The sequence below is a fragment of the Burkholderia sp. BCC0398 genome, assembly GCF_902833245.1.
Lineage (GTDB): Bacteria > Pseudomonadota > Gammaproteobacteria > Burkholderiales > Burkholderiaceae > Burkholderia > Burkholderia sola.
This window is the reverse complement of the sequence record NZ_CADFEM010000003.1, coordinates 113,454-225,143: the sequence shown is the minus strand read 5'-3', so window position 1 is coordinate 225,143 and position 111,690 is coordinate 113,454. Positions and strand designations below refer to the sequence as shown.

The window sequence follows — 111,690 nt, the reverse complement described above, 5'->3', positions numbered from 1 at the left end:
TCCACGACGAACTCGATCGTCACGTCGCCCGTGATGTTGTTTTCCTGCGCTTCCTTCGGGTACTGCATCGACGCGCGAATCGAGTCCGAATTCGGGCAGACGACCCCGACTTCGTGACTGACCGGCTTGGCCGGCGCGGGCGGTGCGATGACCGGCGCCTGCACGGCCGGCGCGGACGGCGCCGGGGCCGACTGGTGCGTGATCGTTGCCTGCTGCGGGGGCGCCTGCACCGGCACTTCGGGCGGCGGCACGAACGGCGGCGGCGGCGGCGCGAACTTCGGCGGCGGAAGCTTGACGACCGGCATCGGCGGGGGCGGCGGCGGCTTCACCGGCTCGATGATGCGGGTTTCGATCGGATGCTGGATCACCTGCACGACCTTGGTCGCGAGGCCGTTGAGCAATGCGTAGATCAGCACTGCATGCAACAGGAGGACGACTGCGATGCCGCCGAAACGGCGCACCGGATTCTGCTGCTTCTTGCCGAATTCCCGCGGACGGCCCAGCGTGGCCAGTCCGCTGTTCGAAGCAACCAGATGCTCTTCGACTTTCATGCCCACTATCCTTCCCCCAAGCGAATCGCCCAGTTTCGCGATGATGGCCGGCGCCGGAACCGGATCGGTTCCGTCTCCGCCTCAACCCGAAATTTCATTCTTAATTCAATTGGTAATCCGAATTGAAAGCATCGAATCCGGATCCTGATTTGTGCAATTTCAAGGAATCGTTTCAACCGCAACGGGATAGCCGCCCTATCCGGCGTCTACCCCGAACCAGCGCATTCAGGCAATTGTCAGCTGCGTCGACATAGTCACACTTTTCGCATGACGACTGGATCGTCGTTACACGCCGATGTCAGCCAAGCCGTTCGTCTTGGGTGCAGAAGATAGCAAGGAAAAAATTTGGGCGTCAAACTTTATTTGATAGCCGAATACAAAGTTTGGAGGCATTGCTCGAATAACGAGTTAGTAAACTTCATGAATCATTTTTCATTTATTTAGTAATTGATTTGTATGGTATCGCACTCATTTAGTGACTTGAGCATAAATAATCACCAGTTTAGTGCGGCGCACCGAATTGGCCCGCTCGGTGCGCGTGTTGCCGGATGTGTTTCGTGGGCGCGCCCGGCGACGGCAGCCGATGAACCACTGCCGCGCATGCATACCGTGCGAGGCCACAGCTCACGCATGCCGGGAACGGGCTTGCATCCGCGCGAACAGGCTCTAGCCGATTCCACGGCGGCTCGGCGATGCTCGGATGGCGCTCGCATCGACCATATATCAAGGATTCCAAATCAAAATCAATAGATCTCTCTGCTCGTCCGGTTTCCATTAAATGATTCGCACAACCAATCTAATTTTCGACTCAGGACTCCGCCGTATCAGCATGAATTCATTCCCCGCCCTCAGCGCGCACCGGCATCTCCCCCTCACCGAACCGGTGGAAAATGCCCGCGCGCATCCTTCCTCGACGAACGCCCGGCATCGCTCAGGACAGCATCATCCCCTGCATCCGGTGCGAGAAATGCGCGCGCTCGGCCGTCTCCATCAGCATCAGGAATTCGTCCTGCGTCATGTGAATCAGCGCCTCATGATCGCCGGCCTCGAAATAGACTTCCGGCTGCTGCGCGAGGTGCTCCTCGAGGAACGTTTTCATCCCGTACGCCATGCACACCGGCGGCAGCGCGCCCATGTCGCAATCCTTGAACAGCTCGCGCAATTCGACCTCGCGAGCGAGCACGAGATGGCGTCCCGTCTTCACCCAGAGATCCGACAGACGCACGGCGTGCGTCGTCGGCAGCACGGCGGCGACGTAACCCTCGGCGTCCTCGAGGAGCACGGTTTTCGCGAGGCGATCGCCGGGAATATGCGCGGCGGCGGCCGTCTCCATGCTCGTATGGCTATAGGGGTGGTACACGACTTCGTACCGCGATGACTTCTGGCGCAGGCAATCCTGCAGGGTGGCTGAGACCGGCATGGCGCACCTCGTCTGGGCGAATCGGGTCAATCGGGCGAACGGCGTTCGCTCTTGATTCGTTCAGCATAGGTCGCATTTCGGCCCAATGGAAACGCTCGTGTGCGACGCCAGTCCACCCGGCCCGGCAGCCGCCGCCCTCGGCTTCCGTCCGGGCCGCCCGCCCTCGCCGGCATGTGAAATCGGGCCCCGGAATACGTTTCGCAGCCCCTCACTTCCGCAGACAGATTTTGGGCAGTGCGCACGTAGATGCGGTCGCGCCCGGCAATTAGCCGATGTACAGACACTAGACCGTTAGTTGCATTCGAGGAAGAACACCAGGATACCTGCGGGCACGCATTGTTCCGAAGCGTGCACCCCAAGGCACGCCAGCCAACCCCGTCGCCAACGGCTTTCCCGGTGCCCTATACTGAGCCGGCCGCCCACCCTCCCGCGGCGGAAACCGACTCCTGGAGCGATCATGCATTACCAGTTGATCTACGAACTCGTCGACGATTACCTGTCGCGGCGCGACGCGTTCCGTGCGGAGCATCTCGCGCTCGCGCAGGCCGCGACCGAGCGCGGCGAACTCGTGCTCGCCGGCGCGCTGGCGGAGCCGGCCGATCAGGCCGTGCTCGTGTTCGAAGGCGATTCGCCGGAAGCGGCCGAATCGTTCGCGCGCGCCGATCCGTACGTGCAGAACGGCCTCGTGAAGTCGTGGCGCGTGCGGCCGTGGCGCGTCGTGGTCGGCAAGCACGCGCCGCGTCCCGCGTGAAATCGGGCCTGCGCAAGCCCGTTATTAGCGTGAACAGGCCCTACAGCCACCCTGCCCGCTTGAAGCGCCACCACAGCGCGAGATCGGCGATGGCCATCACCGCGATGCAGCCGTAGAACCCGTATTTCAGGTGCAGCTCGGGCATGTTCGCGAAGTTCATCCCGTAGATGCCGGCGATCATCGTCGGTATCGCGAACAGCGCGGCGAACGAGCCGAGCCGCTTGGTCACCTCGTTCTCCGCGAGCGAAATCATCCCGAGGTTGACCTGGATCGCGGTGACGACCATCTCGCGGCGCCCTTCGATCGTCTTCACGATCCGCTGCAGATGGTCGTACACATCGCGGAAATAGGCCGCCATCCCGCTGCAGACCTGCGGCACGCGCCCGCCGGTGAGCTTCGCGAGCGGCTCCATCAGCGGCGCCGTGTGCTGGTACAGCAGCACGAGCCGGCGCTTCAGCGAATAGAGATCCTCGATGATCGCGCGCGACGACGCAGGCGTCGCCTTCGCGAAGATGCGATCCTCGAGTTCCTCGAGTTCGGCTCCGAGCGTTTCGAGGATCGGGAAATACCGGTCGACGACCTGGTCCATCAACGCGTAGAACACAAACGCCGACCCCTCCCGCAGCAGATGCGGCTCCCGCTCGCAGCGCTTGCGCACGTCGCGGAAATCGTGCTCGGTATGGTTGCGGATCGACAGCACGTAATTCGGACCGACGAACACGTTCAGTTCGCCGACCTTGAATTCGCCGTCATCCTCGAGTTCGACGGTATGCAGCACCGCGAACAGCGAATCGCCGTATTCCTCGATCTTTGGCCGCTGATGTCCCTTGCGGGCGTCCTCGAGCGCCAGCTCGTGCAACCCGAATTCCTCGCCCATCAGGTCGATTTCCTCGGGCGTCGGATCCTTCAGCGCGACCCATACGAAGCATTCGGGCTTCGACACGTAATCGCTGATGGCGTCGATGTCGATGTCGGCCAGCTTGCGGCCGTCCTGGTAAGCAGCGCAGTTGATCAGCATGTTGTCCACGATGTTGCGGTTTGCGCATCAGTTTACCGGTTTGCTGCACGGACGGCCCGGCTTGCGCGGTACGCCGATATTGGTCATGATCGTGCTGCGTGCGCCGCAGCACGCGCGTCGGGGCACGTCGACAGGCCCGCCGGGCCTGCGTTGCGCAATGCACAACGACCGTGCGACCCCACCGTCAAGGAGACAGACCTATGTGGTATTTCTCGTGGATACTCGGCATCGGCGTGGCGCTCGGCTTCGGCATCATCAACGCGATGTGGCTGGAAGCGGAAGTGTTCTCGCGCGGCGACAAGCGCAGCGACACGTCGCGCCAGGAGGCGGGGAGCCGGTATTCGTGACGCATCTCGTGTTCTTCTGCGGTCACGCCGGCACCGGCAAGACCACGCTCGCGAAGCGGCTCATCGGGCCGCTGATGCGCGCGACCGGCGAGGCGTTCTGCCTGCTCGACAAGGACACGCTGTACGGCCGCTACAGCGCGGCCGCGATGGGCGCGCTCACGGACGATCCGAACGACCGCGACAGCCCGCTCTACCTGAAACATCTTCGCGATCCCGAATACCAGGGCCTGCTCGACACGGCCCGTGAAAATCTCGCGCTCGGCATCGGCGCGCTGGTCGTCGGCCCGCTGTCGCGCGAAGTGCGCGACCGGCGCATCCTCGATCGCGCATGGCTCGGCATCGCGCCCGACGTCACGCTGACGGTCGTCTGGGTCCACACGTCGGAAGACGTCGCGCACCAGCGGATCGTCGCGCGCGCCAATCCGAACGATGCGTACAAGCTCGCGCATTGGGACGAATACCGGCAGCGCCGCTTCGTGCCGACCGGCCGCGAATGCGACGGCATCGTGATGTTCGACAACACCGCGCCGTCCGACGCAGACATCGACGCGCTGCTGCACCGCATCGTGCCGCCGCCGCAACCGGCGACGATCGTCCCGCCGCTGCCGGCCTGAGCGCGCCGCCCGGCGCCGTTCCCGCTTCTCCCAAAAAACAACGCCGGAAGCGCTGCTGCGCTCCCGGCGTCGTACGGCCCTCGTGCCGGAGATGGGCTGGCGAATCGTCTGATAACGACGGTCAGGCGACCGCGTGCACGCGCTCCATCGTGCCGCCTTCGTACAGTTTGCCGAAGCGGTTCGACAGGAACGCCTTCAACGACACCTTTTCCTGCGGGATGAAACCGCTCTGCGGCAGCTTCTTTTCGCGGAACAGATCGAGCACCGCGCACATCGCGCCGGCCGTCGTGATCTGGATCGCGCTCATGTGCATCCCGCACACGTCCTTCGCGAAGATCTTGCGCGTGAACACGTCCTGCACCAGCTGGCCGTCCTTCACGCCCGTCACCGTGACGAACACGAGCACGACGTCCTGCTTCGTCGACGGCACCGCGCGGCGCATGATCGACTTCAGCGTGTCGCGATCGGTCGACAGGCGCAGGTCTTCCAGCAGGAACTGCACGAGTTCGCGGTGGCCCGGGTAGCGCACCGACTTGTAGTCGAGCGTCTCGACCTTGCCCGACAGCGTCTCGCACAGCGTGCCGAGGCCGCCCGACGTGTTGAACGCTTCGTATTCGGTGCCGTCGAGCGAGAAGTGCTCGAGGCCTTCGAGCGGCTGCACCCACTGCTTGCGGCCGTCGCGGATCGCTTCGCACGGCTGGCAGTATTCGTTGATCAGGCCGTCGACGCTCCACGTCAGGTTGTACTTCAGCGCGTTGGTCGGATATTCGGGCAGCGCGCCGACGCGCATCTTCACGTCGCGCACTTCGCTGAAGCCGTTCACGAGCTCGTGCGCGGCGATGCCGATGAAGCCTGGCGCGAGGCCGCATTGCGGCATGAACGCGCGGTCGGAGCCGTCGGCCAGTTCGCGGATCGCATGGGTGGCGCGCACGTCTTCGGTCAGGTCGAAGTAATGAACGCCCGCGGCCTTCGCAGCGGCGGCCACGTTGACAGCGAGGTAGTAAGGCAGCGCGTTGACGAGCGCATCGAAGCCCTTCACCGCTTCGCGAATCGCATTCGCGTCGGCCGAGTCGACCCGTTGCGTCGCGATGCCTTCGCGCGACAGCTTCGCGAGCGCATCCGCGTCGCGGTCGAACGCGACGACTTCGTAGTCGCCCGTTTCGCGCAGCATGTGAGCAATGGTGTGGCCGATCAGACCTGCGCCGACGATGGCGATTTTCATGCGCTTATCTCCTGATGATGGGTTGGTGTTGTGGACGGCGTTGAGCCATGGACACAGTGTAGGGACGCTCAAAATCAGTTCCAAGACGAAGAATGATGCGAAACGACCTGTAGTTTCGACGTTATGACGATACATTTCGTCTAAACGACCAATTCATCTAAAAATCGCGTAGAGGCACTGCCGCAAACCGGCCGTTGGCGGTTGCGCATTGCGAGGACGAAAACGAGGACACACCGCGTGACATCGGACGCACGCACTGACCGTGCGTCAAGATGCAACACGCCGGTCAAAGCGGAATACGAAAGGAGATTCGGGAGAGATGCGCGAAGGGACGACCGCGGTCATCCGTGTCGATCATGAAGTACGACGAAGGCCAATACGAATGCGAGCGGAGACGTACCCGTCGTCAAGCCGAGCACCTGTGATGCACCGCTCCCTGCGCGGTGCATGCACGCGCGCCGTCATGCACGCGCCGCGTGCAGCAACAAGTCAGCCGCCGATCGTCCCGCGATCGATCTTGCGCGACAGGATGATCGACGTCGTCGTGCGCTCGACGCCTTCGAGCGTGCCGATCTGGTCGAGCAGATCGTTGAGCCGTTCGGGCGAATCGGCGCGCAGCCAGGCGACGTAGTCATACTCGCCGCTCACCGCGCACAGCAGCTGGACTTCCGGCATCCGGTCTAGCTTGCGCAATACGTCCTTGCCGAACTTCGGCGTGAGGATGATGCCGACGTACGCATAGATGCTCGCATCGAGCACGTCCTGCCCGAGCCGCACGCTGTACCCGGCGATCACGTTGGTGCGTTCGAGCCGCGCGATGCGCGCGACGACCGTCGTGCGCGCCACGTCGAGCTGGCGCGCGAGATCCGCGACGCTCGCGCGCGCATCGGCTTGCAGCAGCGCGACGAGCTGCCGGTCGAGATCGTCGAGTTGGTCGAGGCGGGGTGGACGCATGACGCTGGGCCGGCACGCACGTGCCGGCGGAGTGGAAAGTGACGCGATGATAGCGCCGAACGCCGGCGCGCCCAACCGGCATGGCCCGGATACGAACCGTCGATTTCGATTCGTATCGGATGTAAGCAAGTGTCGCATTCACTGCCGCCCCGCAGGCAACGTGCTACTAATAACGACGACGCGAGAGGCGCGCCGGCGGCGATGGCCGCCGCGCCCGCTCGCAAGACACCACCCCGGAGAGCCAACCATGAAGAAAATCTCGCTCACCCTCGCTACGCTCGTCGTTGCAGCCAGCGCATTCGCGCAAACCCCGGCGCAGCCGCAAGCACCGGCCCAGGCGCCGGCCACGACGGCCGCGGCATCGGCCCCGAGCGCCGAGCAGCGCGCGGCACGCCACGAAGCGCGCACCGAGCAGCGCATCAAGTACCTGCACGACCAGTTGAAGATCACGTCGGCGCAGGAGCCGCAATGGAAGACGTTCGCCGATACGATGCGCGACAACGGCGCCACGATGGGCCGCCTCTACAGCGAACGGATGGCCAAGCACGACGTGTCCGCGCTCGACGACATCAAGCAGTATGCGGAGCTGTCGCAGGCGAATGCCGACGGCGCGAAGAAGCTCGCCGACGCGTTCGCGCCGCTCTATGAGAGCTTCCCGGCCGAGCAGAAGGCGCTGGCCGACACGACCTTCCGCAGCTGGCTGCACCACGGCGGCGAGCACCACGGCAAGGGCAGGACGAAGGGCAAGGAAGGCAAGGCGGCCGCCGCGCCGGCCGCGAGCGCGCCGGCGCAGCCCTGACGCGCCCCGCCGGCGCCGTGCCGGCCCGCCCGGGCCGAACGGCGCCGCGCCGCGATCGGCGACGGCGCGTCACACGGCGCGCCGAATTCGGGATAAGCTCCCGGCTTTTCCCGCTTTCCCGCCCTTCCCCGCCATGCTCGAACTCAAGCAACTCGATCTGCGTACCGATCCGCAGGCCCGTCGTGTCGTCAAGGACGAAACCGTCGCCGTGTCCTTCGCGGACGCCGACGGCGAACTGATGAGCCTCGAAGGCCCGAACCGTTATGTGACGGGCGACGCGCTGATCACCGGCTCGACCGGCGACCGCTGGGCCGTGTCGCGCGCGCGCTTCGACGCCAAATACCTGCCCGCCGACCCGGCGCTCGCGCACGGCGCAGCGGGCGCCTACCGCAACCGGCCGGCCGTCGTGCTCGCGCGCCGGATGGACGAACCGTTTACGATCGCCCGCTCGGAAAACGGCGACACGCTGCGCGGCGTGGCCGGCGACTGGGTGATGCAATACGCGCCCGGCGACTACGGCGTCGTGCAGGCGCAGCGCTTCGCGCAGGTCTACCGCGACGCGTAACGCGTCACGCGCCGGCACGCGGCCGGCGCCACCGCTCACGCAAAGTCTTCGTCGAGCTCGAGTTCCGCGTCGCGCTCGACGGCCTCGCCGGCCGCGTGCCGTTCTTCGAGCGACCCGAGCATCGCTTCCGTATACGCATGCAGCACCGCATGGCTGCGCGCGCGCTGCATCGGCTTGAGCGCCAGATAGCGCGCGAGCGCGGCCGGCACGATCCGGATGTCGAGCGTCATCCGCTTCGGCGTCGCGCCGAACCGCATCGCCAGCCAGTGCACGGACAGGAAGCGCCCGCGCGCGTCGCTGCTTTCGGCGAAGCGCGTCTGCTCCGGAAACAGATCGCAGATCACGCGCGCGAGCGCGTCGAATTCCGCGCTCTGGCATTCGATCAGGTAGTCGTCCATTCCGTCTCTCCCGTCAGGCCGCCGCACGCGACGGCCGGCACGTCTTCACCAGCACGACCACCAGCACCGCGGTCAGCACGAAATACGCGGCCTCGACCCACGCGGCCGGCAGCACGCGCACCTGGTACAGCAGCGTCGGCGTCGCCGCGAGCGCATGCAGCACGATCGCGAGCGGCAGCACGGCGATTCGGCCGGCCCGCACGCCGCGCCACACCAGCACCGACAGCGCCAGTTGCACCGCGAATGCCGCGCAGCGTTCGAGCAGCAACAGCAGGATCGACTGGGTCGACAGCGTCGCGAGCATCATGTGCAGCCGCACCACGGTGTCCACCGGCAGGTCGGCCAGCTGCGTCTCGAGCTGGCCGCGGCTCGCGAGCCACGCGAGATACGACCACTGGCCCCACACGAGCACGCCGACGAACCACGCTTCGGCGCCGCCGTGACCGATCCCGTAGCCGATCCCGCGACCGTCGCCGGCCGATGCGCCGTAGCGGCGCTCCAGAAAACGCATCCCGAGATAGCGGCCGACTTCCTCGAATACGGCGGTCGCGAGCGCGCCGTATGCGACGAATGCGAGCGGCTGCGTCAGCCAGCCGTCCTCGGGCGTGTGGCTCAGCACGAGACCGTGGAACGCGCGCTCGAGAATCATCGCGAACAACGTGAAGACGGCGACGCCGACGATCGTGTCGCGGCGGTTGAGCGCAAGCGGCTTGCGCAGGATGCGGTAAAGGACGAGCGGCAGCAGCGCGATGATCAGCGTGGCGGCGATCAGCGCCGCCAGCGTGACGGGAGCGACAGTCATGTATTTCCTTGGTTCGGGGCAGCGCACCTGACGCGCCGCGTGCCCCGAATGATACTCAGCTTGCGGTCGACGCGCGCGCGATCAGCTCGCCGGGCAGCATCGCGACGCGCACGTCGCCCGCCGCGCCGTCGATCCGCTCGTGCACGAATTCGACGGCCTTGTAGCCGATTTCGTAGGTCGGCTGACGGATCGTCGTGATGCCGATCAGCTCGGCCCATTCCGGATCGTCGATCGACAGCAGCGCCGCCTGCTGCTGCCACGCGGCGCCGAAACGCGCGCGCAGATGGCGCGCGATCGCCAGCGCGACCGGTGCATTCGCGGCGAACAGTGCGGCGCGCACGCCGCGCCGGGCCGCATCGTCGAGGCGGGCATCGACGTCGGCGAGCGCCGCCGCGGCCGCGTCGGGTTCGTTCAGGTCGAGCACGATCGTCGGCGGCACCGGCAACCCGCGCGCCGCCAGCGCCGCGCGGAACGCGGTCTCGCGCACGCGCCGCGAGCTGACCCGCTCGAACGGCTGCACGACGAAATGGATCGCGTCGAAGCCGTGTTCGACCAGGTGCGCGAGCGCCGTCTCGATCGCGTCGGTATTGTCGAGGCCGATCAGGTCGGCCTCGAAGCCCTCGACCGTGCGGTCGACGAGCACGGCCGGAATGCCTGCGCCGCGCAGCGGGCGCAGCACGTCTTCGTCGGCGCCGAGCGCGTTGACGATCAGCCCTTCGACGCGGTAAGTCGTGAGCAGTTGCAGGAAGCGGCGCTCCATCTCGACTTCGTTCGCCGCGTGACAGATGAGCGGCATGTAGCCGAGCGCATGGCACGCGGCCTCGACGCCCTGCAGCACTTCGACGGTATAAGGATTGGTCAGGTCGGCGGCGAGCATGCCGAGCAGCCGGTTACGGCCGCGCTTGAGCCCGCGCGCCATCTGGTTCGGCCGGTAGTTGAGCCGCGCGATGGCCGCCTCGATCCGCTGGCGCAGATCGACGGACAGCACATGCGTCTCGCCGTTCAGATAGCGCGAAACGCTGGTCTTGCCCGTGCCGGCCTCGCGCGCGACGTCGCTGATCGTCGCCGGACGCGTCGTGGAAGGTTGCGAATCGGTCACTGTCGTGCCTCGCGACGTACGATCCGCGCCGCTTCGTGAGCAGACGGACCATTGTTGTTGGAAACGTAAGCCAACCGGCGGCCTCCCCTGTCGTGGCGCGTGGGCGCCTGCGCTGGCCCGGTGCGCTGTCGAGCCGCGCCCGCCAGCAGCGTGCTATGGCAGTCGGCCGCACCGGACCTGGCGCGGATGCCCGTCGCGCGACACCGCCGGCCGCGTGGCCGGCCGTCGATACGACGAGCGCGGGCGATCATAACGCAGCCGGCCCTCTCGCACCAAGATCATCGACTCTAATGGCGCCGGGCGGTTATCGCAGGCGGCTCAGGCATGCGCCAGCGCATCCGGATTGACGAGATTCGTGCGCAGCGTGCCGGCCAGCGCGCCGACCAGGTTCTCCGCGGCGCAACGCGCCATCGCATCGCGCGTCTCGTGCGTCGCCGAGCCGATATGCGGCAGCGCGACGACGTTCTTCATCTGCAGCAGCGGCGAATCCGCCGGCAGCGGCTCCTTCTCGAATACGTCGAGCCCCGCGCCGCGGATCGTCCCCGCGCGCAGCGCGTCGACCAGCGCGGCTTCGTCGACGACCGGCCCGCGCGACGCGTTGATCAGGATCGCGCCGCGCTTCATCTTCGCGAATTCGGGCGCGCCGATCAGGTGGCGCGTGTCGGGCGACAGCGGCACCTGCAGGCACACGAAATCCGACTGCGCGAGCAATTCGTCGAGCGTCACGCGCCGCGCGCCGTACTGCGTCTCGGCCTCCGCATGCGCGGACCGGTTCGCGTACAGCACCTGCATCCGGAAGCCGAGCGCCGCGCGGCGCGCGACCGCGCCGCCGATCCGCCCGAGCCCGACGATGCCGAGCGTCTTGCCCTGCACGTCGGTGCCGTACAGGTCCGGGCCGATGCTGCGATGCCAGTGGCCGGCCTTCACCCACTCGGCCAGCTCGACCACGCGGCGAGCGGAGGCCAGGATCAGCGAAAACACCGTATCGGCCGTCGACTCGGTCAGCACGTCCGGCGTATGCGCGAGCACGATGCCGCGCCGCGTGAGATCGGCGACGTCGAAGTTGTCGTAGCCGACCGAGATCGTCGACCACGCCTTCAGCCGCGGCGCGCGATCGAGCATCTGCGGCGTGACCTTCAGGCTCGCGCCGATCGCGCCGTCTGCGTCGCCCAGCGCGGCGGCGAGTGCGTCGGCGCCGTCGGCCTGCACGACGTCCGCATGCTCGCGCAGGTACGCGAGAACGTCATCGGGCAGCGGCTTGTACGCGACGATACGGGGCTTCATCGTTTCATTTTCCTTGCAGCGGCGCGGCGAGCGGATGCGCATCGCGCGCCTGGGGTTTGACGGACAGCGTGAGGATCACCGCGGCGACGAGCGCGGCGCTCATGAATGCGTACGACGCGACGGGCGACCCGGTCGCGCCGTTCAGGTAGCCGACGAAATACGAGCCGACGAACGAGCCGAGCGCGCCCATGCTGTTGATCAGCGCCATCGCGCCGCCGGCGACGTTCCTCGGCAGCAGTTCCGGCACGATCGCGAAGAACGGGCCGTACGGCGCATACATCGCGGCGCCCGCGACGACCAGCAGCGCATACGAGATCCAGAAATGCGACGAGCCGAGCGCGTACGACGCGGCGAACGCGGCCGCGCCGACCAGCAGGAACGGCCACACGAAACCACGACGCGAACCGACCTTGTCGGACGCCCACGACGCGGCGAGCATCGCGATCGTCGCCGCGAGGTACGGCAGCGCGGACAGCCAGCCGGTCGCGACCATCCCGAGGTCGGAGCCGTTCTTCACGATCGACGGCAGCCACAGCACGAAGCCGTACACGCCGATGCTCCAGCAGAAATACTGCGCGCACAGCTTGATCACGGCCGGCGAGCGGAACGCCTCGCCATAGTTGCGCACCGGCTTGATCGCCGCCTGCTCGGCCGCGAGCGCGGCGTCGAGATCGCGCTTTTCCTGGGCGCTGAGCCACGGCGAATCGGCCGGCTTGTCCTGCACGAGCACCCACCAGCACACGGCCCAGATGATGGCCGGCACGCCTTCGGCGATGAACATGTGGCGCCAGCCGAATTCATGCACGAGATAACCGGACACGATCGACATCCACAGCACGGTGACCGGGTTGCCGAGGATCAGGAACGTGTTCGCGCGCGAGCGCTCGTTCTTCGTGAACCAGTTGCTGATGTAGATCAGCATCGCCGGCATCACGGCCGCCTCGACGATGCCGAGCACGAAGCGGATCGCCATCAGCGACGGAATGTTGCTGACCACGCCGGTCAGCGCCGCGCAGCCGCCCCACAGCACGAGGCTGACGAACACGAGCTTCTTCACGCTGCGGCGTTCCGCGTAGATCGCGCCGGGGATCTGGAAGAAGAAATAGCCGAGGAAGAACAGCGCGCCGATCAGCGACGACAGGCCCTTGCTGATGCCGAGATCCTGGTTGATGCCGGCTGCGGCCGCGAACCCGTAGTTCGCGCGATCGAGGTAGGCGAGGCTGTACGTGATGAAGACGATCGGCATGATCGTCCACCAGCGTCGAGCTGCGAGATTGGCTGCCATCAGAGTGTCTCCTGAGTAGACCGGCATCGGCGCATCGTTGCGTCGTCCGGTCTCATGCAAAACCGTGCATGAAGCACGAAATGGATCCGCGGATTGTGCCGTGTCCGGCCTCTCATTGCGCGGTGACGGTTTCCTCTAAGCGATCGGCGCGATTGCTGACCTTTTCGAGCCGGTCGAGCGCATCGCGCGTCGGCAATCCTTCCGAATCGCCGATCACCTGGATCGCGAGCGCACCGATCCGGTTGCCGCGCGCGACCGCCTGCTCGACGCTGCGCCCTTCGAGCAGCGCGCTGACCACGCCGACCGCGAAGCCGTCGCCGGCGCCGACCGTATCGACGACCTTCTCGACGCGCTCGCCGGCGACCGTGCCTTCGCGGCCGTCGGCCGTGCGGAAATACGCGCCTTGTTCGCCGAGCTTGATCACGACGCCGCGCGCGCCCTGCGCGAGATAGAAGCCCGCGATGTCGGCCGGCGTGTCGTGCCCGGTGAGCTGCCGCCCTTCGGCGAGGCCCGGCAGCACCCAGTCGGCGAGCGTCGCGAGCGCATTCAGCGTCTTCGCCATCACGTCGGCGGACGGCCACAGCGTCGGGCGCAGGTTCGGGTCGAACGAGATCGTCTTGCCGGCCGCCCGCATTTCGCGCGCGAGCCGGAACGCGAGTTCGCACGACGTCGCCGAGATCGCCGGCGCGACGCCGGTCAGGTGCAGGTGGCGCGCGCCGAGCACGTAGTCGGCCACGTAGTCGTCGCACGACAGGTGGCTCGCCGCCGAACCCTTGCGGAAATATTCGACGGTCGGGTCGCTGCCGTCGTCGTTGCGCGACTTCAGCTGGAAACCGGTCGGGTAGCGCGGGTCGACGGTCACGCACGACGCGTCGATGCCCTCGCGCGCCAGCGTGTCGAGCACGTAGCGGCCGAACGAATCGCTACCGACCCGGCTCATCCAGCCGACCCGGAAGCCGAGCCGCGACAGCCCGATCGCGACATTGAGATCGGCGCCGGCGATCCGCTTCGCGAATTGCCCGGCGTGCGCGAGGTGGCCGGGCTCCGTCGCGACGAACATCGCCATCGCTTCGCCATAGGTCACGACATCGAGTGCTGCTTTCATGACTGAACTCCTCAGGATCCTTCCGCGGTCACGCGGTTGCAAGCCACGCGACGCGCCGGCACGCATCGCCGGCCAGGTCGGCCGCGTCGAACGGAAACTCGATGCCGCGCGGCGCATGCTGCGGCAGCGCCGCGAGCACGCCGGTCACGAGCGGATCGTTCGGCGCCGGCGCGACGGCGAACCGGCGCGCGCCCTCGCCTTCGGTGGCCTTGCAATGAATGTATTCCACATGCGGCGCGAGCACCTGTGCGCAGTCGAGCGGCGCTTCGCCGCGCCACTGCCAGTTGCCGATGTCGAACGTCATGCCGAGCGCATCGCGCATGCCGGCATCGGCGAGCGCATCGAACAGCCCACGGAACTGCGCGAACGCGCCGCCGACCTCGAGCTGGCCGTTCTCGACCACCACGCGGGCCTGCGCGCCGCGCGACAGCGCGACGATTTCGGCCGCGTGCGCGTCGCCGGCGAAGCCCCCGAGCTGGAATTTCACGAAGCGTGCGCCGAGCGCATCGGCTTGCGCGAGCCCGTCGCGCAATGCGTCGGCATCGAGCGCGCCCGTTTCCGTATACAGCGAGTCCGGCGTCGAATAGACCGACCACAGCCCGTGGCCGGAGATCTGCGCGCCGAGCGCGGCCAGCGCGCCGGGCGCCGTGTCGTCGTCCGACGCGAACAGTTCGCGCCGTACCTCGAAACCGGTCGCGCCGGATGCCGCCACGGTCGCGATGAATGCACTGTGGCCCTCCTGGCGCACCCGGTCCATCCCGAATGCGCTCGCCACGATCACGATGTCTGCCATGTTGCCCTTTTTCACCGGAATGGAACCGGTTCCATTTGCTTGAGACGGATGGTGCGCTTCGCCTCGGACGCACGCCATAGAGGAAATCCCTAACGCTCCGTTATCGCATGAATGCGCGCCGCGCCCGCGTGCAACGCATGTTCCCGGCGCGACTTCGGTCGACTACGCGAGGCGCTGCGCGAGACTCATTTCGAGGAATTGCGCGGCGAGCCGCGACGGCGCGCCGCCATGCGGGACGAGAATGGAGAAATGCCGCGTGAGCGGTGCGGGCGCCAGCGAGCGCAGCACGAGCGCCGCATCGTCGTGACGCAGCGACATCGCGGACACGAACCCGACGCCCATCCCCGCGCGCACGGCCTCCTTCACGGCCTCGACCCCGGCGATCTCGAACGCGACGCGCATCGGCGCGCCGCCATGTGCGAACGCGCGCTCGACGAGCTGCCGTACGGCGGAGCCCGCCTCGCGCAGCACGAGCGGATGCGCGGCGAGCGCGTCGAGCGTCACGCCCGCGTCGTAGCCGGGCGCCGCGAGCGGATGGCCGGCCGGCACGATCGCGACGATCTCGTCCTCGTGCCACGCGTGCACGGCCGTACCGGGCGGCAGCGCCTCGCCGGGCGGCCCTTCGATCAGCGCGAGGTCGAGCGACGGCAGCGCCGCGACCACGTCGGCCGTATTGCCGCTCATCGTCTGGATCGCCACGCGCGGCGCGCGCGGCTGGAACGCCGCGATCAGGTACGGCAGCAGGTAGCTCGCGGGCGTCGTGCTCGCGCCGATGCGCAGCGTGCCGGCTTCCAGCCCGCGCACCGCGTCGCGAAACGCACGCGCCTGCGCGAACGTGTCGCGCTGCGCGTTCGCGTACTGCGCGAGCTGTTCGCCGACCGGCGTCAGGCGGATGCCGCGGCCGTCGCGCTGGTACAGCGGCTCGCCGAACTCGTCCTGCAGCAGCCGCAACTGGCCCGATACGGCCGGCTGCGACAGATGCAGCGCCACGGCGGCGCGGCTGATGTTCAGATGCTCGGCGACGGCGGCGAACGTTATCAGTTGATCCGGGGTCATGGGAACGAATTATCGGCTTTCCGGATAGTTTACGTCACAAATCACAATTTTTCATATCGATATAACGAAATTAGGATTACACCATCGCCACACGCTCCATCACGGTACTTCCATGTCCACTGCTCCGACTCCCTCTCTCAGCCACGCCGCGCCGTCGATGCGCGGCCAGTTGAACGGCGTGCTGTTCGTCGCGCTGTTCGCCGCCGCCGTCACGAGCCTGTCCGAGCTTCCCGCGATCGCGGGGCTCGGCCTGTCACCGCTGATCGTCGGCATCGTCGCCGGCGCGTTGTACGGCAACGCGCTGCGCGACGGCATGCCGGCCAGCTGGGCGGCCGGCGTCAATTTCTCCGCCCGCAAGCTGTTGCGCATCGCGGTCGCGTTCTTCGGCTTGCGCGTGAGCCTGCAGGAAATCGCGCAGGTCGGGCTGCCGGGCCTCGCGGTATCGGTGCTGGTCGTCGTCAGCACGCTCGCGATCGGCACCTGGGTCGGCATGAAGCTGATGAAGCTCGACCGCGACGCCGCGCTGCTGACCGCCGCCGGCAGCGCGATCTGCGGCGCGGCCGCCGTGCTCGCGTTCGAATCGACGCTGCAGTCGAAACCGCACCAGAGCGCGATGGCCGTGGGCAGCGTCGTGCTGTTCGGCACGCTGTCGATGTTCCTGTATCCGCTCGCCTATCACGCCGGGCTGCTGAACCTCGATCCGGCCGGCCTCGGTCTGTTCTTCGGCGGCACGATCCACGAAGTCGCGCAGGTGGTCGGCGCGGCGAGCGACATCAGCCCGCAGGTCGTGCACGTCGCGACGATCGTGAAGATGACGCGCGTGATGCTGCTGGTGCCGGTGCTGCTGGCGCTCGGCTGGTGGCTCGCCCGTTCGGCGCGCTCGGCGCACGACGCGGCCGGCGGCACGCACGGCAAGCGCAAGGTGGCGGTGCCGTGGTTCGCGCTCGGCTTCCTCGGCTTCGTGATCGTCAATTCGCTGAACGTGCTGCCCGCGGACGTTACGCATACGCTGAACGTGCTCGACACCTTCGCGCTGACGATGGCCATGACCGCACTCGGCATCGAGACGCGCGTCGCGCAGATCCGCGCGGCCGGCCCGCGCGCGCTGATGACCGGCCTGATCCTGTACGTGTGGCTGATCGCCGGCGGCTACGCGATCACCTGGGCCGTGCAGCACTGGCTTGGCTGAGCCGCACGTCCGCGACGGCTCGCGCGCCGCGCCCTACGGGAAGCCCGACGGGGAAGTCCCGCGGGCGCGGCGCAGTGCTATGCTTCGCGTCGTTTTCCATCGCCCCCTTTCAGCCGTGCTCTCGTTCCTGCTGAAGCTGCGCACTCGCGCGCGAACGCTGCTCCGCCTGTCGGACGCCCATACGATGCTGATCTGGTCGGCCATCGTCGGCGTCGGCGGCGCCTTTGCCACGATGGCGTTCCGCGAAGGCATCGACCTGATGCAGCGCCTGATCTCGGGGCACAGCGGCAGCTTCGTGCAGATGGCGAAGAGCCTGCCGTGGTACGTGCGATTCTGGATGCCGGCCGCGGGCGGCTTCCTCGCCGGCTGCGTGCTGCTGCTCGCGACGCGCGGCGACAAGGCGGCCGCCAAGACCGACTACATGGAATCGGTCGCGCTCGGCAACGGCGTCGTGCCGGTGCGGCAGAGCCTGTGGCGCAGCGTGTCGTCGCTGCTGACGATCGGCAGCGGCGGCTCGATCGGCCGCGAAGGCCCGATGGTGCAGCTCGCGGCGCTCGCCGCGTCGCTCGTCGGCCGCTTCGCGCACTTCGACCCGCCGCGCCTGCGTCTGCTGGTCGCGTGCGGGGCCGCGGCCGGCATTACGTCCGCGTACAACGCGCCGATCGCCGGCGCGTTCTTCGTGTCGGAGATCGTGCTCGGCACGATCGCGATGGAGAGCTTCGGGCCGATGGTCGTCGCGTCGGTCGTCGCGAACATCGTGATGCGCGAATTCGCCGGCTACCGGCCGCCGTACGAGATGCCGGTGTTTCCGGCCGTGACGGGCGCCGAGGTGCTGCCGTTCGTCGTGCTCGGCGCGCTGTGCGGCGTGCTCGCGCCGCAGTTCCTGCATCTGCTCGACGCGTCGAAGACGCAGTTCAAGCGACTGCCGGTGCCGCTGCCCGTGCGGCTCGCGCTCGGCGGCCTCGTGGTCGGCGTGATCTCGGTGTGGATTCCTGACGTGTGGGGCAACGGCTACAGCGTCGTGAACCACATCCTCCATTCGCCGTGGACCTGGCAGGCGCTCGTCGCGGTCCTCGTGTTCAAGGTGATCGCGACCGCCGCGACGGCCGGCTCGGGCGCGATCGGCGGCGTGTTCACGCCGACGCTGTTCGTCGGCGCGGTGTTCGGCTCGCTGTTCGGGCTCGCGATGGACGCGCTGTGGCCGGGCCATACGTCCGCGTATTTCGCGTACGCGATCGTCGGGATGGGCGCGTTCATGGCGGGCGCCACGCAGGCGCCGCTGATGGCGATCCTGATGATCTTCGAGATGACGCTGAGTTATCAGGTCGTGCTGCCGCTGCTGGTGTCGTGCGTGTTCGCGTATTTCGTCGCGCGCGCGACGGGCACGACGTCGATGTACGAGATCACGCAGCACCACTACCAGGACGCGCAGGAGCGGCAGCGGCTGCGCACCACGCAGATGCGCGAGCTGATCCAGCCCGCGCAGACCGTCGTGCCGCTCACCGCCAGCGTCGCCGACATGACGCGCGTGTTTCTCGAATATCCGGTGAAATATCTGTACGTGACCGACGACGCCGGGCGCTTTCGCGGCGCGGTCGCGCTGAAGGACATCACGTCCGATTTGCTCGACAAGCGCGACACGACCGACAAGACAGCCGCGCACTACGCGCATACGCCGTTTCCGCTGCTCACGCCCGACATGCCGCTCGCGACCGCGCTCGAGCGCTTCATGGCGTTCCAGGGCGAGCGGCTGCCGGTGATCGAGAGCGAAGCCGAGCCGACGCTCGCGGGCGTCGTCTACAAGACGTCGCTGCTCGACGCGTACCGGCGGATGACCGGCGAGCGCTGACGCGCACCGCCCGCGCCGCCTGCCGTGTTCAGTCCGGCGCGCGCCCCAGCACGACCCGCGCGAAGAACCCCGCGAGCACCGATTCGGCCACGTCGACCGATACGTGCTGCGGATCGGCCGTGTAGTACGACTGCACGCCGTCGCACAGGCACATCAGCCCGAACGCGAGCGTGTCGGCCGGCAGCAGCAGCGGCGTGCCCGAACGCTCGGCGAAGCGCTCGATGAATTCGGCCATCTGCACGCGCTTGCCGTGCAGGAACTGGTTGAAGCGCACGCGGAACTTCGCGTCGCGCGCCGCCTGCAGCTTCGCCTCGCCCCACAGCAGCGAGTATTCGTCGTCGCGAAACAGCGTCCGGTAATACGCGAGCGCCATCGATTCCATCTGCTCGCGCGTGCCGCCCCCTTCGAAAATCGCCTCGAAGTCGGCCCGCACCTCCTCGTGATTGCGCTCCAGCAGTTCCAGCAGCAGGTCGGACTTGCTGCGGAAATTCGAGTAGAACGCGCCGCGCGTATAGCCGGCCGCCGCTGCGATGTCCTCGACGCTCGCGGCCACATAGCCTTTCTTCAGAAAAATGCGATGCGCGGCTTTCAGCAGACGCTCGCGCGTCTGGTCCCTGCTCTGCTCGCGAGTTAAGCGCTGTGGTTTCATGCCGCGCAGTCTAGCATCTCTTCCCTTTCGGATTCATCTTTGCATTCAGATACAGGTGTGTATTAGAATCCGCCACAGTTTCCGAAGATGTCGTTCGTCTGTCCGTGTGCGCCGCTGCCGGCGCCACTTGGGGCAAGCGCCCGCCGCGCTTGCCGGCCTCGTTCCGCTCCACCTCACCTGGGGGTTTCGTGAATCGCTCCGGTTCCCGCGCCGCGCTGCTGATCGGCGCCGCGCTCGTCCTTGCCGCCTGTCATCCGAAAGAATCCGCGCCGCCCGCCCCGCGCCCCGTCGTCGCGCTGCCCGCGCGGGCCGACACCGTCGCGGCCGCACGCACGCTGCCCGGCGACATCCAGCCGCGCTATGCGACCCCGCTGTCGTTCCGCATCGCCGGCAAGATCATCGAGCGCCGGGTGCGGCTCGGCGATACGGTGAAGGTCGGCCAGGTCGTCGCGCTGCTCGATCCGTCCGACGTCGAGAAGAACGCGGCAAGCGCGCAGGCGCAATTCGATGCCGCGTCGCACAGCCTCGCGTTCGCGAAACAGCAGCTCGACCGCGATCGCGCGCAGGCCCGCGAAAACCTGATCGCGACCGCGCAGCTCGAGCAGACGCAGAACAGCTACACGTCGGCGCTCGCGCAGCGCGACCAGGCGCAGCAGCAGCTCGCGCTCGCGAAGAACCAGCTCCGCTACGCGACGCTCGTCGCCGACCATGCGGGCACCATCACGGCCGAACAGGCCGACACCGGCCAGAACGTGTCGGCCGGCCAGCCGGTCTACCAGCTCGCGTGGTCGGGCGACGTCGACGTCGTCAGCGACGTGCCCGAGGCCGCGCTCGCGTCGCTCGCGCCCGGTCATGCCGCCACCGTCACGCTGCCGTCGCTGCCGGGCCGCCAGTTCGCCGCGAAGGTGCGCGAAATCGCGCCGGCCGCCGATCCGCAAAGCCGCACCTACCGCGTGAAGCTCACGCTCGGCGCGCCCGATTCGGCGATCCGGCTCGGGATGACCGCGGACGTCGCGTTCGACGGCGCGCCGGCCGCGGGCGATACGCAGCCGATCACGCTGCCCGCGACCGCGCTGTTCCACGACGGCGCGCAACCGGCCGTGTGGGTCGTGCGCACGAAGGACGACACGCTCGAACTGCGCCGCGTCGACGTCGCGCGCTTCAACGAGCGCACGGTCACCGTGTCGCACGGGCTGCAGCCGGGCGAGCGCGTCGTGCTGCAGGGCGTGCATACGGTCAGCGCGGGCGAGAAGGTGCGCGCGATCGCGCCGCTGCATCCGGAGGACTTCGCATCGTGAGCGTCTCCCACGAAGAAGGCCGCTTCAACTTGTCCGCATGGGCGCTGCGCCACCAGGCGCTGGTCGTCTACCTGATCGCGCTCGCGACGCTCGCGGGGATCCTCGCTTACACGCGGCTCGCGCAATCCGAAGACCCGCCGTTCACGTTCCGCGTGATGGTGATCCGCACCTTCTGGCCCGGCGCGAGCGCGCGGCAGGTGCAGGAGCAGGTGACCGACCGGATCGGCCGCAAGCTGCAGGAAACGCCGGCCATCGACTTCCTGCGCAGCTATTCGCGCCCCGGCGAATCGCTGATTTTCTTCACGATGAAGGATTCGGCGCCCGTGAAGGACGTGCCCGAAACCTGGTACCAGATCCGCAAGAAAGTCGGCGACATCGGCTATACGCTGCCGCCCGGCGTGCAGGGCCCGTTCTTCAACGACGAATTCGGCGACGTCTACACCAACATCTGGACGCTCGAGGGCGACGGCTTCACGCCCGCGCAACTGCACGACTACGCGGACCAGTTGCGCACCGTGCTGCTGCGCGTGCCGGGCGTCGGCAAGGTCGATTATTTCGGCGACCCCGACCAGCGGATCTTCATCGAGGTCAACAACGCGCAGCTCACGCGCCTCGGCATCTCGCCCCAGCAGCTCGGCCAGGCGATCAACGCGCAGAACGACATCTCGTCGACCGGCGTGCTGACGACCGCGGACGATCGCGTGTTCGTGCGGCCGAGCGGCCAGTTCGACAACGTCGACGCGATCGCGAATACGCTGATCCGCATCAACGGCCGCACGTTCCGGCTCGGCGATCTCGCGACTGTGAAGCGCGGCTACGACGATCCTCAAGTCACGCAAATGCGTACGGCCGGTCCAGGCACCAACGGCCATGCCGTGCTCGGCATCGGCGTGACGATGCAGCCGGGCGGCGACGTGATCCGGCTCGGCAAGGCGCTCGACGCCGAATCGAAGGACTTGCAGGCGCAACTGCCGGCCGGACTGAAGCTGACCGAGGTGTCGAGCATGCCGCACGCGGTCTCGCATTCGGTCGACGACTTCCTCGAAGCCGTCGCCGAAGCGGTCGCGATCGTGCTGGTCGTGAGCCTCGTGTCGCTCGGGCTGCGCACCGGGATGGTCGTCGTGATCTCGATCCCGGTCGTGCTCGCGGTCACCGCGCTGTTCATGTACCTGTTCGACATCGGGCTGCACAAGGTGTCGCTCGGCACGCTCGTGCTCGCGCTCGGGCTGCTCGTCGACGACGCGATCATCGCGGTCGAGATGATGGCCGTGAAGCTCGAACAGGGCTACACCCGCGCGCGCGCCGCCGCGTTCGCGTACACGAGCACCGCGTTCCCGATGCTGACCGGCACGCTCGTCACGGTGTCGGGCTTCCTGCCGATCGCGCTCGCGAAATCGAGCACCGGCGAATACACGCGCTCGATCTTCGAGGTATCGGCGATCGCGCTGATCGCGTCGTGGTTCGCGGCCGTCGTGCTGATCCCGCTGCTGGGCTTCCACATGCTGCCCGAGCGCAAGCGGCACGCGCACGAGGCGCACCTGCCCGATGATCACGAGCACGACATCTACGACACCCGCTTCTACCGGCGGCTGCGCGGCTGGATCGACTGGTGCATCGAGCGGCGCTTCGTCGTGCTGCTGATCACGGGCGTGCTGTTCGTCGTCGCGATGATGGGCTTCTCGCTCGTGCCGCAGCAGTTCTTCCCGAGCTCCGACCGGCCCGAGCTGCTGGTCGACCTGCGGCTGCCCGAAGGCGCGTCGTTCGCGGCGACGCTGCGCGAGACGGAGCGCCTCGAGAAAGCGATCGACAAGCGGCCCGAGATCGACCATGCGGTGAACTTCGTCGGCAGCGGCGCGCCGCGCTTCTATTTGCCGCTCGACCAGCAGTTGCAACTGCCGAACTTCGCGCAGTTCGTGATCACCGCGAAATCGGTCGAGGATCGCGAGAAGCTCGCGACCTGGCTCGAAACCACGCTGCGCGACACATTTCCTGCCGTGCGCTGGCGCCTGTCGCGGCTCGAGAACGGCCCGCCGGTCGGCTATCCGGTGCAGTTCCGCGTGAGCGGCGACAGCATCGCGACGGTCCGCTCGATCGCCGAGAAGGTCGCGGCGACGATGCGCGGCGATGCGCGCACGGTCAACGTGCAGTTCGACTGGGACGAGCCGGCCGAGCGCTCGGTGCGCTTCGAGCTCGACCAGAAGAAGGCGCGCGAGCTGAACGTCACGTCGCAGGACGTGTCGAGCTTCCTCGCGATGACGCTGTCCGGCACGACCGTCACGCAGTATCGCGAGCGCGACAAGCTGATCGCCGTCGACCTGCGCGCGCCGCGCGCCGACCGCGTCGATCCGGCGAAGCTCGCGGGCCTCGCACTGCCGACGCCGAACGGCCCCGTGCCGCTCGGCTCGCTCGGCCGCTTCACGCCGACGCTCGAATACGGCGTCGTGTGGGAGCGCGACCGTCAGCCGACCATCACCGTGCAGTCGGACGTGCGCGCCGGCGCCCAGGGCATCGACGTCACGCATGCGGTCGACGCGAAGCTGAACCCGCTGCGCGCGCAACTGCCGGTCGGCTATCAGATCAACATCGGCGGCTCGGTCGAGGAAAGCGCGAAGGCGCAGGCGTCGATCAACGCGCAGATGCCGCTGATGGCGATCGCCGTGTTCACGCTGCTGATGATCCAGTTGCAGAGCTTCTCGCGCGTGCTGATGGTCGTGCTGACCGCGCCGCTCGGGCTGATCGGCGTGGTCGCGACGCTGCTGCTGTTCGGCCAGCCGTTCGGCTTCGTCGCGATGCTCGGCGTGATCGCGATGTTCGGGATCATCATGCGCAACTCGGTGATCCTGGTCGACCAGATCGAGCAGGACATCGCGGCCGGCCACGGCCGCGTCGACGCGATCATCGGCGCGACCGTGCGGCGCTTCCGCCCGATCACGCTGACGGCCGCGGCCGCGGTGCTCGCGCTGATCCCGCTGCTGCGCTCGAACTTCTTCGGGCCGATGGCGACCGCGCTGATGGGCGGCATCACGAGCGCGACCGTGCTGACGCTGTTCTACCTGCCTGCGCTGTACGCGACGTGGTTCCGCGTGAAGCGCGACGAACGCGACCCGCAGGACGGCCCGCCGCCAGGCGGCACGCCTGCCGCGCCGTCGGGAGCCTGACCATGGATCGATCGATGACCCTGAAAAAGAAAGCCGTGCGGGTGCTCGCCGCGGCGAGCGTCGCCGGCCCGCTCGCGGGCTGCGCGTGGTTCGCGCCGAGCGGCGAGCCGCCCGCGATGCCGTCGCCCGCGCACTACGGCGCCGCGCCGCAAGTCCAGCAGACGGTGTCCGCACAAGGCGTCGCGCAACAGTTCGAGGTCGGCGCGCAGCCGGTGCCGGACTGGTGGAAACAGTACCGTTCCGATGCGCTGAACGCGCTCGTCGACGAAGGGCTGCGCAACAGCCCGACGCTGAGCGCGGCGTCGCATTCGCTGGATGCGGCGCGCGAGCAGTTGCGCGGGCAGATCGGCAGCTCGATGCTGCCGTCGATCGACGCGGTCGGCCAGGCCACGCGCCAGCGCGCGCTCGGCGTGCCGATTCCCGCGCTCGGCGCACCGACGCTGCTGTACGACACGTTCGTCGGGCAACTGCAGGCGAGCTACACGGTCGACCTGTTCGGCGTGTCGCGCTTCGCGAACCGCGCGCTCGCGAAACGCGTCGACGTCAGCGCGTTCCAGCTCGAATCCGCGCGGCGCGCGCTGGCCGCGAACATCGTGACCGCGTCGATCACCGTATCGGTGCTCAATGCGCAGATCGACACGACCGAGCGACTCGTCGCGCTCGCGAACGACCAGGCGCACGACGCCGAGCGCCGCCATGCGCTCGGTTCGGCCTCGCGCAGCGACGCGCTGAACGCCCGGCAAAGCGCCGACACGTTCGCGGCAAGCCTGCCCGCGCTGCGCCAGCAGCGCGACTCGGCGCGCCACGCGCTCGCCGTGCTGGTCGGCCGTACGCCCGACCGGCCGCCGGCCGATCTCGCGCTCGCCGATCTGCATCTGCCCGAGCAGGTGCCCGTCGTCGTGCCGTCGGACCTGCTGCAAAGCCGCCCGGACATCCAGGCCGCCGACGCGGGGCTGAAGGCCGCCGCCGCCGAAGTGGGCCTCGCGACCGCGCAAATGTTTCCGCAACTGTCGCTGTCGGCGGCGATAGGCAAAGGTGGCTTCAGCTGGCCGGCGATGCTGTCGGGCGCCGGCGCGATCTGGAACGTCGGCGCGTCGCTGAGCCAGCCGATCTTCCACGGCGGCGCGCTGCTCGCGCAGCGCCGCGCGGCGAAGGCAACCTACGAGGCCGCGGTCGACCAGTACAAGCAGGCGGTGCTCGGCGCGTTCCAGAACGTCGCCGATTCGCTCGCGGCGCTCGAGCACGACGCCCAGGCGCTCGATGCGACGTCGCGCGCCGCGCTGTCCGCGCGTGGCGCGTACGACGACGCGGCGGCTCGCGTGCGGCTCGGCGCGCTGCCGCCGTCGGCCGCGCGAGCGAGCGAGTTGCAGTACCGCAATGCGCGGCTCGACGAGATTCGGGCGACCGGCGCACGGTTCGCGGATACCGCGCGGCTTTACCAGGCGATGGGCACGCCGCCGGCCGACAACGGCGACACGTCCGGTAAAAGCGGCCACGCCGCCGGCGACGGCACGACCGGCACGCAAGCACGCGCCGCCGCGCCCGACCCCGCTCCTTCGGCGCAATAACCGCCATCCCCCCCCCTCCGATCGAACGTGCGTGCGGCGCCCCGCCACGCGCGTTCGATCGCCGATCTTCCGCTTGACCCTCACGTAGCGTAACGTTCGAGACTCCAGTGTGCGTACCGAACGGAGGAACGAATGCGGCTGAAAGTGGGAGACCTGGCGAAACGCAGCGGGCTGACCGTCCGCACGCTTCATCACTATCACGCAATCGGTCTGCTGACGCCTTCGGCGCGCGCCGACAACGGCTACCGGCTGTACGACCGCGACGACGTCGCCCGGCTCCACCAGATCCAGGCCCTGCGTCGCTTCGGACTGTCGCTCGCCGAAATCGGCGATTACCTGAACCGGCCCGGCACGCCGCTCGTCGATCTCGTCGCGAAGCAGATCGCGCTGCTCGACCGTCAGCTTGCGCAAACCGCGCAGCTGCGCGAGCGGCTCGTGAGTCTGCATGCGCAGCTCGCGGCGGGCACCGAGCCGGAACTGGCCGATTGGCTCACCACACTGGAGTTGATGACCGTGTACGACAAATATTTCTCCGAGGAAGAACTCGCGCGCCTGCCGATGTACCAGAAGAGCCAGGCCGGCGACGCGGAATGGATCGCGCTCGTCGACGAGGTCCGTACGCTGCACGAGGCGGGTGTGCCCGCCGAGGACGAGCGCGTACGTGCGCTTGCCGCGCGCTGGATGGCGCTGCTGGTACGCGACACGAACAACGATCCGCGGCTGCTTGCGAAGCTGAACCTGATGCATGAGCAAGAACCGTCGATGCAGTCGAAGATCGGCATTTCGACCACGTTGCGCGACTATGTGCTGCGGGCCTCGTCGGAAACGAAGATGCGGCTCTTCGAGAAGTACCTCACGCCGGACGAGAGCCGCTTCATGCGCGCGCACTACCGTCAACGGGCGATGGAATGGCCGCAACTGATGGCCGATGTGCGCGACGCGATCGATGCGGGCACGCGGCCCGATTCGCCGCAAGGCCGCGCGCTCGCGCAGCGCTGGCTCGAGCTGTTCTGCAGCTACGCGGGCCACGATCCGGCCACGCACGCGAAATTCCGCCACGCGCTGATGAACGAGCCGGCGCTGACGAAGGATTCGTGGACCGACGACACACTGCTCGGTTTCATGCGCGAGGCGATGGCGCAGCTGGCGCCGGCGCGCTGATCGCGTGATTCGCGGGCGGCAAGCGGGGTTCCCGTGGGCCGCCCGTTTCACCATTGGCAGCCGGTATCGCGAACCGCATCCAGCGCGAGCATCGGCAACGCGAGCAGGCCGGCACCCGCGTACGCGTTGCGGCAATCGGCGCGACGCGCGCCCGACATGCCGTCGGCCAGCCTGGCGTCGACGGCGCGACGATGCGCAGATGTGTCGCCCGACGATGCGCCCAGCGCGCCGACGGCCGCCTGCGCGGGGCTGCGCGCTGTGCGTGGCTGTGCACCGATTGCATCCAGATCGCGACGCCAGTCGAGATCGGGGCTCGCAGCGGTCGCTGGCTCGTTGGCACTTGCACTGGCCGTCGTCTGGCCTTGCCTGTGCGATGCATCCGGCATATCCGCAGACGAACGCGCGGCCCTTTGCGCGTTCGCCACCACCGCAGAACGTTTCGCCGATTGCACGTTGCCGCGCCCGCCTGCATTCGGGCCGACCCGCCCGATCTCGCGTGCGATCACCTCTGGCGTCGGCCGCGCGGGAATCAACTCGACGCGCAGCGCGGTGCGCGGCCGCTCGACGGATTTCGGGCTACCCGCTGGCGGCACTCGTTGCATCAGCAACCATCCGAGCAGGTGGAGCGATACGGACACCACGACCGCGAGCGCGACGACGCGCGACCGACGGCGCCCCGCCGCATCGGCACGCCGCGAGCGCGCTGCGTCAGTCGGGCGTGCCGCCGCCGTCATCGCTGAACGCGAGCAGGTCGCCCGGCTGGCAGTCGAGATAACGGCAGATCGCGTCGAGCGTCGCGAAGCGGATGCCCTTCACCTTCCCCTGCTTGAGCAGCGACAGATTCTGTTCGGTGATGCCGACGGCGGCCGCCAGATCCTTCGAGCGGACCTTGCGCATCGCGAGCATCACGTCGAGCTTGACTACGATCGTCATCGCGCGCCTCAGACGAACTGCCGATGCTCGGCATCGAGCTCGCTCGCCTGCCGGAGAATGTGCGCGATGATCGCGATGCAGGCCGCGGTGAACAACGCGACCACGTACGGCATGGTGAAGCCGAGGCTGACCACCCGATGGCCGACCGGTTCGCGCAGCGTCGCCCACACGCTCAGCAGCGGCTCGCACAGCAGGCTCAGCAGCACCCACAGGCCGATCGCCCGCCCCGTCTTGCCGAGATGGCCGGCCGCCTGTGCGGAGAAATAGTCGCGCCGCGCATACGTGCGGAACAGCGCGCGCAGATGCCGCAGGCCATTCGCGAGCGCGACGAGCGGCACGCTCGACAGCAGGATGCCGACCGCCTTCTGCCACCACGGGAACGCGGCAACGTCCACGTGCAGGTTGGTGAGTACCGAATCCGTGAGGCCGAATACGAAGCCGGGCCCCGAGGCTGCGCTCAGCGACGGAAACAGCCAGCACGCAGCGTTGAGCACCAGCATGCAGACGATGAACCCCAGCGTGACGGTGGCCATCTGCTGGCTGATACGGGCAATGCGATCGGAATGCATGGCGTCTCCTCGACGACGATTGAACGAGCGTCGATTGTACGTCGATAATTATCGTAAAACGATAATTAATTGTCGTCTTGTTGTGATTTTTTATTGCGTGGCAGGCTCAACCCGTATCGACCCGCCCGTACCGCACGCAACGGCCGGGCATCCGCCTAGGGCGTGTTCACGCCCTAGTCGTTGCGCATGCTGATCCCGCGCCAATGCTTCGTCATATAGCGCAGAAACGCGGGCTGCGCCTTCAGGTCTGCGTTCGGCACGGGCGCCGCGCCCCCGTCGACGAACTTGCCGTTGACCGTGACGATCTCCTCGCCACGAAGCACGTATTTCGTCCCTGCGTCGATCAGGAAGTACTTGACCTGATCGGCGCTCACGTCGCCGCGGCAACCGATCTTGTACGCGAACAGGAACTGCTTGCGGCCGTTGCCGAGCAGGTCGCGCATTTCGATCGACTTCGGCACGACGTCGAGAATCACGTCGACCGGGCATGCCTTCACGTAGTCGCGCACTGCCCAGTCGGGGCGGCCGTCGAGCGTCGCGGACACCTTGAGTTCGACGTCGTCGCCGGACGCGGTTCTGGCGAGCGTCACCGCGTGCGCGCCGGCCGCATCGGTCCACGTGTAATCGGCGGCGTGCGCCTGGCTGGCCAGCGCTGCGACTGTGAGCAACAGACAACTCGAAAGAACATGCCTTTTCATCGGAGATGGAGAGAGCCGGAATCGAACGCGCCATTATCGACAAAGCCGTGTGCCGCTGCCAGCGGCACGCACCACGCCCGTTCAGCGCTCGCGCGTGCCGAGCCCGAGCGCCTTCATCCGGCGGTACAGCGTCCGTTCGCTCAAGCCGAGCTGCGCGGCGAGCGCCTTGCGCGTGCCGTCGAACGCGCGCGCGATCCGGACGAGCTCCGCATCCGACACGCCGCCCGCATCCGCCGCCTGCGCATGCGGCGCCGCCGCGGCCACGACGAGCTCGGCCGGCAGATGTTCGACGCGGATCGTCCCGTCGTCCGCGAACAGGCACGCGCGTTCGAGCACGTTGCGCAGCTCGCGGATGTTGCCGGGCCACGCATACGCATCGAGGCACGCGCGCGCACGCTCGGTCAGCGTGAACGGTCGCGCATTCGCGTCGCCCGCGTTGCCGCGCGCGTTCGCGATCCGCCGCAGGATCGATTCGGCCAGCAGCGCGACGTCGCCCTGCCGTTCGCGCAGCGCCGGCAGCGGAATCGGAAACGCGTTGATCCGGTAGTAAAGATCCTGCCGGAACCGGCCGTCGTCGATCATCTCGCGCAGCGGCTTGTGCGTGGCCGCGACGAGCCGGAAATCGGCGCGCAGCGCCTCGACGCCGCCGACGCGCCGGAACGTGCCCGATTCGATCAGCCGCAGCAGCTTCACCTGCATCGGCAGCGGCACGTCGCCGATCTCGTCGAGAAACAGCGTGCCGCCCTGCGCGGTCTCGACGAGGCCCGGCTTGCGCTGGTTCGCGCCCGTGAACGCGCCTTTCTCGTAGCCGAACAGTTCGCTCTCGAACAGCGTCTCGGCGATCCCCGAGCAATCGACGACGACGAACGGCCCCATCGCGCGATCGCTCGCCTCGTGCAGCGCGCGGGCGAACAGCTCCTTGCCGGTGCCCGATTCGCCGAGCAGCAGTACCGGCAGCGTCGACGGCGCCACGCGCTGCAGCGCGCCGAGCGCCGCGTTGAACGCGTCCGAGCCGCCGACGAGCCCTTCCGCGCTCGGCTGCGCGGACGCGCTGCGCACCGTCGTCAGCCGCTCGACGTACGCGATCACGTTGCCGTCCGCGTCGAAGATCGGCCGCAGTTCGACGTCGACATGCTCGGGGCCGCGCGGCGTGTGATGGATGTGCAGCACGCGGTTGAGCCCGCGCGATTCGAGCGCCTGCTTCATCGGGCAATGCTCGCCGGCCTGGTCGCACGGCACGTTGTAGTGATGCGACACCTGGAAACAGTGCCGGCCCACATGCTCGACGCCGGCCACGCCGAACTGGCGCCGGTACGCATCGTTCGCCGCGAGGATCCGGTAGTCGGGGTCGACGACGATCATCGGCTGCGGGTCCTGCTCGAGATACGCGACGAGCGCGCGTACGTCGGGCATCGCGTCGTGACGCGCGGAGGGGACGATCGGAATGGTGTCGTGCGGATTCATGCGGCGGCTCGCTCGGCGAAGGGGCGCCCGGATGGACTGCCGGGCTGACTGCCAATTCTGCCACGACACTGCCAGATGTGGCAGTTCTCGTCCGCCACCGGATGTCGTTGACATCTCCACAGGGCCGCCGACGTCCCGAAAACCCGAGCCGAATCAAGCCCCTGCCACATCGGCCGGTACCGCGCCGCAGGTTGGCATGCTTCTTGAGATAAAGACCGCGATTGCAGATGCAGCACCCGATCGAGGACACCCCGTGAGCAACGCCCCCGCCCTGTCGGTCGAAGGCTTTTTCGACCCGGCGACCCACACCGTCAGCTATCTCCTGCTCGATACGACAAGCCGCGCATGCGCGCTGATCGACAGCGTGCTCGACTACGACCCGAAATCCGGCCGCACGCGCACCGCCAGCGCCGACCGGCTGATCGCGCGCGTCGCCGAACTCGGTGCGACCGTGCACTGGCTGCTGGAGACGCACGTGCACGCCGACCACCTGTCGGCCGCGCCCTACCTCAAAGCGCAGGTCGGCGGCCGGATTGCGATCGGTTCGCACGTGCGCCGCGTGCAGCACGTGTTCGGCACGCTGTTTAACGCAGGCCCCGGCTTCGCGGAAGACGGCCGCCAGTTCGACCGGCTCGTCGACGACGGCGACACGCTCGCACTCGGCGCGCTGACGATCCGCGCGCTGCACACGCCGGGCCACACGCCCGCGTGCATGACCTACTGCGTGGACGACGCGACGCAGCGCGCGGCGTTCGTCGGCGACACGCTGTTCATGCCCGACTACGGCACGGCCCGCTGTGACTTCCCCGGCGGCGATGCGCGCACGCTGTACCGCTCGATCATGCGCGTGCTCGCGCTGCCGCCCGACACGCGCCTGTACCTGTGCCACGACTACCAGCCGGGCGGCCGCGACGTGCAGTTCGTGACGACCGTCGCCGAGCAGCGCCGCGCGAACGTGCACGTGAGGGATGGCGTGAGCGAGGACGATTTCGTCGCGATGCGCACCGCGCGCGACGCGACGCTCGACATGCCGGTGCTGATGCTGCCGTCGGTGCAGGTCAACATGCGCGCCGGCCACCTGCCCGAACCCGAGAACAACGGCGTGCGCTACCTGAAGATCCCGCTCGACGCGATCTGAGCCGCGCGCCCCCAAACGGAGCCCCCCCAATATGACCATCCGCAAGCTGACCGACACGCTGTCGGTCTCGCCGCAGATCGCGGCGGCCGACCTGCCCGCGCTTCACGCAGCGGGCATTCGCGCGATCATCTGCAACCGGCCCGACGGCGAAGGCGCCGACCAGCCGACCGTCACCGAGATCCGCGCGGCCGCCGCGCCGCTCGGCATCGACGTGCACTACCTGCCGGTCGATACCGGCAAGGTGACCGACGACCAGGCCGCGCAGTTCGGCGCGCTCGTCGCGTCGCTGAATGGGCCCGTGCTCGCGTACTGCCGCAGCGGCACGCGGTCGGCCACGCTGTGGGCGCTGTCGCAGGCGGGGCTGCGCCCGCTGGACGACCTCATCGCCACCGCCGGCGCGGCCGGCTACGACCTGAGCGCGCTCGCCTCGCGTATCGCGCAGGACGGCCGCCAGAGCGCGCCGGCCGTGGACGCGCGACACGACATCGTGATCGTCGGCGCGGGCGCGGCCGGCATCGCGGTCGCGTCGAGCCTGCTCGCGCGCGACGCGTCGCTCGACATCGCGGTGATCGATCCCGCCGACGTTCACTACTACCAGCCCGGCTGGACGATGGTCGGCGCGGGCGTGTTCTGCCCCGAGACGACCGCGCGCAGGATGACCGACGTACTGCCGCGCGGCGTGCAGCGGATCCAGGCCGCGGTCGCCGGCTTCGAGCCCGACGCGCACGTGGTGGTGCTCGACGGTTGCCGGCGCATCGGCTATCGCAGGCTCGTCGTGTGTCCGGGGCTCAAGCTCGACTGGCATGCGATCGACGGCCTCGCCGACACGCTCGGCCGCAACGGCGTCACGTCGAACTACCGCTACGATCTCGCGCCGTACACGTGGGAGCTCGTGCGCGCGTTCCGCGGCGGCCACGCGCTCTTCACACAGCCGCCGATGCCGATCAAGTGCGCGGGCGCGCCGCAAAAGGCGATGTACCTGTCGTGCGATCACTGGCGGCGCACGGGGCGCCTCGACGCCGCGAACGTCGAATTCCTGAATGCGGGCGGCGCGCTGTTCGGCGTCGCCGATTACGTGCCCGCGCTGATGGAGTACGTGAAAAGCTATGACATCGCGCTGTCGTTCGGCCACAACCTCGTCGCGATCGACGGGCCCGCGCGCCGTGCGACGTTCTCGCGCGCGCTGCCGGAAGGCGGCAGGGAAACCGTCGAGCGTTCGTTCGACATGATCCACGTCGTGCCGCCGCAGAAGGCCCCCGATTTCGTACGCGCGAGCCCGCTCGCCGACGCGGCCGGCTGGATCGACGTCGATCCGGCGACGCTGCGCCACAAGCAGTTTCCGGACATCTACGCGCTCGGCGACGTCACCAACACGACCAATGCGAAAACGGCCGCGGCCGCCCGCAAGCAGGCGCCCGTCGTCGCGCACAACCTGCTCGCGTCGCTCGGCCGCGCACAGGGCGACGCCGCGTACGACGGCTACGGTTCGTGCCCGCTCACCGTCGAGCGCGGCAAGATCGTGCTCGCCGAATTCCTGTACGGCGGCAAGGTCGCGCCGACCTTCCCCGCGTGGCTGATCGACGGCAAACGGCCATCGCGGCTCGCGTGGCTGCTGAAGGAACGCGTGCTGCCGCCGCTCTACTGGAAGGCGATGCTCAAGGGCCGCGAATGGCTCGCGAAGCCCGCGATCGCCCGTTGACCGGAGCGCGATGACGTCATGCTGATTTCCCTCGTACTCGGCGGCTTCGTCGGTGCCGTGCTGGGCCTGACCGGCGCCGGCGGCGGCATTCTCGCGGTGCCGGCCCTCGTCGTCGGGATGAGCTGGCCGATGCAGCAAGCGACGCCCGTTGCGCTCGTCGCAGTGGCCGGCAGCGCCGCGCTCGGCGCGCTCGAAGGCTTCCGCCGCGGGCTCGTGCGCTATCGCGCGGCGCTGCTGATGGCCGTGGCCGGCGTGCCGCTGACCACGCTCGGCGTGCGACTCGCGCACGTACTGCCGCAGCGCCTGCTGCTCACGTTGTTCGCGCTGACGATGCTGGTCGTCGCCAGCCGCCTGCTACGACAGGCGCTGCGGCGGCAGGCGACCGACGCGGACGCGTCGCCGCTGTGCGTCGGCCGCGTGAATCCCGATACGGGCCGGCTCGTGTGGTCGTGGCCCGTGGGCATCGCGCTGGCGTCGACCGGCGCGGTCACGGGCTTGATGACGGGATTGCTCGGTGTCGGCGGCGGCTTCGTGATCGTGCCGATGCTGCGCAAGTTCACGAACGTGTCGATGCATGGGGTGGTCGCGACGTCGCTGATGGTGATCGCGCTGGTCGGTACCGGCGGCGTGTTCGCGACGCTCGTGTCGGGCACGCGCGCGCCGCTCGACGTGACGCTGTGGTTCAGCGTCGCGACCGCGCTCGGCATGGCCGCCGGCCGCGGCGCGTCGCGCCACCTCGCCGCGCGGCACGTGCAGGCCGGGTTCGCGGCCGTGCTCGTCTGCGTCGCGCTGGGATTGCTGGCGAAGGCGGCGCTCGGCGCATAAACGCCGGCGATGGGCCGGCGATCGTTACGCGCCGCCAAACAAAACGCCCGGGCCGACTCGTCGTCGGCACCGGGCGTTTTTCTTGAAGGCCACAACCGCCGTATCAGGCCGCAAACCCCGCCATCCGCTTGCGTTCCTGACGCAGCATCACGACGTTCGCGATCACGACGCCGGCCGTCACCGCGATGATGAACAGCGTCGCGAGCGCGTTCATCTCCGGGTTCAGCCCGAGGCGCACGCGCGAGAACACGACGAGCGGCAGCGTCGTCGAGCCGGGGCCCGACAGGAACGCCGACAGCACGAGGTCGTCGATCGACAGCGTGAACGACAGCAGCCAGCCCGCGATCAGCGCCTGCGAGATCAGCGGCAGCGTAATCGTGAAGAACACCTTCAGCGGCGTCGCGCCGAGATCGAGCGCGGCTTCTTCCAGCGACGGATTCAGCTCGCGCACGCGCGACTGCACGATGATCGCGACGTACGAGATGCACAGCATCACGTGGCCGAGCCAGATCGTGAACACGCCGCGCTCGGCCGGCCAGCCGATCCACTTCGCGAGCTCGATGAACAGCAGCAGCAGCGAGATCCCCTGGATCACCTCGGGGATCACGAGCGGCGCGTTGATCATCCCGCTGAACAGCGCGAAGCCGCGAAAGCGGCCCATCCGCGCGAGCACGAAGCCGGCCCACGTGCCGATGAACACCGACGCGAACGCGGTCAGCACGCCGATCTTCAGCGACAGCCACGCGGCCGTCAGCAACTCGTCGTCCTCGACGAGCGCCTCATACCAGCGGAACGAGAAACCCGACCACACGGTGACGAGCTTCGACTCGTTGAACGAATAGACGATCAGGCTGATGATCGGGATGTACAGGAACGCGAAGCCGACGAACAACGCCGCGAACTGCAGGTAGCGATTCGGCTTCATCGACGGCCTCCCTGTTCCTTCGCCTGGAAGTGCTGGAACATCGCCATCGGCACGAGCAGCAGCAGCACCATCGCGCAGGTCACGGCAGACGCCATCGGCCAGTCCGCGTTGTTGAAGAACTCGTTCCACATCACGCGGCCGATCATCAGCGTATTCGCGCCGCCGAGCAGCTCCGGAATCACGTACTCGCCGACCGCCGGGATGAACACCAGCAGGCAGCCCGCGATGATCCCGTTCTTCGACAGCGGCAGCGTGATCTGCACGAACGCCTTCCACGGCTTCGCGCCGAGGTCGTACGCGGCTTCGAGCAGGCGCAGGTCCATCTTCACGAGGTGCGCGTAGAGCGGCATCACGAGGAACGGCAGGTACGAATACACCATCCCGATGTACACCGCATAGTTCGTGCGGTACAGCTCGATCGGCGTATGCGTGAGCCCGATCCACATCAGGAAGTTGTTCAGGAGCCCGTTGTTCTTCAGGATCCCGATCCAGGCATACACGCGGATCAGGAACGACGTCCAGAACGGCAGCATCACGCCCATCATCAGCAGGTTGCGGGTGGCCGGGTTCGAGCGCGCGATGTAATACGCCATCGGATAGCCGAGCAGCAAACACAGCAGCGTCGTGATCGCGGCGACCCACACCGAGTTCACGTAGGTCGCGAAATACAGGCTGTCCGTGAACAGGAACGCGTAGTGCGACAGGTTCAGCGCGACGTGCACGACGCCGTCGGCGTACGACGCGAGCTCCGTATACGGCGGGATGCCGAGCTGCAGCTCCGCGAAGCTGATCTTCACGACCAGCACGAACGGCACGAGGAAGAACAGCACGAGCCACGTGAACGGCCCGGCCACGACCGCCGTGGCGCCCGTCAGGTTGAAGCGCCGCACCGGCCACTCGAGCAGGGACTTGAACGCGTTCATGACGTCAGCACCACGCCGGCGGTCGCGCTCCAGCGCACGTAGATCTCGTCGGCGAGCACCGGCGTGTCGAGTTCGGAAATCGCGAGGCTCGACACGTTCGCGATCACCGTCTTGCCCCCGTCGAGCTTCACGTGATACAGCGAATAGCCGCCCATGTACGCGACGTTGCTGATCCGGCCGCGCGCCCAGTTGAACGCACCTTCGGGCGGCTTGCGCGTGAGCGCGATCCGCTCGGGGCGCACCGACACCGTGACCGGCATCCCGAGCGGGCCCGAGATCCCGTGGCTCACGTACAGCCGGCTCGGCAGTTCCGGCGATTCGATGTACACGTGATCGGGTTCGTCCTCGACCGTCACGCCGTCGAACAGGTTCGTCGAGCCGATGAATTCGGCCGAGAAGCGGCTGTTCGGGTATTCGTACACTTCGTTCGGCGAGCCGATCTGCACGATCTGCCCTTCGCTCATCACCGCGAGGCGGTTCGCCATCGTCATCGCCTCTTCCTGATCGTGCGTGACCATGATGCAGGTGACGCCGACCTTGTTCAGGATGTTGACGAGCTCGATCTGCGTACGCTGGCGGATCTGCTTGTCGAGCGCGGACATCGGCTCGTCGAGCAGCAGCAGCTTCGGGCGCTTGACCAGCGAACGCGCAAGCGCAACGCGCTGCTGCTGGCCGCCGGAAAGTTGATGCGGCTTGCGCTTCGCATACTTGCCCATCTGCACGAGTTCGAGCGCGGACGCGACGCGCGCCTTCAGCTCGGCCTTCGGCGTGCCTTCCTGCTTCAGCCCGAACGCGACGTTCGACTCGACCGACATGTGCGGGAACAGCGCATACGACTGGAACATCATGTTCACGGGCCGCTTGTACGGCGGCATCTGCGCGAGGTCCTCGCCGTCGATCAGGATCTTGCCCGACGTGACCGTCTCGAGGCCCGCGAGCATCCGCAGCAACGTCGACTTGCCGCAGCCCGAGCTGCCGAGCAGCGCGAACAGCTCGCCCTGGCGCACGGTCAGGTTGACGCTGCGCACGGCTTCGGTGTCGCCGAATTTCTTGACGACGTCGACGATCTGGACAAAGTTCTCGGCGCGCGCATCGGCGCCGGAGGAGGAAACGGAGAACGGCGCGCCCGCGACCGGCGCGCCCGACTGGCTATTCATGATGTGCTGCTTCTCTCCTGCGTTAGACGAACAAAGCCCCCGGGGGCACCAGGGGCTTCATGACTGCGGGTTCACTTCGGCTCGCGTCAGCGGCCCGACTTCAGCTCGGTCCACAGACGCGTCTGCAGACGCTGGATTTCAGGCGGCAGCGGCTTGAGCAGGAACAGCGTCTTCACGACGTCGGCCGGCGGATACACGGCCGGGTCGTTCGCGACGTCGGGCCGCACGTACTTGCGTGCCTCGGCGTTCGCGCTCGGGTAGTACACCGCGTTCGTGATCGCCGCATGCACCTTCGGATCCTCGATGTAGTTGATCCACTGCAGCGCGGCTTCCTTGTTCTTCGCATCCTTCGGGATCGCCATCACGTCGAACCACACCGGCGCGCCGCCCTTCGGAATGTAGTACTCGACCTTGTACGGCTTCTTCGCCTCGATCGCACGATGCTTCGCGATCACGACGTCGCCCGACCAGCCGAACGCGAAGCAGATGTCGCCGCCGACCAGGTCGTTGATGTAGCCCGACGAGTTGAATTGCGTGATGTACGGACGGATCTTCTTCAGCACGTCCATCGCGGCCTTGTAGTCGGCCGGGTTCGTGCTCATCGGGTCCTTGCCGATGTAGTGCAGCGTCGCCGCGAACATCTGGTCGGGTGCGTCGAGCACCGACACGCCGCAGGTCTTCAGCTTCGCGAGGTTTTCCGGCTTGAACAGGATGTCCCAGTTGTCGAGCGGTACCTTGCCGAGCGCCTGCTGCGCCTTCGTCAGGTTGTATGCGAGGCCGGTCGTGCCATATGCCCAGGGCACCGAATACTTGTTGCCCGGGTCCGCGCCGGCGACGAGCGCCATCAGTTGCGGATCGAGGTACTTGAGGTTCGGCAGCTTCGACTTGTCGAGCGGCGCGAAGATGCCGGCGGCGATCTGCTTGCCCGCGTAGTTGCTGGTGGGCACGACGATGTCGTAGCCCGAGCTGCCGGTCAGCAGCTTCGCCTGCAGCGTGTCGTCGCTGTCGTAGTTGTCGTAGCGAACCTTGACGCCCGCCTGCTTCTCGAAGTTCGGGATCGTGTCCTTCGCAATGTAGTCCGACCAGTTATAGACATTGAGCTGCGTATCCTTCGCCGCTGCCGCCGACGCCCCCACGCACAGCGCGAGCGCTGCGAACCGGCCCACTACCTTTGCTTTCATCCCGTTCTCCCTTCGGCCGGACGCGTTGCCCGGCTGCCGTCTGCCTCGTCATGGCGGCGCATTCTGGCGCGCCGCCCCTCGAAAACCCCGAAAACTACCATCATTCGCGCCCCGTCACAAAAAAATCATGCCGGTGTCGCGCAAACGGAACAGATTCCCGCCGCCGGTCGGTCGAACCGCCCGTGCGGCGGGGCGTTCCGGGGGAATTCTATCGGGTAATCGGCGGCTGTCCACCGGGAAAAACGGGCAGCGGCGAAGCGGCGTTCGGATGGCGGGCGCGTGCGCCCGGCGCCGGCGGCCGGCCGGGCCGTCGCGATGCATTAAAATGGCGGCTGACGATTCAACTGCGCGAACCCTCCCGATGGCCTCCAATCTTCACGACCTCCCCGACAGCCCCTGCATCGGCGTGTGCTCGACGCTCTTCGACGAAGTCTGCAAGGGCTGCGGCCGCACGGCCGCCGAAGTGTCGAACTGGGTGTTCCTGAGCGACGACGAAAAGCGCGCGGTGTGGGAGCGCATCACGCGCGAAGGCACCGCGATGCGTTTCCAGTACGACAAGCTGTAAATCCACTGCACAAAAAAAGAGCGGCATGCCGACCGCCATGCCGCCAACCCCAACTCTGTTCCTTTCGCGCGAGCGCGTCGGGTCTAGAACTTCATCCCGACGCCGATGCCGACGATCAGCGGATCGATGTGCAGCGTGCCGATGCCCTTGTCGCCGAGCGTCGCATCGGTGCTCATCCAGATCTTCTTCACGTCGACGTTCATGAACACCTTCTTCGTCAACTGCACGTCCACGCCGAACTGCAGTGCCGGACCGAAGCTGCTCTTGTTGATCGACACGCCCTCGCCGCCGACGTTGAGCCCGTTGTTGTAGAAGTACGTGTAGTTCAACCCGGCGCCGACGTACGGACGCACCTTGCCCGCATGGTTGAAGTGATACTGCAGCAGCAGCGTCGGCGGCAGCACGCCCACGCCGCCGAGATTGCCGAGGCTCGACGTCATTTGATGCCGCGACGTGCCGAGGATCAGCTCGACGCCGAGGTAGTCGCGGATCATGTACGTGAAGTCGAGCTCGGGCACGATCGCGTTGTTCACGCCGGTGTTGATCGCGCCGAGCGTGTCGCTCGCGCGCTCGTTCGGCTGGATGCTGATCGCGCGCAGCCGGACCAGTACGTCACCCTGATTGATGCCGTCGCCCGGCGACGCCGCGTGCGACAGCGACGGCATCGCGACGAGGCTGGCCGCGACGGCGGCTGCGGTGACACATGTTCGAATCGTTTTATGCATGGTACGGACCCCCAAAGAATGGTTTCCATTCTCCCTGTAGGGTCTTTTCGTCATCTTGATATTGGTCAAGCCAGCGTAAACGTGGGACGGTTTGCCGCAGGCTCGGTCGCACTGCCTGTCAGCAGCAGGTCGAGCAGATCGCGCACGCTGCGGATCGCGCGGCCGAACGGCAATGCTTCGCGGCCGCGGAAGAACAGCCCGTTCGAGACGTCGCCGCGCAGCGCGGCCGCAAGCCGCGTGTCGATGCAGAAGTGGCCGAATTTCTCGATGCCGTCGCGCAGCCCGCATACGCTCAGGCATTCGAGCGCGGTCGGGCAGCGCTGCTTGAACGCGCCGAGCTTGTTGCGAATGCGCGTCTCGTTGCGCAGGTAACGATCGAGCCACGGCGTCTTCACCGCGCGTGCCGGCAGCCCCGTCACGCTGACGAATTCGACGATGTCGTCGGGCAGCGCATCGGCCAGCACACGCTTGAAGTTCGGGTGCGCGTCGCCTTCTTCCGTCACCGCGAACGGCGTGCCCACCTGCACACCGTTCGCGCCGGCCGCGAGCGCCGCGCGCACCGTGTCGTGACTGTTGATCCCGCCGGCCACGATCAGCGGGATCGTATCGCGCGCGAGGCCGAGCGACGCCATCACCTGCGCGGTCTCGTCGAGCACGCGCGCGAAATCGAAGCGCGCATCGTGCATGTCGTCGATCTGCGTGACGCCGAGGTGGCCGCCCGCGTGCGCCGGATGCTCGATCACGATCGCATCGGGCAGCCGCCCCTTCTTCATCCACTTCTTCAGCACCAGCGCGATCCCGCGGCTGTCCGACAGGATCGGAATCAGCGCGATGTCGTGCCCTTGCGTGAGATCGGGCAGATCGAGCGGCAGGCCCGCGCCCATCACGATCGCGTCCGCGCCCTCGTCGCACGCGACCCGCACGTAGTCCGCATGCGCGCTCACCGCCTTCATCACGTTGACCGCGATCATCCCGCGCCCTTCGCTGTACGTCTTCGCGAGACGGATCTCGCGCGCGAGCGCGTCGAGGTTCGCCGCCTCGAGCGTCGCGCGATCGGGGTGCGCGCGGCAACGCGCGAGCAGGTCCGCATGATGGTGGCGCAGGTCGATGCTCGCGATCGTGCCGACCGCGCCTTCGCGCGCGACGCTGCCCGCCAGCCGGTGCGCGGAGATGCCGACGCCCATGCCGCCCTGCACGACGGGCAGCAAGGTGCGACCGCGGATCGTCAGCGGCGGAAAGGAAGTGCGTACGGTCATCTGAAACCTCGTCGGAACATCGAAATCGCGATGATCGACGATCCACCGCCGCGCACCTTGACGGCCGTCAATAAAAAACGGCACGCGAGCGTGCCGTTGCGCGGTCATGCGGGATGAAACGCTCAGGCCGGCTTCGCCGGCCTCAGCTGCATCGACTTGTATTCGAGGTATTCCTCGAGCCCGTACACGCCGTTCTCGCGGCCATGCCCCGACTGCTTGAAGCCGCCGAACGGCGCGGCGGCGTTCCACGTGCCGCCGTTGATGTCGACCTGCCCCGTGCGGATGCGGCGTGCGACGCGCATCGCGCGTTCGTCGCTGCCGGCCCACACCGCGCCGCCGAGCCCGTACGGCGAATCGTTCGCGATCCGCACGGCCTCGTCTTCGTCGCGATACGTGATGATCGACAGCACCGGCCCGAAGATCTCTTCCTGCGCGATCGTCGCTTTCGGATCGACGCGGCCAAACACGGTCGGTTTCACGAAGAAGCCCTTCGCGAGCCCTTCCGGCAAACCGGTGCCGCCCGTCACGAGTTCCGCGCCTTCGTCGATGCCTCGCTGGATGTACGCCTGCACGCGCTGCTGCTGCGCGGCCGACGCCAGCGCGCCGAGGCGCGTCGTCTCCTGCCGAGGGTCGCCCGCGACGTACGTTTCGGCCGCGGCCTTCGCGATCTCGCGCGCTTCGTCGTAGCGGGCTTCCGGCACCAGCATCCGCGTATGCGCGGAGCAGGTCTGGCCCGCGTTCAGGTAGCACGCGTTGACCGTGCCCTTCACCGCCGTCGCGAAATCGGCATCGTCGAGGATCACCGACGCCGACTTGCCGCCCAGCTCCAGCGCGACGCGCTTGACGCCCGCGGCCGCCAGCTCGGCCACGCGCTTGCCCGCGCGCGTCGAGCCGGTGAACGACACCATGTCGACGTCCGGATCGGTGACCAGCACCTCGCCGACGACCGGGCCATACCCGCACACGAGGTTGAACACGCCGGCCGGCAGCCCGGCTTCGTGGATCGCTTCGGCGAGCATGAACGCGTTGAGCGGCGCGACTTCAGACGGCTTCAGCACCACCGTGCAGCCGGCCGCGAGCGCCGGCGCGACCTTCAGCGTGATCTGGTTGAGCGGATAGTTCCACGGCGTGATCGCCGCGACGACGCCGACCGGCTCGCGCACCACCAGCGAATTGCCGACCCGCGCCTCGAATTCGAACGATTCGGCGAGCTTCGCGTACGCCTTCCAGTTGTAGACCGGGCCGCCGACCTGGATTGCGCGCGACAGCTTGATCGGCATGCCGACTTCGCCGGTGATCGACTGCGCGAGTTCCTCGCTGCGTGCCTGCAGATGCTCGACGATCTTGCGCAAGTAGCCCGCGCGCGTCGCGGCCGGCGTGGCCGCCCACGCGTCGAAGGCCGCGCGCGCCGCGCGGATCGCGTCCTGCGCGTCGGACGCGACGCCCTCGGGAATCCGGCCGATCACGGCTTCGGTGCCCGAATCGATCACGTCGATCGTGCCGGCGCCGGCCGGTTTGCGCCACGCGCCGTCGATGTAGAACTGGTCGTAGATTTTCATCGTGTTCCGCCTCCAGGGAAGCCGCCATTCTAGCGAGCGTTTCGGTGGCTGGTGTGACGAATGACAGCCATTCGAAAGGACCGGCGCGCCCTAGCGCCGGTGCTCCGCCGCGCGCCGCGCACGGCAGGCGCCGCACGCTTCGGGCCGCCGTCACGTCGGCATCCGCCCGGGTGCGCGGCCGGGCCCGCATCGTGCTATGTTTTTAATATCGGCATCGGCCCGTTGCGGCCGGCGCCGCCCGGAATCGACGCACTTCGTGAGCGCTGCCATGTCCGACGCATCCCATACCCTCGGCTCGCAAGACCGCCTGGAGCTGCTTTGCTGGCTCACCTGCGGCAACCTCGGCGCGTTTTACCTGAACGAATCCTGGCCGGACGCCGCGTTCCAGGTCCAGGCCGCGCACCGCTGGCTCGACCGCCATCACCGCCAGGCCGACTGGCTCTCGGTCGCCCGGCTCGCGGCGCTCGCGCAGGACATCGCGAAGCGGCATGCGGGCTTCGTCGACGCGTCGTGGGCGCGCGACGCGGTCGAGGAAATCGTCGATACCGACGATCTCGACTATCGGGCCAAACTCGTGCAGTGGGTGTACGAGGACTGCTGCAAGGCGCTCGCCGACAAGCGGCTGGCGGATTGAGCGGCGCCGGCGCCGCCCGGTGCGCGAGTCGCGGTGTCGCCGGGCGCGACGCCCTTTCGCCGTGACGACCGTCACGGCCGGAACGATTGTCGGGGTACGGTGCATGCGCGCTGCCCCGGCGCCCGCACGCGCGAAGCGTCATACAATCGTCGCCGCCGGCCATTCGGCCGCCGCGGCCCGACCTCGATCTCGACCATGAAAGACACTCGCGTGGCGCTCGCCCATCGACTTCTGCTGATCGCCGGCGCATCGGCCGCACTGACGGCCGGCGCCACCGGTGCTGCGCCCGCAGCCACGGCGGCCGCGGCCTGTGCATCGCCTGCGTTCGACCGTTACCCGGCACCGGCCGCCGCCGCCCGCGCGCCGCGCAAACCGGCTGCCGCGCCTCGGCTCACCAGCCACGAAGCGCGCCTCTATCGCACCGTTATTCGTGACGCGTTCGCGCAACCGGCCAACTTTGCCGGTCACTACCGCGTCGCGATCTGGGGTTGCGGAACGGATTGCCGAAATTTCGCGATCGTCGACAAGGACACGGGCGCGACGTACACGATGCCCGGCGTGACGGCCGTCTCGGGCGTGATGGGCAACGACGACGAGCGCGTCGACTTCCGTGCCGGCAGCAGGCTGCTGATCGTCGCCGGCTGCTTCAACGACGATTGCGGCGACGGCAATGCGAAAGCGGCCCGATTCTTCTACGAATGGACCGGCACCCGGCTGCGTCCGGTCGGCACGTGCCCGCTGGCCATCGAGCCAGTTCAGTGAGCGGCCCGGGCAACCGATGATATCCATTCATTTCAGTTTCGACGACGGCCCCGGGCCCTCGACGCCCGCGCTGCTCGACGTGCTGCGCGATGCGTCGTGCACGGCGACCTTCTTCGTGCTCGGCAAGCATCTGGCGGGCGCGCTCGGCGTCGCAACGAGCATCGCGCGCGAAGGCCACCGGCTCGGCAATCACACCTATTCGCACGCGAAGCCGGGCGCGCTCGCGGACGCCGCACTGATCGACGAAATCGACATGACCGATGCGCTGATTCGCGATGTGTATCGCCGCGCCGGCGTTGCCGCGCCGCACGCGATCCCGCTGCGGCTGCCGTACGGGTTGATGCCGCACGACGATCGCGCCGCCGTGCTCGCGCGCCTGCAACGCGAACACACGAGCTGGACCGCGATACTGGACGACTGGCAACGGCCGGCGCCCTCGTCGCAAGCGCTGTTCGACGCGATGTGCGCGCATGTCGACGCGTGCACGGCGCAGCATCGCGACGTACTGTTCTGCCTGCACGACGGATCGCGGCACGGCGACGCGCGGCCCAACACGGTCGAAGCCGTGCGGCTGTTCCTGAACCGGCAGCGCTGACGCGCCTGCCGGCTAGCCCGCGGGCGCCGCGCCGTCCAGCAACTGGCGCCAGCCGCCGAGGAACCCGATGCCGGGCCCCGGCATCCATAGGCCGCGCTGCGCGGCTTCGAGATGGATCAGCGACTGGTCCGCGCAGAACAGCGTCGTCAGCGTGTCGTGGTTGTCGCGCAGCCAATCGGGCGCCGCATCCGGCCGCGTCGCCATATAAGTGTGCAAGCAGGCCGTCCATCGCCCGCGGTCGAATACAAAGCCGTCGTCCCGGCCCGCATCGCGCGACAGCGCGAACGACGCGAAGGCCGCCTCGAGCCATTGCGCACCCTGCCCCACATCGTCGAAATCGAGCACGCCGTTCACCGCGTTGCCCACATACAGCAGGTTGCCCGCGTGATAGTCGCCGTGCAGCCACTGCACGGGCCCCGTGAGCCACGCCGCCGCCGCGTCGAGATGCGTGCCGATGCGCCGGATCACCGTGTCGTAGTCGTCGTGCAAGTCGGCCGGCAGCGACGGCATCGCGCGCGCCGCCACGCGTGCATGACGTGCGGACAGCCATGCGAGCGGCGTCGCTTCGCTCGCGGGGATCGCGGCCAGCGCCGTATGCAGATGCGCGAGCGTGCGCATCGCATCGATCGCTCCCGCGTGCAGGTCGTCCGGCAGGCCGGGACGGCCGTCGATATGCTCGAACAGATGCAACCAGCTTCCGTCGGGCGTCTGCACGCCGGTTTGCGCGTCGACGGTCGGCCGCAGCCGCGGCAGCGCGGGCAGCGTCGACGCCATGCGCGCCTCGCCAAGACGCGCGAGTATCGACGCCTCGCGCCGCATCTGCGCGACCGGCTTCCCGGCCCACGACACGCGCAACACCGTCCGCCCCGCATCGCACTCGACGAGATAGGTTTTGTTAGTATGGCCCGACGCCAGCGCGTGCAGGCGCGCCGGGCCGATGTCCCAGTACCGGTGTAGCCACCACTCCAGCGTTTTCACGTCACTCCTACTCGTTGCATCGACCATGTCAGAGCGTCCTTCGGCCCGCATGCGGGACATCAACATCGAATGGCTGACGCGCGCCGGCGAATTCGGCCATCTGTTCCAGACCCGCTGGCTCGGCGAACGCTTCTTCCATCTACCCGGCGACATGCTCGCGCTCCAGGAACTGATCTGGCGCGAGCGCCCCGACTGCATCGTCCAGACCGGCATCGCGGCAGGCGGCGGCGTGGTGTTCACCGCGTCGATGCTGGAACTGGCGGGCACCGAGGGCCGCGTCGTCGCGATCGAACCGCGCCTGCGCGACGAGGTTCGCCAGCGCCTGCAATCTCACCGGCTCGCCCATCGCATGATGCTGATCGAAGGCGAATCGTGCGCGGCCGACACGCTCGCCTCGGTGCGGGCGCAGATCCACGACGGCGCGCGCGTGATGGCGATCCTCGATCTCACGCATACGCACGCGCACGTGCTGCGCGAACTCGAATGCTATGCGCCGTTCGTGACGCCCGGCAGCTACGCAATCGTGATGGACACCATCATGGAGTACCTGCCCGAGTCGATGTTCGACGGCAAGCCGTACGGCCGCGGCAACAACCCGGCCACCGCCACACGCGAATTTCTCGCGCGCGACGACCGGTTCGACATCGACCACGACATCGAGGACCGCGTCCTCATGACGCTGTCGCCAGGCGGCTTCCTGAAGCGAGTGCGCTGACCAGGCGGGCCGCTTGCGCGGAGCCGTCGCACGCGGCATAGCTGTCGCGGATCCGCGCCGCCTGTTCGCGCAACGATCCCGCACGCAACAGGCGTTCGAGCGCGCCGGTAATGGCCGCGATACCGGCCTGCCGCAGATCGAGCACGCAACCCGCGCCGGCCCGCTCGACGAAGTGCGCCGAATGGAACTGGTCGTTGCAGAACGGCGACAGCAGCATCGGCACGCCGCACGCGAGCGACTCCATCACCGAATTCGCGCCGCCGTGGCTGACGAACGCATGCGTGCGCCGCAGCAGCGCCAGTTGCGGTGCGTAACGCACCGCGATCACGCGTTCGTCGCCGGCCGGCAGCAGATCCGAATCGACCAGTTCGCCGACCGACAGCACCAGTTGCGCGGCGCTCGCGCGCGTCGCGTCGATGACCTTCGCGAACACCTCCGGGTGGTAGTAAAGCTGGCTGCCGAGCGACATGTAGACGAGCGGACGATCCGGGTCGAGGCGTTCCCACGGAAACGCCGTCTCGTCCCCGCGCGGGCCCGACGGCATCGCGGGGCCGACCAGCTCGACGCCCGGCGGCGGCTCGCCGACCAGCGCGTCGGTCGTGAACGCGAGCGTCAGGTGCGGCGACAGCACGTCGCAACCGCGAAAGCGCGCGTCGAGGCCGTAGCGCGCGAACAGGCGCGTGCGTTCCGGCTCGAGCCATCGCACCGTCCGCAGCAGTTCCGAATCGAGATCGTCCGGCAGCACCGGATTCAGCGAATTGGACATCGACACCCACGGCAGCCCTTCCAGCTCGGCGGCAATCGCCGAGGCGTAGAGCAGCGGGTCGATCACGACCACGTCGGGCCGCCAGTCGCGCAGCACCGCGCGGATGCCGTCCACCTGCGCGGGCGCCAGATCGATCAGCAGCGTGCGGATCCAGTGCCGCAGCCAGTCGGCGTCGCGAATGTTCGCGGCGAAGCTCGCGCCGCGCGACAGGTCGTGGCGCTCGGGCGTCTCGCGCGGCCCGACGAACGCGAAGTCGCCAGCGCCGTCGAGCTGTGCGCTGATGTCGGCCGGCGCATAGAACGCGACGTCGCAGCCGGCCGCGCGCAAATGCTGGGCCGGGCCGATGCACGGATTGACGTGGCCCTTCTCGGGCACCACGCAGAACAGGATGCGTTTCATGAGCGGCTCAGGTTGGGCGATGCGCGGCATCGGGATGAAGGCGACCGAGATGATCGAGGATCAGTGTCAGCGTCGTCCACAGCACGCGTTCGGTATCCGTCTGCAAAGTGGGCGTGGCAAGGCCGAGCGTGTCGGCCAGCGCATGCGTGCGGTCGCGATCGAGCAGCGGCGCCAGATTCATCGCCGGCGCGAGCCGCCCGCGCTTCGGGCCGTGCACGAGACGCTCCGGCAGGTTCAGGCGCGCGCCGAGATCGCGCAGGCACTGCTTGTCCGGGTCGGGCGCGATGCTCGTCAGATGCGCGACGACGGCGGCGTCGATGAACGGCGGATGCAGATCGACCGACGCGGCGTCGAACAACGCATGGCACAGCGGCAGATAGTTGGCCGACCGGTCGCGGCGCAACACCTGGTCCGCGCCGTCGCCGGTAATCGCCACCTCGACGCCGTCCGCCGCCATCGCATCGGCCAGCAGCAGCTTCGCGACCGGATGCAGGTTGAACATCGGCTCCTCGACCGCGTGCGTCGTCCTCGGCAGCGCCGCGATGAAATCGGCCTCGTTCGCGCGCACGATCTTCACGTTCGCCTGCATCTGCGCGGCGAGTTCGAGCGCCGCGTCGCGTTCGCAGTAATCGGGCATGTCGGTCGCGAGGATGTAGGCCGTCACGTGCCGCAGCGCGCCGAGTTCGCGCAGCAACGCGAGCAGCAGCGCCGAATCGAGCCCGCCGCTCAGCGCCAGCGCGACGCGCTTGCCGCTGTCGAGCGCGCGGTGCAGCGACGCGCGCAGCGCGGTGTCGAGATCGGCTGGCTGCGGCCGCTCGGGCGCCGGCTGTACCGTCAACCCTTGCGGCGACCGGATCAATGCATGACCGGGCGGCACCGCGAGCACGTCGCGCAGCACGGTACGGCCGATGAGGCGCTCGCCGCTCAGGTAGCCCGCGATGGCGGCCGTGTCCGGTGCGCCGGCCGGTTGCCCCGACGCCCGCAATACCGCGCGGATGCCGGACGCCGACACGCCGCTGCGCGGATGGTAGTGCAGACGATCGAAACCGAACGGGTCGCGCGTGCCGACGATCATGGATAACGAGCCTTCAAGGTGTTCACTTCAATGCGTTTCAGGATGCGATGCGGCGCCACCGGCGCGCTGCCGCCCTGGCAATGCAGGCAGGCTTCGAGCGGCGTCTCGCGTTGCAGATAGGCAAGCATCGCGTCGAGCATGCCCGCGTCGTCGCGCAGTGCCAGGCCGTCGACCTGAAAATCCTTCTCGCCCTTGTACAGCGTATGGAAATGCGCAGGACGCGTGCACGTGTAGAACATGCCGTCGCGAATCATATGGCAGCGCTCGCGGATCCAGCAATCGTGATACAGGCGTCGGGCTTCATCGCGATCCGTGCCGGGCCGCGCACGGTTCATCGTCGTGAACACGTTCTGCACCTTCCAGTTCAGCCGCACGTCGAAGCGCGCGGCCTGATGCTCGACATGCGCGATCAGGTCGGCGGAAAGCGCGGGTTTCGGATAGCGCGAGATCGTCAGCGCATCCACTGCCTGCCAGAACGCGTCGGGCATCTCGCCGAGCTTCAGGCCGTTCGTCGTGACCGAGATCACGGGCGCGATGCCGGTGCCACGCACGCGCTCGACGAGTTCGACGAGCGCCGGATGCAGCAACGGTTCGCCGCCGACCAGCTTGAACATGCGCGGGCGCAACACCTTCGCGGCCTTGCGCAGATCGGCTTCGATCGATTCGGGACTCGCGTACCACTCGGGCAGCAGCGGCGACAGCGAGCAGCATTCCGCACAGGTCAGGTTGCAGTGATCGACGATATGTGCTTCCAGCGAACGGGTCTGGACGCGCCCGTCCTCGACGCGGTAATCGCGATCCAGCGGCGGCGGAAACACATGCTGCCGCTCGCCGGCTCGGGACGGATTCGGGGTCTCGTTCGGATTCGCACTCACATCAGCTTCCTGCTTCCACGCAACGGGAAAAGAAATCGATCAGACGGTCGCGCGCGTCCACCATCGCGGACGCCATCGTCATCGCGCCGTTCAGGTGCGACGCGAAGCGCGACGGATCGTCGAGCCAGCCTTGTACGATCCACAGCTTGAGCGCGTGCTGCACGCATGCGGCATCGACCGCCCACGCGATGTACGCCGGGTTTGCCGGCCGCACGCGCAGGTACGCACGCACGAACGCTTGCGCGAGGTGCGGTGCCTCCAGCGGCAAATGATTCAGGCAGCGCACCAGTTCGTATTCGCGCGGCGCGCCGATCGACGCTTCCCAGTCGACGATCAACGGCGGCAGCGTGCCCGTGAACAGATAGTTGAACTGGTTGTAGTCGTTGTGGATCGGGTGCTGCGGATCATCGGCCGGGAACGCATCGACGCTGCCCGGATAGTAGCGGTCGAGCATGCGTAGCGCGAGATCGACGTAGCGGCGCAGGTTCGTGGCGTCGGCGGCGTTCGCATCGGCTCGATCGAGCGCGTCCAGCAGGCTGCGGCGCACCGCATCCGCGTCGATCGCGGTCAGCCGCGCGCGGATCGTATCGAGCGACGGCAGAGGCAATTGTTCGAGACTCAGGTGCAACGCGGCCAGGCTCGCGCCGAGCACATCCCATTCGGGTGGCGAAAACGTATCGTAGGTTTTGAATTGCCCGGCTTCCCAGCGCGTCAGCATCGCATGGGAATGTTGTCCCGACCAAAGCGATTCGCCGGACGTCGTGCGCTTCAGCGTCTGCACGTGGAAGCGAGTATCGCCGTGCGTTTCGAGATGCGCGAGGACGGCGGTTTCCTTGAGTGCGCGCGCATGGTGTTCGGGCGCATAGCGTTTGACCGCCACGCCCGCGCCGCTGCTGGTCGGCAGATGCCACACCCGCTCGCTGACCTGCGTCGGCGGGCCGCCGCGACCGAGCCCATAGGCATCGCGAATCTCGTCGAAGGTGACGGCGAGCGAATCCATTCAGATGTGCTCGGCCGGCCCGTGCCGATACGGATGACCGGTCAGGAACGTGTTGTGTCCGACGTAGCGCAGCTTGTACATCGCCGGCCGGAACAACACCGACGGATCGTTGTTCGCGATGCCGAGCAGCGGGTACAGGTCGTGTCGCACGAAGAACGCGTTGTTGCCCATGTCGTCGCAGCAGACGAGTTCATAGCCTTTCTGGCGGCCGAGGTGCACGAGCGATTCGAGGCTCGCGCCGTAATAGGTCGAGCCGTCCCATTCGTGGTCCGGATTGAAGCACATGACCCAGCGCTCGGGCGGCGTGTAGTACGGGTTGTATTCGATCACGACGATGCGCGGCTGGAACGCTTGCAGGCCGCGCCACACCCAGTAATCGTTGCCGTCGATGTCGATCGACAGCAGATCGAAGTCGGTCGGTACGTTCGCATCGGCGAGCAGTTGATCGACCGTATCGGGCTGCACGCGATCGTGGTGCAGGCGGACGCGCTCCGCGCCCGCGTAGTGGGCGGCAAGCTTGCCGAACCGGTATGCGCTGCCTTCCACGAGTACGCCGGCCCAATCCTGTTCGCGCAGCAACCGCGCGGTGTTGCTGTTGCGCAGGCCGTCGCTTGCGCCGATATCGACGCAGAAGCGGTTGGTCGGTGTGAGGCGCTCCATCAGGCGCGACAGGATGCCCTCCTCGGCGCCCTGCGCGTACAGGCTGGGCGCAAGGCCGGACAGGTCGAGCGGGAGAGGATGGTCCTGCATCGAGGGCGGCTCCGGGGTGAAATGGGGAATGATGGGGGCGTTGGGTGGGTAATTTACCTGAAGTCGATTACGCGGAGGAAACTGGAAAGCGCCGCGTGGCGGGGTTTGGCCGCGGGGAAATGAAAAAGCCCGCATCGACATTGCTGTCGATGCGGGCCTGCAGCGCTTCTGGCGGCTCGCTCCGTGTGGTGATGCTTAAGCTCGACTCACGACCGGAGGAAACCTCAGGACACTTACTCCTGCCCCTGACTCGTCAGGAACTCCTCGTAATTCCCGCCGAAGTCGAACAGCGTGCCATCCGTCTTCACTTCGATGATCCGGTTCGCCAGCCCGCTCACGAACTCACGGTCGTGCGACAGCCCTACCCAGTCTGATTTCCTGTAACTATATGGAGGTCAGAATGGCATCTATCGTTCAACGTGGGTACAAATGGCAGGCCAAAATCCGGGTCCAGGGCCAGCCGATCCGCTCCAAAACTTTCGATACGAGGGAGGCTGCGGAGCAATGGGCGGCAGAACAAGAGGCGATCAAGCCTGCACCCAAACAACCCCGTAACGTTCGCGAGAAGCCCCCTATGCTCACCGTTGGGGACCTCTTTGCCCGGTACATCAAAGCGCCTCTACCGGGCCGCCGGAATGTCGAATGGGAGCGTGGGATATGCCGCCGCTTCATCCGCAACGAAAAGAAGCTATGCTCCGTCCCGGCCATGAAGCTCGACAAGCCGCATTTGGTCGAGTGGCGAGACCGGCGTATCGGAGAGGTTGCCCCTAGCACCGTGATCCGGGAGCTAGACGCCATATCCGCCGTGTACCGCCTCGCTATAGATGAGTGGGCCGTGGGTCTGACCGTCAATCCGACCAAGGGGCTACGCCGACCCAAGCTCCCGCCTCCGCGTGATGTCCGGCTTGCAATAGGCGACGACGAAAAGCTGATCGCTTCCGCTATCGACTACAACCGCGAGATTGCCCCGGCCATCGTTCTGGCAATTGAGACAGCCATGCGGCAAGGCGAGATAGCCAAGCTCCGATGGGAGCATATCGACCTGGAGGCCCGCACGGTTCTATTGCCGATGACAAAGAACGGGACACCTCGAAAAGTTCCGTTATCGAGCCGCGCTATCGAGGCCCTAACGTGGTGCCCTCCGCCGCATCGTGGTCGCGTGTTCAAGCTCACGCAGTCGGCCATGAAATACGCCTTCAGCCGTGTACGTGAAGAGTGCGGCCTCGGGACAATCCATTTCCACGACCTACGACACGAAGCGACAAGCAGACTGTTTGAAAAGGGATTGAACGTCCTTGAGGTCGCAACGATAACTGGTCACAAAAACCTGAAGCACCTCCAACGATACACCCACCTCCGCGCGGAAGATTTGGCGAAGAAACTCGGCTAAGGGGATTTTCGGGGTCGCCGCGAACGCTTACGCGGCGGCTCCTTGGGATACTTCTGTAAACTCTCAGCCAGGGCCGCCTTAAGCCGTCGCCAATTCTCATCCTGCCACGCCTTGAGGGCAGCACCTGTCAGGCGCTGGCCGGGGGCCGGCATCGGCTCGTCTGGGTCGGGGCCTGGTTTTACAACTGATGCGAGAGGATGGCCCTTCCAGTTCTTCGCACTTGCAATTCGCTCCTGGATGTAGTTCGCCGAACGCGCGGGCGCAAGCAGCGTACCGTCCACGTCTCGCTGCTCTGGATAAGCGCCGTGGATGTAGATATTGTGCCAATCTGAGGCAGTCGCAATCCCCCATACAAATGCCTTAATCGCCATAGTCGGCTGAGCCACATCTACAACGAGCATCTTGCCGGACTCCCTGTCAAACATAGCCGGACCTATCACGTTATAGCCAGTTGGGCCCATGAGTGTCGCGTATATGGTCTGGTTGTCCCGGCCCGTAAAGTGAAATACCTCCACGATGAATGGCTTACCCAGCATTTCAGCTATATGAGTAGCTCCGCCGCCGCACGCAGCATCCATCGCGTCAAATAGCCCACGAAAGCTAGACCCGTACGATAGGTCAAGTGTCTCCGAGACAGGAATGCGAACCGGCATTGTCCGGCCATTCTCCACAGTAGGCATGTGATTCGGGCCACTCAATTCGAACATAAGGTAGACCCTTTCGCGTTCGCGCTGCTTGTCCCCGAATTCTTCCTCATGGATACCAAGCTCGAAGTAGCCGACGAAGCGCGCGTGAGCGAACCCAGCCGCGGGAGGAACGTACCCAAGATGGCGAGGATCGCGCATATTCCGGAGTTTCCCATCCCTCACGGACTGCTTAACTCGTTTTACAATATCGTCACTCATGCCAACCTCGGTCGAAATCGATTTGGCATCGTACCAAGCCGGCATGTCGGGTCGGTTACGGCACTATCAAGTTTCGCTGCACTCGTTCATGAACAGATATCACCGAAGGTCCACCCGTCCCAAGGCTATGGAGCATCACTGAGAACACCGGCTTTTCGCAGAGCCCTCAAGGTTCCCTCGACACTTTGTTCTAAGCGTTTGTGGCTATCCTGCAAAACCTCCGCGTACAGTACAAGTTGCTGGTGTGTGGATTGGGCCAAATGCGTGTTTGCGATATTAGGCGCTTGTGTTGCAATAAACGCGGCCTGCTGGTGCTTTTCTACAAATACGTTATTAAGCTTGAATGAATCAATTAGGGATTTTGCATACGTATACGTCTGGATCAGCGACTTTCTTAGATCGTTGTTCTTCAGGTGCCCGATAAACACTGAATTACTATGATAGACGGCGAAATATTCGGACGAAACGGGCCAAAAGTACAAAAACGGCTGCCCCTTCGGAAGTGCCGCGATCTGATTTCCGATTGTTGCCTTGTAGACTTCCGAGATGGTTTCAAGTTCATCATGCAGCGCACGCAAAATAGCTTTGTGATGAGCGGCTTCTCGGTCTTTCTGCTCGTCGTGGGAGGACGCAAGTTGCCACTTGACACCCAGTAGCGTGCATAGTCCGCCGATGACAGCACCCACAAGCCCCGCACCAGCGGATACCCAATCAAATCCCATTCTAATCCCCGTAGCAATGAATTTGTAAGCCCGCATATTCCGGGCGCTCGGTAGATGGTATATCAAGCGAAGTTTTCATATGTAGGGATAGCCCTGCCGGATTCGCCACGACGCACTTTCACTGGAGCCTGCTGACGCTTGACTCGCTCGGCAGTTATCCATTTGTACGGTCCCGACCTGCCGCCACTGTCGCCTGCCGACAACACGAGAAAATATTTGCAAGTCGTGAGTAGCCCCCAAATTTACACATACCTACACACATCTGCTGGAGAGCCTTCACAGGCCAGCCGGAACGGTGCCGCTTTCCGGACTCGAACCGGCACCACCCAAACACGGCACTCCTACCCAACGCCTATAAGCCGCAGCAGAATGGAGGCTCCTCTACCGACCGGAGCAAGCTATGCCGCGAGTACGAACGCACCACTTGCCAGAATCCCCACACCAACCACAAGTGACCCGGGAGATAGTCCGGCAAGGGCCGGGAATCTCCGAGATTGATGCCTTCCGAATAGCATCGAAGGCCGTAGAGATTTACTCGATGCGACATCCAAGACCACCGCACGTAACCTACACGCAAGCTGCGGCAATGCTCGGTATCAGCCGACACACATTGAAGAAACGAATGGTGTTCTACCGCGTAAAACTGAACAAGTTCGGCATGATCCCCATCGAGGAGATAGATCGGATGCTGGCCGTGACCGACTGATCCGTTAAAACTTCGTACGCGTCACTGGCCGATGATAAGCGGTAGACCGGTCCCGATCACCGTCACAGCCGCGCTAAGGCCAACCGATACAGCCCGTCCACAGTGCCGAACGTCGATTTAGCTCGACACTCTCACTGCTTGCTTCGAGGATTCCCGCAATCCAACCCGTATTGGAGGCCGAACCAGCGCCGGGAGGCTCAATCCCGCCACACTTTTCCCATATCGGCCTTACGTATAGCTTGCTCGACTGATACCAGAGACTCGCGGCGTAGACTCATGTGAACGCAGGGAACAGTGTAAGCCAACCGACAATTGCCAGCCTCTTCATAACCGGTACCTTGCTGATTGAGGGTTAGGCCCGTCGAGGAAGTACAACCTCGACCTTCGCCCAAACCGCTCCGGCATAGTCTGAGTTCGCTGACAGTTCTTCCACGGTCGAACCAGTGAAGCGCGCCCCCTCGCCAAGCGCGCGCAAAGTCTCAACGTGACTTGCGATCGCAACCTTTGTGTTCTCGATGGCCTCTTCCATCGAATCCCCCCAAGAATGAACGCCCGGAATGTCCGGAACGGTCACGCCGTACACACTTCCGTCGTCCTTATGAACTGCTATGGGAAATTCCAACGCCGCCTCCGGAAGTAAAGGACCGCCGCAACGCTAAGGAATACTGGCGTGACAAAGCCGCCCACCGAGAAATAGGTGGGCGGCCGGGAATCACGACGCAAACGCGCGATGTACCGGGAGTCTAGCGCCTCCACCCGCCCGGCCATGGATATCTGTTGACCGGTAATCTGAAAGTGCTAGACTGCAACGTATCCTACGCACACATACGTAGCATACAAAGAGGTGGCCTCACTCGTTCGGACAGCTTTCTGAGATTTTTAAGTGGAGCGTCCGGGGCAATCATGCTGCCGATTTGATCGCAGGCAGCGTCGCGAAGTATGCCTCATCCGGCGTCTGATCCGCCAGGCTCGAATGGGGCCGCTTCCGGTTGTACAGATCAATGTAATCGCCGATGGAGCGCCGGGCATGGCTGACCGATTCGTACGCCTTCAGGTAGACCTCCTCGTACTTGATGCTGCGCCACACCCGCTCGACGAACACGTTGTCGCGCCAGCTTCCCTTGCCGTCCATCGACAACTGGATGCCATGGACCAGCACGGCTTCGGTGAACGCCCCCGCCGTGAACTGGCTGCCCTGATCGGTGTTCACGATGTCCGGCAGCCCGTGACGGGCGAACGCTTCTTCCAGGGCTTCGACGGCGTGCACGGCTTCCAGCGTGATGGCTACCCGGTAAGCCAGTACCTTGCGTGTCGCCCAGTCCACCACCGCCGTCAGGTACACGAATCCGCGCGCCATCGGAATGTAGGTCGTGTCCAGTGCCCACACCTGATTGGCTCGCTCGATCTTCATGCCGCGCAGCAAGTACGGCCAGATCTTGTGCTGCGCATGGCGTCGGCTCGTGTTCGGCTTGCAGTACAGTGCCTCGACGCCCATGCGCTTCATCAGCGTGCGCACGCGCCGACGGCCAATCTCGTATCCCCCGCGACGCAGCAATCGCGCCAGCATCCGCGCTCCGGCAAACGGAAATTCCATGTGCAGTTCGTCGATTCGGCGCATCAGAGACTGGTCGGCCTCGCTTACCGGCTGCGTTCGGTAATACACGCTCGATCTCGCGATACCGACAAGTCGCGCCTGCTGCGAGACAGGCAACGCGTGCGTACGATCGATCATCGCTTTGCGCTCAGCAATCCCGCCTTGTTGAGCGCGCCGCTTAAAAAATCGTTCTCCAGGGTGAGTTGGCCGATCTTCGCATGTAGTTCCTTCAGATCGACCTGCGGCTCGCTCGACACCGCGCCGCCTGCGCCGAACACGTCGGCGGCACGTTCCTGCAACTGCCGCTTCCATTCCGTGATCTGGTTGGGGTGCACATCGAACTGCTGCGCCAATTCGGCCAGCGTCCGCTCGCCCTTGACCGCCGCCATCGCCACTTTCGCTTTGAACGCCGCTGAGTGCGTCCGCCGAGTTCTCTTCGTCATCTTCCGGGTTCCTTTGTCGGCATTATCGCCGGCTCAGGCCCCGGACGACCCACTTATCCTGCTGTCCGAATTTGCGCGCCCACCTCTTCTCGGGTTCGATCGACCGCTTCGCGTGCTCGGGCTTGTGGACGGGCATCGCGCCTATCTGCCGTGGCATCGCGATCGAGTATTCCAGGTTGGACCGAAAGAAGGCCCCTTCGCATGATCGACGAACTACCGCCGAAAAGCTCATTACGGCGAGCAGGCTTCTACTGCGCTGGGGTTTGCGACTCCTAGCGACGTCGTTGGACTAGGAGAGCCAGCGAACAAGCGTGTTGAGCGGGAAACATATCCTTTCGGCTGTGCTTTGAACGCTCTGCGGAATAAGGAGGGGACGGGACATGGCTGCCCTTGGGACAGCAGCATTACTCCGTTGCATGTGCGCTTCGCGACCGAATCCATGGGGCGTATCGCGCGGCTCTTACTGGATGCGTTGCCGTAGAAGTGCGCTCCTCCGCAGGGCTCACGAACTGCCTTTGAGTTTGTCGAGATGGTCGGCCCAATGCTGCATCATCCTGCGTCGTTCAGGCAAGTACTCGGCGTGAACGTAGGCTGCCGTGACCTGATTGCGCTCCGCATGGGCGAGTTGACGATCTACAACGTCTCTGCCGTACCCTAGTTCACGTAACACCGTGGCGGCGAGTCCACGGAAGCCGTGTCCGGTCATTCGTGACTTGTAGCCCATGCGGTAAAGCGCGAACAATATGGTGTTGTTCGAGATTGGTGCCCGACCATGTACGCTGTAGAACACGTGTGACCGATCACCATTGATTTGCCGGAGCTGGATCAACACTTCCAGCGATTGCCGTGACAGCGGGACGATATGTGGGTCCCGCATTTTCATTCTGTCGGGCGGGATACGCCACTCTGCTGCGGTCTCGTCGAATTCGGCCCACTGAGCGCGAATCATTTCCTTCGTCCGGACGAAGGTAAGGGCCATCAATTCTAGCGCCAGCCGAGTAACTGGCTCTCCTGGGTACGCGGCGATGTCGCGCATGAGCTGTGGAATCTCCAACGGCTTCACTCTGGCCATGTGCTGTACGCCCTGCCCCTTTTTTAAGATCGTTTCCGCATCGATGTCAGCGGACGGGTTACGGGTGCAACGGCCAGTCATGATGGCGTACTGGAATACGGCGCGCGAACGCTGTAACAGTCGCTTGGCGGTTTCTCGGACGCCCCTTGCTTCGATTGCGCGGATGATCTCCAGCATTTCCGGCGCTTCGATGCTGGCGATGGGCCGTGAGCCGATCTTCGGGAATGCATCGATCTCAAGCGAGTGGATGACTTTCTCAGCGTAGGTCTCGGTCCATCCTGCGCGCTGATTGTCGAACCACTCGCGCGCAACCGCCTCGAACGAACTAGCGGTTGCGATGCGCGCCGATCGTTTGACCTCTCTCTTTGCTTCGTTGGGATCGATACCCGCCGCAAGCTTTTCCCGCGCCTCGTCACGCTTTCTGCGTGCGACTGCTAGTGAAACGTCCGGGTACACGCCGAGTGCCAGCAACTTTTCCTTGCCGTTGACGCGATATTTGAGCCGCCAGTAGCGCTGACCGGCCGGGGTAACGAGTAGGAACATTCCGCCGCCGTCGAACAACTTTACGGGCTTGTCATCCGCTTTCGCATTCTTGACGGCTTTGTCGGTCAAGGGCATGGGGGTATCCCTCCAAGGGGTATCTTGGATACCCCAAGAGATACCCCCAAATACCCCCGGCTATCGCAGTACGTTCCAGGACGTATACGGAATTGAAAAAACCCGCGAAGCCTTATGCTATCACGGGTTGCCGGAATTCTGGGGATCGCATGAGATGGTAGATTGGTCCCCCCGACAGGAATCGAACCTGTATCTAGCGCTTAGGAGGCGCTTGTTCTATCCATTGAACTACGGGGAGCGGATAGTTTGAGCGGGATGGACTGAACCCTTGTGAATCAGGCTCTTAGCCTTGTCCCGTGTGCCTTTCCGGGATTTTTGCCTGTCCGCGTATGACGTGGAATGACGGGCTGTGAAGCATAGTTTAACGCCCCGCCTGCTACAATTCTGCTACTAATCGACCCTGTAGCAGCGTATGTGGATGACGCATTGCTACAGTCCACAAACGGGGTGTTTCATGGCTTCGATCCTCAAGATCGGCGACCGCTGGCGTGCTCAAGTCCGCCGGCGGGGACAGAGTATAGCAAAGACATTTCGAACGAAGGGTGCGGCTGAAGCATGGGCGCGTGAGATCGAGGGTGGTATCGACAAAGGTCAGGCTGCCGTCGACGAACAGACGATCACTGTCGGCGAGCTGGTGCGGCTGTATCGAAGCGCTCGGAACGACTCCGGTCGACCGGTGACCGAGAAGTCGAATGAAGACTACATGCTCAAGCGGCTGGAAAGTCACTTTGATGACGAGGTCGCGGCGAAGCTATCGACTAAGCGGCTGGTCAAGTTTGCGCAAGAGCGCAAGAAAGACGGGGCGGGGCAGTACACGATCGACATGGACATTTCCAAGCTCGGGACCGTGTACAAACATATGGCGTCGCTTCTCGACCTGCGATTGCCACACGCGCCGAGCATCGCACGCCCGACGCTCGATCACCTCCAGCTCATCGGCCCGGGGAAGCACCGTGACCGGCGGCCGACGCGTGAAGAAATCGTGAAGATCTTCGAGTGGTTCGCCGAACATCCGGAGCGCGAGCAGGCGGTGCCGGACGTGATCCGGGTTGCGATGAAAAGCGCATTCCGGCGTGGCGAACTATTTCGGTTGACGTGGTCGGATCTCGACGTCGAGCGTCGGCTCGCGCTCGTCCGCGATCGCAAACATCCGCGACAGAAGAAGGGTAACGACGAGTGGGTTCCGCTGATCGGCGATTCGCTCGAAGTGCTGCTGCGTCAGGCGCGATATCCGGTGCCGCCTGCATACGAGGCGAAGCGCAAGGCGGACCCGAAGATCGAGCCGCATCCGAACGAGTACATCTTTCGGTTCGACAAGAGCACGGCGAGCAAGTACTTCAAGCTGGCCTGCGTCGACAAGGGCATCGTCGACCTTCGACTGCACGATCTGCGGCACGAAGCGACGAGTGCGCTCTTCGAGGACGGGTGGGATATTCCGGAGGTAGCGGCCGTGACCGGCCACAAGGATTGGCGCAACCTGAAGCGCTACACGAATCTGCGGCCGGATCAGGTTGCGAAGAAGGGACAGTTGAAGGTGGTGAACGGGGATTAGACCCCCTATCGCGGGCGCTTTTTGATCCAGCGCTCGGATCGAACTGCGCTCGCGCCCGGAAACGGCACGCGATGCGCTTTCCTTACCGCACCTTGGCGCGGTGTTGCCCCGCTGCGATCGAAGAAAATGCCTTTCGTGCGGAGTCGGAGATCTGTCGTTTGCTTTGCTTTAGCGCTGCGACCTCTGATTTCCTCAGCGGTACGGAAGCCAACGAGGTATTGGGCTTCGTCGGCCGTGAGCGCAGTTGGCTGGATGCGGAACGTTTCGCGGATAACATGGCCGAATTGCTCCTCTAGACGGCGCACGGTTTTTCGTGCAGGAAACAGTTTACCAGACCGGCTGGCGTTCACCAGCACGACGGCGGCTATCACGTTTCCGCCGTTCCGGCGAATGTAGTCGGATAGATCGCAGAGCGTGCCCCCGAGAGTCGTGACGTCGTCGACAAGAACGTAGTTTCCACCACGTTGCACCGGTCCTTGGAAGCTGGCCCGAGCAATGAGGCGTTCCATCGCATCGGCCCCCGTGTGATACACCTTCGTCGTCTGAACAATCTGTTCGTCGACTTCGCCAACACCAAAGCTTAGTAGAACGGCGAGCACCTGGGGGATCGCATTGTCTCCGCGTGCTTCCCGCGCGTGTGGGGCGACGAATATAAGTGGTTCGGGCCAGCGCTTCGTAAGCACCATTTCGCTGACCTGTTGCGCAAGCAGTTCGCCAACATCAAGGGTTAGCTCGATCGCGGCGAATGTGTCGCCAGCTTTGGCTTGGGCATACCAACGATTGGCTTTGAGCTGGGCATCGTCTCGCCATAAAAATAGCGGCTCGACAAGGGTGTCGGGGAATCCGAGTGTGCGCAGCGGCATGCCGCTCGAAGCGTGCTTTCCTAGCAGCGGCGATCGTGATGCTCTGCGTTTGGATTTCAAGCGGAAGTGTCTGCGACGGGTGGCAACGGTTGGAGTATAGCTTGCACGCGCCCGTCTCGATCGACACCCGTACCAAGAGAAGGCGCTGGGTGCGCGCCTCTCGTTAGAATGCGGATGCGGATTTCCGCTACCACTGACATTCAACGAGAGGGCGACCTGATGGAACAAGACAAACTCGATACCTTGCTGGTAACACAAGTGCTGATTCTCTCGATCAAGATGATTTCGCAATCTCGCGAGCGCATTCTTCAGATGCTGATCGAAAATCGTTCGTAGAGCAATCAAGGACTAGGTGCCCGTTTAGCCAGCCTTCAGCTTGACGAAGAACATATTTGATATTGCCGAGAGACATGCCGTCAAACTGGGTTCTGAGCAGTTCGAGCGCTCGATAACGGGCTTCTTCTTCGCTGATTGGATTCAATTGGATGCTCCAAAGTAACTTGGGGGTTAGGCGACTAATCGTGATGACCCGTCGTCGCCGGGTGGGGAATAGAATCGGATTTGACGTAGCGGCCGCGGGAGTCGCGCTGTCGTGGCCCGCCGCGCTTTTTCGCTGCTGCGTAAGTTCGGTTTCGGCACTCGACCGTACAATACAGTGCCCGGCCTAAAGCGAACCGCTGCTGGAATTTCAATCCGCATCCGGCGCAGATTCGAAGAGGTCCTGGCTCGTCATTTTGCAGAGCAATTGCCTTGCGGATATGCTCGCGTGATTCTGCGGATGCGTAGCGAATGTAATGTCCTCGCGGTTCGCGAGAGCCATTTAACATGGCTTTCCGGGTTTCTTCGTCCAACAGTGCGACTCCGCGCAGGGGGCGCTGTTGCAGGGTATGTGCCAGCGGCTTTGCTACCACGCCAGTGCCGAGGTTAAAGCCTGCCGCGCGCTTAAACTCATCTGCGCGCACGCCGTGTGCTTGGTTCATGTGGAGTGAGAGGTGCGCGCCTCGCCATGTGCATCCATGTATGACACACGCCAACTCCTCGCTGTCCAGAAACTCGTCGTAGCATTGAGGGAGCGCCATTCCCTCCGGATTGGCTATCCAGCGGTCGAATCGTCTTGCTAGATAGGATCGATAGCACGACGTAGTGCAGAATTTCCGGCGGCCGCTGCGCTTGTTGTAGAACTCGTCACCACACTCTAGACACTTGAGGGTCGACCCAAGGCGTCGTGCAGCGGCGTTCTTCGCGCGCGCCTCTGGAGTCTTGGATGCTGCTACGGCAGCTTTGGTGACGGCGGCGAACTGGTCGGACGCAACGTAGCAGTCCAGCGAGCAGTAAACCTTTGCGCGTCGCGAGAAGAAGGTTTTGTTGCACGTCGGGCACGGACCACGGTTTGGCACCGGCGTGCTGAACTTGTTGCGCAGAGCGGCATGTCGACAGGTCGTCGAACAGTACACGGTCTTTCCCTCGTATTTCACTTTCCACGCCTGCGAGTCCGAGCCTTGAAATACGGCGCTGCAATGTCCGCATCTCAGTGAATCGCGAATTGCAATCAGTTCGGCGTTCATGAACTTTGGCATTCTTGGATTTCCTATCCAAATGAAATTTGATCGATGAATCTGTTCCTGATGGCTATCTCCATGCGCTGTTGGAGATAGCCAAAGTGACTTGGGGTCACGCGGCCATCGGCGTGAACACCGGGCCGCCGACCGGCGTCAAGTTCATGCAGCGGGCGCTGAACGTCCTGAACCAAAACGAAAAGACGTTCCCGGACATCGCGGTCGACGGTGGCATCGGCCCGATGACGATCACGGCGCTGAAGGCGTTCCTGCAGCAACGCGGGGCGGACGGCCATCGTGTGCTGTACGGCATGATCGCCGCGCAGCAGTCGGTGTTCTATATCGAGACAGCCGAGCGCCGGCCGGAGAACGAGAAGTTCGAGTACGGCTGGCAACTTAACCGTGCGTTGGGGGTGTGACGATGCTGGACATTCTGAAGACTGTTGCGCCGTGGCTGGTTACGGCGCTGACCGGCGGTGTGCCGGGTATCGCGGCGATGGCCGCCTCGACGATCGCGGACAAGCTCGGCTTCGGTGACGGTTCGGTGGACGCCGTGAAGGCGGCGCTAGCCGGCCAGTCGGTGACGCCCGAGCAGCTGCTCGCGTTGAAGCAGGCCGATGCAGACTTCGAGCTGAAGATGCGGCAGGCCGGCTTTTCTCACGCGGAGAGCATGGCGGGCATTCAGGTGCAGGCCGACAAGGTCGCGGCCGACGATCGCGCGAGCGCTCGCCAATTCGCTACGGCCGAACACGACCACACGGCACGGAATCTCGCCTATATGTACACGGTGGCGTTGTTCGTCGTGATCGGGCTGGAGTTCTATCTGGCGATCGGCGACATCAAGATGCCCGACGTCGTGAAGAGCACGCTCGACACGCTGCTTGGTGTGCTGATCACGATGGTGATCGGCTCGAAGGAGTACTTCTTCGGCTCGTCGTCGCGGGCGGACAAGCAGGCGGACCGCATCACGCAGTTTGCCGTATCGCCGGACATCACGGTCACGGGCGGAGCGATTGATCCGAAGATGATCGCATCGGTTCCGATCGAGCATCGGACGCCGTGACGGCCGCGATGCACTGAAGAAACAGGGCGGCCGGGCGAATGTTGGAGCATTCGCCCGGTCGCCTTTCCACTGATCGCGCCAGTGAATCAGCCAAGGCCCTGCTTACCTACGTAGGCGGGCCGAATTCTACACCAAGTTTAAAAACGGCTTTCACAATGGCAAACCCCATCATTCCTTGGATCGGCGGCAAGCGTCGTCTCGCAGATCACATCATCCCGCGTTTTCCGGCGCACGACTGTTACGTCGAAGTGTTCGCGGGCGGGGCTGCGCTGTACTTTCTGCGGCCGCCGGCCAAGGTCGAGGTCATCAACGACGTGAACGGCGAACTGGTCAACCTATATCGCGTCGTGCAGCATCACCTGGAGGAGTTCGTGCGTCAGTTCAAATGGGCGCTGACGAGTCGGCAGGTATTCGAATGGCTCAAACAAGCGGTCCCGGAAACGCTCACGGACATTCAGCGTGCGGCCCGGTTTTACTACCTGCAGAAAAGTTGCTTTGGGGCGAAGCTCGAAGGGCAGACGTTCGGCACGGCGACGACTACGCCGCCGGGCCTGAACCTTCTGCGCATCGAGGAGGAGCTATCAGCGGCGCATCTGCGGCTCGCGAACACGTTCGTCGAGCGGCTGGATTGGGCAGCGTGTATCGACCGATACGATCGACCGCATACGCTCTTCTACCTCGACCCTCCGTACTACGAGACAGAAGGGTACGGCGTAGCTTTCCCATTCAGCGAGTACGAGAGGATGGCGCAGCGGCTGCGATCGTTGAAGGGACGAGCGATCGTGAGCCTCAATGACCATCCCGATATTCGGCGCGTGTTCGACGGGTTTCACATCGAAACCGTGCCGATTCAATACACGGTCGGCGGTGGGAGGGGCGTCGAGCGAAACGAGCTTATCATTTTCAGTTGGGACGATGCGGCGCAGCCCGTCGGGCTGTTCTAACCTGGGTAAGTCACGACCTGATCTCTCTGTCAGCGTCAGATCAGGTCTGACATTGCTTCGCGGTCACTTCATCAAGGGCCGTGATCGACCCATCTCAGTCACTCGAAGGTCGATCCCCCAACTGTTGGATAACGGAGCGAAGGTGCCGGTTGGGAGGCGCGGACGGTATCGCAGCGAACAATTGAAAGTGCGCCAAGCAGCCTTTGTTTTGATACGCTACGTTCCTTCTAACAATTCGATCTCCGCCCTATATGCGCGCCATCGTCCCGAAGAATCACCCAGCTCTTGTCGGTGACAAGAGTCTGCAGGCGCGTCTAAAGACACTTGAAGACCGGATCGAGCAGAGCTATCAGGTTCATCAATTGACACAGACATTAATTGAGATAGTCGAGATTATTGGACACCGGCAGCCGCCTGCTAGACCAGCCGAGGTCTCGCAGGAGATCATGGATACTTTGCGCCAGTTCGTGCAGGATACGCCTGTTCCGGAGCACATGCGTCAACTGAATGCCGACAGGGATGCAATTTCGGGCATGGTTCGTCGTAACGGAAAAGGGTATGTACTCGGACTCCTAAGTCATAGACTTCGGCTCGGTCTAGAAGTGCTATTTTCCGGACTTGTCGTCAGTTACATTCAGATGTTTGAGGGGGCGGATGGGCGCTCGAAGATCGACAAAAGAAAGTTTTTCAAAGGAAACGATGAGATTGAGAACGCGCATGAGACCTTCGACATGCTCAGAAATAAGCAGTACGCGCACAAAGAGCTAGACTTCGACCGACACCGCATCTGCTACACGGTAGATGGGAGCGGCCAGATAGCAATTGACCCTGGTGCTCCCCAAATGACTAGGGAATATCACTTGGAGTCAAGTGGTGACCTTCTTCGCTTATTGACGGCATTGCGTTTACATCTCAGTGAAGAGATCAAAGATAGAAGCGCGGCGATCGTGGAGCGCCTTAGCGACGAACAGAAGCGTGTGCTGCTGGAGCATGCCAGGCAAAGCGAAGGCCCGCACAACGCCTAGCCTGTTGTGGTCGCCCGCGAATTTGCACACTTCGGGAGGTGAGCGTGTGAGTAAACTTCGCCCGTAACTTAAAAACAATCTTGCTCATAGGGGGCAGTATGACGCGACTCGGAGACCGATACAACGCGTTCAAACGGTTCTATAACGATTCGAAGGTGACATTTGACGGCTTCTTTCAGAACGACACAGCCGCAAATGAATTGGCAAAATATTATTCATTTTATGCCACCCCTGGTGGTTCGAATGGTGCCATCGACGATCGAGTGGTGGAGGTCTTTTATGGAAATCGCGCGTTAGGCGCAACTCAACAACTTGCTTCTGGAGCAAATGGTTTTCCAACTGTAAAACGGGTGACAACCGTGGAATCCGGTGCCCACTTGATTTACGAGCGAACGGATGCTGGAACAGTCGTCGTGACCCTTTACCCTGCAACTACGGCTGCGTTGAAGCAGCGGGAAGATTTTATCGTCTTAGATTGGATTAGAAGTCCTCATTCAATTTGCTCGAAGAAAATCCATCGACGGCACTGGCGGACATTTGTATCGTACATGCAATGCACTAGCGTAGACGGGTTGCCGACTTTCGCTGACAGACTTCGTGTGGGTTGGATGCGGTTTACGAAGCCCATGTCCGTTAATAAAAAGATCAAGAGGCGACGGGTCAGTCGGGTGACTAGTAAGGTGCTTCAGTACGTCTTGACAATTGGGCTCAGTGGATTCTTGTTTTCGTTGGTCTCGCTGTGGCAGTCTGCCGGGCAGGAATCGCAGGTACGTAACGAACGAGACGCTTTGATTCGTGACGCGGAGCGATGGAGAGTCACGACTGAAATTCTCAATCATCGGATCGACTCGCTGGAATCAAAGGTTGGTAAGCTCCAAGAGTTTGACACCGCAAGACAAAGCACGAAATCTGTGTCACGGACCGAGCCTCTATCATCGCAAACGGTACACGGCCGCGAAACGAGTCGTAGCCGAAACAAAACACCGACGCAGTGAGTGGTACGCAGAGAGCGAGATCCCAAATGGGACGAGATGAACTTACCGATGTTCACTCTCTTCTTAGAATGGCCTTTAGGCGAATAGATGCAAACGCTCGCGTTTCAACCTTGAATAACTGTTCAAGGCCGAACTGGGTCAGCCGATCTGGCGCCGCTGGTTTGGTCTAGTTCAGTCTTATACAGTCGTGGAACAAAGTAACTTGCCGACAAACACAGGAGAAGGTCAATCAATGCTTGGCGGGTAAGATTGTTCCGCGTACTCCTCGTTGGAGCGATTCTATCGACGCGCGATAGAACTATTATGCAAGTACCAATCTGTCTACTCAGCCATCCGAAGCGTTTTCTGGCGTGCCCGCTGTCGCTCCCAGCGCATCTGCCATTCTTGATCCAGCGGCGGCAGGTTCAGGTACAGTTGCTGAGTCGCATCACAGAGGTTGAGTAATCCGTAAGCATTGGGAAATCTCGCGCGCAGCGCTTCAGTCCAACAATACGGGGGGCCACTCCAATGCAATAGCTCAGTACCAGTGAGAATCAGAACAGGGTTGATGGAGCGCTCTGCTTTCCAGTGTTTCCTCCCAAACTTCGCAAGCTTGCCAATTGATACGATTTCCTTCGCGGTCAGAGTTTCTCTCAAAGTACTGAAGACCAGGATGGCGCCCGGGAAAGTCTCGGCCAACATGCGCATTCTGTCGATGTCCTTAGCCTCGAATTTGCCGTATGTTTTGCATTCTCCGAACAGCAAACCTTCGCTCTGTTCACCATAGACCGAATCCCTCCAGAACATGGCAAAGTCTGCTTCCATATTAAACTTACCCGGCGACGTCGCTGTGAAGCTAGGAACCGATGTCGTCCGTAGTCCTGTATGCATACGGTCACTAAGGGCAGCAATGGTCAGCAATACGGCGTGTGCACCATCTGCATAGTTTGGGACGCTGAACGGCCCGGCGGTCCGGTAGTACCATCCACCGGATGATTGGTCGATATTGCCGGCGGCAGGGAAGTAAGTCAGGCACTTCGGACACTCTAGCGACTCATTTAGTGCTGACATGGCGAACCAGGTATTGCGTTGGCAGGTAGGGCATTGTGTTCGCAGGCCAAGCTTGAAGACGCCACTCTGGAGAAACGTCTCGTACAACTTGGGATTCTTTAGTCGGCTCTTGACCTCGCCGACAGAAACCTCACGTGCCGCGGTTAACCGGCTCGCGTCAATCGGCGTTCCATTCTTGCTGACGGCCCCGCCATTCATGTGTTCTAGCAGTCCTAGGACAGCCTTGTCAGCGAGCAATCTTGAGTTCCCACGAAGTCGTTTGAAAATCTGCTTGGCGAGGATGCCGGGCGGTGACAATTCGGCCTTCCACCCAAGATCTTCTAACCAAGCAAAGATGATCGCTTCAGAAGACGGTACAGTTCGCGACTGGATGAACGAGTGTTGCACAAGCTTCACCAAGCCGTGTCGCCCAATGCGCCACTGACCTGGGAGGCCCCCCATACCGGAAATCGCGCTAGCTAAATGGTTCCCCTTGATTTTCGGATAGACCTCAGCGAGATGCTCCTCTGCGCCATATAGACGCAAGTCGAATTCGTTCGCGCACAGCCCTTCGCTATGGAACCAATCCGGCGGTACAAATTCCGGCACCAAAGCCTTGATCCGCATTTCAAGGTCGGAAGGACTTGTTATGTCGATTGAATGCTCTCCCTCTGCATAGACGTCAGCCACGCCGCCGTCTTTGCCACGAGCCCACTCGTCCCAGATACGTGGATACCAATGTTGCAACGAAAAATATGGCCCGGTTACGGTGTTTGCGTCTGCGGTCGGAAACTCAAGCGTGGCCGCATACGCCTGCATTTCTTCCATCGTTGAGTGGCGACTGCGAATGAATGTTGCGACATCGAATTGTTTAGGATCATGTGGCCATTGCCGGCGTTCCGCGACAAGAAACTCGACCGCCACACGCCTGAATGGCTCTTCTTGTAAAAACTGTTTTGGTAGTGGAAGTACGTTTCTACCAGTAGCTCGAAGGTTCCAGTAGTCGACGACATCCTCAACGTTGCCCGCATCCATGAAAAAGATGCATGCGTGTCGTCCATAGTTCGTATTGCCGTGCCGGAAAAGGTCCCACCCCGTAATTCTTCTTGGGAAAAGAACGTCTGGTCCCGTGAGTGTCGGGAACGATTCCGTCGTAACTGGTGGTTGTTCGATGTCCAAGGGTTCTGCGTAGTGCCCGATTATCTCCGAAAGGGTATCGTCGGCATACTCTCCATATACGCTTGCCCAAAATAGTCCGAGTTTATTCGGAATAACCGGTGTCACGACTCTGACGGGATACTTTGCCTTGTATTTGAAGAATTCCTTGTAAATGGCATCGAATAGTGTGAATGCACCGATTCCGTAGGTAGGTAGACCAAGGGCACCCGCTCGCTCCCACACTTCGCGAGGCTTAACAACCGGCAGGCGTACGTCGGCGACATAAGACGGAAGGCTTTGAGAGAACTGAACGAGGATGTCCGGATCGAATGCATCGATATAGCCGCGCACCACATCGCGTGAGCTGGGAGGCGACAAGGGCTTCTCACGCCAGCTCGCTGGCATCCGTTTGAAGAGCGGGATGATCGGAAAGTAGACCCCTCCCCAAAGGCTACTGGCAAGACGGATGGCTTCGCGTACCTGCGATGCGCTATTGGGATCGACTAAGAAAGCCAACTTGGTCGGTCGAATCTTGATATCAACGGTGCCGCGCATATAGTAGATATTCTATTTTTTATGGTAACCAAGTTTAACAAGCATAGACGGATCTCGGCGCGATTAGCCCGATCTCGCTGGGCGTTCAATGCGTCTTATCTGATAAGGCACCGGTACTGCTACATCATCAGGCAATGCAAGTTGCTTTGCAACCGGTGGCAGGATTGACGCTCAGAAGCACAATAGCCCGCTACGAGCGGGCTTTTTCAAGTGCTACAAATTTGCTACAGCAAGGGGCGGAAGCCTTGCTGGACAAGCCTTGCGCTTGTCATTCCATCCCCTGAACTACGGGGAGAGCCATATCCGGGCAATCGCGCGAAAAACCGCGAGCCGGACGGCGGTGTGGACAGCGCGCAGAGTATAGCAAACGCGCGGCGCGTCGGCGGGGCGGAATGCACCCGCGACGCACGTATCGCGAGATCACCCGCGACCGAAACAGAAAATCAGAAATCGACGACGACGAAATCTTCCTTGCCCACGTCGCACAGCGGGCAGCGCCAGTCCGCGGGAATGTCGGCGAAACGCGTGCCGGCCGGAATGCCTTCGTCGGGCAGCCCTTCCGCTTCGTTGTAGACCCACCCGCAAATCAGGCAGACCCAGCTCTGGTATTCGGTTACTTCGCTCATGTTGCGCTCGGGATAAAGAAAATTCGGCGATGCCGTCCGCAGCCTCGCCGGCGGACGAAAGGCGCAATGTTACCGGAATTTCGTCGAACGCCAGCGCAACGTCGTTTTAAACGTACGCATCGCGAACAACGCAACTGAAACACGCCCGCTGTTCGTGCGGTGTATGCTTCCGAGGCTGTCCAATCATAAGGAGAATGCGATGCTGAACAGAAAGTGGATCGCAGGTGCGGTATGCGTCGCGGCGATGGCCGTGTCGACGATCGCGCGGGCCGAGGCGCGCGTGTATTTCGAAGCGCCGAGCGACGGTGCGACGGTGTCGAATCCGGTGCATGTGAAGTTCGGTCTCGAAGGCATGGCGCTGAAGCCGGCCGGCGACATGACGCCGGATACCGGTCACCATCACCTGCTGATCGACGGCCGGCCGATTCCGAAAGGCGACGTGATCCCGGCGAGCGAACGTTCGCTGCATTTCGGCAAGGCCCAGACCGAGACCGACGTGAAGCTGCCGCCCGGCCAGCACACGCTGACGCTGCAATTCGGTGACGGCGCGCACCGTTCGTACGGTCCCGAACTGAGCTCGACGATCACGGTCAACGTGAAATAACCGTGCATCCCGCGCTGGCGCGCGATGCGCCGCGGGGGATCTGCCGATCGGCCGGCCCCTGGCATCCGGCCCGCATCCGCGTGCTCATGCGGGCACGCAAACCGTAGCCGGCATCCGAAAACCGGAGGTCGGCCACACCGCCCACGATACCGCGTCGGCGCCCATCGGAAACGCCCCGCGGCACTCGTCCATCCAGCCGAGCCGATGCCGGCCTCCGCGCCCGGTACAATGGGCGCTTCCGATTTCTCTCTTCGCCGTCTCCCCATGTCGCTCTATTCCATTACCGGCGCGCAGCTCGCGTTCGGTCACGTCGCGTTGCTCGATCACGCGGATTTCTCGCTGGAAGCCGGCGAGCGGGTCGGCCTGATCGGCCGCAACGGCGCGGGCAAGTCGTCGCTGCTGAAGATCGTCGCCGATCTCGCGAAGCCCGACGACGGGCTGGTCACGCGCCAGCAGGAGCTCGTGACCGTCTACGTGCCGCAGGAGCCCGAATTCGAGCCAGGCGCGACGGTGTTCGACGCGGTCGCGTCGGGGCTCGGGCATACGCGCGAACTGCTCGAAGAATACGATTCGATCGCGCACCGCCTCGCGGAGATACCGGAGGGCGCCGAGCACGATGCGCTGCTCGCGCGGATGAACGCGCTGCAGTCGTCGCTCGATGCGCACGACGCGTGGAACTGGCGTACGCGCGTGTCGATGACGCTCGCGCAAATCGGCCTGACGGACGGCGACGCAAGCGTCGACGCGCTGTCGGGCGGGATGCAGAAGCGCGTCGCACTGGCGCGCGCACTGGTGCTGCAGCCCGACGTGCTGCTGCTCGACGAACCGACCAACCACCTCGACTTCGACGGCATCCGCTGGCTCGAGGAGCTGCTCGTCGCGCAGCGCGCGGGCCTGCTGTTCATCACCCACGATCGCGCGTTTCTCGATCGCGTCGCGACGCGCATCGTCGAGCTCGATCGCGGCCGGCTGCTGTCGTACCCGGGCAATTTCTCCGCGTACCAGACGCGCAAGGCGCAGCAGCTCGAAGTCGAGCGCGTGGAGAACGAGAAGTTCGACAAGCTGCTCGCGCAGGAAGAAGTGTGGATCCGCAAGGGCGTCGAGGCGCGCCGCACGCGCAGCGTCGGTCGCATCGCGCGGCTCGTGCAGATGCGCAACGAGCGCGCGGAGCGCCGCAATGCGCAGGGCAACGTGAAGCTCGACGTCGCGCAGGGCGAAAAGTCCGGCAAGATCGTCGCGGAGCTGACCGACGTGACGAAGCGCTACGGCGGCCGCACGGTGGTCGACCGCTTCTCGACGACGGTCATGCGCGGCGACAAGATCGGCTTCGTCGGCCCGAACGGCGCCGGCAAGACGACGTTGCTGAAGCTGATTCTCGGCGACCTGAAGCCCGACGAAGGCACGGTGCGCACCGGTACGAACCTGCAGGTCGCGTATTTCGACCAGATGCGCGCGCAGCTCGACCAGGAGAAGAGCCTGGCCGACACGATCAGCCCCGGCAGCGAATGGGTCGAGATCGGCGGCGTGCGCAAGCACGTGATGAGCTATCTCGGCGATTTCCTGTTCGCGCCGGAACGCGCGCGTTCGCCGGTGAAGTCGCTGTCGGGCGGCGAGCGTAACCGGCTGCTGCTCGCGCGCCTGTTCGCGCGCCCGGCCAACGTGCTGGTGCTCGACGAACCGACCAACGACCTCGACATCCCGACGCTCGAACTCCTCGAAGAACTGCTGGCCGACTACGACGGCACGGTGCTGCTGGTCAGCCACGATCGCGCGTTCCTCGACAACGTCGTGACGTCGGTGATCGCGGCCGAGGGCGACGGCAAGTGGCGCGAATACGTCGGCGGCTTCACCGACTGGCAGATCCAGAGCGAGCGCTCGGAGCAGCTCGCGCAGCAGGAAGCGGCGAAGCGCGCGGTCAAGGAGGCGGCGCCCGCGAAGGACGAACCGGCAAAGAGCGCGGCCGGCCGCAACGCGCAGCGCACGGTGAAGCTGTCGTTCAACGAGCAGCGCGAGCTCGATTCGCTGCCGGAGAAGATCGCCGCGCTCGAAGCGGAGCAGAAGACGATCAATGCGCAGCTCGAGGACGGCGCGATTTTCGCGAAGGATCCGCAGGAAGGTACGCGCCTGACCGAGCGGTTCGCGGCGATCGACGACGAACTGCTCGCCGCGCTCGAACGGTGGGAAACGCTCGAGGCGAAGCGCAAGCCGGTGTGACGCGCGCGGTGCGCGCCGATCCCGCGATTGGCGCGCCACGCGGAACCAGTAAAATACCGCGCGTCCAGGGTCGCGCCGCACACGCCGCGCGCCCGCTTTCGGAGCAGTCCAAGCACACCGTTGTTTCGATTCGCTTTTTTACGGAACTCAACGTTTTGTCCACGACGTTATCCACACGAGGTGTGGACAACGTCCCGATGAATGACGAAATTCAGCGCCTATGTCAACGAAGAAACCCAGCGCGGCCTATAGCGAAGCATCGATCAAGGTGCTCAAGGGTCTCGAGCCGGTCAAGCAGCGGCCCGGCATGTATACCCGTACCGAGAATCCGCTGCACATCATCCAGGAAGTCATCGACAACGCGTCCGACGAGGCGCTCGGCGGCTACGGCAAGCAGATCACGGTCACGCTGCACGCCGACCAGTCGGTCTCCGTCGAAGACGACGGCCGCGGCATCCCGTTCGGCATGCACCCCGAAGAGGGCGTACCGGTCGTCGAGATCGTGTTCACGCGCCTGCACGCGGGCGGCAAGTTCGACAAGGCCGCAGGCGGCGCGTATACGTTCTCGGGCGGCCTGCACGGGGTCGGCGTGTCGGTGACGAACGCGCTGGCGACGCGTCTCGACGTGACGGTATGGCGCGACGGCAAGATCGCCGAACTCGGCTTCGCCGACGGCGACGTCGTGAAGCCGCTGTCCACGCAAGGCGCGGGCCGCGGCGAGAAGAAATCCGGCACGCGCGTGCAGGTGTGGCCGAATCCGAAATACTTCGATTCGCCGAACCTGCCGCTCGGCGAGTTGCAGCGCCTGCTGCGCTCGAAGGCCGTGCTGCTGCCGGGCGTCGAGGTCGTGCTCGTCAACGAAAAGACCGGCGAGCGCCAGACGTGGAAGTATGAAGACGGCCTGCGCGGCTACCTGCTCGACGAAATGAACGGCAGCGAGCTGCTGATCCCGCTGTTCGAAGGCGAGCGTTTCGCCGATGCGCGTTCGACCGACGAAACCTTCGCCGAAGGCGAGGGCGCATCGTGGGTCGTCGCATGGAGCGAGGAAGGCTCGCTGGTGCGCGAGTCGTACGTGAACCTGATCCCCACGCCGGCCGGCGGCACGCACGAGTCGGGCCTGCGCGACGGTCTCTACCAGGCGGTGAAGAGCTTCGTCGAACTGCACAACCTGCAGCCGAAGGGCGTGAAGCTGCTCGCGGAAGACGTGTTCGCGCGCGTGTCGTTCGTGCTGTCCGCGAAGGTGCTCGATCCGCAGTTCCAGGGGCAGATCAAGGAACGGCTGAACAGCCGCGACGCGGTGAAGCTCGTGTCGTCGTTCTCGCGTCCGGCGCTCGAACTGTGGCTGAACCAGCACGTCGAGCACGGCAAGAAGCTCGCCGAGCTCGTGATCAAGCAGGCGCAGGCGCGTACGCGCGCCGGCCAGAAGGTCGAGAAGCGCAAGAGCTCGGGCGTCGCGGTGCTGCCGGGCAAGCTGACCGATTGCGAGACGGAAGACATTGCGCGCAACGAACTGTTCCTCGTCGAGGGCGACTCGGCGGGCGGCTCCGCGAAGATGGGCCGCGACAAGGAATACCAGGCGATCCTGCCGCTGCGCGGCAAGGTGCTGAACACATGGGAAACCGAGCGCGATCGTCTCTTCGCGAACAACGAGGTGCACGACATCTCGGTCGCGATCGGCGTCGATCCGCACAGCCCGGACGATACCGTCGACGTGTCGAACCTGCGCTACGGCAAGATCTGCATCCTGTCGGACGCGGACGTCGACGGCTCGCACATCCAGGTGCTGCTGCTCACGCTGTTCTTCAAGCATTTCCCGCAACTGATCGAGCGCGGCCACGTGTACGTCGCGCGCCCGCCGCTGTTCCGCGTCGACGCGCCGGCGCGCGGCAAGAAGCCCGCGCAGAAGCTCTATGCGCTCGACGACGGCGAGCTCGAAGCGATCCTCGACAAGCTGCGCAAGGACGGCGTGCGCGACACGCAGTGGAGCATCAGCCGCTTCAAGGGCCTCGGCGAAATGAGCGCCGAGCAGTTGTGGGACACGACGATGAATCCCGACACGCGCCGCCTGATGCCGGTGAAGCTCGGCGAGCTCGACTACGAGGCGACCGTCGCCCGGATGACGATGCTGATGGGCAAGGGCGAGGCAGCCGCGCGGCGCGGCTGGCTCGAGGAAAAGGGCAACGACGTCGAAGCGGATATTTAAGCGTTAAGCGGAGCTTCCGCGCGGCCGGGCATGACGCCCGGCCCGGCCTCACGCCACTTACGAATACGGAATTCAGATGGACGACAATACTTCCGATCTCTTTGCCAGCCCCGACGCGCCCGAGAGCGACGCGCTGACGCTCGGCAACTACGCGGAGCAGGCGTATCTCAGCTACGCGGTCAGCGTCGTGAAGAGCCGCGCGCTGCCCGACGTGTGCGACGGCCAGAAGCCGGTGCAGCGCCGGATCCTGTTCGCGATGAACGAAATGGGCCTCGGCCCCGACGCGAAGCCGGTGAAGTCGGCGCGCGTGGTCGGCGACGTGCTCGGTAAATACCACCCGCACGGCGACCAGTCGGCGTACGACGCGCTCGTGCGTCTCGCGCAGGATTTCTCGCTGCGCTACCCGCTGATCGACGGGCAGGGCAACTTCGGTTCGCGCGACGGCGACGGCGCGGCGGCGATGCGTTACACGGAAGCGCGGCTCACGCCGATCGCGAAGCTGCTGCTCGACGAGATCGACCAGGGCACGGTCGACTTCATGCCGAACTACGACGGCTCGTTCGAGGAGCCGAAGACGCTGCCGAGCCGCATGCCGTTCGTCCTGCTGAACGGCGCGTCGGGCATCGCGGTCGGCCTCGCCACCGAAATCCCGTCGCACAACCTGCGCGAAGTCGCGGCCGCGGCGGTCGCGTTGATCCGCAATCCGAAGCTCACGCATGCGGAGCTGATGAACCTGATCCCCGGCCCGGACTTCCCGGGCGGCGGCCAGATCATATCGAGCGACACCGAGATCGCGGCGGCCTATGAAACCGGCCGCGGCAGCCTGAAGGTGCGCGCGCGCTGGAAGATCGAGGATCTCGCGCGCGGCCAGTGGCAACTCGTCGTCACCGAGCTGCCGCCGAGCACGTCGGGCCAGAAGGTGCTCGAGGAAATCGAGGAGCTGACCAACCCGAAGCTCAAGCTCGGCAAGAAGACGCTCACGCCCGAACAACTCAACACGAAGAAGGCGATGCTCGACCTGCTCGACGCGGTGCGCGACGAGTCGGGCAAGGAAGCGGCGGTGCGGCTCGTGTTCGAGCCGAAGTCGCGCACGATCGACCAGACGGAATTCGTGAATACGCTGCTCGCGTACACGAGCCTCGAATCGAACGCGACGCTGAACCTCGTGATGATCGGCGCCGACGGCCGGCCGGGCCAGAAGGGCCTGCTGACGATCCTCGACGAATGGGTGAAGTTCCGCCAGCTGACGATGACGCGCCGGTGTCGCCATCGTCTCGCGAAGGTCGACGACCGCATCCACATCCTCGAAGGGCGGATGATCGTCTTCCTGAACATCGACGACGTGATCCGCATCATCCGCGAGTCGGACGAGCCGAAGGCCGCGCTGATGAGCGCGTTCGGCCTCAGCGAGCGGCAGGCCGAGGACATCCTCGAAATCCGGCTGCGCCAGCTCGCGCGGCTCGAGAAGATCAAGATCGAGAAGGAACTCGAAGCGCTGCGCGACGAGAAGGCGAAGCTCGAGGACCTGCTCGCGAACGAAAGCGCGATGAAGCGGCTGATGATCAAGGAGATCGAGGCCGACGCGAAGCAGTACGGCGACGATCGCCGCACGCTGATCCAGCAGGAAAAGCGCGCGACGTTCGAGGCGAAGGTGGTCGACGAGCCGGTGACGGTGGTCGTATCGCAGAAGGGCTGGGTGCGCGCGCTGAAGGGTCACGGGCTCGACCCGGCCGGCTTCACGTTCAAGGCGGGCGACCATCTCTACGCGGCGTTCCAGTGCCGCACGCCGGATCGCCTGATCGCGTGGGGCAGCAGCGGCCGCGTGTATTCGGTCGACGTGTCGGTGCTGCCGGGCGGGCGCGGCGACGGCGTGCCGGTCACGTCGCTGATCGAGCTCGAATCGGGCTCGCACCTGATGCACTACTACGCGGCGCCGGCCGACCAGCAACTGCTGCTCGCGTCGAGCAACGGCTTCGGCTTCCTCGCGAAGGTCGGCGACATGGTGAGCCGCCTGAAGGCCGGCAAGTCGTTCATGACGATCGATACTGGCGCGGTGCCGCTCGCGCCGATGCCGGTGCTGCCGAACGCGACGCAGGTCGCGTGTCTGTCGAGCGGCGGGCGCTTGCTCGTGTTCGGGATGGACGAGATGAAGACGCTGTCCGGCGGCGGGCGCGGCGTGATCCTGATGGCGCTCGACGACAAGGAAACGCTCGTGCAGGCGCTGGCGATCGATCCGGCCGGCGTCGTGCTGATCGGCACCGGCCGCGGCGGCAAGGTGCAGGACGACACGCTGTCGTATGCCGGGCTCGCGCCGCACATCGGCAAGCGCGCCCGCAAGGGCCGCGCGCCGGACACGAAGCTCAAGGTCGTCACCGAGTTGCGTCCGCTGCTGGGCTGACGCCGCGCGGTCGACCGGACCGTCGGGTTCACCCGGTTCGGCCGCGATCGAAGGCCGCACGTCCGCTTCGGCGGGCGTGCGGCTTTTTCTTTCCGGCGCAGGAATGCGGGTAAGCAAGCGTGGCGCTGTCACGCGGAATTTGCAAAATAGTGTGAAATCGCGTCGAGGGTCCGAACCGCCGCGCGGCTGACGGGTCGAACGTCGCTTGATGCCGCGTGCGACGCGGCCGTTCGCTGCACCCACTCATCACAGGATCGTCCCCATGTCCCACGCCGTTGCCGTCGCGCTGTTTCTTCACCTGCTGGCCGTCGCCGTGTGGGTGGGCGGGATGGTCTTCGCGCACTTCTGCCTGCGCCCCGCGCTGTCCGACCTGTCGCCGCAGTTGCGGCTGCCGCTGATCGAAGGCGTGTTCGGCCGCTTCTTCAACTGGGTGTCGGGGGCCGTGATCGTGATCCTGCTGTCCGGCGGTTTCCTGCTGATGAGCTTCGGCGGCGCGCACGCGACGTGGTCGCTGCATGCAATGGCCGGGCTCGGCGTCGTGATGATGCTGATCTTCGGGCACATCCGCTTCGCGCTGTTCCCGCGCATTCGCCGTGCGGTGCAGGCGCAGAACTGGCCGGACGGTGCCCGCGCGGTGAATGCGGTGCGGCTGCTGGTCGTCGTGAACCTCGTGCTCGGCGTCGTCACGATCGGCGCGGCCGTGCTGTCGCGCGGTTTCTGACCGGCCGGCGTCAGCCCTTCGCCCTCGGCCGTCGGCCGCACGCCCGGCGGCGCGCGCCGCTATGCGGCCAGCATCGCGTCGAGCAGCCATGAGCCGGCCGGCCCGAGCGGCCGGTTGCGCGACCAGACCGCATCCACCCGTACACGGCGCGGCCAGCCGCGCGCGCGCAGCTCGCACAGCCGGTCGCGCGCGAAGTGCTCGACCATCCAGCGCGGCAGTTCCGCCCAGCCGAACCCGAGTACGGCCATCTCCAGCAGCATCAGGTAGCTCGGCGCCAGCCAGTGCTGCGTGCCGACGACGATCCGGTCGTCGGTGCCGCGACCTTCCGTCTTCACGTAGGTATTGAGGCGCAGTTCGCGCACGTCGCGCAGCGCCGCGTGCGGCACCTCGGCGTCGCCGTATTCGGCGAGCGCGTGCGTGCGGCCGACGAACAGCCCGATCTCCGATTCCTCGGCCACCGTCGCCGCGCCGATATCGGCCGGGTAGGCCGCGCGCGCGGCCATCAGCCCGAGTTGCGCGCGACCCTGCTGGATCAGGTCGAGCACGTCGTCGTGCTCGGCGATCTGGCATTCGAGCTCGAGCGCCGGAAAGCGCCGTTCGAGCGCCATCAACGTTTCCTCGTAACGCTTCGACTGGTAGGTATCGGACACGACGAGCGTGAGCCGCGCTTCCTCGCCGTGCGCGAGCCGGGCGGCCGTGCGGTCGATCGCCGCGCTGGCCTCGAGCGCGCGCTGCACCTGCGGCAGCAGCGCACGGCCGGCATCGGTGAGCGTCGGCGTGCGCGTCGAGCGGTCGAACAACTGCACGCCGAGATCGATCTCGAGATTCGCGATCGCTTCCGACACGGTCGACTGACGCTTGCCGAGCTTGCGGGCCGCGGCCGTAAACGAGCCGAGCAGTGCCGCTTCGGCGAATGCGAGCAGCGCTTCCGGGGCGTGGTGCATGCAGGGCTCCTGGTGGCTTCATATCGGTAAAACCGATGATATCAAACTGGATTCACACGGTTGTGCCGATCAGAATGGCCAGCATGAATCAAGTCATGCATCGGAGAGCATCATGAAACAGACGAATAAAACGGTGACGGAACGCCTGCTGCACGCGCTGACGTTCGAACTGGTGGCGATCGCGCTGTGCGCGCCGATCGGCGCGTGGCTGCTCGACATGCCGGTGTCGCACGTCGGCGTGCTGACGGTGATGGTGTCGTTGATCGCGATGGCGTGGAACATGACCTTCAACACGCTGTTCGACCGCTTCGAGCGGCGGGCCGGGTGGTCGCGCACGCTCGGCATGCGGATCGCGCACGCGGTGACGTTCGAGCTCGGCCTCGTCGCGATGGTGGTGCCGGTTGCCGCGTGGTGGCTGAACGTGAGCCTCGTCGAGGCGCTGCTGCTCGACCTCGGCATCGTGCTGTTCTTCCTGCCTTACACGTTCTGCTTCAACCTCGCGTACGACGCGCTGCGCGCCCGCTGGATCGCGCGCCGGGTCGCGGTACAGGCCGGTTGACGGAGTCAGGCCGGCCAGCGCGAGCAGGGCGACGGCCGCCGCCCGTCAGTGCGCGGCCCACAGCCACACGCTGCACACGGCGGCGACCACGCCGTACACGGCATAGACGGGCACCTTGAAGCGCGTGAAGCACAGCGTCGCGAACGCGCCCGTCAGCCAGTAAACCGGGTCGGCCGGTTCCCGATGCAGGATCTTCACGACGGCGACCACGAGAAAGGCCGTCGTCGCCGCGCGCAACAGGCGCATCCCGTGCTCGAAGCGCGAATGGCGCTTGAGCCGGAACAGATGGTTCTGCGCGAACACGACGAGGCACCCCGACGGAATGAACAGCGCGGCGGTGGCGAGCAGCGCACCGACCCAGCCGTCGGTCAGGTAGCCGAGAAACGGCACGACGTTCAGCAACGGCCCCGGCGCGACCGGCGACAACGCGAACGCCAGCGTGAAGTCGTGATCGGAGATGCCGGTCGCCGGCGACACGAACAGCGTCTTGAGCACCGGTAGCGCGGAGAAGCCGCCGCCGAACAGCGTCATGCCGGCGCCCGCGAGGCGCGGCCACAGCAGATCCGCCTGGTAATCGCCGGGCAGCGGCACCGCGAACAGCACGACGAGCACGCCGAGCAGCACGAGCAGGCCGCGATCGCGCCTGGACAGCGTGAAATCGACCGTGTCGCGTTGCGACGGCCCCGTCAGCCAGCCCGCTGCGAACGCGGCGAACAGAATCGCGACGAAAGCGGCCGGACTATGCGCGAAAGCAAGCAGAATCGTCGATAACGCGGCGATCGCCTGTTCGAGCCGCGTACGCGCGAGCGAGCGCAACTGCTTGACCCACGTGACGCCGATCAGCGCGGCGAGCACCATCCCGAAGTGATTGATCAGCACCGGCGCGGCCAGCGAGCGCACGAGCGGCGTCTGATAGAAGATCGCGAACAGCGTCATCAGGACCGAGAACGGCAGCACGCTGGCAATGCCGGCGATCCATGCGCCGGCACGGCCATGCAGCGTCTGGCCGACCTGCACGGCGACATTGCAGCCGACGGGGCCCGGCACGAGCCACGCGAGCGCGACGAGATCGCCGAAGACGTGCGGCTCGATGCGCTGCAGCCGCTCCACGTAGTGGCGTTCGAGCTGCGCCATCATCGAAAGCCCGCCCCACGAGACGGCCGAAATGCTGGCGACGACCTTGAACAAGGTCCATAGGGATGCCGGTGCCTCTTCGACACGCGCGGTCGCTTCGACTTCGACGGTTGTCATGATTGTGTGGTTGGCGCAGGGCCAGATCTCTCGCGTAAGGCCGTGGCGACGGCCCGCCGACACGTCGGCCCTCCCGATTGTCCGCCGCGCATCGTGACACTACCATGCGCGAAAACGCTAGTTAATGAACTAAACGAACGGATCGGAAAACGTAACAATTGCGGCGGTGCGCAAACGCGCGCCGCGGCTGCGGCGGTGCGGCTCAGCCGCCCGTGCTGCCGGTCGCGCGATGCGCGACGACGTTCGGATGATCGCCGCGCACGCCGAAGCGTGCGATCAGCGCGGGAATCGCATCGGCCGGCACCGGGCGCGAGAACAGGAAGCCCTGCGCCTCGATTTCGCCGAGCGCGGACAGCCACGTGATCTGCTCCTCGGTTTCGGTGCCCTCGACGACGACGGTCAGCCCGAGCGAGCGCGCGAGATGCACGATCGACGACACCATCACGCACACGCTGCGATCGGTCGGAATCGCCTGCACGAACGAGCGGTCGACCTTCAGCGTGTCGACGGAGAAGCGGTGCAGGTACGACAGCGACGAATAGCCGGTGCCGAAATCGTCGAGCGCGATCCGGATGCCGAGCTTTTTCAGCGCGACGATCTTCTCGGACACGAGTTCCGGATATTCCATCATCGCGGTTTCGGTGATCTCGATCTCGAGCCGGTTTGCGTCGATGCCGGTGTCCTGCAGCGCCTGCGAGATCGTCTCGATCAGGTCGCCGCGCCAGAACTGCACGGGCGAGATGTTGACCGCAAGCGTCAGCGTGTCGTGGCCTTCGTCGTGCCAGCGTGCGATCTGCGCGCATGCGGTGCGGATCACGAAGTCGCCGATCGGCACGATCAGGCCGGTCGATTCGGCGATCGAGATGAATTCGTTCGCGGAGATCACGCCGTGTTCGGGATGATCCCAGCGTGCGAGCGCCTCGAAGCCGGTGATCGTGCGGTGCGTGAGGTCGATCTTCGGCTGATACGCGAGGAACAGCTGCCCCTCGGCGAGCGCGACGCGCAATTGCTGTTCCCAGCGCATCAGGTGGTCGGCGCGGTGCGACAGGTGCGGCGCATAGAACTGGTAGCAGTTCTTGCCGGCGTCCTTCGCACTGTACATCGCGAGGTCGGCCTTTTTCAGCAGGTCGATCTCGCTTTCGTTCGCGACGGTGTGCAGCGCGATGCCGATGCTCGCGTGCAGCACGAACGAACTGCCGCGTACGTCGAACGGCTCGCTGAACATCCGGATGATCGCTTCCGCGAGCCGCACCGCGCGCCGCTCGACGTCGTCGCCCTTCATCACGACGACGAACTCGTCGCCGCCGATGCGCGCGAGCGAGCCTTCGTCGCCGACCGCATCGGCCAGGCGCGACGCGGTCATCTGCAGCACGATGTCGCCGGCGTTGTGGCCGAGCGTGTCGTTGACGGTCTTGAAGTTGTCGAGATCGATGAACAGCAGGCCGAGCCGCGACAGGCTCGCGGGCATCGAAACGTCGTTGCGCAGCCCGCGCAGCGTCGCATAGCGGTTCGCGAGGCCGGTGAGCAGGTCGTATTCGGCGAGCTGCGTCATTTCGCGCTCGCGCCCGAGCAGCTTGCCGATCAGGCCCGTCGCGACGCCGAAGAACGCGAGCATCGCGAGCGTGATGAAGCTCGTCATCAGCAGGTAGACGTTGCGCGTGTGGGTGTAGTCCGCGAACTCTTCCGTCTGCGACAGCCCGACCATCACCGCGAGCGGGTAGCCGTCGAGGTGGCGGTACGACACGATGCGCGTCACGCCGTCGATCGGATCGATGATCGTGCCCGTCACGCGCTCCGCGATCGGGTAGACGCCCGACGCCGAAAACGCGCCCGGCGCATTGCTGACCGAGCCCGTGCGTCGCGCGAGCACCGCGCCCGTGTCGGACACGACCGCGATCACGCCTTCCTTGCCGATCGCCGCGTTGTTGTAGAAATCGTTCGTGAAGTAGCTCGGGTCTTCCGACACCACGACGATGCCTGCGAAGCTGCCGTCCGGATTGTTCAGGCGCCGCGTCATCTGCAGCGTCCAGTGGCTCGACACGCGGCCGAGCACGGGCTTGCTGATGAAGAGGCGGTCGTCGTTGTGCGCGAGGTGGACCTTGAAGTGCTCGCGGTCGGACAGGTTGATCGGCTGCGGATGGAGTTCGGCGGTGTTCGCGAACAGGATGCCCTTCGCGTTGACGAGCGATACCTGGATCAGCGTGTCACTCGGTACGACGCCTTTCTCGACGGCGCTCGCGAGATTGAAGCGCGCCGGCGACTTCTCGAATTCGAACTTGACGAAGCGGGTGATCTGGTCGACCTGGTGGATCGCCTTGACCGTATGCTGTTCGAGCGCGGACGACAGGATCGCCGCGGAAGCCGCTGCTTCCTTGTACGCACTGTCCTTTTCAACGGACAGCCGCGCGATGATTACGGCCCACAGCAGCGCGAGCGCCAGCATCCCGAGCAGCGGGATGGCAAACAGCGCACGCCGGCGCGATTTGCGCGGCGCGCGCAGCGGCCGGTTCGGCGGCGTGTGGTTGGACCGGGCGGAGCTCATCGAAGAGGGCGGCGTCCTGCTCGCGTGCGCCATCCGTCTGGATGGCCGACTATGGTTCGGATTGTCCCGACGTCTGTTCGTTCGCGGGACGCGCAACCATGGACAGACCTCCGAAACAACGGATTAGGCCCGATATTACTGGCTGGAACGTTTTTGCGATAGCTGGGCAAAGCGCGGGGCGCCGGACGAGCCGGCGCCATCGCACATCGCGAAATGTCAGTCGGGCGACCGGAACGTGCCGTCGACGACCGTGACGACGTCACCGCCGATCCAGGTCGTGCCGTCCGCGTCGTAGTTGACGAAGATGCGGCCGTCGCGGCCGATCGCCGTGCCCTGGCGGGCCGTATACGACGGGCCGGGGCGGCGTTCCTGCCGCGTCAGCAGCCCGGCCAGCGCGGCGTTCGCGCTGCCGGTGACGGGGTCCTCGCCGGGGATGCCGAACTTGCCGCCCGTCATCAGGCAGCGGATCTCGAACGTCGCGGGGCCGCCTTCGGCATGCGGCGCGTAGGCGGCGAGGCCGTCCACGCCGTAGCGGTGGGTCAGCGCCGCCAGTGCGGCCGGATCGGGCGACAGGCCGATGCACGCGTCGGCCGACTTCAGCCGCACGACCAGCCACGGCGCGCCGTTGTCCACCGCACACGGCTCGGCGTCCAGGTCGAGCGCGTCGCTGCACAGCGCGGCGGCCAGTACCGCGTAGTCCGAACGGTCGAGCGGCGTGACGCGTGCCGGCGGCGCGGCGAACGCCCAGCCGTCGGCCTGCTCGCGCAGCGCGACGCGGCCGACCCCGCACTGCTGGATCAGCCGGCCCGGCGTGCGCGGCCGCGCGCCGCTTTCGAGGAACGCATGCGCGGTGCCGAGCGTCGGGTGGCCGGCGAACGGCAGTTCGCCGCCCGTCGTGAAGATCCGTACGCGATAGTCGGCTTCCGGATCGGTCGGCGTGCAGAGAAACGTCGTTTCCGACAGGTTCGTCCAGCGGGCGATCTCGAGCATCGCGTCGTCGCCGAGCGAATCGGCGTCGAACACCACGGCGAGCGGATTGCCCTTGAACGGCACCGACGTGAACACGTCGACCTGCTTGAAACGAACGAGACGGCCGGGCATCGCGCGGCGCCCGTTACGCGACTTCGGCGATCAGTTCGATCTCGACGCACGCGCCGAGCGGGATCTGCGCGACGCCGAACGCCGAGCGCGCATGCTTGCCCGCGTCGCCGAACACTTCGGCGATCAGCTCCGATGCGCCGTTCGTCACGACGTGCTGTTCGGTGAAGTCGAGCGTCGAGTTGACGAGGCTCATCAGCTTGACGATGCGCGTGACCTTGTTCAGGTCGCCGGTGTGCGCGTGCAGGGTGGCGAGCAGGTCGATCGCGATCGAGCGGGCGGCGGCCTTGCCGTCTTCCGTTTGGAGATCGGCGCCGAGCTTGCCGGCCCAGACCTTGCCGTCCTTCTTCGCGATGTGGCCCGACAGGTAGACCGTGTTGCCGCTTTGCGCGCTCATCACGTAGGCCGCGGCCGGTGCGCCGGCGGTCGGGAGCTCGATGCCGAGCGACTTCAGTTTGTCGTAGACGTTAGCCATGCGTTCGATTCCTCGTAGAGAGTCGTGACAGGGAAAAAAGGGGGATCAGAGGCGCTCGCGCAGCAGCTTGCCGAGGCGCGCGACGCCTTCCTCGATCTTTTCGGGCGGCACCGTCACGAACGACAGGCGCAGCGTGTTCTGCTGCGCGTTCTCCGCGAAGAACGGCGCGCCCGGCACGAAGGCGACGTGGTTGTCGACGGCCGCGGCGAGCAGCTTCATGCTGTCGATCTGCGCGGGCAGGTTCACCCAGATGAACATCCCGCCTTCCGGGCGGTTCCACGTGACGCCTTCCGGCATGTGGCGCGCGAGCGCGCCGAGCATCGCGTCGCACTGCGCGCTGTACAGCTCGCGGATCGTCGGGATGTGCTCGTCGAGGAAGCCGTCCTTGATCACTTCGTGCGCGATGCGCTGCGTGAGCGTCGGCGTGTGCAGGTCGGTGGCCTGCTTGGCCTGCACGAGCTTGAAGTGGAGTTCCTCGGGCGCGATGATGTAGCCGATCCGCAGGCCCGGCGCGAGCACCTTCGAGAACGTGCCGAGGTGCACGACGTGGTCGGGCGCCATCGACAGCATCGTCGGCAGCGGCTCGCCCTGGTAGTTCAGCGCGCCGTACGGATCGTCCTCCAGCACCGGGAACGGGCTCGACTGCGCGAACGCGGCGAGCGCGCGGCGGCGCTCGACGGGCAGGCGGCGGCCGGTCGGGTTCTGGAAGTTCGGCTGCGCGTACAGCAGGCGCGCGCCTTGCGTGAGTTCGGGGGTGAGACCTTCCGGCAGCAGGCCCTGCTCGTCGGTGGGCACCTGCACGTAGCGCGGCTCGTACAGCGAGAACGACTGCAGCGCGCCGAGGTAGGTCGGCGTTTCGACGAGGATCGGGCTGTCCGGGTCGATCAGCGCCTTGCCGAGCAGGTCGAGCGCCTGCTGCGAGCCGGTCGTGATCAGCACCTGCGACACGCGCACGCTGTAGCGCTCGGCGATCCACTCGCGCAGCGGCAGGTAGCCTTCGGTCGCGCTGTACTGAAGCGCGGCGGCCGGCGCGTCGCGCAGCACGCGGTCGGCGGCGGCGCGCATGCGTTCCGCCGGGAACGTCGCGGGGGCGGGCAGGCCGCCGGCGAACGAGATGACCTCGGGGCGTTCCGTGACCTTCAGGATCTCGCGGATCGCGGAGCTCGTCAGCTTGCGGGCGCGTTCGGAAAGCTGCCAGTGCGGCGGATGCAGGTCGTTCGGATTCATAGTCTCCTCGTTCGGATATCGTGGTCAGTCAAGAAAGGTCGTTCGGGCGCATCGCTTCGACGCTGCCGGGTGGGCAGTACGGGCACGATGAAGCCTTCGCGGCTGGGTAAGCACGGCCAGTCAGGCAAAACCGATCAGGCAAAACGTCCATTATGGCGCAGCTCATCAGCCGGCGCGAGCGGGACGCGGCGCCGTGGCGACCGCCGAGCGGCGCCCGAGCACCACGGTCGCGATCACGGCAGCCGCGAACAGCCACGTCGACGACGTGACCGTTTCGCCGAACAGCAGCGCGGAAAAGGCGATCGTGAAGAAGATCTGCAGCAGTTGCACCTGGCCGACGCGCGCGGTGCCGCCCATCGCGAGCCCCGCGTACCACGCGAAAAAGCCGATGAATTGCGAAAAGAGGGTCACGTAGCCGAACGCGAGCCACGTGCGCAGCGCGAGCGGGCCTGGATGCGCGGCGTGCTGCATCCAAGCGAGCCAGCCGACCGGCAGCACGAGGAACGGCGCCGACACGACGAGCGCCCAGCAGATCACCTGCCAGCCGCCGATCTGGCGCGCGAGGCGCGCGCCTTCCGCATAGCCGAGCGCGCCGATGCCGACCGCGACGAGCATCAGCGCGTCGCCGGCCTGCACGGTGCCGCCGCCGTCGCGCAGCGCGAACGCGATCACGAGCGCGCTGCCGGCCACCGCGCTGGCCCAGAACGCCTTCGACGGCCGTTCGTGCGACAGCCACGCCGCATACAGCGCGACGAACAGCGGTTGCAGCCCGTTGACCACCGCGCCGTGCGAGGCCGGTACCGATTTCATCGCCCATGCGGAGAACACCGGATACGCGATGATCACGCCGGCCGACGTGATCGCGAGGCTCTTCAGTTGCGCGCGGGTCGGCAGCCGCTCGCCGCGCCACCACAGCAGCAGGCCGGCCGGCACGGCGGCGGCGAGCGCGCGGCCGAGCCCGTTGAGCAGCGGATTGAGTTCGGAGACGACGATCCGCGTCATCGGCAGCGTCAGGCTGAAGATCATCACGCCGATTAGGCCGAGCAGCATGCCCCGGGTTTCGCGCGAATTCATGTCGTGGGTGTCTCCGTCTTGCAGGGTGGTTGTGATCGGGTGGGCGCTCAGCGCAGCGTGCGCGCGCCCTGCGGCGTGTCGAATTCGGCGACGAGCGCCGGTGGGCCGTCGGTGGATTCGACGTCGAGCAGGTGGGCGGCGCCGAGCCAGTCGAGCTGCTCGCGGATCGTATCCGCATGCGGGTGGACGCCCTTGAGCGCCTTCAGCGCGACGCCGTCGTTCGGCAGCGATTCGGCCGGATGGCGCGGGCTGTCCCACTGGATCAGCGACGGCACGAGGCCGTCGCCCGCGCCTTGCCACGCGGGGAAGCTGCCGTCGTCGGGCACCGTGAGGCCCCAGTTCAGGTCGCCGCGCCGCATCGCGACGACGGGCGCGATGCGGGCCGGGTACTGGCGCTGCCACAGCACAAGCTGGCGCGGGCGGTCGACGCGCGCGACCCAGTGCGCGAGAAACGGGCCTTGCGCGAGTCGCGCGTGCATCGACGGGTCGTCGAGCCCGAACAGCCGCGCGCGCGGCGGCTTCGCCTCGTCGCCCGGCGCGGGCGTGTCGGGGTCGATCGCGATCACTTCGAGGTAGAGCCCGCCCCACGCGCCGAACAGCGCATTGTGGGTCCGCATCAGCGGGTGGCGGCCGCCGCCGGCCGGTTCGATGCCGAGTGCGTCGGCGACATGGCGCACGCCTTCGTCGAGGGCGCGCGCGGCGATCACGAGATGGTCGAGTGTCAGGGAGCGGGCTGGCATGAGCGTCGGTCGGGAAGCGAAAGTGTCATGGTAGGCGGGCGACGGGCCGGACGGGGGGCGGACCAGCCGGCGCACCGGCCGCGACGCGGGCCGGCGGGCGCAGCGCCACGTGTGGCTGGGTCGGACCGGCGGCCGCACGATCGCCATTCCGGTCAACTGTAATCGTCGCTACCGGCACAGTAACGGTACAATCGGCGCGATAGCCTTCGGTACAGTTGGAGCTGCCGCCCATGTCCACCGTCCCACTCGCCCAGATTCCCGCGCCGCACGACACGGCCACGCTCACGCTCGTCGACCAGCTGGTCCAGTGGGCGCGGCGGCGTATCGACGAGCGCGTGTTCCGTCCCGGCATGCGCATGCCGTCGATCCGCAAGCTCGCGCTCGACAAGAGCGTGTCGCGCTTCACCGTCGTCGAGGCCTACGAGCGCCTCGTCGCGCAGGGCTACCTCGACTCGCGGCGCGGCTCCGGCTTCTACGTGCGCGAGCGCACGGGCGCCGGCCCGCAGCCGGCCGACGGCGTCGCGCGCACGGCCGAGGCCGCGCCCGTGCACAACACGATCGACGTCGTCTGGCTGCTGCGCAACATGCTGCACACCGTCAGCCCGGAGAAGGGCCCGGGCCTCGGCTACCTGCCGGGCCGCTGGCTCGACGGCGAGCTGATCACCGGCGCGCTGCGCGCGCTCGGGCGCCAGTCGGGCGCGCAGATGCTCGGCTTCGGCACCGCGCAGGGCTTCCTGCCGCTGCGCCAGCAACTGCAGACGCGCCTCGCCGAAGTCGAGATCGGCGCGAAGCCCGAACAGATCGTGCTGGTTTCCGGCATCACGCAGGCGATCGACCTGATCTCGCGGATCTACATGCGGCCGGGCGATGCGGTGATCGTCGGCGATCCCGCGTGGTTCCAGATGTTCGGCCGTTTCGCGGCGCAGGGCGCGCAACTCGTCGGGATGCCGTATACGCCCGACGGCCCCGACCTCGACGCGCTCGAAACCCTGGTGCAGATGTGGCGGCCGAAGATGCTCGTGATCAACTCGGTGCTGCAGAACCCGACCGGCACGTCGCTGTCGGCCGCGCAGGCGTTCCGGATCCTGAAGCTCGCGGAGGCCTACGATTTCCTCGTCGTCGAGGACGACGTGTACGGCGACCTGTGCCCGCCGAGCTACCCGGCCACGCGCTTGGCGAGCCTCGACCAGTTGAAGCGCGTGATCTATCTCGGCAGCTATTCGAAGACGCTCGCGGCGAACCTGCGGGTCGGGTATGTCGCCTGCGCGCCGGAGATCGCGAAGGCCGTCACCGACCAGAAGATGCTGGTCGGGATGACCACGCCCGAGCTCAACGAGCGCGTGCTGTACAAGATCCTGACCGAAGGGCATTACCGGCGCCACGTCGAGCGGCTGCGCGCGCGGCTCGACGGCGTGCGCGACAAGACCGCGCGGATGCTCGAGCGCACGGGGCTCGGGCTCTTCACGATGCCGGCGGCCGGGATGTTCCTGTGGGCCGACACGGGCGTCGATTCGGACGCGCTCGCGGCGGTCGCGCACGAAGCCGGCTTTCTGCTGACGCCGGGCAGCCTGTTCTCGCCGCAGCAATCGCCGTCCACGTGGATGCGCTTCAACGTCGCGAATTGCGGCGATCCGGCGCTGCCGGGGCTGCTGGCGCGCTATATCGATTCGGCGGTGCGGCGCGCGTCGTGACGCGGCGCGGCCGGCCGGCTCTTGAAATGCCCGGCGCCGTCCCCAGATACGCGCGCAAACCGCTGGCGCCAGGCGGTCGTCCCAAACGGGCCGTCCCAACCGGGCCGTCCCAGACGGGCCGTCCCAAACGGGCCGTCCCAAACGGTCCGTCCTTCATGGGTCCGCCGGCATCGCGCGCCGGGCGCCGGCGTCCCCCCTTTCCAGTTCAAGTAAGAGGAAACAGCATCCATGGCACACGAAACGATGAGCTTTCAGGCAGAGGTCAAGCAACTCCTCCACCTGATGATCCATTCGCTCTACAGCAACAAGGAAATCTTCCTGCGCGAACTGGTGTCGAATGCGTCCGACGCGGCCGACAAGCTGCGTTTCGAAGGGCTCGCGGACAGCGCGCTGTACGAGAACGATCCGAACCTGCGCATCCGCATCGGCTTCGACAAGACCGCGCGCACGATCACGATCGACGACAACGGCATCGGGATGAGCCGCGACGAGGCGATCGCGAACCTCGGCACGATCGCGCGTTCGGGCACCAAGGAATTCTTCACGAAGCTGTCGGGCGACCAGCAGAAGGACGCGGCGCTGATCGGCCAGTTCGGCGTCGGCTTCTACTCGGGCTTCATCGTCGCCGACAAGATCACTGTCGAAACGCGCCGCGCGGGCCTGCCGGCGAATGAAGCCGTGCGCTGGGAAAGCGCGGGCGAGGGCGATTTCACGATCGACGCGATCGAGCGCGCGCAGCGCGGCACGACGATCACGCTGCACCTGCGCGAAGGCGAGGACGAGCTACTGTCGTCGCATCGCCTGAAGTCGATCATCCAGAAGTACTCCGACCACATCGCGCTGCCGATCCTGATGCGCAAGGAAGAGTGGGATCAGGAAAAGGGCGAGATGGTCCTGAAGGACGAGGACGAGACCGTCAACCAGGCGAGCGCGCTGTGGACGCGCTCGAAGAGCGACGTCACCGACGAGCAGTACACGCAGTTCTACCAGCACATCGCGCACGATCACCAGGATCCGCTCACGTGGACGCATAACCGCGTCGAGGGCCGCAGCGAATACACGCAGCTGCTGTTCGTGCCGGCGCACGCGCCGTTCGACCTGTGGAACCGCGACTATCGCGGCGGCCTGAAGCTGTACGTGAAGCGCGTGTTCATCATGGACGACGCCGAGCAACTGCTGCCGCAGTACCTGCGCTTCGTGAAGGGCGTCGTCGATTCGGCCGACCTGCCGCTGAACGTGTCGCGCGAGATTCTGCAGGAAAGCCGCGACGTGAAGGCGATCCGCGAAGGCGTGACCAAGCGTGCGCTGTCGATGCTCGAGGAGCTCGCGAACGCGGAAGACGATGTCGGCAAGGAGAAGTACAAGACGTTCTGGGGCGCGTTCGGCCAGGTGTTGAAGGAAGGCCTGGGCGAGGATCACGCGAACCGCGAGCGCATCGCGAAGCTGCTGCGCTTCGCGTCGACGCACGGCGACACCGACGCGCAGGACGTGTCGCTCGCCGACTACGTGTCGCGCATGAAGCCTGAGCAGAGCAAGATCTACTACGTGACCGCCGATACGTGGCAGGCCGCGAAGAACAGCCCGCATCTCGAAGTGTTCCGCAAGAAGGGCGTCGAGGTGCTGCTGCTGACCGACCGCGTCGACGAATGGATGCTGTCGTTCCTGCACGAATTCGACGGCAAGCCGCTCGCGAGCGTGGCGCGCGGCGATCTCGATCTCGGCGAGCTGAACGACGAGGAGAAGAAGGCGCAGGAGCAGGCCGGCGAGGCGATCAAGCCGGTCGTCGAGAAGATGAAGGAAGCGCTCGGCGACAAGGTGAAGGAAGTGCGCGTCACGTTCCGCCTGACCGATTCGCCGTCGTGTCTCGTCGCGGACGACAACGACATGAGCGGCTACCTGCAGCGGATGCTGAAGGCGGCCGGCCAGAACGCACCGGCGATGCAGCCGATCCTCGAGATCAACCCGGAGCACGCGCTCGTGAAGCAGCTGAACGCCGACAGCGCCGATTTCGGCGACTGGTGCCATCTGCTGTTCGATCAGGCGCTGTTGGCCGAAGGCGGCATGCTCGACGATCCGGCGAGCTTCGTGAAGCGGACCAACGCGCTGCTGCTGTCGCGGGCCGCGTGAACGCGCGCATGCGATTCGACGGCGCACAGGCCGGCTGGCGCGAGACGCCGCGGCCTGGCTGCACGCTCGACCAGCGCGACTGGCTGACGCGCGGCGGATCGCTGACCGCGCACCTCGCGCGGCTCGGACGCGTGACCGTGCGCGTGACGCGCGAGGCCGTCGACGCGCCGTGGTTCGACGAGCCCGACGCGCTAACCAGCTCGCCGCGCGCGCCGATGTGGGTGCGCGAGGTGATCCTGTCGGTCGACGGCACGCCGTACGTCGCCGCGCACAGCATCGCGCCGCTCGCGGCCAGCAAGGGCGTGTGGCAGGCGATGCGGCGGCTGCGCACGCGGCCGCTCGCGGAGCTGCTGTACAGCGATCCGCAGGTCGAGCGCTCGGCGCTCGTGAGCCGGCGCGTGATCGCCGGTCATCCGCTGTATGCGCTCGCGAGCCATGCGTTGCAGGGCGCGCGCGCGCCGCATGCGTTTGCCGCGCGGCGCTCGGTGTTCCAGCGGCACGGCAAGCCGCTGATGGTCACCGAGTGCATGCTGCCGACGCTGTGGCGCCATCTCGCCGCGCACGGCGACGGGCCGCGATCGGTCGGGTCGCACGGAGACGTGTGATGCTGCAAGGTTTTCCGCCGGTCGTCGCGCCGGATACGCACACGATGATCCTCGGCAGCTTTCCGGGCGAGGCGTCGCTCGACGCCGCGCAGTACTACGCGCATCCGCGCAACCAGTTCTGGCGATTGTTGGGTGCGGTGCTCGGCGAGCCGGGGCTGCATGAGCTCGCGTATGACGTGCGGCTCGAACGCGTGCTGTCGCACGGCATCGGCATCTGGGATGTGCTCGATGCATGCCATCGCCAGGGCAGTCTCGATTCCGCCATCAGGAACGCGAAGCCGAACGACTTCGATTCGTTGCGTGCGCATGCGCCGTTGCTCAAGCGCGTGTGCTTCAACGGGAAGACGGCAGGGCGGTTCGCCGATGTGATCGGCGCGGCGGGTTATGAAACCCTCGTGTTGCCTTCGTCGAGCCCGGCGAATGCGATGCTGTCGTTCGAGCAGAAGCTCGAATACTGGCGCCGAATCGTACTTTGATCGACCGGGCGCTGCCGGCAGCAGGGGCGGCCAGCGCATCGGAGCGATCGAAACGACGCCGTCGTCAGGCAGCGAATACGACTTCGATGTGTCCTTCGGCTTCCGACCGACGGTCGGGCCCGACGACAATCTGCACGTCGCGTCCGAGCTTCGCCAGACATTCGAGCATCTTCGTTTCGCTCACGCCGCGGAACTGTCCGCGCAGCATGTTCGACAGCTTCGGCTGAGGAATGCCGAGCAATCGCGCCGCGTGCTGCTGCGTCCATTTGCGCGCCTTGATGATTTCCGCGATCTTCGCGGCGAGTTGCGCTTTCACCCGCATTTCGTCGGCATCGCGCATGCCCAGATCAGCGTAGACGTTCCCGCTTCCCTGTTCGATTTCGATCATCGCTTTTCTCCTGTTGCGTGGGCTTCGGCCGCTTTCAGACGTTCGCGGACGAGGTCGCTGTCCGGCCTGGGTGTCGCGATGCCGCTCGACGATTTCTTCTGGAAACAGTGCAGCACGTAGACGCTGTTTCCAAGCTTCACCGTGTAGACCGCGCGGTACGCGCCGTTGTCTTCCGATTCCACGATCTCCAGCACGCCCGCCGATCCGAATCCCTTCAAGGGCTTGGCGTGATCGTGCTTGCGTCCCGTCTGCGCCAGATACAGCGCATAGCCGAACGTGTCCTGCACGGCTTCGGGCATCGCCATCAAATCCTTGCGCGCCGAGCCGAGCCAGTACAGCGGTTTGATGTATGGATCCATCGATCAATTTATCCCTATTTGGGTATAATTTCAAGGGCCACGGAGGAAGTCGGTGCGGCCGTTCGAATGCGGTGTGAGGAGCGGGGCAGGCGGGCGGCGCCCACCGACGGGCGGTCGGTTCAGCAGTCGGGTGCCGCCGAAGGGAAGCGCGATGTGAACGCCCGGCCGGGTGACCGTTGCTTCATATTGTTGCGTCGCGTGGAGAGTCGAGACAATTCAGCCGTTCGACAGAGCGCTGTCGCCGCGTATCGATGACTGAAGGAGGGGCGTCGGCGACGAACCGCGACCGCATGGGCGGTCGACCGCGCTGGCCGCCGGCGGCCTCCGCCCCCCACCAATGCTATCCTCTCGTCCGCCCATCCAGCGTCATCCAGCATCACCCAGCGAGATTCAACCAACATGACCCGACTGATCAAGCGCGCGTCCGCCGAGGCGCGCGCGTTCAAGCAACGCAAGCCGTCCGCGTACAACGGCTCGGAAAAACTCCAGCCGCCGCGCGTGAAGCGCCGCCCGGACATCGACGAACACGACGACGTGCCGGTGCTCGAAGCGCCGCGCAAGCCGCGCTTCGCGCCCGTGACGTTCTCCGAAGAAGGCGGCGTGCGCTTCCTGCACTTCGGCACCGAGTGGGTGCAGGGCGCGATGCGGATCTCGAAGCCGCTTCATATCGAGCTCGAATACGCGCAGCAGATGATGGCGTGGCTGCTGTTCCTGGAAACGCCCGGGCGGATCGTCCAGCTCGGGCTCGGCACCGGCGCGCTGACCAAGTTCTCGCACCGTTTCCTGCCGCACGCGAAGGTCGAGGCCGTCGAGCTGAACCCGGCCGTGATCGTCGCCGCGCGCACGATGTTCGCGCTGCCGCCCGACGACGCGCGCCTCGTCGTACACGAAGCCGACGCATGGGATTTCGTCAACGACCCGGCCAACCGCGGCACGACCGGCGCGATCCAGATCGACCTGTACGACGCGACCGCGCGCGGCCCCGTGCTCGACAGCGTCGCGTTCTATCGCGCGGTGCGCGGCTGCCTCGCCGACGCCGGCATCGCGACGATCAACCTGTTCGGCGATCATCCGAGCTTCGTGCGCAACATGAAGCACCTGAACGCGGCGTTCGATCACCGCGTGATCGCGCTGCCCGAAGTGCACGACGGCAACCGGATCGCGATCGCGTTCTCGGGCCCCGCGCTCGACGTGCCGTTCGCGCAACTGGAAGCCCGCGCGAAGCTGATCGAGGACACGCTGAAGCTGCCCGCGCGCAAGTGGGTGAAAGCTTTGAAAGCCACGACCGGCGCACGCGACGCCGCGTTCGCGATCTGACGTCGCAGGCACCGGCGACAGGCCGGTGCAACCGCACGACAAGGGGCGGATCACCTCGGGTTCGCCCCTGCTTGACCGCGTGCTCGCGGCTCCTATACTGGCGCGAAGCCAGGGGAGCCGCAGCCTACCCGTTTTGCCGCTCCTCTCGGCGCCGTACCCGCTCAACAAGATCGATAACCGGGATAGAAGAGGAGACGTCATGGCTCACGATGCCGACGCCAACCGGGCCGCCAAGCGCTGGCTCTGGCTGCTGGTACTGCCGCTGATCGCGATGGTCTGGGTACCGTCGTACAGCAAGATCGAACCGCAATGGCTCGGTTTTCCGTTTTTCTACTGGTACCAGTTGCTGTGGGTCTTCATCAGCGCGGTGATCACCGCGTTCGTGTATTTCAAGACCAAGAACGCATGGAAGGCGAGCGGCACGCAGGGAGGTGCGCAATGAATCTCGGCGCGACCTTCGTCTTCGTTCTGCTGTTCATCGGCGTCACGATCATCGGTTTCCTGGCCGCGAACTGGCGGCGCGGCGATCTTGCCCATCTCGACGAATGGGGCCTCGGCGGACGCCGCTTCGGCACGATCGTCACGTGGTTCCTGCTCGGCGGCGATCTCTACACGGCCTACACGTTCGTCGCGGTGCCCGCGCTCGTGTTCGGCGCCGGCGCGATGGGCTTCTTCGCGCTGCCGTACACGATCCTGATCTATCCGTTCGCGTTCGTCGTGTTCCCGAAGCTGTGGAGCATCGCGAAGCGGCACGGCTACGTGACGGCCGCCGATTTCGTCAATGCGCGCTACGGCAGCCGGATGCTCGCGCTGGCGATCGCGGTGACGGGCATCCTGGCGACGATGCCATACATCGCGCTGCAGCTCGTCGGCATCGAGGTGGTGATCGGCGCGCTTGGCTTCGACACGACCGGCTTCGTCGGCGATCTGCCGCTGATCATCGCGTTCGCGATCCTCGCTGCCTACACGTACACGTCGGGGCTGCGTGCGCCCGCGATGATCGCGATCGTGAAGGACGTGCTGATCTACGTCACGATCGCCGCCGCGGTGATCGTGATCCCCGCGAAGCTCGGCGGTTTCGGGCACATCTTCTCCGCGGTGCCGCCCGCGAAGCTGCTGCTGAAGGCGCCCGACGCGATGAGCCTGAACGGCTACAGCGCGTACGCGACGCTCGCGATCGGCTCGGCGCTCGCGCTGTTCCTGTATCCGCACTCGGTCACGGCGATCCTGTCGTCGTCGTCGGGCAACTCGATCCGCCGCAACATGGCGATGCTGCCCGCGTACTCGTTCGTGCTCGGCCTGCTCGCGCTGCTCGGCTACATGGCGCTCGCCTCCGGCGTGAAGGACATGCCGCAGTACGCGCCGTACTTCAAGGCGTTCGGCCCGAACTTCGCGGTGCCCGCGCTGTTCCTCGAGTACTTCCCGTCGTGGTTCGTCGGCGTCGCGTTCGCGGCGATCGGCATCGGCGCACTGGTGCCGGCGGCGATCATGTCGATCGCGGCCGCGAACCTGTACACGCGCAACATCCATCGCGAGTTCGTGAACCGCAATATGTCGCACGACCAGGAAACGCACGTCGCGAAGCTCGTATCGCTGATCGTGAAAGTCGGCGCGGTGGCGTTTATCCTCGGACTGCCGCTGACCTACGCGATCCAGCTGCAACTGCTCGGCGGGATCTGGATCATCCAGACGCTGCCCGCGATCGTGCTCGGCCTGTACACGCGCGTGCTCGACCATCGCGGCCTGCTGGCCGGCTGGGCGGCCGGCATCGTGTGCGGCACGTGGATGGCGGTCTCGCTGAAGCTGGCGAGCTCGATCTTCACGATCCACCTGTTCGGCCTCGCGATTCCCGGCTACGCGGCCGTGTGGTCGCTGATCGTGAACCTGGTGGTGTCGGTGGCGGTGAGCGTGCTGGTGCGCGTGATGGGGATGACGCATGCGGAGGATCGCACGCGGCCGGAGGATTATCTCGACGTCGTCGAGGGCTGATACGGGCGGTGCGCGGCCGTGTGCCGCGCACGCGTCGCGCAGCAACGAAAACGCCCGCCACCGCAAGGTGGCGGGCGTTCGTTCTTGCGTCAGCCCTGCGCGCGTTTCGCGAGTTCCTCGCGCTGCGACAGATCCTCGACGTTGACCATCCAGTGCACGCCGAAACGATCCTTCGCCATCCCGAAGCCGAGCGCCCAGAACGTCTTGCCGAACGGCATCGTCACTTCGCCGCCGTCGGCGAGCGCATTGAACAGCTTCTGGCCTTCGTCGACCGTCGTCGGGTTCAGCGACAGCGAATAGCCGGCGTGCGCGGCGCCCGCCGGCTGGCTGCAGTCTCCGTCCGAGCACATGATCATCGACTCGCCGATCGTGAAGCTCGCGTGCATCACCTTGTCGGCCATCTCCGGCGACATCGGGTAATCGGGATTCGGCGGGGCGTCCTTGAAGTGCATCTTGAACATCGTCTTCGCACCGAGCGCCTTTTCGTAGAACTGAAGGGCTTCGTCGGCACGACCGTAGAACGTCAGGTACGGTTGAACTTGCATCGTTGTCTCCTGGAATGTGCGATGCCGGCGCGTCGGCGCTGGCGTGGCGTCGTGCAAGACTGACTGGGGGAAAAGGGTGCATCGGGAGGCGGTCGTCGCACCCGTGACGTGGATTGTAGTGCGCGCGCTTGACGATGGAATGAAAAATAAAACGGCTGCGAACACGAAATTCGCAGCCGTTTTCAGCGCGTGGGCTGACGCCTGTCGTCAGGCTTGCTGACAGCCGCTGACGCGCGGCGCGATTCAGCGCAGCGCGTCGATCAGCTTCTCGAGCTTCACCGCGTCGGCGGCGAACACGCGGATGCCTTCGGCGAGCTTTTCGGTCGCCATCGCTTCGTCGTTCAGCTGGAAGCGGAACGATGCCTCGTCGATCGCGACGCGCTCGGCCGGCTTGTCCTGCAGCGTGTCCGGCGACAGCTTGCGTGCGACCGTGTCGTTGCTCTCCTGCAGCTTCTGCAGCAAATCGGGACTGATCGTCAGCAGGTCGCAGCCGGCGAGCTCGGTGATCTGGCTCGTCGTGCGGAAGCTCGCGCCCATCACTTCGGTCTTGTAGCCGAACGTCTTGTAGTACGTGTAGATGCGGCGCACCGACTGCACGCCCGGATCGTTCGCGCCGCCGTCGCGCGCTTCGTTCCATTCCGCGCCGGCCTGCTTCTTGTACCAGTCGTAGATGCGGCCGACGAACGGCGAGATCAGTTGCGCGCCGGCTTCCGCGCACGCGGCGGCCTGCACGAGCGAGAAAAGCAGGGTCATGTTGCACTTGATCCCTTCCTTCTGCAGCACCTCGGCCGCACGGATTCCTTCCCACGTCGACGCGAGCTTGATCAGGATGCGCTCGCGCCCGACGCCGGCCGCTTCGTACAGCTTGATGAGCTCGCGGCCCTTGTCGATCGAGCGCTGCGTGTCGAATGACAGGCGTGCGTCGACCTCGGTCGACACGCGGCCCGGGATCAGTTTCAGGATTTCGGTGCCGAACGCGATCAGCAGGCGGTCGATGATGAAATCGGTGCTTTCGTTGCGATGATCGCGGACGGTTTTCTCGAGGATCGGCTTGTACGCATCCTTCTGGACGGCCTTCAGGATCAGCGACGGGTTCGTGGTCGCGTCCTGCGGCTTGTATTGCGCAAGCTGCTGGAAGTCGCCCGTGTCGGCGACGACGGTCGTGTACTGCTTCAGCTGGTCGAGTGCGGTAGTCATGGCGATTCGGAAGAAGAGCGCGGGGCGCCGGGTTCTCACGGGCCGCGCGAGCGCGGCGGCGAAGCGAAGCGGCGCCGGGCGCCGCTTCCGATCCATCATTTTAGGCCCGATTCGTGTCGCGCACGTTTTGGCGCGTCGGGCGCGCGCCGCGGCGGGCGGCGAGCCGCGTCACGCGGGGCGTCGCGCGTTCAGAATCACCTGCGTGACGACGCCCGCGACGAGCCCCCAGAACGCCGGGCCGATCGACAGCAGCGTGAGGCCCGAGGCGGTCACCATGAACGTGACGAGCGCCGCTTCGCGCTGTTTCACGTCCTGCATCGCGTTCGCGAGCCCGCTCATGATCGAGCCGAACAGCGCGAGCGCGGCGACCGACACGACGAGCGCCTTCGGCAGCGCGGCGAACAGCGCGGCGATCGTCGCGCCGAAGATGCCGGCAACCAGGTAGAACGTGCCGCACCACACGGCGGCCGTGTAGCGCTTCGCGCGATCCTCGTGCGCTTCGGGGCCCGTGCAGATCGCGGCCGTGATCGCCGCGAGGTTCACGCCGTGCGAGCCGAACGGCGCGAGCAGCAGCGACGCGAGGCCGGTCGTCGCGATCAGCGGCGAAGAAGGCGTCTGATAGCCGTCCGCGCGCAGCACCGCGATGCCCGGCACGTTCTGCGACGCCATCGCGACGACGAACAGCGGAATGCCGATGCTGACGATCGACGCGATCGAGAATGCGGGCATCGTGAGCACGGGCTGCGCGAGCGCGATGTGGAAGCGGCTGAAGTCGAGCAGCCCGAGGCCGCCGGCCGCCGCCGTGCCGACAATCAGCGTCGTCGGAATCGCGTAGCGCGGCGCGAGCCGCTTCACGATCAGGTAGGTGAAGAACATCGCGAGCACGAGCGCGGTCTGGAACTGCGCGGCGCGGAAGATCTCGATGCCGATCTCGAACAGGATGCCCGCGAGCAGCGCGGCCGCGATGCCGGCCGGAATGCGCTTCATCAGCGTGTCGAACAGCCCGCTCACGCCGACGGCCGTCAGCAGCAGCGCGCACACGACGAACGCGCCGATCGCCTCCGGGTAGGGCACGCCGGGCAGCGACGCGACCAGCAGCGCGGCGCCGGGCGTCGACCATGCGACGACGACGGGCGCGCGAAAGCGCAGCGACAGGCCGATGGTCGTCAGCGCCATGCCGATCGACAGCGCCCAGATCCACGACGAGATCTGCGCATCGGTGAGGTGGGCGGCGCGGCCGGCCTGGAACATCAGCACGAGCGAACTCGTGTAGCCGGTCATCATCGCGACGAAGCCGGCGACGAGCGTGGACACGGACGTATCGGCAAAAAAGCGGCGGCCGCCGGCGCGGCTCGCGCTCGCGGTGGGCGAAGGGTTCATGCTCTCTCCGGGGCGGCCGCTCGGATGCGGCCTGGGTATCTGCGGGTGGGTGTCGTTACTTGCTGAGTGCGCGCATCGCGGTTTCGAGGCCCGCGAGCGTGAGCGGATACATGCGCTGGCTGAGCACGTCGCGAATGATCGCGACCGATTGCCGGTATTCCCATAGCCGCTCGGGCTCGGGGTTCAGCCATGCATGGTGGGGGAACTGGTCGGCGAGGCGGCGCAGCCACACGGCGCCGGCTTCCGGGTTGTTGTATTCGACCGAGCCGCCGGGCTGCAGCACTTCGTACGGGCTCATCGTCGCGTCGCCGACGAAGATCAGCTTGTAGTCGGGCGTGAACTTGTGCAGCACGTCCCACGTCGCGGTGCGCTCGGAGTGGCGGCGCCGGTTGTTCTTCCACAGGTGGTCGTACACGCAGTTGTGGAAGTAGAAGAATTCGAGGTGCTTGAATTCGGCCTTCGCGGCCGAGAACAGCTCTTCCGTGCGCTTGATGTGGTCGTCCATCGAGCCGCCGACGTCGAGCAGCATCAGCACCTTCACGTTGTTGTGGCGCTCGGGCACCATCCGCAGGTCGAGCCAGCCGGCGTTCGCGGCCGTGCTGCGGATCGTGCCGGGCAGGTCGAGCTCCTCGGCCGCGCCCTCGCGCGCGAAGCGGCGCAGCCGCCGCAGCGCGACCTTGATGTTGCGCGTGCCGATCTCGACCGAATCGTCGTAGTCGCGGTACGCGCGCGCTTCCCACACCTTCACCGCGGTGCGGTTGCCGTTCGACGGGCCGCCGATGCGCACGCCTTCCGGGTTGTAGCCGCCGTGCCCGAACGGCGACGTGCCGCCGGTGCCGATCCACTTGTTGCCGCCTTCGTGGCGTTCCTTCTGCTCGTCGAGCAGCGCCTTCAAACGCTCCATCAGCTTGTCGAGGCCGCCCATCGCTTCGATCTGCGCCTTCTCCTCGGGCGACAGCTCGCGCTCGAGGCGCTTCTCGAGCCAGTCGAGCGGGATGTCGAACGCCTCGGACGGCAGCGCGGACACGCCGTGGAAATACGCGCCGAACGCCTGGTCGAACTTGTCGAAGTACTGCTCGTCCTTGACGAGCGTCATCCGCGCGAGGAAGTAGAACGCGTCGATCGACGGCGAGATCAGCCCGGCCTTCAGCGATTCGAGCAGCGTCAGGTATTCCTTCACCGAGACGGGCAGCTTGGCTGCGCGCAGCGCGTAGAAGAAATTGAGCAGCATGGCCGGGCCTTCGCGGGTGGGTTACCGGTTGTGCCGGTTCATGTAGACGAGCCGTTCGAGCAGGCTCAGATCCTGCTCGTTCTTCAGCAGCGCGCCGGCGAGCGGCGGCACGATCTGCTTCGCGTCGGCACTGCGCAGCGCGTCGGCCGGGATGTTCTCGGCGAGCAGCAGCTTCAGCCAGTCGAGCAGCTCGGACGTCGACGGCTTCTTCTTCAGCCCCGACACGCCGCGCAATTCGAAGAAGCTCTCGAGCGCCGCGCGCAGCAGTTCCTCGCGGATGTTCGGGAAATGCACGGCGACGATCTTCTGCATCGTCGACGGATCGGGAAACTGGATGTAATGGAAGAAGCAGCGGCGCAGGAACGCGTCGGGCAGTTCCTTCTCGTTGTTCGACGTGATGATGACGAGCGGACGGTGCTTCGCGCGAATGGTCTCGCGCGTCTCGTACACGTGGAACTCCATCCGGTCGAGCTCGCGCAGCAGGTCGTTCGGGAATTCGATGTCGGCCTTGTCGATCTCGTCGATCAGCAGCACGCTCGGCTGCTCGGCGTCGAACGCCTGCCACAGCACGCCCTTGACGATGTAGTTCGCGATGTCCTTCACGCGCGCGTCGCCGAGCTGCGAATCGCGCAGCCGCGACACGGCGTCGTATTCGTACAGGCCCTGCTGCGCCTTGGTGGTCGACTTGATGTGCCACTGCAGCAGCGGCATGCCGAGCGCGGCGGCCACTTCCTCGGCGAGCATGGTCTTGCCGGTGCCGGGCTCGCCCTTGATCAGCAGCGGGCGCTGCAGCGTCAGCGCGGCATTGACCGCGAGCTTCAGATCGTCGGTGGCGACGTACTGCGAGGACCCTTCGAAACGCATGGCGGCGCTCTTCTTCAACGGGAAAAAAACCCAGTATAAGTCAGAAGGGCTGTCCGGGCGGGCCGCGCCCGCGTATCGTTGCGGGGCTGTGGCGGGGCCCGCCGGGGCGCCGTATGGACGCATTCCCCGCCGACGCGGTACAATCTGGCCGTTTTTTTTGGCCTGCGTGGCGACCGACAAGCAAAACGGCGCGGGCCGTTGCCGCTTCGGCGCCAGTTTCCCCTCAAGCTAGGTTACAAGAGCTATGAACAAATTCGTCGGCAAACACGTCGTTGTCGCAGCGCTCGTGGCGCTCGCGGGCAGCGCGCAGGCGGCCGGTGTGGTCGGCAACCCGAAGGACGGGGCGAGCAAGGCCGCCATGTGCATCGGTTGCCACGGCATCCAGGACTACCGCGCGGCGTACCCGGAGGTCTACCGGGTGCCTGTCCTCGGCGGCCAGAACCAGCAATACCTCGAGAACGCGCTGAAGGCCTACCGCAAGAAGGATCGTCACTTCCCGTCGATGAATGCGATCGCCGGCTCGCTGACCGACCAGGACATCGCGGATCTGTCGGCGTACTACGCCGCCCAGAAGGCCGACACGAAGGACAACCCCTACAAGTAAAGCGCGCGCCGCCGATCTCTCCGGCGGGACAGGAGCATTCATGAACAACGCATTCAAGACGGCGGCGGTGGCACTGGCGGCCGGCCTCGCGATCGGTACCGCGCACGCAGCGGACATCTCGAAGGGCAAGGAACTGGTCGAGTCGCACAACTGCGCGGCCTGCCACGGCGCGCAGCTGAACAAGCCGATCAACGCGGAGTACCCGCGCCTCGCCGGCCAGCACGCCGACTATCTCGTGTGGGCGATGCGCCAGTACCAGATGGGGCTGACGAACCCGCTGATCGGCCGCAACAACGCGATCATGCAGGCGCAGGTCCAGAACCTGTCGGTCAGCGACATGAAGGACATCGCGTCCTACATCGAGTCGCTGAAGGAAACCGACCTCGTGTTCAAGAAGTAAGCGCGACGGGCCTCAGCGGCTCGCGCAGCAGGAATGCCCCGCCTCGGCGGGGTATTTTTTTGTCCGCGGCCCGGCGCAGGTCGATGTGCCGGCCCCGGGGCACTACTCAGTCGCGCGACGCGCGGCGCAGGATGCGCTGCAGGTACGCGTCGGTATCGGGCGGCGTGTTCGTGCGCTGCGCTTCCCAGATCGTCTCGCCGAGGCATTCCATGATCGCGTGCTGCGCGTCGTGGGTCGAGTCGAGCTTCGCGGCCAGCTTGTCGTGCGCGGCGCGGATCCCGGGCGGCTGGTCGATCGACAGCTGCTCGCTGATCGCGAGGTGCATCGACAGGTGCAGGAACGGGTTCGTCCGGCCTTCCTCGGGCGTGTAGTTGCGCGCGGCCGCGCCGTCGGCGTCGGCCAGTTCGTCGTGGTATTCGGGATGCTCGACGATCCAGTCGGCCGCGATCGCTTCCAGCGGCGTCAGGATCTCGCCTGCGCGCTGCTTGCGCCAGGTCTCGGTGAAAAAGCGACGCACGTCGTCGCGGCTTGGATTGAACATGGTGGGGAAACGTCGTGATTCGGGCGGCGTCATGCCGCGTCGCGCATTGTACGCCGGCGCGGCCGACGGCGCTGGCGGTGGCCACCAGGGCGGCTGGAGGCGGGCGGCGGGGCGGGTGTTACGGCCGCCCGTCGCGCAACGGGTAAGCGCGGGCTAGGCTCGCCGCCGCCGCGCCGCTACACTCCGACGATTCCCGTCACGGCGCGTTGCTCGCCCGCTTTCATCTTTCATCATGACCGCCATCGTCCGCTCCTCGTCCGCCGCGCTGCAGGGCGCGCTCTACGTCGCGTTGTCCGCCGCCGCGTTCGGTGCGATGGCGATTTTCGGCCGCTATGCGTATGCGGCCGGCGTCGACGTGCTCGGGCTGTTGATCGTGCGCTTCGCGATCGGCGGCGCGGTGCTCGCGGCGATCGCGCGGCACCGCCGCGTCGCCTGGCCGCGCGGGCGGGCGCTCGCGCCGCTGGTGGCGATGGGCGCGCTCGGCTACGTCGGCCAGTCGTTCTGCTATTTCAGCGCGCTGCAGCACGCGCAGGCGAGCCTCGTCGCGCTGCTGCTGTACCTGTATCCGGCGTTCGTCACGCTGCTGGCCGCGTGGTGGCTCGGCGAGCGCCTCACGCGTGCCAAGGCCGTCGCGCTGGTGCTGTGCGTCGCGGGCTCGGCGCTGATGGTCGGCGGCGGGCACGGCGAGCCGCTCGGAATCGCGCTCGCGCTGGCCGCCGCGGTGATTTACTCGCTGTACATCGTCGGCGGCACGAAGGCGACGCGCGGCGTCGATCCGCTCGCGACCACCGCGATCATCTGCTTGTCGGCCACCGCGACGCTCGTCGCGATCGCCGTCATGCGAACGGCGGCGTTCGGCGCGCCGCCGCGCTGGCCCGCGACGGCCGGCGGCTGGGCGTCGATGCTCGCGATCGCGCTCGTGTCGACGGTCGCGGCCATGCTCGCGTTCTTTTCCGGGCTCGAGCGGCTCGGGGCCGCACGCACGTCGATGCTGTCGACGCTCGAACCGGTCGTGACGGTCGCGCTCGCGGCGCTGCTGTTCGGGGAAGCGTTGTCGCCGCTGCAGTGGGCGGGCGGCGTCGCGATCCTGGCGGCCGTGCTGGCGCTCGTGCGCGCGGGCGGCGCGGCCGCCGACGACGCGACGGCGACGTCGAATGCATGACGGGGAAGAGGAAGCCGCCGGCGCGCAACGGCGCCGGCCGGTATCGCGCGCGGCCCGAGCGGCCGGTGCGATGCGTGGATACGTCAGTCGCGGCTGACGCGCGTCACTCGTTGGGCGGCGGCGTCTTCGGCCGGAACTCGCACAGCGGCTCGATCGCGCAGTGCCAGCATTCGGGCCGGCGGGCCTTGCATACGTAGCGCCCGTGCAGGATCAGCCAGTGATGCGCGTCCTGCAGGAATTCCTTCGGCGTGAACTTCTCGAGCGCGGTCTCGACGGCCCGCACGTCCTTGCCCGGCGCGAGCCCGGTGCGATTCGCGACGCGGAAGATATGCGTGTCGACCGCGATCGTCGGCTGGCCGAACGCGGTGTTCAGCACGACGTTCGCGGTCTTGCGGCCGACGCCCGGCAAGCCTTCGAGCGCTTCGCGATCGGCCGGCACTTCGCCGTCGTAGCGCTCGAGCAGGATCCGGCACGTCGCGACCACGTTCTTCGCCTTGGTGCGATAGAGGCCGATCGTCTTGATGTACTCGGTGACGCCTTCCTCGCCGAGCGCGACGATTTGTCGCGGGGTGTTCGCGACGGGGAACATTTTCCGCATCGCCTTGTTGACCGACACGTCGGTCGCCTGCGCGGACAGCATTACGGCAATCAGCAGCTCGAACGGCGTCGAGTATTCGAGCTCGGTGGTCGGATGCGGATTGAGGCTCTGCAGCGTTTCGTAGATCGCGCGTCGTTTGTTGGCGTTCATGGAGCGTTCTGGTCGGGCGGCACGGCCGGGTCGTCCGGATCGCCGCTGCCTGCGTCGTTGTCGGGGTCGTTGCTGCCCGAGGCCGCGTCGGCATCGCGCTGCGCCTGCTGTTCGGCGAGCCGCTTGCGGCGCGCCTCGGCCGCGTCGATCTGCGCCTGGACGGCCGCGCTCACGCCCTCGGTGTTCTTCGGCCCGGCGCCTTGCCCGGACAGCTCTTCCTTCTTCTTGCGCGCGCGTTCGAGCGCGGCGGCGATGATCGCGCGTTTCTTCGCTTCGGCGTCGTCGGCCGGTGCGGCGGCCGGCGTGCCCGCCGAGCCGGGCCGCGCGGCCGATGCCTCCGCGGCCGGCTTCGCGGCGCTGGCCGCGCGGCGGGCGGCGGCGCGCGCTTCGGCGGCCTCGCGCTCGCGGCGCTGGCGCGCGAGCCGCAGGTCGTGGCGTTCGCGCGCGGCGTCGGCCTGTTCCTGCGACCACGCGTCCCAGCCCGTGCGATCGCCGGTCACCGGCAGCATCGCGATGCAGTCGACCGGGCACGGCGGCACGCACAGGTCGCAGCCCGTGCACAGCGACGCGACGATCGTGTGCATCTGCTTCGGCGCGCCGACGATCGCGTCGACCGGGCACGCCTGCATGCACAGCGTGCAGCCGATGCACAGGTTTTCGTCGATGAACGCGAGCGCGCGCGGATGCTCGGTGCCGTTGACGGGGTTCAGCGGAATCACCGGCTTGCCGAGCAGGCTCGCGAGGCGCGCGATGCCTTCGGCGCCGCCGGGCGGGCACTGGTTGTAGTTCGCGTTGCCGGCGGCGATTGCCTCGGCGTACGGACGGCAGCCGTTATAGCCGCACTTCGTGCATTGCGTCTGGGGAAGCAGATCTTCGATGCGATCCGCGAGTGTTTTGGAATCGGTCACGGTGACGACAGGCTGACAACAGGCGCAGCGGCGCCGAATGGCTCTCGACCGCGTCGGGCGCGGCCGGAAAGGTTTGCCAAAGCTCGATTATCGCCGATTTCCCGCATTGCGCCGGACGCCGTCTATGCGCATAATCGAACCGCTTTTTTGCAGGGGCTCAGCAGGAGGGCGGCCGCCCGCGGCGCGCCCGTTCCAGGGCGGCCGGCGCCGAGGCGGTGGGGTGTCGGTCCGAATCAAGCGGCTCACATAGCAAAGCGCCACCATGAATCAGCCAAAAATCAAAAGAGATCCTGAAGGCACGCGCCGCCGCATCCTGATGGCGGCAGCCGAAGAGTTCGCGAATGGCGGGCTGTTCGGCGCGCGCGTCGATCAGATCGCGCGCCGGGCCGAAACGAACGAGCGCATGCTCTATTACTACTTCGGCAGCAAGGAGCAGCTCTTCACGGCGGTGCTCGAACACGCGTTCTCCGCGCTGACGGAGGCCGAGCGCGTGCTGGATCTCGACGGCGTCGCGCCGGTCGAAGCCGTCACGCGGCTCGCGCATTTCGTGTGGGACTACTACCGCGACCATCCGGAGCTGCTCCGGCTCATCAACAACGAGAACCTGCACGAAGCGCGCTATCTGCACAAGTCGACGCGGATTCGCGAGATGATGTCGCCGATCGTCGCGAAGCTCGGCAACGTGCTGATGCGCGGCCAGAGGGCGGGGCTGTTCCGCGGCGACGTCGATCCGCTGCGCTTCTACGTGACGCTGTCGGGGCTCGGCTACTACATCGTGTCGAACCGCTTCACGCTCGCCGCGACGCTCGGCCGCGACTTCACCGACACCGACGAGCGCGCGGAGATGGTCCGAATGAACACCGAGGTGCTGCTCGCCTATCTGCTGCGGCGCTGACGCGACGAACGCAGGAGCCGACGAGCCGCCCCATCGCGGCCGCGGCCGAATAAAAAAACGCCGCCGTTGCGCGAAGCAACGGCGGCGTTTTTGCGTCGGGATGCGGCGCGTCAGGCGGCCTTGCGGGCCCGCACGGTTTTGGCGCGCGGGCTGCCTGCCGCGCGTTTCGCCGCGGGCGCGGCCTTCGCGGCGGGCGTCCTGGCGGGCGCGACCGTCACGGCCGGCGCCTTCACGCGCGTGCGTTTCGCGGCGGTGACGCGCACCGCCGTTTCCGGCTCCGGCTTGGCGGCCGGCACGACGCCGATCGCGGTCGCATCCTGCGCATCGACGGGCAACTTCGTCGCGCCGTTCTTCGGCTCCGGCGCATGCTCGCGGATGAAGTCGCGCAGTTGCGGATAGATGATCGTGCGCCAGCGGCGGCCCGAGAAGATCCCGTAGTGGCCGCACTTCTCGGCGGTCAGGCTGCGGCGATCGTCCTGCGGGATGCCCGTGCACAGCTCGTGCGCGACGTGCGTCTGACCGCTGCCCGAGATGTCGTCGAGTTCGCCCTCGATCGTCATCAGCGCGGTGTGCTTGATGTCCTGCGGACGCACGCGCTCGCCCTCGACGTCCCACGTGCCTTCCGCGAGCCGGAATTCCTGGAACACGACGCGGATCGTCTCGAGGTAATACTCGGCGGCCATGTCGAGCACCGCGTTGTATTCGTCGTAGAAGCGGCGGTGCGCTTCGGCGTCGTCCTCGTCGCCGCGCAGCAGGCTCTGGTAGAAGTCCCAGTGCGATTGCGCGTGGCGCTCCGGGTTCATCGCGACGAAGCCCGTGTGCTGCAGGAAGCCCGGATACACCTGGCGGCCTTCGCCCGGATAGTTCGCGGGCACCGTGTGGATCACGTTGTTCTCGAACCACGCGGTCGAGTGTTGCGTGGCCAACGAGTTCACCGACGTCGGGCTGCGGCGCGCGTCGATCGGGCCGCCCATCATCGTCATCGTGAGCGGCGTGTCCTCGCCGCGGCTCGCCATCAGCGAAATCGCCGCGAGCACCGGCACCGTCGGCTGACATACCGAGATCACGTGCAGGTTGCGCGCGCCGATGTGACGGATGAATTCCTGGATGTACGCGATGTAGTCGTGCAGGTGGAACGGGCCGACTTCGACCGGCACCATCCGCGCATCGATCCAGTCGGTGATGTAGACCTTGTGATCCTGCAGCAGCGTGCGCACCGTGTCGCGCAGCAGCGTCGAGTGGTGGCCCGACAGCGGCGCGCAGACCAGCACGACCGGTTCGTCCTTCAGTTGCGTGACGGCGTCGGCATCGTCCGAATAGCGCTTGAAGCGCAGCAGCCGGCAGAACGGCTTCTCGATGATCGTCTGCTCGACGATCGGGATGTTGTGGCCGTCCTTGACGATCTGATGAAGGTTGAATTCCGGCTTTTCGTAATCCTTGCCGAGCCGATACATCAGCTCATAGGCGGCCGCCATCCGCGGCGCGCCGGGCATCAGCGAGAACGGGCTGGACGGATTCGCGAACGACTTCGACGCGGCCTGGGCCCAGGCCGTGAGCGGGCTCAGCATCGCCCGCTGGAATTCGTGCAGTTGGTAAAGCATGCAGGCTACTCCCGCGTGGGGGGACGGTGCGCAAGGGCGGCGTGAGGCGTCGCGGCGTGCCGTGTGGGTCAGCGGCCGGCCATGTTGCATTGCAGCCGGACAATCTCGTCGATCATATCGGACAACGATCGTTTGTGCAATGCAACATTTCCCGGTTTTTTCATCAAATTTTTGCGATTTGACGATCTATGAACAAGGGCCCGCGCCGCCGCTCAGCGGCCGGTGGCCACGGCCGGCGCGGGCTGGCCGGCCGCGCGCGCCATCGCGTCTTCATGGTGCATCAGGTTCATCGCGGTATGCACGAGCGCCACGTGCGAGAACGCCTGCGGGAAGTTGCCGACGAGCCGCCCGGCCACCGGGTCGTATTCCTCCGCGAGCAAGCCCAGGTCGTTGGACAGCGCGAGCAGCCGGCTGAAGAGCCGATGCGCGTCGTCGATCCGGCCGAGCAGCGCGTAGCTGTCGACCAGCCAGAAGCTGCACGCGAGAAACGTGCCTTCGCCCGGCGGCAGGCCGTCGTCGTATTCGGTCGTGCGGTAGCGCATCACGAGCCCGTCGTGCAGCAATTCCCGTTCGATCGCGTCGACCGTGCCGACGATGCGCGGGTCTTCCGGCGGCAGGAAGCCGAGCTGCGGCAGCAGCAGCACGCTCGCATCGAGCTCGTCGCTGCCGTAGCTCTGTGCGAACGCCTGCTTGCCTTCGTGCCACGCGTTCGCGCAGACGTCCGCGTGAATCCGCTCGCGCAGCGCGCGCCAGCGGTCGAGCGAGCCGGGCAGCCGGAACATTTCCGCCGACTTGATCGCGCGGTCGAACGCGACCCACGCCATCACCTTCGAGAACGTGAAATGGCGGCGGCCGCCGCGCGTTTCCCAGATCCCTTCGTCGGGTTCCTGCCAGATCTTCTCGAGGTGGTCGAGCAGCGCGCACTGCACCGACCAGACCGTGTCGTCGGCCTGCAGGCCGCCCACGCGCGCGAGATGCAGCGCGGCCATCACCTCGCCGAACACGTCGAGCTGGAGCTGGTTCGCGGCGCCGTTGCCGACGCGCACCGGCAGCGAATCCTGGTAGCCGGGCAGCCAGTCGAGCTCCATTTCCGGCAGCCGGCGCTCGCCGGCGATCCCGTACATGATCTGGATCTGCTCGGGCGAGCCGGCCATCACGCGGCCGAGCCACGTGCGCCACGCGCGCGCCTCGTCGTAGTAGCCGCCGCGCATCAGCGCGAGCAGCGTGATCGTCGCGTCGCGCAGCCAGCAGTAGCGGTAGTCCCAGTTGCGGTTGCCGCCGATCTTCTCGGGCAGCGAGGTGGTCGGCGCGGCGACGATGCCGCCGGTCGGCTCGTACGCGAGCGCCTTCAGCGTGATCAGCGAGCGGCGCACGGCGGCCGCGTAGCGGCCCTGCACCTGGCAGCGGCCCGACCATTCGAGCCAGTAGTTCTCGGTGCGCGCGAGCATCGACAGCGGGTCGCGCGCCGGCGGCAGCCGCATGTGCGACGCCGCGTAGCCGAGCGAGAACGGCACGCGCTCGTCGGCGCTCACCGTGAATTCCGCGAGCGTATGGAGGTTCTTGCCGGTGAGCGGCACCGGCGTGCGCAGCACGACGGTATCGGGGCCCGCGATGGCCTTCATGCCGTCCTCGCGGGTCAGTTGCGTGACCCACGGAATCGAGAAGCCGTAGTCGAAGCGCAACACGAGCTCCATGCGCATCTTCATCGTGCCGTGGCGGCCGACGACGATCCGCACCAGTTCGGACCAGCCGTTGCCGGGCGGCATGAAGTCGATCACGGTGACGGCGCCGTCGGCGCTTTCGTAATCGGTTTCGAGAATCAGCGTGTCGCCGCGATAGCGGCGTGTCGTGTGCGTGATCGCGGCGTCGGCGGCCGGAGCAAGCAGCCAGCGGCCGTGCTCGGGCGTGCCGAGCAGCGCCGCGAAGCAGGCGCCCGAATCGAAGCGGGGCCAGCACAGCCAGTCGACGGAGCCGTCTTTTGCGATCAGCGCGGCCGTGTGGCCGTCGCCGACGAGGGCGTAGTCTTCGATCAGGGCGGGCATGGGCAGGCGATCCTTGGGTATTCGAGTTCACAATGCGGACGTCGGCGGCCCGGACTTCACGCCCGGGCGCCGCGCCCCGTATACTCGGCCGGGCGGCGGAGCGCATGAACGGCCGGCGTTTCGTCCTATCTCAACACTTGAAGCGACTCGATGCAAGGAGGATTCAATGGCCAACCGTTTACGGGAGCGTGACGCACGCGCTTCGACACGAGGGTTGCCGCTTAGGTTCGCTCACTGGATGAAAGGTTTCGCGATCGTGCTTTCCCTGTCCGCGACCCACGCATTCGCGCAGCAATCGTCCGCCCCGGCCGACGGCGTCTACAACCTGCTCGTCGGCACCTATACGGGGGGCGGCAGCGACGGGATCTACGTTTATCGCTTCGATACCAAAACCGGCAGCGTCGCGCCGGTATCGTCGGCGAAGACCGTGAATCCGTCGTATCTGTTGCCGAGCCGCGACGGTCGCACCGTCTACGCGGTCAACGAACTCCCCGGCGACGACGGGCCCGCGACGCAGCGCGGCGGCGTCAGCGCGTTCCGCTTCGACGCGAAGACGGGCGCGCTGAGCTTCATCGAGCGTGTATCGTCGGAAGGGAACGACCCTTGCTATCTCGCGCTGTCGCCGGACGGCAAGTACCTCGTGACCGCCAACT

105 protein-coding genes, 1 tRNA gene and 1 pseudogene (2 of these 107 running past the window's edge) are annotated in these 111,690 nt (G+C 65.8%); 45 read left to right on the top strand and 62 right to left on the bottom strand.

Annotated features, from left to right (window positions below; all coding sequences use genetic code 11):
- A protein-coding gene (locus HWX76_RS07720) for an energy transducer TonB (protein ID WP_050015453.1) crosses the window boundary here: on the bottom strand, positions 1 to 551 show its 5' portion. It extends 151 nt beyond the left edge of the window; the window shows 551 of its 702 coding nt (coding positions 1-551); the start codon lies at positions 549 to 551; its stop codon lies off the left edge, out of view.
- A 931-nt stretch (positions 552 to 1,482) separates the two neighbouring features.
- Positions 1,483 to 1,971, bottom strand: a complete 489-nt coding sequence (locus tag HWX76_RS07715) for a YbaK/EbsC family protein (protein ID WP_050015455.1) — start codon at positions 1,969 to 1,971, stop codon at positions 1,483 to 1,485.
- Between the two features lie 457 nt (positions 1,972 to 2,428).
- Here HWX76_RS07715 and HWX76_RS07710 point away from each other — a divergent pair, with 457 nt between their 5' ends.
- A complete protein-coding gene (locus tag HWX76_RS07710) occupies positions 2,429 to 2,722 on the top strand; it encodes a YciI-like protein (RefSeq protein WP_050015457.1) in 294 nt (97 codons plus the stop codon).
- A 40-nt stretch (positions 2,723 to 2,762) separates the two neighbouring features.
- Here HWX76_RS07710 and corA read toward each other — a convergent pair whose 3' ends face one another.
- Complete coding sequence (gene corA / locus HWX76_RS07705) at positions 2,763 to 3,740, bottom strand: magnesium/cobalt transporter CorA (protein ID WP_050015565.1); 978 nt, start codon at positions 3,738 to 3,740, stop codon at positions 2,763 to 2,765.
- A 200-nt stretch (positions 3,741 to 3,940) separates the two neighbouring features.
- Here corA and cydX point away from each other — a divergent pair, with 200 nt between their 5' ends.
- Both cydX and HWX76_RS07695 read left to right on the top strand, forming a co-directional pair.
- Positions 3,941 to 4,087: a cytochrome bd-I oxidase subunit CydX gene (cydX, locus tag HWX76_RS07700; RefSeq protein WP_063772904.1), complete on the top strand. Its 147-nt coding sequence runs from the start codon at positions 3,941 to 3,943 to the stop codon at positions 4,085 to 4,087.
- Complete coding sequence (locus tag HWX76_RS07695; protein ID WP_050015459.1) at positions 4,084 to 4,701, top strand: ATP-binding protein; 618 nt, start codon at positions 4,084 to 4,086, stop codon at positions 4,699 to 4,701. The genes cydX and HWX76_RS07695 overlap by 4 nt, the downstream gene beginning before the upstream one ends.
- A gap of 121 nt (positions 4,702 to 4,822) precedes the next feature.
- Here the strand turns inward: HWX76_RS07695 and HWX76_RS07690 are convergent, their stop codons facing one another.
- Entirely contained in the window at positions 4,823 to 5,923 is a 1,101-nt protein-coding gene (locus HWX76_RS07690; protein ID WP_034181371.1) for a saccharopine dehydrogenase C-terminal domain-containing protein, read from the bottom strand.
- Between the two features lie 489 nt (positions 5,924 to 6,412).
- Positions 6,413 to 6,877, bottom strand: coding sequence for an Lrp/AsnC family transcriptional regulator (locus tag HWX76_RS07685; RefSeq protein WP_006481526.1), 465 nt, complete (start codon positions 6,875 to 6,877; stop codon positions 6,413 to 6,415).
- A gap of 247 nt (positions 6,878 to 7,124) precedes the next feature.
- Here HWX76_RS07685 and HWX76_RS07680 point away from each other — a divergent pair, with 247 nt between their 5' ends.
- Together HWX76_RS07680 and HWX76_RS07675 are read left to right on the top strand one after the other, a co-directional pair.
- Positions 7,125 to 7,676 (top strand): Spy/CpxP family protein refolding chaperone, encoded by a 552-nt coding sequence (locus HWX76_RS07680; RefSeq protein ID WP_050015462.1) that lies wholly within the window; start codon positions 7,125 to 7,127, stop codon positions 7,674 to 7,676.
- A gap of 133 nt (positions 7,677 to 7,809) precedes the next feature.
- Entirely contained in the window at positions 7,810 to 8,241 is a 432-nt protein-coding gene (locus HWX76_RS07675) for a PGDYG domain-containing protein (protein WP_050015464.1), read from the top strand.
- Positions 8,242 to 8,276: 35 nt separating this feature from the next.
- Here HWX76_RS07675 and HWX76_RS07670 read toward each other — a convergent pair whose 3' ends face one another.
- The 8 genes from HWX76_RS07670 to HWX76_RS07635 all read right to left on the bottom strand — a co-directional run bounded on the left by HWX76_RS07670 (position 8,277) and on the right by HWX76_RS07635 (position 16,063).
- Positions 8,277 to 8,639 (bottom strand): DUF3022 domain-containing protein, encoded by a 363-nt coding sequence (locus HWX76_RS07670; protein WP_050015466.1) that lies wholly within the window; start codon positions 8,637 to 8,639, stop codon positions 8,277 to 8,279.
- A gap of 13 nt (positions 8,640 to 8,652) precedes the next feature.
- On the bottom strand, positions 8,653 to 9,441 hold the full coding sequence (locus tag HWX76_RS07665) for a YhfC family glutamic-type intramembrane protease (RefSeq protein ID WP_124630363.1): 789 nt from the start codon (positions 9,439 to 9,441) through the stop codon (positions 8,653 to 8,655).
- A 55-nt stretch (positions 9,442 to 9,496) separates the two neighbouring features.
- The gene (locus HWX76_RS07660; protein ID WP_050015470.1) at positions 9,497 to 10,540 is read right to left on the bottom strand and encodes a LacI family DNA-binding transcriptional regulator; all 1,044 of its coding nucleotides are present in this window, start codon (positions 10,538 to 10,540) and stop codon (positions 9,497 to 9,499) included.
- Positions 10,541 to 10,858: 318 nt separating this feature from the next.
- On the bottom strand, positions 10,859 to 11,824 hold the full coding sequence (locus tag HWX76_RS07655; protein WP_089488654.1) for a D-glycerate dehydrogenase: 966 nt from the start codon (positions 11,822 to 11,824) through the stop codon (positions 10,859 to 10,861).
- A 4-nt stretch (positions 11,825 to 11,828) separates the two neighbouring features.
- Positions 11,829 to 13,109 carry an MFS transporter gene (locus HWX76_RS07650; protein WP_050015472.1) on the bottom strand — a complete coding sequence of 427 codons (1,281 nt, stop codon included), beginning with the start codon at positions 13,107 to 13,109 and terminating at the stop codon, positions 11,829 to 11,831.
- 112 nt (positions 13,110 to 13,221) lie between these two features.
- Complete coding sequence (locus HWX76_RS07645) at positions 13,222 to 14,214, bottom strand: sugar kinase (protein WP_089488460.1); 993 nt, start codon at positions 14,212 to 14,214, stop codon at positions 13,222 to 13,224.
- 28 nt (positions 14,215 to 14,242) lie between these two features.
- Positions 14,243 to 15,007, bottom strand: a complete 765-nt coding sequence (locus HWX76_RS07640) for a TIM barrel protein (protein WP_176015650.1) — start codon at positions 15,005 to 15,007, stop codon at positions 14,243 to 14,245.
- Positions 15,008 to 15,169: 162 nt separating this feature from the next.
- The gene (locus tag HWX76_RS07635) at positions 15,170 to 16,063 is read right to left on the bottom strand and encodes a LysR family transcriptional regulator (protein WP_050015477.1); all 894 of its coding nucleotides are present in this window, start codon (positions 16,061 to 16,063) and stop codon (positions 15,170 to 15,172) included.
- Positions 16,064 to 16,175: 112 nt separating this feature from the next.
- Between HWX76_RS07635 and HWX76_RS07630 the strand changes: the two genes are divergently transcribed.
- A complete protein-coding gene (locus HWX76_RS07630; RefSeq protein ID WP_050015479.1) occupies positions 16,176 to 17,252 on the top strand; it encodes a YeiH family protein in 1,077 nt (358 codons plus the stop codon).
- Positions 17,253 to 17,367: 115 nt separating this feature from the next.
- A complete protein-coding gene (locus HWX76_RS07625; protein ID WP_204383864.1) occupies positions 17,368 to 19,101 on the top strand; it encodes a ClcB-like voltage-gated chloride channel protein in 1,734 nt (577 codons plus the stop codon).
- 28 nt (positions 19,102 to 19,129) lie between these two features.
- On the opposite strand, the gene HWX76_RS07620 is transcribed toward HWX76_RS07625, so the two are convergent.
- On the bottom strand, positions 19,130 to 19,750 hold the full coding sequence (locus tag HWX76_RS07620) for a TetR/AcrR family transcriptional regulator (RefSeq protein WP_050015483.1): 621 nt from the start codon (positions 19,748 to 19,750) through the stop codon (positions 19,130 to 19,132).
- Between the two features lie 188 nt (positions 19,751 to 19,938).
- Here HWX76_RS07620 and HWX76_RS07615 point away from each other — a divergent pair, with 188 nt between their 5' ends.
- The 4 genes from HWX76_RS07615 (at position 19,939) to HWX76_RS07600 (ending at position 26,935) form a co-directional block, all read left to right on the top strand.
- Positions 19,939 to 21,048, top strand: coding sequence for an efflux RND transporter periplasmic adaptor subunit (locus tag HWX76_RS07615; protein ID WP_124630362.1), 1,110 nt, complete (start codon positions 19,939 to 19,941; stop codon positions 21,046 to 21,048).
- Positions 21,045 to 24,206 carry an efflux RND transporter permease subunit gene (locus tag HWX76_RS07610; RefSeq protein ID WP_124630361.1) on the top strand — a complete coding sequence of 1,054 codons (3,162 nt, stop codon included), beginning with the start codon at positions 21,045 to 21,047 and terminating at the stop codon, positions 24,204 to 24,206. Before HWX76_RS07615 ends, HWX76_RS07610 begins: the two co-directional genes overlap by 4 nt.
- 2 nt (positions 24,207 to 24,208) lie before the next feature.
- Entirely contained in the window at positions 24,209 to 25,774 is a 1,566-nt protein-coding gene (locus HWX76_RS07605; RefSeq protein ID WP_176015649.1) for an efflux transporter outer membrane subunit, read from the top strand.
- 132 nt (positions 25,775 to 25,906) lie between these two features.
- Positions 25,907 to 26,935 carry a MerR family transcriptional regulator gene (locus tag HWX76_RS07600; RefSeq protein ID WP_124640142.1) on the top strand — a complete coding sequence of 343 codons (1,029 nt, stop codon included), beginning with the start codon at positions 25,907 to 25,909 and terminating at the stop codon, positions 26,933 to 26,935.
- Positions 26,936 to 26,982: 47 nt separating this feature from the next.
- On the opposite strand, the gene HWX76_RS07595 is transcribed toward HWX76_RS07600, so the two are convergent.
- From HWX76_RS07595 to HWX76_RS07575, 5 genes are all read right to left on the bottom strand, one after another.
- Positions 26,983 to 27,669 carry a hypothetical protein gene (locus HWX76_RS07595; protein ID WP_176015648.1) on the bottom strand — a complete coding sequence of 229 codons (687 nt, stop codon included), beginning with the start codon at positions 27,667 to 27,669 and terminating at the stop codon, positions 26,983 to 26,985.
- Entirely contained in the window at positions 27,644 to 27,868 is a 225-nt protein-coding gene (locus tag HWX76_RS07590; RefSeq protein ID WP_050015494.1) for a helix-turn-helix transcriptional regulator, read from the bottom strand. Before HWX76_RS07590 ends, HWX76_RS07595 begins: the two co-directional genes overlap by 26 nt.
- 8 nt (positions 27,869 to 27,876) lie before the next feature.
- Positions 27,877 to 28,437: a DUF2975 domain-containing protein gene (locus tag HWX76_RS07585; RefSeq protein ID WP_050015496.1), complete on the bottom strand. Its 561-nt coding sequence runs from the start codon at positions 28,435 to 28,437 to the stop codon at positions 27,877 to 27,879.
- Between the two features lie 173 nt (positions 28,438 to 28,610).
- The gene (locus HWX76_RS07580) at positions 28,611 to 29,135 is read right to left on the bottom strand and encodes a hypothetical protein (protein ID WP_089488465.1); all 525 of its coding nucleotides are present in this window, start codon (positions 29,133 to 29,135) and stop codon (positions 28,611 to 28,613) included.
- A gap of 81 nt (positions 29,136 to 29,216) precedes the next feature.
- Positions 29,217 to 30,599, bottom strand: a complete 1,383-nt coding sequence (locus tag HWX76_RS07575; protein WP_050015499.1) for a sigma 54-interacting transcriptional regulator — start codon at positions 30,597 to 30,599, stop codon at positions 29,217 to 29,219.
- A 253-nt stretch (positions 30,600 to 30,852) separates the two neighbouring features.
- Between HWX76_RS07575 and HWX76_RS07570 the strand changes: the two genes are divergently transcribed.
- From HWX76_RS07570 to HWX76_RS07560, 3 genes are read left to right on the top strand one after another with little or no spacing between them, the layout of a single operon-like run.
- A complete protein-coding gene (locus HWX76_RS07570) occupies positions 30,853 to 31,737 on the top strand; it encodes an MBL fold metallo-hydrolase (protein WP_124593071.1) in 885 nt (294 codons plus the stop codon).
- Positions 31,738 to 31,768: 31 nt separating this feature from the next.
- Complete coding sequence (locus tag HWX76_RS07565) at positions 31,769 to 33,436, top strand: bifunctional protein tyrosine phosphatase family protein/NAD(P)/FAD-dependent oxidoreductase (protein WP_176015647.1); 1,668 nt, start codon at positions 31,769 to 31,771, stop codon at positions 33,434 to 33,436.
- 18 nt (positions 33,437 to 33,454) lie between these two features.
- Positions 33,455 to 34,261 carry a sulfite exporter TauE/SafE family protein gene (locus HWX76_RS07560; RefSeq protein WP_050015504.1) on the top strand — a complete coding sequence of 269 codons (807 nt, stop codon included), beginning with the start codon at positions 33,455 to 33,457 and terminating at the stop codon, positions 34,259 to 34,261.
- 103 nt (positions 34,262 to 34,364) lie between these two features.
- On the opposite strand, the gene HWX76_RS07555 is transcribed toward HWX76_RS07560, so the two are convergent.
- From HWX76_RS07555 to HWX76_RS07540, 4 genes are all read right to left on the bottom strand, one after another.
- Positions 34,365 to 35,186 carry an ABC transporter permease subunit gene (locus tag HWX76_RS07555; protein WP_050015506.1) on the bottom strand — a complete coding sequence of 274 codons (822 nt, stop codon included), beginning with the start codon at positions 35,184 to 35,186 and terminating at the stop codon, positions 34,365 to 34,367.
- The gene (locus HWX76_RS07550; protein ID WP_050015507.1) at positions 35,183 to 36,109 is read right to left on the bottom strand and encodes an ABC transporter permease subunit; all 927 of its coding nucleotides are present in this window, start codon (positions 36,107 to 36,109) and stop codon (positions 35,183 to 35,185) included. Before HWX76_RS07550 ends, HWX76_RS07555 begins: the two co-directional genes overlap by 4 nt.
- Entirely contained in the window at positions 36,106 to 37,266 is a 1,161-nt protein-coding gene (potA, locus tag HWX76_RS07545) for a polyamine ABC transporter ATP-binding protein (protein WP_050015509.1), read from the bottom strand. The genes HWX76_RS07550 and potA overlap by 4 nt, the downstream gene beginning before the upstream one ends.
- 86 nt (positions 37,267 to 37,352) lie before the next feature.
- Entirely contained in the window at positions 37,353 to 38,447 is a 1,095-nt protein-coding gene (locus tag HWX76_RS07540) for a polyamine ABC transporter substrate-binding protein (RefSeq protein ID WP_050015511.1), read from the bottom strand.
- A gap of 361 nt (positions 38,448 to 38,808) precedes the next feature.
- Here HWX76_RS07540 and HWX76_RS07535 point away from each other — a divergent pair, with 361 nt between their 5' ends.
- Positions 38,809 to 39,012, top strand: a complete 204-nt coding sequence (locus HWX76_RS07535; protein WP_006493160.1) for a DUF1289 domain-containing protein — start codon at positions 38,809 to 38,811, stop codon at positions 39,010 to 39,012.
- An 83-nt stretch (positions 39,013 to 39,095) separates the two neighbouring features.
- Here HWX76_RS07535 and HWX76_RS07530 read toward each other — a convergent pair whose 3' ends face one another.
- The 3 genes from HWX76_RS07530 to HWX76_RS07520 all read right to left on the bottom strand — a co-directional run bounded on the left by HWX76_RS07530 (position 39,096) and on the right by HWX76_RS07520 (position 42,552).
- A complete protein-coding gene (locus HWX76_RS07530; RefSeq protein WP_050015514.1) occupies positions 39,096 to 39,737 on the bottom strand; it encodes an OmpW family outer membrane protein in 642 nt (213 codons plus the stop codon).
- 65 nt (positions 39,738 to 39,802) lie between these two features.
- Positions 39,803 to 40,993 carry a nitronate monooxygenase family protein gene (locus HWX76_RS07525; protein WP_050015568.1) on the bottom strand — a complete coding sequence of 397 codons (1,191 nt, stop codon included), beginning with the start codon at positions 40,991 to 40,993 and terminating at the stop codon, positions 39,803 to 39,805.
- A gap of 122 nt (positions 40,994 to 41,115) precedes the next feature.
- Positions 41,116 to 42,552, bottom strand: coding sequence for an aldehyde dehydrogenase family protein (locus HWX76_RS07520; RefSeq protein WP_050015516.1), 1,437 nt, complete (start codon positions 42,550 to 42,552; stop codon positions 41,116 to 41,118).
- A 268-nt stretch (positions 42,553 to 42,820) separates the two neighbouring features.
- Between HWX76_RS07520 and HWX76_RS07515 the strand changes: the two genes are divergently transcribed.
- The 3 genes from HWX76_RS07515 (at position 42,821) to HWX76_RS07505 (ending at position 44,543) form a co-directional block, all read left to right on the top strand.
- Positions 42,821 to 43,186, top strand: coding sequence for a hypothetical protein (locus tag HWX76_RS07515; RefSeq protein ID WP_006488152.1), 366 nt, complete (start codon positions 42,821 to 42,823; stop codon positions 43,184 to 43,186).
- Between the two features lie 210 nt (positions 43,187 to 43,396).
- Positions 43,397 to 43,948, top strand: a complete 552-nt coding sequence (locus tag HWX76_RS07510; protein ID WP_050015518.1) for a hypothetical protein — start codon at positions 43,397 to 43,399, stop codon at positions 43,946 to 43,948.
- A 16-nt stretch (positions 43,949 to 43,964) separates the two neighbouring features.
- Entirely contained in the window at positions 43,965 to 44,543 is a 579-nt protein-coding gene (locus HWX76_RS07505) for a polysaccharide deacetylase family protein (protein ID WP_176015646.1), read from the top strand.
- Between the two features lie 12 nt (positions 44,544 to 44,555).
- Here HWX76_RS07505 and HWX76_RS07500 read toward each other — a convergent pair whose 3' ends face one another.
- Positions 44,556 to 45,521: a phosphotransferase gene (locus HWX76_RS07500; protein ID WP_176015645.1), complete on the bottom strand. Its 966-nt coding sequence runs from the start codon at positions 45,519 to 45,521 to the stop codon at positions 44,556 to 44,558.
- A gap of 25 nt (positions 45,522 to 45,546) precedes the next feature.
- Between HWX76_RS07500 and HWX76_RS07495 the strand changes: the two genes are divergently transcribed.
- Positions 45,547 to 46,236 carry a CmcI family methyltransferase gene (locus tag HWX76_RS07495; RefSeq protein WP_176015644.1) on the top strand — a complete coding sequence of 230 codons (690 nt, stop codon included), beginning with the start codon at positions 45,547 to 45,549 and terminating at the stop codon, positions 46,234 to 46,236.
- On the opposite strand, the gene HWX76_RS07490 is transcribed toward HWX76_RS07495, so the two are convergent.
- The 5 genes from HWX76_RS07490 to HWX76_RS07470 are packed head-to-tail and all read right to left on the bottom strand — an operon-like array spanning position 46,193 to position 51,101.
- Positions 46,193 to 47,401 (bottom strand): glycosyltransferase, encoded by a 1,209-nt coding sequence (locus tag HWX76_RS07490; protein ID WP_176015643.1) that lies wholly within the window; start codon positions 47,399 to 47,401, stop codon positions 46,193 to 46,195. The genes HWX76_RS07495 and HWX76_RS07490 overlap by 44 nt on opposite strands.
- Before the next feature lie 7 nt (positions 47,402 to 47,408).
- Positions 47,409 to 48,476, bottom strand: coding sequence for an asparagine synthase-related protein (locus HWX76_RS07485; RefSeq protein WP_176015642.1), 1,068 nt, complete (start codon positions 48,474 to 48,476; stop codon positions 47,409 to 47,411).
- Entirely contained in the window at positions 48,473 to 49,351 is an 879-nt protein-coding gene (locus tag HWX76_RS07480; RefSeq protein WP_176015641.1) for a 4Fe-4S cluster-binding domain-containing protein, read from the bottom strand. The genes HWX76_RS07485 and HWX76_RS07480 overlap by 4 nt, the downstream gene beginning before the upstream one ends.
- Position 49,352: 1 nt before the next feature.
- The gene (locus tag HWX76_RS07475) at positions 49,353 to 50,351 is read right to left on the bottom strand and encodes a phosphotransferase (RefSeq protein ID WP_176015640.1); all 999 of its coding nucleotides are present in this window, start codon (positions 50,349 to 50,351) and stop codon (positions 49,353 to 49,355) included.
- Complete coding sequence (locus HWX76_RS07470; protein WP_050015530.1) at positions 50,352 to 51,101, bottom strand: FkbM family methyltransferase; 750 nt, start codon at positions 51,099 to 51,101, stop codon at positions 50,352 to 50,354.
- A 400-nt stretch (positions 51,102 to 51,501) separates the two neighbouring features.
- Here HWX76_RS07470 and HWX76_RS07465 point away from each other — a divergent pair, with 400 nt between their 5' ends.
- Positions 51,502 to 52,491 carry a site-specific integrase gene (locus tag HWX76_RS07465; protein ID WP_244116948.1) on the top strand — a complete coding sequence of 330 codons (990 nt, stop codon included), beginning with the start codon at positions 51,502 to 51,504 and terminating at the stop codon, positions 52,489 to 52,491.
- On the opposite strand, the gene HWX76_RS07460 is transcribed toward HWX76_RS07465, so the two are convergent.
- The 4 genes from HWX76_RS07460 to HWX76_RS07445 form a co-directional block, all read right to left on the bottom strand.
- Positions 52,488 to 53,396: a hypothetical protein gene (locus HWX76_RS07460; protein WP_175840536.1), complete on the bottom strand. Its 909-nt coding sequence runs from the start codon at positions 53,394 to 53,396 to the stop codon at positions 52,488 to 52,490. The two genes, HWX76_RS07465 and HWX76_RS07460, sit on opposite strands and share 4 nt — an antisense overlap.
- A gap of 125 nt (positions 53,397 to 53,521) precedes the next feature.
- Positions 53,522 to 54,118, bottom strand: a complete 597-nt coding sequence (locus HWX76_RS07455; protein WP_175840534.1) for a hypothetical protein — start codon at positions 54,116 to 54,118, stop codon at positions 53,522 to 53,524.
- A gap of 1,058 nt (positions 54,119 to 55,176) precedes the next feature.
- Positions 55,177 to 55,446: a type II toxin-antitoxin system HicB family antitoxin gene (locus HWX76_RS07450; protein WP_175840532.1), complete on the bottom strand. Its 270-nt coding sequence runs from the start codon at positions 55,444 to 55,446 to the stop codon at positions 55,177 to 55,179.
- 279 nt (positions 55,447 to 55,725) lie between these two features.
- Positions 55,726 to 56,861, bottom strand: a protein-coding gene (locus tag HWX76_RS07445; RefSeq protein ID WP_176015639.1) for an IS3 family transposase whose coding sequence is annotated in 2 segments (ribosomal slippage) — positions 55,726 to 56,606 and positions 56,606 to 56,861 — 1,137 coding nt in all. Because the reading frame shifts where the segments join, the coding sequence is not laid out codon by codon here.
- A 256-nt stretch (positions 56,862 to 57,117) separates the two neighbouring features.
- Between HWX76_RS07445 and HWX76_RS07440 the strand changes: the two genes are divergently transcribed.
- Positions 57,118 to 57,342 (top strand): abortive infection family protein, encoded by a 225-nt coding sequence (locus tag HWX76_RS07440; protein ID WP_176015718.1) that lies wholly within the window; start codon positions 57,118 to 57,120, stop codon positions 57,340 to 57,342.
- A 21-nt stretch (positions 57,343 to 57,363) separates the two neighbouring features.
- Here the strand turns inward: HWX76_RS07440 and HWX76_RS07435 are convergent, their stop codons facing one another.
- Together HWX76_RS07435 and HWX76_RS07430 are read right to left on the bottom strand one after the other, a co-directional pair.
- Entirely contained in the window at positions 57,364 to 58,551 is a 1,188-nt protein-coding gene (locus tag HWX76_RS07435) for an integrase arm-type DNA-binding domain-containing protein (RefSeq protein ID WP_176015638.1), read from the bottom strand.
- A 163-nt stretch (positions 58,552 to 58,714) separates the two neighbouring features.
- Positions 58,715 to 58,789 (bottom strand) — tRNA-Arg (locus tag HWX76_RS07430).
- Positions 58,790 to 58,963: 174 nt separating this feature from the next.
- Here HWX76_RS07430 and HWX76_RS07425 point away from each other — a divergent pair.
- Positions 58,964 to 60,103, top strand: coding sequence for a site-specific integrase (locus HWX76_RS07425; protein ID WP_176015637.1), 1,140 nt, complete (start codon positions 58,964 to 58,966; stop codon positions 60,101 to 60,103).
- A gap of 5 nt (positions 60,104 to 60,108) precedes the next feature.
- On the opposite strand, the gene HWX76_RS07420 is transcribed toward HWX76_RS07425, so the two are convergent.
- Entirely contained in the window at positions 60,109 to 60,966 is an 858-nt protein-coding gene (locus HWX76_RS07420) for a phosphoribosyltransferase (protein WP_244137947.1), read from the bottom strand.
- Positions 60,967 to 61,481: 515 nt separating this feature from the next.
- Positions 61,482 to 62,543, bottom strand: coding sequence for a hypothetical protein (locus HWX76_RS07415; protein WP_176015636.1), 1,062 nt, complete (start codon positions 62,541 to 62,543; stop codon positions 61,482 to 61,484).
- Between the two features lie 26 nt (positions 62,544 to 62,569).
- Between HWX76_RS07415 and HWX76_RS07410 the strand changes: the two genes are divergently transcribed.
- From HWX76_RS07410 to HWX76_RS07390, 5 genes are all read left to right on the top strand, one after another.
- A complete protein-coding gene (locus HWX76_RS07410) occupies positions 62,570 to 62,941 on the top strand; it encodes a putative peptidoglycan-binding domain-containing protein (RefSeq protein ID WP_176015635.1) in 372 nt (123 codons plus the stop codon).
- 2 nt (positions 62,942 to 62,943) lie between these two features.
- Positions 62,944 to 63,585: a hypothetical protein gene (locus HWX76_RS07405; RefSeq protein ID WP_244137946.1), complete on the top strand. Its 642-nt coding sequence runs from the start codon at positions 62,944 to 62,946 to the stop codon at positions 63,583 to 63,585.
- 155 nt (positions 63,586 to 63,740) lie between these two features.
- Positions 63,741 to 64,529 (top strand): DNA adenine methylase, encoded by a 789-nt coding sequence (locus HWX76_RS07400; RefSeq protein ID WP_176015633.1) that lies wholly within the window; start codon positions 63,741 to 63,743, stop codon positions 64,527 to 64,529.
- 251 nt (positions 64,530 to 64,780) lie between these two features.
- Entirely contained in the window at positions 64,781 to 65,554 is a 774-nt protein-coding gene (locus tag HWX76_RS07395; RefSeq protein ID WP_176015632.1) for a hypothetical protein, read from the top strand.
- A 155-nt stretch (positions 65,555 to 65,709) separates the two neighbouring features.
- Complete coding sequence (locus tag HWX76_RS07390; RefSeq protein ID WP_176015631.1) at positions 65,710 to 66,549, top strand: hypothetical protein; 840 nt, start codon at positions 65,710 to 65,712, stop codon at positions 66,547 to 66,549.
- Positions 66,550 to 66,870: 321 nt separating this feature from the next.
- Here the strand turns inward: HWX76_RS07390 and HWX76_RS07385 are convergent, their stop codons facing one another.
- Together HWX76_RS07385 and HWX76_RS07380 are read right to left on the bottom strand one after the other, a co-directional pair.
- Entirely contained in the window at positions 66,871 to 69,291 is a 2,421-nt protein-coding gene (locus HWX76_RS07385; RefSeq protein ID WP_176015630.1) for a hypothetical protein, read from the bottom strand.
- A 443-nt stretch (positions 69,292 to 69,734) separates the two neighbouring features.
- Entirely contained in the window at positions 69,735 to 69,917 is a 183-nt protein-coding gene (locus tag HWX76_RS07380) for a rubredoxin (RefSeq protein ID WP_006478164.1), read from the bottom strand.
- A gap of 199 nt (positions 69,918 to 70,116) precedes the next feature.
- Here HWX76_RS07380 and HWX76_RS07375 point away from each other — a divergent pair, with 199 nt between their 5' ends.
- From HWX76_RS07375 to HWX76_RS07355, 5 genes are all read left to right on the top strand, one after another.
- Positions 70,117 to 70,521 carry a DUF4399 domain-containing protein gene (locus HWX76_RS07375; protein ID WP_176015629.1) on the top strand — a complete coding sequence of 135 codons (405 nt, stop codon included), beginning with the start codon at positions 70,117 to 70,119 and terminating at the stop codon, positions 70,519 to 70,521.
- Between the two features lie 228 nt (positions 70,522 to 70,749).
- Positions 70,750 to 72,735, top strand: a complete 1,986-nt coding sequence (locus tag HWX76_RS07370; protein WP_175978821.1) for an ATP-binding cassette domain-containing protein — start codon at positions 70,750 to 70,752, stop codon at positions 72,733 to 72,735.
- A 220-nt stretch (positions 72,736 to 72,955) separates the two neighbouring features.
- Positions 72,956 to 74,938 (top strand): DNA topoisomerase IV subunit B, encoded by a 1,983-nt coding sequence (parE, locus tag HWX76_RS07365; RefSeq protein ID WP_050017499.1) that lies wholly within the window; start codon positions 72,956 to 72,958, stop codon positions 74,936 to 74,938.
- 76 nt (positions 74,939 to 75,014) lie between these two features.
- Positions 75,015 to 77,336 (top strand): DNA topoisomerase IV subunit A, encoded by a 2,322-nt coding sequence (gene parC, locus HWX76_RS07360; protein WP_050017500.1) that lies wholly within the window; start codon positions 75,015 to 75,017, stop codon positions 77,334 to 77,336.
- A 262-nt stretch (positions 77,337 to 77,598) separates the two neighbouring features.
- On the top strand, positions 77,599 to 78,057 hold the full coding sequence (locus HWX76_RS07355) for a CopD family protein (RefSeq protein WP_050017501.1): 459 nt from the start codon (positions 77,599 to 77,601) through the stop codon (positions 78,055 to 78,057).
- A gap of 59 nt (positions 78,058 to 78,116) precedes the next feature.
- Here the strand turns inward: HWX76_RS07355 and HWX76_RS07350 are convergent, their stop codons facing one another.
- Entirely contained in the window at positions 78,117 to 79,001 is an 885-nt protein-coding gene (locus HWX76_RS07350; RefSeq protein WP_069618083.1) for a LysR family transcriptional regulator, read from the bottom strand.
- Between the two features lie 112 nt (positions 79,002 to 79,113).
- Here HWX76_RS07350 and HWX76_RS07345 point away from each other — a divergent pair, with 112 nt between their 5' ends.
- Entirely contained in the window at positions 79,114 to 79,560 is a 447-nt protein-coding gene (locus HWX76_RS07345) for a multidrug/biocide efflux PACE transporter (protein WP_050017503.1), read from the top strand.
- 45 nt (positions 79,561 to 79,605) lie between these two features.
- Here the strand turns inward: HWX76_RS07345 and HWX76_RS07340 are convergent, their stop codons facing one another.
- The 7 genes from HWX76_RS07340 to HWX76_RS07310 all read right to left on the bottom strand — a co-directional run bounded on the left by HWX76_RS07340 (position 79,606) and on the right by HWX76_RS07310 (position 87,967).
- The gene (locus HWX76_RS07340; protein WP_124554815.1) at positions 79,606 to 80,811 is read right to left on the bottom strand and encodes a chromate transporter; all 1,206 of its coding nucleotides are present in this window, start codon (positions 80,809 to 80,811) and stop codon (positions 79,606 to 79,608) included.
- A 202-nt stretch (positions 80,812 to 81,013) separates the two neighbouring features.
- The gene (locus HWX76_RS07335) at positions 81,014 to 83,353 is read right to left on the bottom strand and encodes an EAL domain-containing protein (RefSeq protein ID WP_050018122.1); all 2,340 of its coding nucleotides are present in this window, start codon (positions 83,351 to 83,353) and stop codon (positions 81,014 to 81,016) included.
- A 216-nt stretch (positions 83,354 to 83,569) separates the two neighbouring features.
- Positions 83,570 to 84,454 carry a PhzF family phenazine biosynthesis protein gene (locus HWX76_RS07330; protein WP_176015628.1) on the bottom strand — a complete coding sequence of 295 codons (885 nt, stop codon included), beginning with the start codon at positions 84,452 to 84,454 and terminating at the stop codon, positions 83,570 to 83,572.
- Between the two features lie 13 nt (positions 84,455 to 84,467).
- Positions 84,468 to 84,926: a RidA family protein gene (locus HWX76_RS07325; RefSeq protein ID WP_006478174.1), complete on the bottom strand. Its 459-nt coding sequence runs from the start codon at positions 84,924 to 84,926 to the stop codon at positions 84,468 to 84,470.
- Between the two features lie 45 nt (positions 84,927 to 84,971).
- The gene (locus tag HWX76_RS07320; RefSeq protein ID WP_050018120.1) at positions 84,972 to 86,153 is read right to left on the bottom strand and encodes a PLP-dependent aminotransferase family protein; all 1,182 of its coding nucleotides are present in this window, start codon (positions 86,151 to 86,153) and stop codon (positions 84,972 to 84,974) included.
- A 165-nt stretch (positions 86,154 to 86,318) separates the two neighbouring features.
- A complete protein-coding gene (locus tag HWX76_RS07315; protein ID WP_089488710.1) occupies positions 86,319 to 87,227 on the bottom strand; it encodes a DMT family transporter in 909 nt (302 codons plus the stop codon).
- 47 nt (positions 87,228 to 87,274) lie between these two features.
- Positions 87,275 to 87,967, bottom strand: a complete 693-nt coding sequence (locus HWX76_RS07310) for a VOC family protein (protein WP_089488709.1) — start codon at positions 87,965 to 87,967, stop codon at positions 87,275 to 87,277.
- A gap of 230 nt (positions 87,968 to 88,197) precedes the next feature.
- Here HWX76_RS07310 and HWX76_RS07305 point away from each other — a divergent pair, with 230 nt between their 5' ends.
- The 4 genes from HWX76_RS07305 to HWX76_RS07290 all read left to right on the top strand — a co-directional run bounded on the left by HWX76_RS07305 (position 88,198) and on the right by HWX76_RS07290 (position 92,866).
- Entirely contained in the window at positions 88,198 to 89,658 is a 1,461-nt protein-coding gene (locus HWX76_RS07305; RefSeq protein WP_050018117.1) for a PLP-dependent aminotransferase family protein, read from the top strand.
- Between the two features lie 228 nt (positions 89,659 to 89,886).
- The gene (gene htpG / locus HWX76_RS07300; RefSeq protein WP_050018116.1) at positions 89,887 to 91,785 is read left to right on the top strand and encodes a molecular chaperone HtpG; all 1,899 of its coding nucleotides are present in this window, start codon (positions 89,887 to 89,889) and stop codon (positions 91,783 to 91,785) included.
- Positions 91,786 to 91,793: 8 nt separating this feature from the next.
- Entirely contained in the window at positions 91,794 to 92,390 is a 597-nt protein-coding gene (locus HWX76_RS07295) for a chorismate lyase (protein WP_124593625.1), read from the top strand.
- Positions 92,390 to 92,866 carry a DNA-deoxyinosine glycosylase gene (locus tag HWX76_RS07290; protein WP_124593626.1) on the top strand — a complete coding sequence of 159 codons (477 nt, stop codon included), beginning with the start codon at positions 92,390 to 92,392 and terminating at the stop codon, positions 92,864 to 92,866. The genes HWX76_RS07295 and HWX76_RS07290 overlap by 1 nt, the downstream gene beginning before the upstream one ends.
- Positions 92,867 to 92,930: 64 nt before the next feature.
- On the opposite strand, the gene HWX76_RS07285 is transcribed toward HWX76_RS07290, so the two are convergent.
- Both HWX76_RS07285 and HWX76_RS07280 read right to left on the bottom strand, forming a co-directional pair.
- Entirely contained in the window at positions 92,931 to 93,254 is a 324-nt protein-coding gene (locus HWX76_RS07285; protein ID WP_124554825.1) for a helix-turn-helix transcriptional regulator, read from the bottom strand.
- Entirely contained in the window at positions 93,251 to 93,613 is a 363-nt protein-coding gene (locus HWX76_RS07280) for a type II toxin-antitoxin system RelE/ParE family toxin (RefSeq protein ID WP_124554826.1), read from the bottom strand. Before HWX76_RS07280 ends, HWX76_RS07285 begins: the two co-directional genes overlap by 4 nt.
- 399 nt (positions 93,614 to 94,012) lie before the next feature.
- On the opposite strand from HWX76_RS07280, the gene HWX76_RS07275 reads away from it, so the two are divergent.
- The 3 genes from HWX76_RS07275 (at position 94,013) to HWX76_RS07265 (ending at position 96,919) form a co-directional block, all read left to right on the top strand.
- On the top strand, positions 94,013 to 94,930 hold the full coding sequence (locus tag HWX76_RS07275; RefSeq protein ID WP_050018112.1) for a spermidine synthase: 918 nt from the start codon (positions 94,013 to 94,015) through the stop codon (positions 94,928 to 94,930).
- A 199-nt stretch (positions 94,931 to 95,129) separates the two neighbouring features.
- Positions 95,130 to 95,372, top strand: a complete 243-nt coding sequence (locus tag HWX76_RS07270; protein ID WP_006490660.1) for a DUF3311 domain-containing protein — start codon at positions 95,130 to 95,132, stop codon at positions 95,370 to 95,372.
- Positions 95,369 to 96,919 carry a sodium:solute symporter family protein gene (locus tag HWX76_RS07265; RefSeq protein WP_050018111.1) on the top strand — a complete coding sequence of 517 codons (1,551 nt, stop codon included), beginning with the start codon at positions 95,369 to 95,371 and terminating at the stop codon, positions 96,917 to 96,919. The genes HWX76_RS07270 and HWX76_RS07265 overlap by 4 nt, the downstream gene beginning before the upstream one ends.
- Before the next feature lie 89 nt (positions 96,920 to 97,008).
- Here HWX76_RS07265 and HWX76_RS07260 read toward each other — a convergent pair whose 3' ends face one another.
- The 5 genes from HWX76_RS07260 to HWX76_RS07240 all read right to left on the bottom strand — a co-directional run bounded on the left by HWX76_RS07260 (position 97,009) and on the right by HWX76_RS07240 (position 102,136).
- Positions 97,009 to 97,464 (bottom strand): VOC family protein, encoded by a 456-nt coding sequence (locus HWX76_RS07260; RefSeq protein WP_050018110.1) that lies wholly within the window; start codon positions 97,462 to 97,464, stop codon positions 97,009 to 97,011.
- Positions 97,465 to 97,707: 243 nt separating this feature from the next.
- On the bottom strand, positions 97,708 to 98,661 hold the full coding sequence (gene tal / locus HWX76_RS07255; RefSeq protein WP_050018123.1) for a transaldolase: 954 nt from the start codon (positions 98,659 to 98,661) through the stop codon (positions 97,708 to 97,710).
- A 168-nt stretch (positions 98,662 to 98,829) separates the two neighbouring features.
- The gene (locus HWX76_RS07250; RefSeq protein WP_050018109.1) at positions 98,830 to 100,041 is read right to left on the bottom strand and encodes a benzoate/H(+) symporter BenE family transporter; all 1,212 of its coding nucleotides are present in this window, start codon (positions 100,039 to 100,041) and stop codon (positions 98,830 to 98,832) included.
- A 55-nt stretch (positions 100,042 to 100,096) separates the two neighbouring features.
- The gene (locus HWX76_RS07245) at positions 100,097 to 101,272 is read right to left on the bottom strand and encodes a VWA domain-containing protein (protein WP_176015627.1); all 1,176 of its coding nucleotides are present in this window, start codon (positions 101,270 to 101,272) and stop codon (positions 100,097 to 100,099) included.
- A 21-nt stretch (positions 101,273 to 101,293) separates the two neighbouring features.
- Positions 101,294 to 102,136 carry a MoxR family ATPase gene (locus HWX76_RS07240; protein WP_050018107.1) on the bottom strand — a complete coding sequence of 281 codons (843 nt, stop codon included), beginning with the start codon at positions 102,134 to 102,136 and terminating at the stop codon, positions 101,294 to 101,296.
- 244 nt (positions 102,137 to 102,380) lie between these two features.
- Between HWX76_RS07240 and HWX76_RS07235 the strand changes: the two genes are divergently transcribed.
- Positions 102,381 to 102,740 carry a cytochrome c gene (locus HWX76_RS07235; protein WP_006478192.1) on the top strand — a complete coding sequence of 120 codons (360 nt, stop codon included), beginning with the start codon at positions 102,381 to 102,383 and terminating at the stop codon, positions 102,738 to 102,740.
- Between the two features lie 40 nt (positions 102,741 to 102,780).
- The gene (locus tag HWX76_RS07230; RefSeq protein WP_006478193.1) at positions 102,781 to 103,140 is read left to right on the top strand and encodes a cytochrome c; all 360 of its coding nucleotides are present in this window, start codon (positions 102,781 to 102,783) and stop codon (positions 103,138 to 103,140) included.
- A gap of 106 nt (positions 103,141 to 103,246) precedes the next feature.
- On the opposite strand, the gene HWX76_RS07225 is transcribed toward HWX76_RS07230, so the two are convergent.
- Positions 103,247 to 103,681 (bottom strand): DUF1841 family protein, encoded by a 435-nt coding sequence (locus HWX76_RS07225; protein WP_006490655.1) that lies wholly within the window; start codon positions 103,679 to 103,681, stop codon positions 103,247 to 103,249.
- Positions 103,682 to 103,913: 232 nt separating this feature from the next.
- On the opposite strand from HWX76_RS07225, the gene HWX76_RS07220 reads away from it, so the two are divergent.
- Complete coding sequence (locus HWX76_RS07220) at positions 103,914 to 104,843, top strand: DMT family transporter (RefSeq protein WP_050018106.1); 930 nt, start codon at positions 103,914 to 103,916, stop codon at positions 104,841 to 104,843.
- A gap of 103 nt (positions 104,844 to 104,946) precedes the next feature.
- On the opposite strand, the gene nth is transcribed toward HWX76_RS07220, so the two are convergent.
- Both nth and rsxB read right to left on the bottom strand, forming a co-directional pair.
- Complete coding sequence (gene nth / locus HWX76_RS07215) at positions 104,947 to 105,591, bottom strand: endonuclease III (RefSeq protein ID WP_050018105.1); 645 nt, start codon at positions 105,589 to 105,591, stop codon at positions 104,947 to 104,949.
- A pseudogene (gene rsxB, locus HWX76_RS07210) lies at positions 105,588 to 106,606 on the bottom strand (electron transport complex subunit RsxB). Before rsxB ends, nth begins: the two are co-directional and overlap by 4 nt.
- Positions 106,607 to 106,761: 155 nt before the next feature.
- Here rsxB and HWX76_RS07205 point away from each other — a divergent pair.
- Positions 106,762 to 107,394 carry a TetR family transcriptional regulator gene (locus HWX76_RS07205; protein ID WP_050016340.1) on the top strand — a complete coding sequence of 211 codons (633 nt, stop codon included), beginning with the start codon at positions 106,762 to 106,764 and terminating at the stop codon, positions 107,392 to 107,394.
- Between the two features lie 110 nt (positions 107,395 to 107,504).
- On the opposite strand, the gene phaZ is transcribed toward HWX76_RS07205, so the two are convergent.
- Together phaZ and HWX76_RS07195 are read right to left on the bottom strand one after the other, a co-directional pair.
- The gene (phaZ, locus tag HWX76_RS07200) at positions 107,505 to 108,995 is read right to left on the bottom strand and encodes a polyhydroxyalkanoate depolymerase (RefSeq protein WP_050016341.1); all 1,491 of its coding nucleotides are present in this window, start codon (positions 108,993 to 108,995) and stop codon (positions 107,505 to 107,507) included.
- Between the two features lie 212 nt (positions 108,996 to 109,207).
- On the bottom strand, positions 109,208 to 111,037 hold the full coding sequence (locus tag HWX76_RS07195; RefSeq protein WP_050016342.1) for a glycoside hydrolase family 15 protein: 1,830 nt from the start codon (positions 111,035 to 111,037) through the stop codon (positions 109,208 to 109,210).
- Between the two features lie 166 nt (positions 111,038 to 111,203).
- On the opposite strand from HWX76_RS07195, the gene HWX76_RS07190 reads away from it, so the two are divergent.
- A protein-coding gene (locus tag HWX76_RS07190; protein ID WP_124631388.1) for a lactonase family protein crosses the window boundary here: on the top strand, positions 111,204 to 111,690 show its start. 761 nt of this gene lie beyond the right edge of the window; the window shows 487 of its 1,248 coding nt (coding positions 1-487); the start codon lies at positions 111,204 to 111,206; its stop codon lies beyond the right edge, outside the window.

What these genes read in the sequence shown, in the direction of transcription:
- HWX76_RS07490 (WP_176015643.1), bottom strand. Translation starts at nt 47,401, where the DNA reads ATGAAACGCATCCTGTTCTGCGTGGTGCCCGAGAAGGGCCACGTCAAT.
- HWX76_RS07205 (WP_050016340.1), top strand. Translation starts at nt 106,762, where the DNA reads ATGAATCAGCCAAAAATCAAAAGAGATCCTGAAGGCACGCGCCGCCGC.
- HWX76_RS07690 (WP_034181371.1), bottom strand. Translation starts at nt 5,923, where the DNA reads ATGAAAATCGCCATCGTCGGCGCAGGTCTGATCGGCCACACCATTGCT.
- HWX76_RS07350 (WP_069618083.1), bottom strand. Translation starts at nt 79,001, where the DNA reads ATGCACCACGCCCCGGAAGCGCTGCTCGCATTCGCCGAAGCGGCACTG.
- HWX76_RS07420 (WP_244137947.1), bottom strand. Translation starts at nt 60,966, where the DNA reads ATGCCGCTGCGCACACTCGGATTCCCCGACACCCTTGTCGAGCCGCTA.
- HWX76_RS07465 (WP_244116948.1), top strand. Translation starts at nt 51,502, where the DNA reads ATGGCATCTATCGTTCAACGTGGGTACAAATGGCAGGCCAAAATCCGG.
- HWX76_RS07530 (WP_050015514.1), bottom strand. Translation starts at nt 39,737, where the DNA reads ATGCATAAAACGATTCGAACATGTGTCACCGCAGCCGCCGTCGCGGCC.
- HWX76_RS07310 (WP_089488709.1), bottom strand. Translation starts at nt 87,967, where the DNA reads ATGCCAGCCCGCTCCCTGACACTCGACCATCTCGTGATCGCCGCGCGC.
- HWX76_RS07425 (WP_176015637.1), top strand. Translation starts at nt 58,964, where the DNA reads ATGTGGATGACGCATTGCTACAGTCCACAAACGGGGTGTTTCATGGCT.
- HWX76_RS07485 (WP_176015642.1), bottom strand. Translation starts at nt 48,476, where the DNA reads ATGATCGTCGGCACGCGCGACCCGTTCGGTTTCGATCGTCTGCACTAC.
- HWX76_RS07460 (WP_175840536.1), bottom strand. Translation starts at nt 53,396, where the DNA reads ATGAGTGACGATATTGTAAAACGAGTTAAGCAGTCCGTGAGGGATGGG.
- tal (WP_050018123.1), bottom strand. Translation starts at nt 98,661, where the DNA reads ATGACTACCGCACTCGACCAGCTGAAGCAGTACACGACCGTCGTCGCC.
- HWX76_RS07475 (WP_176015640.1), bottom strand. Translation starts at nt 50,351, where the DNA reads ATGGATTCGCTCGCCGTCACCTTCGACGAGATTCGCGATGCCTATGGG.
- HWX76_RS07245 (WP_176015627.1), bottom strand. Translation starts at nt 101,272, where the DNA reads ATGCTGCTCAATTTCTTCTACGCGCTGCGCGCAGCCAAGCTGCCCGTC.
- HWX76_RS07580 (WP_089488465.1), bottom strand. Translation starts at nt 29,135, where the DNA reads ATGAAAAGGCATGTTCTTTCGAGTTGTCTGTTGCTCACAGTCGCAGCG.
- HWX76_RS07525 (WP_050015568.1), bottom strand. Translation starts at nt 40,993, where the DNA reads ATGACCGTACGCACTTCCTTTCCGCCGCTGACGATCCGCGGTCGCACC.
- HWX76_RS07290 (WP_124593626.1), top strand. Translation starts at nt 92,390, where the DNA reads ATGCTGCAAGGTTTTCCGCCGGTCGTCGCGCCGGATACGCACACGATG.
- HWX76_RS07550 (WP_050015507.1), bottom strand. Translation starts at nt 36,109, where the DNA reads ATGAACGCGTTCAAGTCCCTGCTCGAGTGGCCGGTGCGGCGCTTCAAC.
- HWX76_RS07675 (WP_050015464.1), top strand. Translation starts at nt 7,810, where the DNA reads ATGCTCGAACTCAAGCAACTCGATCTGCGTACCGATCCGCAGGCCCGT.
- HWX76_RS07320 (WP_050018120.1), bottom strand. Translation starts at nt 86,153, where the DNA reads ATGAATCCGAACGACCTGCATCCGCCGCACTGGCAGCTTTCCGAACGC.
- HWX76_RS07240 (WP_050018107.1), bottom strand. Translation starts at nt 102,136, where the DNA reads ATGCGTTTCGAAGGGTCCTCGCAGTACGTCGCCACCGACGATCTGAAG.
- HWX76_RS07285 (WP_124554825.1), bottom strand. Translation starts at nt 93,254, where the DNA reads ATGATCGAAATCGAACAGGGAAGCGGGAACGTCTACGCTGATCTGGGC.
- HWX76_RS07605 (WP_176015649.1), top strand. Translation starts at nt 24,209, where the DNA reads ATGGATCGATCGATGACCCTGAAAAAGAAAGCCGTGCGGGTGCTCGCC.
- phaZ (WP_050016341.1), bottom strand. Translation starts at nt 108,995, where the DNA reads ATGCTTTACCAACTGCACGAATTCCAGCGGGCGATGCTGAGCCCGCTC.
- HWX76_RS07535 (WP_006493160.1), top strand. Translation starts at nt 38,809, where the DNA reads ATGGCCTCCAATCTTCACGACCTCCCCGACAGCCCCTGCATCGGCGTG.
- HWX76_RS07685 (WP_006481526.1), bottom strand. Translation starts at nt 6,877, where the DNA reads ATGCGTCCACCCCGCCTCGACCAACTCGACGATCTCGACCGGCAGCTC.
- HWX76_RS07335 (WP_050018122.1), bottom strand. Translation starts at nt 83,353, where the DNA reads ATGAGCTCCGCCCGGTCCAACCACACGCCGCCGAACCGGCCGCTGCGC.
- HWX76_RS07265 (WP_050018111.1), top strand. Translation starts at nt 95,369, where the DNA reads ATGAATCTCGGCGCGACCTTCGTCTTCGTTCTGCTGTTCATCGGCGTC.
- HWX76_RS07435 (WP_176015638.1), bottom strand. Translation starts at nt 58,551, where the DNA reads ATGCCCTTGACCGACAAAGCCGTCAAGAATGCGAAAGCGGATGACAAG.
- HWX76_RS07385 (WP_176015630.1), bottom strand. Translation starts at nt 69,291, where the DNA reads ATGCGCGGCACCGTTGATATCAAGATTCGACCGACCAAGTTGGCTTTC.
- cydX (WP_063772904.1), top strand. Translation starts at nt 3,941, where the DNA reads ATGTGGTATTTCTCGTGGATACTCGGCATCGGCGTGGCGCTCGGCTTC.
- HWX76_RS07715 (WP_050015455.1), bottom strand. Translation starts at nt 1,971, where the DNA reads ATGCCGGTCTCAGCCACCCTGCAGGATTGCCTGCGCCAGAAGTCATCG.
- parC (WP_050017500.1), top strand. Translation starts at nt 75,015, where the DNA reads ATGGACGACAATACTTCCGATCTCTTTGCCAGCCCCGACGCGCCCGAG.
- corA (WP_050015565.1), bottom strand. Translation starts at nt 3,740, where the DNA reads ATGCTGATCAACTGCGCTGCTTACCAGGACGGCCGCAAGCTGGCCGAC.
- HWX76_RS07635 (WP_050015477.1), bottom strand. Translation starts at nt 16,063, where the DNA reads ATGACCCCGGATCAACTGATAACGTTCGCCGCCGTCGCCGAGCATCTG.
- HWX76_RS07370 (WP_175978821.1), top strand. Translation starts at nt 70,750, where the DNA reads ATGGGCGCTTCCGATTTCTCTCTTCGCCGTCTCCCCATGTCGCTCTAT.
- HWX76_RS07395 (WP_176015632.1), top strand. Translation starts at nt 64,781, where the DNA reads ATGCGCGCCATCGTCCCGAAGAATCACCCAGCTCTTGTCGGTGACAAG.
- HWX76_RS07520 (WP_050015516.1), bottom strand. Translation starts at nt 42,552, where the DNA reads ATGAAAATCTACGACCAGTTCTACATCGACGGCGCGTGGCGCAAACCG.
- HWX76_RS07235 (WP_006478192.1), top strand. Translation starts at nt 102,381, where the DNA reads ATGAACAAATTCGTCGGCAAACACGTCGTTGTCGCAGCGCTCGTGGCG.
- HWX76_RS07470 (WP_050015530.1), bottom strand. Translation starts at nt 51,101, where the DNA reads ATGCAGGACCATCCTCTCCCGCTCGACCTGTCCGGCCTTGCGCCCAGC.
- HWX76_RS07670 (WP_050015466.1), bottom strand. Translation starts at nt 8,639, where the DNA reads ATGGACGACTACCTGATCGAATGCCAGAGCGCGGAATTCGACGCGCTC.
- HWX76_RS07340 (WP_124554815.1), bottom strand. Translation starts at nt 80,811, where the DNA reads ATGACAACCGTCGAAGTCGAAGCGACCGCGCGTGTCGAAGAGGCACCG.
- HWX76_RS07630 (WP_050015479.1), top strand. Translation starts at nt 16,176, where the DNA reads ATGTCCACTGCTCCGACTCCCTCTCTCAGCCACGCCGCGCCGTCGATG.
- potA (WP_050015509.1), bottom strand. Translation starts at nt 37,266, where the DNA reads ATGAATAGCCAGTCGGGCGCGCCGGTCGCGGGCGCGCCGTTCTCCGTT.
- HWX76_RS07680 (WP_050015462.1), top strand. Translation starts at nt 7,125, where the DNA reads ATGAAGAAAATCTCGCTCACCCTCGCTACGCTCGTCGTTGCAGCCAGC.
- HWX76_RS07600 (WP_124640142.1), top strand. Translation starts at nt 25,907, where the DNA reads ATGCGGCTGAAAGTGGGAGACCTGGCGAAACGCAGCGGGCTGACCGTC.
- HWX76_RS07380 (WP_006478164.1), bottom strand. Translation starts at nt 69,917, where the DNA reads ATGAGCGAAGTAACCGAATACCAGAGCTGGGTCTGCCTGATTTGCGGG.
- HWX76_RS07345 (WP_050017503.1), top strand. Translation starts at nt 79,114, where the DNA reads ATGAAACAGACGAATAAAACGGTGACGGAACGCCTGCTGCACGCGCTG.
- HWX76_RS07590 (WP_050015494.1), bottom strand. Translation starts at nt 27,868, where the DNA reads ATGACGATCGTAGTCAAGCTCGACGTGATGCTCGCGATGCGCAAGGTC.
- HWX76_RS07560 (WP_050015504.1), top strand. Translation starts at nt 33,455, where the DNA reads ATGCTGATTTCCCTCGTACTCGGCGGCTTCGTCGGTGCCGTGCTGGGC.
- HWX76_RS07575 (WP_050015499.1), bottom strand. Translation starts at nt 30,599, where the DNA reads ATGAATCCGCACGACACCATTCCGATCGTCCCCTCCGCGCGTCACGAC.
- HWX76_RS07710 (WP_050015457.1), top strand. Translation starts at nt 2,429, where the DNA reads ATGCATTACCAGTTGATCTACGAACTCGTCGACGATTACCTGTCGCGG.
- HWX76_RS07665 (WP_124630363.1), bottom strand. Translation starts at nt 9,441, where the DNA reads ATGACTGTCGCTCCCGTCACGCTGGCGGCGCTGATCGCCGCCACGCTG.
- HWX76_RS07565 (WP_176015647.1), top strand. Translation starts at nt 31,769, where the DNA reads ATGACCATCCGCAAGCTGACCGACACGCTGTCGGTCTCGCCGCAGATC.
- HWX76_RS07405 (WP_244137946.1), top strand. Translation starts at nt 62,944, where the DNA reads ATGCTGGACATTCTGAAGACTGTTGCGCCGTGGCTGGTTACGGCGCTG.
- HWX76_RS07325 (WP_006478174.1), bottom strand. Translation starts at nt 84,926, where the DNA reads ATGGCTAACGTCTACGACAAACTGAAGTCGCTCGGCATCGAGCTCCCG.
- HWX76_RS07330 (WP_176015628.1), bottom strand. Translation starts at nt 84,454, where the DNA reads ATGCCCGGCCGTCTCGTTCGTTTCAAGCAGGTCGACGTGTTCACGTCG.
- HWX76_RS07305 (WP_050018117.1), top strand. Translation starts at nt 88,198, where the DNA reads ATGTCCACCGTCCCACTCGCCCAGATTCCCGCGCCGCACGACACGGCC.
- HWX76_RS07220 (WP_050018106.1), top strand. Translation starts at nt 103,914, where the DNA reads ATGACCGCCATCGTCCGCTCCTCGTCCGCCGCGCTGCAGGGCGCGCTC.
- HWX76_RS07455 (WP_175840534.1), bottom strand. Translation starts at nt 54,118, where the DNA reads ATGGGATTTGATTGGGTATCCGCTGGTGCGGGGCTTGTGGGTGCTGTC.
- HWX76_RS07620 (WP_050015483.1), bottom strand. Translation starts at nt 19,750, where the DNA reads ATGAAACCACAGCGCTTAACTCGCGAGCAGAGCAGGGACCAGACGCGC.
- HWX76_RS07495 (WP_176015644.1), top strand. Translation starts at nt 45,547, where the DNA reads ATGTCAGAGCGTCCTTCGGCCCGCATGCGGGACATCAACATCGAATGG.
- HWX76_RS07315 (WP_089488710.1), bottom strand. Translation starts at nt 87,227, where the DNA reads ATGAATTCGCGCGAAACCCGGGGCATGCTGCTCGGCCTAATCGGCGTG.
- HWX76_RS07595 (WP_176015648.1), bottom strand. Translation starts at nt 27,669, where the DNA reads ATGACGGCGGCGGCACGCCCGACTGACGCAGCGCGCTCGCGGCGTGCC.
- HWX76_RS07270 (WP_006490660.1), top strand. Translation starts at nt 95,130, where the DNA reads ATGGCTCACGATGCCGACGCCAACCGGGCCGCCAAGCGCTGGCTCTGG.
- HWX76_RS07280 (WP_124554826.1), bottom strand. Translation starts at nt 93,613, where the DNA reads ATGGATCCATACATCAAACCGCTGTACTGGCTCGGCTCGGCGCGCAAG.
- HWX76_RS07415 (WP_176015636.1), bottom strand. Translation starts at nt 62,543, where the DNA reads ATGCCAAAGTTCATGAACGCCGAACTGATTGCAATTCGCGATTCACTG.
- HWX76_RS07400 (WP_176015633.1), top strand. Translation starts at nt 63,741, where the DNA reads ATGGCAAACCCCATCATTCCTTGGATCGGCGGCAAGCGTCGTCTCGCA.
- HWX76_RS07195 (WP_050016342.1), bottom strand. Translation starts at nt 111,037, where the DNA reads ATGCCCGCCCTGATCGAAGACTACGCCCTCGTCGGCGACGGCCACACG.
- htpG (WP_050018116.1), top strand. Translation starts at nt 89,887, where the DNA reads ATGGCACACGAAACGATGAGCTTTCAGGCAGAGGTCAAGCAACTCCTC.
- HWX76_RS07645 (WP_089488460.1), bottom strand. Translation starts at nt 14,214, where the DNA reads ATGAAAGCAGCACTCGATGTCGTGACCTATGGCGAAGCGATGGCGATG.
- nth (WP_050018105.1), bottom strand. Translation starts at nt 105,591, where the DNA reads ATGAACGCCAACAAACGACGCGCGATCTACGAAACGCTGCAGAGCCTC.
- HWX76_RS07375 (WP_176015629.1), top strand. Translation starts at nt 70,117, where the DNA reads ATGCTGAACAGAAAGTGGATCGCAGGTGCGGTATGCGTCGCGGCGATG.
- HWX76_RS07295 (WP_124593625.1), top strand. Translation starts at nt 91,794, where the DNA reads ATGCGATTCGACGGCGCACAGGCCGGCTGGCGCGAGACGCCGCGGCCT.
- HWX76_RS07275 (WP_050018112.1), top strand. Translation starts at nt 94,013, where the DNA reads ATGACCCGACTGATCAAGCGCGCGTCCGCCGAGGCGCGCGCGTTCAAG.
- HWX76_RS07650 (WP_050015472.1), bottom strand. Translation starts at nt 13,109, where the DNA reads ATGGCAGCCAATCTCGCAGCTCGACGCTGGTGGACGATCATGCCGATC.
- HWX76_RS07230 (WP_006478193.1), top strand. Translation starts at nt 102,781, where the DNA reads ATGAACAACGCATTCAAGACGGCGGCGGTGGCACTGGCGGCCGGCCTC.
- HWX76_RS07505 (WP_176015646.1), top strand. Translation starts at nt 43,965, where the DNA reads ATGATATCCATTCATTTCAGTTTCGACGACGGCCCCGGGCCCTCGACG.
- HWX76_RS07260 (WP_050018110.1), bottom strand. Translation starts at nt 97,464, where the DNA reads ATGCAAGTTCAACCGTACCTGACGTTCTACGGTCGTGCCGACGAAGCC.
- HWX76_RS07540 (WP_050015511.1), bottom strand. Translation starts at nt 38,447, where the DNA reads ATGAAAGCAAAGGTAGTGGGCCGGTTCGCAGCGCTCGCGCTGTGCGTG.
- HWX76_RS07555 (WP_050015506.1), bottom strand. Translation starts at nt 35,186, where the DNA reads ATGAAGCCGAATCGCTACCTGCAGTTCGCGGCGTTGTTCGTCGGCTTC.
- HWX76_RS07250 (WP_050018109.1), bottom strand. Translation starts at nt 100,041, where the DNA reads ATGAACCCTTCGCCCACCGCGAGCGCGAGCCGCGCCGGCGGCCGCCGC.
- HWX76_RS07355 (WP_050017501.1), top strand. Translation starts at nt 77,599, where the DNA reads ATGTCCCACGCCGTTGCCGTCGCGCTGTTTCTTCACCTGCTGGCCGTC.
- HWX76_RS07640 (WP_176015650.1), bottom strand. Translation starts at nt 15,007, where the DNA reads ATGGCAGACATCGTGATCGTGGCGAGCGCATTCGGGATGGACCGGGTG.
- parE (WP_050017499.1), top strand. Translation starts at nt 72,956, where the DNA reads ATGTCAACGAAGAAACCCAGCGCGGCCTATAGCGAAGCATCGATCAAG.
- HWX76_RS07225 (WP_006490655.1), bottom strand. Translation starts at nt 103,681, where the DNA reads ATGTTCAATCCAAGCCGCGACGACGTGCGTCGCTTTTTCACCGAGACC.
- HWX76_RS07585 (WP_050015496.1), bottom strand. Translation starts at nt 28,437, where the DNA reads ATGCATTCCGATCGCATTGCCCGTATCAGCCAGCAGATGGCCACCGTC.
- HWX76_RS07655 (WP_089488654.1), bottom strand. Translation starts at nt 11,824, where the DNA reads ATGAAGCCCCGTATCGTCGCGTACAAGCCGCTGCCCGATGACGTTCTC.
- HWX76_RS07515 (WP_006488152.1), top strand. Translation starts at nt 42,821, where the DNA reads ATGTCCGACGCATCCCATACCCTCGGCTCGCAAGACCGCCTGGAGCTG.